This window comes from Planosporangium flavigriseum, from assembly GCF_011947225.1.
GTDB lineage: Bacteria > Actinomycetota > Actinomycetes > Mycobacteriales > Micromonosporaceae > Planosporangium > Planosporangium flavigriseum.
Genome location: NZ_JAATVW010000011.1, coordinates 57672 through 172566, shown reverse-complemented (window position 1 = coordinate 172566; position 114895 = coordinate 57672). Strand labels below are relative to the sequence as shown.

The following is a 114895-nucleotide window of genomic DNA, read 5'->3' as shown; positions in this document are numbered from 1 at the left end:
CCGCACCCGTGGTGCGCATCATGTCGGCGGTCTCCACCCAGACCATGCAGAGCGACTTCATGCGCTTCGCGAACTCCTGGGGAATCAAGTCCTGGCGGCGTGTCGCCTACGTGCTGCACCACGGCGCGCCGACGTTGATCACCGCGTTGGCGTCCACGGTGGTGTTCCTCCTGGGCGGCGCCGTCCTCGTCGAGACCGTCTTCTCCTGGGGCGGGCTGGGCCAGTACGGCGTCGCCGCGGTCACCCAGTCCGACTACGCGGCCGTGCAGGGCTTCGTGATCGTCGCCGGCACGTTCACCGCCGTGGTCTACGCCCTCGGCGACGTGCTGCACACCGTCTTCGACCCGAAGCTGCGCGACTGACCGCCCTTCGTCACCGAAAGGAACCGTGATCGACGTGAACAAGGTCGGTCGGCGCCTCGCCATGCTGGTGGGCGGCCTGTCGCTGCTCCTTGCCGTGGCGGGGCCGTGGATTACGCCCTACGACCCGGAACGGCCCACCGCCGACGTGCTGATGTCGCCGTCGGCGAGCCACCCCATGGGCACGGACGCCTCGGGTCTGGACGTGTTCTCGGTGACGGTGGCCGCGTACCGGACCGACCTGCTGATCGCGCTCGCCGCGGTCGTGCTGTCGCTGGTCGTGGGCATCGTGCTCGGCGTGCTGGCCGGGTACTCGTTCGGCGGCAGTCGGGCGTTCGGAATCCTCGGCAAGGCGGTGGACCGCCTGCTCGACCTCGTGCAGTCGATCCCTGTCGTGATTCTGGGGCTCGCCCTCGTCGCGACGTTCGGCCGCGGAATGCCGAGCGTGATCGCCGCGGTGGCGTTCGTGAACGTGCCCGTCTTCGCCCGGCTGCTTCGGTCCTCACTCAAGAGCGCCGAGCGGGGCGGCCTGGTGCAGGCCTGCCGGTCGGTCGGGTTGAGCGAGCGGGCCACGCTGCTGCGGCACGTGCTGCCCAACTCGCTGGACAGCACGCTGGCCAACGCGTCCGTCGCACTGGGCGGCGCCATCCTGCTGACCGCGGCGCTGAGCTTCCTCGGCGCCGGTGTCCGCCCGCCCACCCCGGAGTGGGGCGCGTTGATCTCCGGCGGCGCCAACTACGTGCCCACCGGCCAGTGGTGGATCAGCGTCTTCCCGGGCCTGGTCCTGTCCCTGACGGTGGTGTGCTTCGCGCTCGCCGGCGAGAGCGTCCGCGACCGGCTGAGCGGCGCCAGCGGCCGGAAGCGCTCCGCCGACGCCGGGCAGACCGATGCAGCACAGACCGACACCGACACCGTGATGAGGCTTGCATGAGTTCGATGCGACTGCAGGTACGCGACCTGGTCGTCGAGGCGGGGCGAGGGGGCGAGCGCACCCAGGCCGTCCGAGGCGCCTGTCTGAGCGTGGCCGAGGGCCAGGTCGTCGGACTGGTCGGTGAGTCCGGCAGTGGAAAGACGATGACCTCGCTGGCCTGCCTGGGGCTGCTGCCACCCGGCGTGGAGGTGGTCGGCGGCGAGATCACCGTGGACGGGCACGCCATGCTCACCCTGCCCGAACGCGACCGCCGGGCACTGCGCGGACCGTCGATCGCCATGGTCTTCCAGGACCCGCTCAGCAGCTTCCACCCGGGGCTGTCGGTCGGTACCCAGATCGTCCACTCGCTTCGTGACCACGGCGTCGGGCGCGCGGAGGCGAAGGCGCGCTGCATCGAGGTGCTCGGCGAGGTGGGCCTGCCGAAACCGGAGGCGCAGGCCCGCCGCTTCCCGCATCAGCTGTCCGGCGGCATGCGCCAGCGCGCCATGATCGCCCTGGCGCTGGCCAACCGGCCCCGGATCCTGATCGCGGACGAGCCCACCACGGCGCTGGACCCGACCGTGCAGGCGGGCATCCTGCGCCTGCTGCGGCGCCTGGCCGACGACGGGCTGGGCGTGCTGTTCATCAGCCACAACCTCGGGGTGGTCGCCGGGCTCTGCGACGAGGTCACGGTGATGCGCAACGGGGAGGTCGTCGAGTCCGGCCCGACCGCACGCATCATCGGCGACCCGCAGCATCCGTACACGCAGACGCTGCTGGCCGCGGCGCCGAGCCTGCCCGACCCGGTGGAGGTCGGGGACCCGATCGTGGTCCGGGAGGAGCCCGGCGCGGCCGCGCCGGACAGCCGGGTCGACCGGGACGCGGCCGTGTACACGCTCGCCGACGTCAGTCGGCACTTCGTGTCGGGCAGCCGTGGCCGCAAGACCACCGTGCACGCCCTCGACGGCGTCTCGCTGTCCATCACCAAGGGCAGCTCCACCGGCATCGTGGGGGAGTCCGGGTCGGGCAAGTCCACCCTCGCCCGGCTGCTCGGCGCGCTCGACGCCCCGTCGAGCGGTCAGGTCCTCTTCCACGGCCAGGACCTCACCGGGATGTCCAAACAGGACATGCGGGCGTTCCGGCGCAAGGTACAGTTCGTCTTCCAGGACCCGACCTCGAGCCTGGACCCGCGGTACACGGTGGAGGACACCCTGCGGGAGGCCCTCCACACCCACGGCGTCACCGACCCCGCGCAGGTGGCCCGGCGGTTCACCGAGCTGAGCGAGCAGGTCCGGCTGCCCAAGTCGCTGTTCGGCCGCTACCCCCGCGAGCTCTCGGGCGGGCAGCGCCAGCGGGTGGCGATCGCGCGGGCCCTCGCGCCGCGGCCCGAGGTACTCATCGCCGACGAGCCGGTCAGCTCCCTGGACGTGTCCATCCAGGCGCAGGTGATGGACGTGTTCCGGGACCTGTCGGAGAACGACGGGCTGACGCTGGTCATGGTGTCGCACGACCTGGCGCTGATCCGCGACGTCTGCGACAGCCTCGTGACGCTCTACAACGGCACGGTGATGGAGAGTTCGCAGGCGGCGGCCTACTACGAGCAGCCCATGCACCCGTACTCGTCCGCGCTGCTGCACTCCATGCCCAACCCGCGCCACATCGGGCGGCTGCCCGAGGTGCTGGCGCTGGGCGAGCCGGCCGACCCCACGTCGCCGCCGCCCGGGTGCCGGTTCCACCCGCGCTGCCCCCGCGCGCAGGACCTGTGCCGGGAGCAGCGCCCGGCCCTCACGGCGATGCCCGACCGGGTACTGGCCTGTCATTTCCCCCTGACGGTTCCCGCCGTCACCGCAGAGGTTGGTGAGCGCTGATGTGCACTCTCGTCGGTCGTCATACCGGTGCCCAGTGGGTACTGGCCAGCAACAGCGACAACCCGTACGACGTGACCAACCACGTCATCTCCTGCGTGGCCACGCCGTACTCGTACCTCGCGGTCGAGGTGCGCTGCCCCGGAGACGAGGTCGTGGCCTGGGACGGCATGGTGACCCGCGGGGTCAACTCCGCGGGGCTGGCGTTCACCTACGCCTACGTCCCCGAGCAGTCGGACGTTCCCATCGTGAAGGACGCCAGCCTGCCCCCGCAGACCTGGACGCGGGACATGCTGGCGACGGCGGCGACCGTCGACGAGGCGCTGCGCTTCATGGCGGAGCGCGCCGGGCAGCTCCTGACCGGCAACTACCTGATCGGCGACCGGGACGGTGAGCCGGTCATCGCCGAGGTCTCCGGCGGTCGGCTGACCCTCACCAAGTCCCGGGACGGGGCGATCGCCTGCACGAACGTCTGGCAGACCAGCCCGGACGCGGTACCGGAGAACTGGCCGGCCGAGTCGGCCTCGCTGGAGCGCTCGGAGCGCTCCTGGACGATGCTCGGCGCCGGCTCCGGGGCGGCGCTGGCCGAGGTGCTCGGCGATCACGACCGGGCCGAGGTCGACGACGCCGGTCGCGCGAAGTCCATCTGCAGCCACGGCACCCAGATGGGCACGATCTCCAGCGAACTGCTCGACACCCGCAGCCGTACGCTGTGGTGGTGCTACGGCTGGCCCTGCGGACAGGCTCGGGGCAACGAGAACGTCCAGCGGTCGTCGTGGGGCACCTACGTGCCGTTCCGCGTCGACCGGATCGAAGCCGATGCGGAACTGGTCACCGTCGACGGGCTCATCACCCCGGCCGGCACCCGTGTCGTCGCCACGGCGCCGCTGCCCGCCTGATCCGCTACCCGACGTTGAGCCCCAAACCCACCGGACGGCCGTGATGTCACAGCCCACGATCGACCTCAACAGCGACCTCGGCGAGTCCTACGGCCGGTGGCGCCTCGGCGACGACGCCGCCCTCCTGTCGGTGGTCACCAGCGCCAACATCGCCTGCGGCTTCCACGCCGGGGACCCCACGACGATTCGGTCCGCCTGCCGGGAGGCGGTCCGCAACGGCGTGGCGATCGGCGCCCAGGTCGGCTACCCCGACCTGCTGGGCTTCGGCCGCCGCTTCATCGACATGGAGCCCGGCGAGCTCACCGACGCCGTGCTCTACCAGATCGCCGCGCTGGACGGCCTGGCCCGCGTCGCCGGTTCCCGGGTCACGTACGTCAAGCCGCACGGCGCCCTCTACAACACCGTGGTGCACCACGAGGAGCAGGCGGCGGCCGTCGTCCAGGCGGTGCGCGAGTACGACGCCAGCCTGCCGCTGCTCGGCCTGCCCGGCTCGGTGCTGCTGAAGAGCGCCACCGAAGCGGGGCTGCCGACGGTCGGGGAGGCGTTCGCGGACCGGGCGTACACGCGGGAGGGCACGCTGGTGTCGCGGCGGGAGGCCGGCGCGGTGCTGCACGACCCGGACGAGGTGGCGCGGCGGGTGGTGCGGATGGTCACCGACGGCGAGGTGCTCGCGATCGACGGCACCCCCGTGCGCCTGGCCGCCGAATCGGTCTGCCTGCACGGCGACAGCGAGGGCGCCGTGGCGATGGCCCGGGCGGTACGCGACGCGCTGACCGCCGCCGGCGTCCGGCTGCGGGCCTTCGCCCCCGGAGCCGACCACTGATGAGCATGCGGTTCCTGCCGTGTGGCGACTCCGCCGTGCTGGTCGAACTCGACGACCTGGACGCGGTCCTCTCCCTGCACGCCGAGCTGGCCAGCGAGCCACCGCCCGGCGTGGTCGACCTGGTACCCGCCGCCCGTACCCTGCTGCTGCGCGTCGACTCCCGGCAGGTCGACGTCGACGCCGTGACCCGTGCGGTCGCCGCCCTGCGGCCACGGGGCGAACGGCAGCGCGACGTCCGCACCGTCGAGATCCCGGTGATCTACGACGGCGAGGACCTGTCCGAGGTCGGCCGGCTGACCGGGCTCGGCGAACGCGGCGTCGTGGCGGCCCACACCGGCCAGACGTGGACCGTCGCGTTCACGGGCTTCGCCCCGGGCTTCGGCTACCTCATCGGCGAGGACGACCGGCTGCACGTACCCCGCCGGGCCAACCCGCGCACCCGCGTACCCACCGGTGCGGTGGGCCTGGCCGGGGAGTTCAGCGGCGTCTACCCCCGGGAGTCGCCGGGCGGCTGGCAACTGCTCGGCCGCACCCACCGGCGGATGTGGGATCTCCAGCGAAACCCACCGGCGCTGCTGGCGCCCGGCGTACGGGTGCGATTCGTCGAGGTGCCGGCCCGGTGAGTCCGACGGCGGTTCTCGAGGTGCTGTCCGCCGGCCCGTTGACCACCATCCAGGACCTCGGCCGGCCGGGCCACGCCGCCTGGGGAGTCGGTGCGAGCGGTGCGGCCGACCGGCGTTCGTTACGCCTGGCCAACCGACTCGTCGGCAACGCCGAGCACGCGGCGGCGCTCGAAGTGGTCCTCGGTGGGCTCCACCTGTGTGCCCACCGCGCGGTCATCCTGGCGCTCACCGGCGCACGGTGCGACGCCACGGTGGACGGACGCCCGGTCGGGCACAACAGCGTGCTGTCCCTGCGGCGCGGTCAGGTACTGCGCCTGCGCACCCCCGCCACCGGCCTTCGGACCTACGTCGCCGTGCGCGGCGGCATCGACGTCGAACCCGTGCTCGGCTCCCGATCCACCGACGTGCTCTCGGGGCTCGGCCCCGCCGTCGTCGCCGCGGGCTCCCTGCTTCCGGTCGGCGCGCCGCCGCCGGCCTTCCCCAACGTCGACTTCGCGCCGGTACCGGATCCACCGCACGACGAGGTGACCCTCCAGGTCACCCTGGGACCGCGGGACGACTGGTTCACCCCCGAGGCCCGCGACGCGCTGCTGCGGACCTCCTGGACGGTGACCCCGGACAGCAACCGGGTCGGCATGCGGCTGAGCGGCACCGCGCTGGCCCGAGCCGTCTGCGGCGAGCTCCCCAGCGAGGGAATGGTGCGGGGCGCGCTCCAGGTACCGCCGACCGGGCTGCCCACCCTGTTCCTGTCCGATCACCCGGTCACCGGGGGCTACCCCGTGATCGCGGTCGTCGTCGACGCCGACGTCGACCGGGCGGCCCAACTGCGCCCCGGCCAGACACTGCGTTTCCGTACCATCCACCAACCGAGGACGAGGTGACTTTTCGTGCAGACCATCACCGGAACTCCCGCCGACCCGGCAGCTCTCACGCCCGCCGCAGCCCGCGCTGCGTTCCGGGCCGGGCTCAGCACGCCCACCAGCGGCTGGTGCGCCGGTGCGACCCAGGCCAACCTCATCGCGGTGCCCCGCGAGTACGCCTACGACGTGCTGCTCTTCACCCAGCGCAACGCACAGGCCTGCCCGGTGATCGACGTGACCGACCCCGGCGACCCGCGTACCAGCCTGGCCGAAGGCGCTGATCTGCGCACTGACATCCCGGCCTACCGCGTCTACGAGAACGGCGAACTCGTCACCGAGACGACCGACGCCAGCGAGTACTGGCGGGGCGACCTCGTGGCGTTCCTGCTGGGGTGCAGCTTCACCTTCGAGAAGGGACTGCTCGACGCGGGCGTCCCGGTGCGTCACCTCACCGCCGGCGCCAACGTGCCCATGTACCGCACCAACCGGCCCTGCCGCCCGGCCGGCCGGATCGAGGGCCCGCTCGTGGTGTCCATGCGGGCGATTCCCGCCGCCCAGGTCGCCGCCGCGGTGCAGGTCACCAGCCGCTTTCCGACCATGCACGGCGCGCCGGTGCACGTCGGTGACCCGGTCGGGCTCGGCATCGCCGACCTGATGCGGCCCGACTACGGCGACAAGCCGATCATCGAGGACGGCGACGTCCCGGTCTTCTGGGCCTGCGGGGTAACCCCGCAGGCCGCCGCGGTCGCCGCGAAGCTTCCCTTCGCGATCTCCCACGCGCCCGGCCAGATGTTCATCACCGACGTGGCGGACGCGAGCTGGTCGCTCTGACGACCCGCCCTATCGGGTAACGCGGTACTCCACGCTCGCGTCGATCAGCCAGTCGACCAGGTAGGCCGCGAAAGACGCCCGGACCAGTACCCGGAACGCCCCGTCCCGGCGTCCGACGAGGATGACCTGGGCGCGGGCCAGCAACGTCTGGGCGCTCGCGCCTTCGCCGAACACCCTGGGGTGCAGGTCGAGGGCGCAGCCGGACGCCAGCAGGTCGCGGGCCCGCGGGCCGGACAGTTCCAGGGTGGTCCGCTGGGCGGAGACGTCGACGACGGCGGCGTGCTCGTCGCCGATCGCCGACCGCAGCCGGGCCGCCAGGTCGCTCTCGGTGCCGGGCGGACCGATGACGAGCCACTCGTCGGGGCCGAGCCACACCACGGTCAGCTCGTCCGATCCGGCCGGGCCCGACGTGGCGGCGCCCGGCCCGGTCGGCAGCGGTACGCCAAGCTCCAGGGCGCCAGCCTCGGCCGCCGGACCCTTCGGGTCGAGCCGCAGGTTGAGCTGGGTCAGGAACGGGAGCTCTGCGATATAAACGGCGCCGCCGGTTGCGCGGGTGACCTCGGCGAGCCGATCCGCAGCGAACGCCAACGGGCTTTGTCGAAGAAGAGTCTGCTCAGCCATCTCGCCGGGTCCCCTCCGGGTCGTACAGCACGGGGCTTGTGATCGTCACCGGCACCAGGGCCTCGCCGAGCGGCGCGTAGACGCGCTCGCCCATCCGGTCCCGGCCGCCGCGGATGAGGGCGAGCGCGAACGGGCGCCCCAGCGCCGCGCTGTGGTAGCTGGACGTGACGTGGCCCAGCATCGGCACCGGCGGCTCGGGAAGAGTCTCCATCTCCACCAGGTGCGCGCCCTCCGGCAGCAGCGTCGCGCCGTCGTCGGGGAGCAGGCCGACCAGGTGCTTGCGGTCGGGGCGGGCGTTCTCCGCGCGGGCGAACGACCGCTTGCCGACGAAGTCGGGCTTCTTCTTCGACACCACCCAGTCCATGCCGAGGTCCTGCGGCGTGACCGTGCCGTCGGTGTCCTGCCCGATGATCGGGTACCCCTTCTCGGCGCGGAGCACGTGCATCGTCTCGGTGCCGTACGTGGTGATGCCGAAGGGCTCGCCCGCCGCGTACACGGCCTCCCACAGCGCGAGCGCGTCCCACCAGCTCACGTTGAGCTCGTAGGCCAGCTCACCGGAGAAGCTGATCCGGCACACCCGGGCCGGGAGGCCCGCCACCGACGTGTCCCGCCACGTCATGAACGGGAAGTCCGCGTTGTCCACGGGGAGGTGGGGAGCGAGGGCGCCCAGCACCTCCCGGGAACGCGGCCCGACCAGGGCCACGGTCGCCCACTGCTCGGTCACCGAGGTGCAGCGCACCCGCAGGTCCGGCCACTCCGTCTGGAGGAAGTCCTCCATCCAGTCGAGCACCGCGGCGGCGTTGCCGGTCGTGGTGGTGACCAGGAAGCGGTCGGACGCCAGCCGGATCACGGTGCCGTCGTCGAAGACCATGCCGTCCGCGCGGCACATCACGCCGTACCGGATTGCGCCGACCTTCAGCGTGCTGATCAGGTTCGTGTACAGGCGGTCGAGCAGGACGGCCGCGTCGGGCCCCTGTACGTCGATCTTGCCGAGGGTGGAGGCGTCCATCATGCCCACGCCCTCGCGGACCGCCCGGCACTCGCGCCGCACGGCGGCGTGCAGGTCCTCGCCGGCTTGCGGGTAGTACCAGGGCCGCTTCCACTGGCCGACGTTCTCGAACAGGGCGCCGTGCGCCTCGTGCCACGAGTGCAGGGCGGTCACGCGTACGGGGTCGTGCAGCGCGCCGCGGTCCCGGCCGGCGAGGGCGGCGAAGCTGACCGGCGCGTACGGCGGCCGGAACGTGGTCGTGCCGAGGTCGCCGACGTCCACGCCGAGCAGGTGCGCCACGACACCGCTGGTGAGTGTGCCGGACGTCTTGCCCTGGTCGTGCGCGGTCCCGGCGGTGGTGTACCGCTTGACGTGCTCCACCGATCGCATCCCGGCGCCGGTGGCGCGGCGGATGTCGGCGACGGTCACGTCGCGCTGCAGGTCCACGAACTGGGTCGCCTCGTCACCCGGCAGCGCCCACAGGTGTACGGGCGGCGTGGCGGGCCGCTCGTCGATGGTTGGCAGGGGGCGGACCTGTCCGGCGGTGAAGCCGGTGGCCTCGGCGGCTTTTTGGCCTGCCGCCGTGCCCTCGGCCAGACACCCGACGACGGGGTACGTGCCGTTGGCGGCGCCGGCCACCTCGACCGCCTGCCGGCAGCCGTCCGGCCGGAACGCGCCGAGGTCGGCGTCGAAGCGCAGGCGGCCGCCGACCTGGCTGTACAGGGCGCCGGCCGGGTTCCAACCGGCGGACACCAGCAGCAGGTCCGCCGCGAACTCGCGGCCATCGTCCAGGACCACGGCCGCGACCCGGTCCTCGCCCCGGGCGCGGGCGATCGTGTGCCCGGCGAGCACCTCGACCCCGCGCCACTGCGGATTGGCGTCCGGTCGGGCGTCGACGATCGCCGCGATCTCGACCCCGGCGTCGAGGAGGTCCGCTGCCGCCGCGTACGCGCTGTCGTTCGTGGTGAACACGACCGCGCGCCGGCCGGGCCGGACCCCGTACCGGTTGACGTAGGTCCGCGCTGCCCCGGCGAGCATCACGCCGGGCAGGTCGTTGCCGTCGAACGCCAGGGACCGCTCGTGCGCGCCGGTGGCCAGCACGACGTGGCGCGCCCGGATGCGCCAGATGCGTTCCCGCGACAGGTGCGCGGGCGCGGCGGCACCGAGGTGGTTGGTGCGCCGCTCCACCGCGATGACGTAGTTGTCGTCGTAGTACCCGAACGCGGTGGTCCGCGTCAGCAGGCGTACCTCGGGGTTGGCCCGCAGGTCGGCGGCGACCGACGCGGCCCAGTCCAGGGCCCCGGTCTCCCTGGTGCCGAGCAGGCTCCCGCCCGGCTCGGGCTGGTCGTCGACGAGCACGACCCGGGCGCCGGAGGCCGCGGCGACCGACGCGGCGGCGAGGCCGGCCGGGCCGGCGCCGACCACGAGGACGTCGCAGTGCGCGTGCATCGCGTCGTAACGGGCCGGGTCCGGCTCGTTCGCCAACCGGCCCTGGCCGGGCAGGCCGCGGGCGACCAGCCCGTCGTAGAGTTCGACGGTGGTCGCCGTCAGCATCGGCTCCGGGAACGGCTCCTCGACCTGGACGAGCGCGTTGGGCTCCTCGACGCCGGCCGCGAAGATGCCGCGCGGACGGCCCAGCTTGATGCTCGTCGACGTCTGGATCACGCCGTTGGCCAGCAGCGCGGAGGCGAGCGTGTCGCCCGCGTACCCCTCGTAGTCGCGCCCGCCGAAGCGGAACCGGACCGCCTGGTCGCGGTCGATCCGCCCACCGCTCGTGGTCCTGAATTCCTGACTCATGCGATCACCGGCTTCGGCTGACCGGCCGGGTACACGGCCAGGATCTCGTTGGTCACGGTGTCGCGGATGACGTTGAACCACCGCCGGCAGCTCGCGCTGTGGTTCCACCGCTCCGCGAACGGGCCCTTGGGGTTGTCCCGGAAGAACAGGTACCGCGCCCAGTCGGCGTCCGACAGCGCGGCGGGGTCGGCCGGGTAGGAGACGTGGGCCTGGCCGCCGTAGTGGAACTCGGCCTCCTCGCGGGGACCGCACCACGGGCAGGGGATGAGCATCATGGCGTGCTTGCTCCTAATCTGCTCGGTCTATCTGCTCAGTGCGCGACCGCGGCCGCGCCGTGCTCGTCGACGAGCGCGCCGGTGGTGAAGCGGTCCAGGCTGAACGGGGCGTTGAGCGGGTGCGGCTCGCCGTGGGCGATGGTGTGCGCGTAGCACCAGCCGACGCCGGGGGTCGCCTTGAAGCCGCCGGTACCCCAGCCGCAGTTGACGTACAGCTCGTCAACCGGGGTCAGCCCGACGATCGGGGAGGCGTCCGGGGTCACGTCGACGATGCCGCCCCAGGTACGCAGCACGTGGGCGCGGGCGAAGGCCGGGAACAGTTCGAGCGCCGCCGACATCTGCCGCTCGATGATGTGGAACGCGCCGCGCTGCCCGTACCCGTTGTAGCTGTCGATGCCGGCGCCCATCACCAGTTCGCCCTTGTGGGCCTGGCTGACGTAGACGTGCACGGCGTTCGACATGACAACCGTCGGGTGTACGGGTTCGAGGAGTTCGGAGACGAGCGCCTGCAGCGGGTGGCTCTGCACGGGCAGGTCGATGCCGGCCATCCGGGCCACGACGGACGAGTGGCCGGCGGCAGCCATCGCCACCTTGCCGGCGGCGATGCGCCCGCGCGTGGTCTGCACCCCGGTGATCCGGCCTCCTGCGATGTCGAGGCCGGTGACTTCACAGTGCTGGATGAGGTCGACGCCCAGCGCGTCCGCGGCGCGGGCGAAGCCCCAGGCGACGTAGTCGTGCTTGGCGATGCCGGCCCGGGGCTGGTACGTGCCGCCGAGCACCGGGTAGCGCACGTCGGGGGAGACGTTGACGATCGGGCAGACCTCTTTGACCTGCTGCGGGTCGAGCCACTCGGCGTCGACGCCGTTGAGCCGGTTGGCCTCGACGCGGCGCACGCTGTCGCGTACGTCCTGGAGGCTGTGCGCCAGGTTGACCACGCCGCGCTGGCTGAACAGGATCGGGTAGTCGAGGTCTTCCTCGAGTCCTTCCCACAGCTTGAGGGCGTGCTCGTAGATGCCGGCGCTCTCGTCCCACAGGTAGTTCGACCGGATGATCGTCGTGTTGCGCGCCATGTTGCCGCCGGCGAGCCAGCCGCGTTCGAGCACCGCGACGTTGGTGATGCCGTGGTTTTTCGCCAGGTAGTAGGCGGTGGCCAGGCCGTGCCCGCCGGCGCCGATGACGATGACGTCGTAGCTACGCTTCGGTTCGGGGTTGCGCCAGAGCCAGTCCGGGTGGTCGGGCAGATCGCTACCGGGTCCGGCCATCGGCGTCCTTCCGTCTCTGGGTTTGAGTGTCTCGGCATGCGCAACAGCACGCGCGATTCGCAACTAGCCTGCGCTGGCTGTTCGCGCCTGTCAAGGGGCGATCACCCGGCGGAACCCGTTGGTGTCTGGCGGGCTCGCCCGCCGACTCCTCTGCGATCTTGGAAGATTTGGCATCAATATTGGTGCCAAATCTTCCAAGATCCGGCGATTCGGGCCGTGGGGGCTGCCGACCGATCCGCGGCCCGGCCCTCGGGCGAGTGGTGTCCCGCTGACTAGGCGGTCCCAGCGCGGGTAGTCCGAGTCGCGTCCGGCGAGCAGTCCGCGGTGATCGGGAGGACCCGATGGCAGTCGTGCGCATGGAGGACCTGTTCGTCTACGAGCTGTCCGGTATGCACGACGAGGAGCGGGAGACCGCCGTGCTGACGGCGGACATGATCGACCAGCTTCGGGACGACAACCTGCAGCGGGTCATGCGCTTCGAACACGAGGAGTGCCAGCGGCGGATGAAGAACCTGGACCTGTGCTTCCACTCGATCGGCAGCCGGCCGAGATCGGTCGCGGCGCTGGTGGTCGACGGGATCCACGCGGACTACCAGCGCTTTCTCAGCCTGGAACCGTCGGACATGACGGCGACCATGTACACGTTCGGCACCGCGTTGAAGCTGGCCCACTTCGGCGTCGGCAGCTACCAGGCACTGGTCGACAAGGCGGTGCTGACGGGCAAGACCGCGTGCACCCAGGCGCTGCAGAACAACCTGGTGATGTACACGGAGAGCATCGGCCGGATGCACCACGTCTGCCACAACATCAGCCAGCGGATCATGGCCACCGCCTAGCCGCAGGCGCGTAGCTCGACCACGTTGCCGTCGGTACTGGCGTTCGCACGCAGGCCGCGCCCGGCGGAGCTCACCGAGATGCGGGTCCGGTCGGCCCGGAAGAGGTCGTGTGAGAACTCGAACCGCCGGCCGTTGGAGTCCCGGGTCACCCGGGTGACGGACAGCAGCGGGGCGTCGCGGGCGACGTCGAGCACCTGAGCTTCCCGCGGGGTGGCCGCCACCACCTCGATCAGCTCGTCGGACACGGCCGGGCGCACGTCGTAGACCTGGTCGAGCAGTTCGTACAGCGAACCGCCCAACGGCTGCTCGAGCAGGTCGGGGAAGAGATCGACCGGGAAGCGTGCGTGGTCCAGTGAGATCGGGCTGCCGTCGGCCAGCCGTACGCGGACGATGTCGTGGACGAGGGCGTCCTCGGGCAGCGCCAGGGCGGTGCGGGTCGCGTCGTCCGCCTGCACCAGGGCCGTCGCGAGTACTCGGGAGCCGGCCGAGAAGCCCTGGCGCTGTAGGTACGCCGGCAGCCCGTCCACGTGGGTGAGGTCGCGCTCCACCTTGGCGTGCGCCACGAAGGTGCCCCCGGACCGGCCCGCCACCCGGCGCAGGATGCCCGCCTGCACCAGGGACCCGAGCGCGTGGCGGAGGGTGGCGCGGCTCACCCCGAGTTGCCGCGCGAGTTCGCGTTCACTGGTGAGCCGCTGCCCGGGGGCAAGCGCACCGGAGCTGATCTCGGCCAGGATCTTGCGCCTGACCTCCTCGGCGACCGGGCTGCCCGCCAGCGACGACTCCGTCATGATCGCGACTTCTCCTCCTCGTACCCGGTCCGATTGTCTCCTGACCAAAGTCTGCCGTAGCGCGTCGTGGCCGATACAGCCACTCCTGGAACAGTGCGGCTTCCGTTACAGAGCCTCGAGCGTCTCCGGCAGCACCTGGCCCCCGTCGATGACGATCGTCTGGCCGGTGACGTAACCGGCTTCGTCGCTGGCGAAGTACAGCGCGGCGTACCCGATGTCCTCGACCTTGCCGAGCCGCTTGAGCGGGATCGACGCCGCCATCGAGCGCTGGTAGTCCTCGCCCATCCCGTCGAGGCCTTCGGTGGCGATGTTGCCGGGCAGCACCGCGTTCACCGTGATGCCCTTGCCGGCCAGCTCGATGGCGGCCGTACGGACGAAGCCCAGCTGGCCGGCCTTGCTCGCGGCGTAGTGGCTCCACCCCGGGTACCCGGTGATCGGGCCGGTGATGGAGGAGGTGACGACGATCCGCCCGCGCCCGGAGCGCTCCAGCGCCGGCAGGCACGCCTGGACGGTGTAGAAGGTGCCCTTGAGGTTGGTGCCGAGCACGTGTTCGAGGTCGTCGGGGGTCATGGTGTCGAGGGCGGCCGACGGGAACACCCCGGCGTTGGCGCAGAGCACGTCGATGCCGCCGTTGCGCTCGACGACGGCTTCGGCCATGGCGCGGCAGCCGGCCGGGTCGGCGATGTCGCCGCTGACCCAGGTGACCCCGGCGCCCAGCTCGTCGGCGGCCGTACGCAGCGCGTTCTCGTCGCGTCCGGTGATGACCACGCGGGCGCCGACGCGGGCGAAGACCCGGGCGATGCCCTTGCCGATGCCCTTGCTGCCGCCGGTCACGATGACCGAGCGCCCTTCGAGGGAGGTGAGCATGCGAACCTCAATCCTTACGGGTGGGGGGTGGTGGACAGGTACTGCTCCGCCAGGTCACAGGAGACGCGGGTGAACTCCGCGCCCATCTCCTGTGCGAGATCGGTCGTGCTGTGCGAGCCGATCCACGCCACCAGCAGGAGCCGGCGCAGCATGATGAACGTGCCGATCTCCTGCTCGTCGGCGCTGCTCAGGTCGCACACCCGGCGGTAGCCCCGCACCCAGGCGTCCGTCCACTCCGGAACGCGCGGGTCGTCCTCGATGAAGGACACGGCGGTGGCCAGGTCGTAGAGGTACCAGCTGAAACCGCAGTCGTCGAAGTCGATGACGTAGACCTGGTCACCGTCGAGCAGCAGGTTGGCCAGCCGCATGTCGGCGTGTACCAGGCCGAAGCGGTCCGGGCCCTTGCCGAACGCCGCCAGCCGCCGCAGGACCAGGTCGGCCGCTGCGGACAGGATCCGCTGCTCCGCCGCGCCGATGGCCATGCCGTCCTGCCAGCGGCCCCAGTGCGGGGTGGCCCCGAGCGTCGTCTCGTCGTCCCAGGAGAACCGGGTGAAGTCGGCCGGCCGCCGCCAGGAGCGGGTGTGCAGGTGCATGCGGGCCGTGATGCCGCCCAGCACCTCGAACTGGGTGACCAGGTCGTCGGTGGGCGGTTCGACGCCGGGCAGCCACTCGAACAGCACGCCGTGGCGGTACCGGTCGCCGACCCGCAGGTCGACGACGCGGCGGCCGTCGACCGCGCGCAGCGTCTCCGGCGTGCGTACCCCGGCCTCGCTGCGCAGCGCCTCGAGCCAGTTCAGCTCCGACTCGATGGCCTGCCGGGAGTGGTAGCCGTCGCGGTGCACGCGCAGGACCGCCCGCCGGTCGGCCTCCTGCACCAGGAAGGTGCCGTTCTCCGACAGGTTGAGCAGCCGTACCCGCGCGTCGGGGGAGAACCCGTACTCGGGCAGCGCCACCTGTGCGAACGCCTCGTACTGCGCCTGTGGGGACTCCACCGGTGTCACCTCCTCAATGCGTGCGGCCCTCAACGCCTTCCAGGACTCGGGTGATCTCGGCGCGCGCCCGGTTCACGGCGTCGAGGTCGCCCGCGAGGTAGATCCGCCCGGCGGCGCCGATCATCTGTACGTCGACCAGCGTCAGTTCCGGCGCGACCCGCTCGGCCTCGTTGGCGGCGACCGCCGCGAACAGGGCCGGCGTCATCTCGTACACCAGCAGCGTCTCGCCCGGCATGACCATCGAGGCCTGCCGGTTGCGGTTCACGATGACGGCGTGCTGGTCGGTGATGTTCTCGATGACATCGCTGTACAGGATGCGCGGGCGCAACTGGTCGATGGCGCTGCGACCGATGCCGGCGAGGATCGCCTCCCCGGCGGCCACGACGTCGTCGAGGTCGGGGCCGTGCACCTCCAGCACGCCGAACTGCCGCTCGACGAAGAGGATCCCCGGCTCCACGGTGGGTACCGACTTGAGGGCCAGGTCGATGACCCGCTCGATGGCGAGCGCGGGCGCCACCTCGACGATGAGAGCGTGGTTGCCGACGAACGGCGGGTAGCCCCGCGCCCGTGTCGGCGTGCCCAGGTACGCGGCGAACTGCGGCTGCAGATCCTTGATCAGCAGGTAGACCCGCAGTTCGGTACCGTCAGTCCCCTGAGACATTGAAGTGCCGGCCGAGCTCGCTGTGCGGGCGCGGGATCACGTGGACCGAGACCAGCTCGCCGACCTGCGACGCGGTCTCCGCGCCGGCCTCCGAGGCGGCCTTCACGGCGCCGACGTCACCGGTGATGACCACCGCGACGAGGCCATCGCCGACCTCCTGGCGGTCGACGATGGTGACGTTGGCGGCCTTGACCATCGCGTCGGCCGCCGCGAGCGCGGCCACGTAACCCTTGGTTTCGATCATGCCGATCGCCATCTGGGCCATTGGTCTTCCTCTTTCTGTCGTGGGACGGGAGTGGACAGGGGACTAGCCGGCGCTCGCCGGGTCGTCGATGGCGCCGATGATCAGCGCGTCGATGGGCGGCGGCTTGCCGGGGAACCAGGCGGCGGCGACCGATCCGGTGGCGATGAGCACCCGCTCACCGACCCCGCTGCCCAGGACGTCGAAGGCGATCAGCCGGGAGTCCGTACCCTCGATCTGCACTTCGAGGAAGGCGCCGTGGGGCAGTCCCTCGACGCGCTTGGTGGCCCAGACGTTGCCGGTCACGACGGCGTGCAGCATCTACCGCTCCTTCTCGACGTGGACCCCGAGGGCCCGGGCCTTTTCGCGGGCGAGCGGCGTGAGCACGGCGCCGCGCCCGAGCGCGAGGCGGGCGCCCGCGGCGGCGGCCGCCTTGATGTGCCGCTCGGTCACCGCGCCCTTCTCGATCCGCTGGACGGCCCCGGCCGGCGCCGCGGCCCCCGGGGCGACGGCCGTTCCGGCCAGCCGGAACCGCAACCGTCCACTGCGGACATCTTCGCGGGCCTTCGGGTTCTCGAAGAGCCCGAGCAGCCGGAGCGCGAAACCCTGAAGATCTTCATCGGTACGGAGGACGACGTCCTCCACGCGCGCACTCTGGACCGGTGCACCGGCGACCGGGGCGTAGCCGCCGCGCGCCGTGGGCATGATGGCGGACGGGGCCGCGTCGGCCGGCGGCGCTTCGTAGCCAGCCGGACTCGCCGCGGGCAGTGACTCCCGCACGATGTCGGTCAGCACCTCGCGGACCAGGGCCCGCAGCAGGTCGCCGGCGAGGGGGTCGGTGGTCATGACAGCTCCTGCAGTGCCGTCTCGGCCGCCTCCGCCGCCTGCCGTACGTCGGCCTCCTTGCCGGTGAGGTACACCCGCCCGGTGGCGCCGATCATCCGGTAGTCGACGACCTTGATGTTCGCCGCCTTCTCGGCCTCGTTGGTCGCGAGGATCGCGTACGAGGCGGGCTGCATCTCCATGACGAACAGCGTTTCTCCGGGCAGCGCCATCGAGCCCATCTTGTTGCGGTTGATCAGGAAGGCGTGCTGCTGGTCGATGCTGGAGATGATGGTGCTGGCCAGGATCTTCGGCCGCATCGCGTCGGTGGCGACGGCGCCCAGCGCGTCGAGGACGGCGGCGCTGGCCGCCTTGACCTCGTCGGTACGGCCGTGGATCTCCAGGTAGCCGAACTGGCGCTCCACCACGAGGATGCCGGCGCCGACCTCCGCGTGCTTGACCGCGACGTCGGTCAGCGGCTCGATGTCGAGGCCGGGCGCGATCTCGATGATCTGCGAGGCCATGCTCGAGCGTGGCAGCGTGCCGCGGATCCACGTGCCGAGATAGCACATGGTCTGCGGCTGCAGCCGGTCGATGAAGATGAACGAGCGGAGTTCGGCCACGGTGTCGGTCCTCTTAGTTCTTGACGAAGTGGGAGAGCTCTTCGACGATCAGCCGGCGCACGTGCTCGCGCAGTTCGTCGGCGGTGGCCGTCCCAGCGAGGTCGCTGGCGGCCGGCTGGAGCGTCGCAGGCGGGGCCTTAAGAACGCCGGCCGCGTTGCTGGCGACCGGGTACGGCGGGACCGGGCCGCGCGGCGCGGCCCACGGCACGATGCCGGTGAAGCTCGGCATCACCTCGCGCGGGTCGGCGTTGTAGGCGATCTGCGTCCAGTTCACGAGGTTCTTCGGCTCGAGGTTGGCGCCGAGCGAGCTGCGTCCGACGAACCCGGTACCGACCGTCATGGTCGGCGCGAGGTTGGTCTCCAGGCCGGAGCTTCCGGTGGAGTTGCCGACGTTGACCGACACCCGCAGGACGGGGACGCTCGCCGCGTACGCCATGATCGTGGCCGGGTCGCTGGAGTGGATCGCGGCCGAGTGGCCGGCGCCGGCGATGCGGACCACCGCCCGGGCGGCGTCGATGCCGCGGGCGGCGCTGGGTACCCGGACGACGCCGAGGACCGGCGAGAGCTTCTCGTGGGCGAGTGGCTCCTCGGGTACGACGAGATCGAACGGCGCCAGCAGCACGGTCGTCTTCGCGCCCGCCCGTACCCCGGCCCGGTCGGCGATCCAGGCCGCCGGCTTGCCGACGACCTCGGTGTTGAGGTGGCCGTTTCCGAACATGTACTCCCGCAGCCGCCGCGCGCCGTCGGAGTCGAGGAGCAGCGCCCCCTCACGCTTCATCGCGGCGAGCAGCCGGTCGGCGACCGACTCCTCGACGATGAGGACGCTCTCGTTGGTGCAGAGCACGGAGTTGTCGAACGCCTTCGACGCCACGATCCGCTTGGCCGCGGCGGCGAGGTCGGCGCTCGCGTCGACCAGGACCGGCACGTTGCCGGGGCCGACGCCGATGGCCGGGTTGCCGGAGGAGTACGCCGAGCGCACGACCGGGGTGCCGCCGGTCGCGACGATGACCGAGGTGCGCTCGTCGGTCATCAGCGCGTTGATGAGCGGGACGGACGGCTCGTCGACGACCTGGATGACGCCCTCCGGCGCGCCGGCGGCGACGGCGGCGGCGGCCATCATGCGGGCCGCGTCGGCGCAGCACTCCTTCGCCATCGGGTGCGGGCTGATGACGACGGCGTTGCGGGTCAGCAGCGCCAGCATCGTCTTGAAGTAGACCGTCGCCACCGGGTTGGTCGACGGCGTCAGCGCGAGGACCACCCCCGCCGGCCGCGGCACGGAGACCAACTTCCGCGAAGCGTCGACGCGCGGGGTGACCAGGTCGGTGTCGCGGTACGTCTGGAAGATGCCGCGCGAGCACGCCTCGTTCTTGACGACCTTGTGTTCGACGACGCCGAAGCCGGTCTCCCGGACGGCCCACTCGGCGTAGTGCCGGGCCTTGGCGGCTGCGGCGTCGGCGACCGCCTCGGCGATGCGCAGCACGCTCGCGCGGTCGTACCCGGCGAACGCGCGGGCGGCCCACTGCGCCTGCTGGAGCATCTGGCGGGCGCGGGGGACCCCGGCCGGCTCGGCGAGGTATTCCAACGGCTGCGGCATCTAGCGCACCCTCCGTCCGCGGCCGCGCACCTCGGCGCAGGCCTTGCCGATAGCGACCTCCGTGCGGTCCAGGATTTCCTCGGCCAGCGCCGGGGTGAGCAGGATGCCGGGCTTGAACTGCAGGACCGTCGGGTCGAGCGTGGAGAAGATGGCCCAGACCCCGGTCTCGTACAGGTGCTTCATGACGTACTTGGCGCCCTGCGGGTGGTTGAACTCCAGGCCCATGACGACGCCGTTGGCGCGCACGCCGGTGAACCAGTCGGGGTAGTCGCGCTGGATGTCGGCGAGCCCCGACTGCATCAGGTCCGAGATGTAGTGGACCATCGTGCGGACCTCGGGCCGGCCGCAGATCTCGAGCGTCTTGAGCGCGGCGATGCAGCCCAGTTCGGCGCCGCCGAACGTGGACATGTGGCCGAAGCCGTCCTCGCGCAGCCACCCCGCGGCGCGCTCGCTCATCAGGACGGCGCTGATCGGGTAGATGCCCCCGGAGATGCCCTTGCCGGTGACGAGGATGTCGGGGGAGATGCCGTGCTTGGTGATGCCCCACATCTCGCCGGTACGCATCAGACCGGTCTGCACCTCGTCGGCGATGTACAGGGCGTCGTACCGCTCGCAGAGCGCCTTGACGGCCTCCAGGTAGCCCGGCTCGGGAAGCGGGAAGCCGTACGTGGCCGGGATGGTCTCCATGATGACCGCGGCGACGTCCCGACCGCGGAGCGCCTGCTCCATCGCGTCGAGGTCGTTGAACGGCACCTGCGGGAACTCCTCCGGCCGGTCGGAGAGGAACAGTTCGGAGAAGCGCTGGTCGCCCGCGCCGACGGCGAGGCCGGTGTGGCCGTGGTACGCCTTGACGATCGAGACGATCTTCCGCTTCTGCGTGGTGTGCCGCGCGGTCTTGAGCGCGATGTCGATGGCCTCGCCGCCGCCTGACCCGTAGGCCACTTTGGTCAGTCCGGCGGGTGCGCTCTTGATGAGGGCTTCGGCGAGGGCGGTACGGGCGAGCGACGGGAAGTGGTGGTTGCCGATGTCGAAGTGGCCCATGGCCGCGGTCACGGCGGCAACAACTTCGGGGTTGCGGTGGCCGAGGTTGTACGTGCCGCCGTTGAGGTGGACGTCGATCAGCCGCCGGCCGTGCATGTCCCACAGGTAGTAGCCCTCGCGCCGGTCGATGACGAGGTCGACGCCGGAGTCCTGCCAGAACTGGGTCTTGTCCGGGTTCCAGAACTCCTTGGACTTGCCGATCATCTCGTCCTTGGACGCGTAGGAGAACGCACCGTAGTCGTGCACCCACCACCTCCGAGGGCTGGCGCCGTCCCGGGATCGGGCGTCGGCTGGACCAAGAATGAACCGGGCAGACCAAAACAGTCAATGGTCTGCCACGAACCATTTCTGGGCTGACCAGCCCCTTGTGTAACCAGACCATTGGTGTCACGATCCCTGCACCATGCTGTGGCCGCGGTCACAGCGCTGCGGATCCAACGCTCCGCTGGTCTGTCGTGACCGAGAGGGGAACAGGTGAGCACCAACGAGATGATTGGCAGCGTCGGGACCGGGGCCTCCGGTGCCGGCGAGGTCCAGCGATTAAAGAAGAACGCCGTCGGCATCATCGGCGTCATCTTCATGGCGGTGGCGACAGCCGCCCCGATCACCGCCATGGTCGGCAACGTGCCGATCGCGGTCGGCTTCGGCAACGGCTCGTACGCGCCCGCCGGCTACCTCGTGGCGACGATCGTGCTGAGCCTGTTCGCGCTCGGCTACTCCGCCATGGCCAAGCACATCACCGCCACCGGCGCGTTCTACGGCTACATCTCGCACGGCCTGGGCCGGGTCGTCGGCATGGGCGCCGGCGCGCTCATCACGATGGCCTACATCGTGTTCGAGGCGTCGCTCGTCGGCATCTTCAGCTTCTTCGCCCAGTCGACGGTGCAGCGGTACACCGACACCAAGGTGCCGTGGATCGTCTTCGCGCTGGTCATGCTGGCGCTCAACGCCGTGCTCGCCTACTACGACATCAACCTCACTGCCAAGGTGCTCGGCTTCTTCCTGCTCACCGAGATCCTGATGCTCGCGCTGATGGCGCTCGCGGTGCTGTTCCACGGCGGCGGCCCGGAGGGCCTGGCGGTGGAGTCCATCAACCCGCTCAACGCGTTCAAGTCGGCGACCGGAGTGGCCGGCGCGACCGCGGGCATCGGCCTGTTCTTCGCGTTCTGGTCGTGGGTCGGCTTCGAGTCGACCGCCATGTACGGCGAGGAGTCCCGCGACCCGAAGCGGGTCATCCCGCGGGCGACGATGCTCTCCGTCGTCGGCATCGGCCTGTTCTACGTGTTCGTCTCCTGGATGGCCATCGCCGGCACCGGCCCGGCCAACGCGATCAAGCTGGGGCAGGACACCGCGACCGCCGGCGACATCTTCTTCGGCCCGACCAAGGAACTCGTCGGATCGTGGGCCGTCGACCTGTTCAGCGTCCTGCTGATGACCGGCTCGTTCGCCTGCGGCATGGCGTTCCACAACTGCGCCGCCCGCTACATCTACGCCCTCGGCCGCGAGGACCTGCTGCCCGGGTTCCGGCGCACGATCGGCCGTACCCACGGCAAGCACGGCTCCCCGCACGTCGCCTCGTTCGTGCAGACCGGCCTGGCGACCGTGCTGGTGCTCGGCTTCCTGGCCTTCAACAAGGACCCGTACGGCGACCTGTACGCCCTGCTGGCCATCCTCGGCACCATGGCGATCCTGATCGTCCAGGCGCTGTGCGCGTTCGGGGTCATCGGGTACTTCCACGTCGGCAAGAACCACCCCGAGACGGCGAACTGGTTCCGCACCCTGGTGGCGCCGCTCATCGGTGGCCTCGGCATGCTCTACGTGGTCTACCTGCTGTGGGTGAACAAGGACTTCGCCGCCGGCGCCGCGGCGAAGACCCTGCTGTTCAAGCTCACGCCGTACCTCGTCGTGGCAGTCTTCGCCGCCGGTATCGCGCTGGCGCTGTACTTCCGGGCCCGCAACCCGCGCCGGTACGAGACCATCGGGCGCATCGTCCTGGAGGACACTCACGAGCGTGACTGAAACCGTGGGGTGGGTGGCCGGGGCCCCGGCCACCCACCACACCCCCTGACCGGAGGAAGCGACCAGTGGCTTCGTTTTTCGAGTACGCGCCCGACCCCGACGCCCCGGCGAGCCAGCTCGTCTACACGTTCGGCGGGGCGGAACCGGTGGCCCAGATCGCCCCGGGCACCTTCCTGTCGACCTGGACCCGCGACTGCTTCAACGGCGCGGTGCGTACGGTCGACGACCTGCCCACCCAGGTCACCGACCCCCGCTACCTCAACCCGCAGACCGGGCCGTTCTACGTCGAGGGCGCCGAGCCCGGGGACACGCTCGTCGTGCACTTCGTCTCCATCACCCCACGCGAGTCGTGGGGCGTGTCGACCACCGTCCCGTTCTTCGGCGCGCTCACCTCGACCCCGCGTACGGCCACGCTCCAGGCCGCGCTGGGCGAACGCACCTGGATCTACGGCATCGACCGGGCGGCCGGGGTCGTGCGGTACGAAGCCCGCGACAGCGACCTGGTCGTCGAACTGCCGCTCGACCCGATGCACGGCACCGTCGGGGTGGCGCCGCCGCTGGGCGAGGCGCGCTCGTCGCTCACCCCCGGCTCATGGGGCGGCAACATGGACACCCCGGAGATGCGCGCCGGCGCGACCTGCTACCTCGGCGTCAACGTCGAGGGCGCCCTGTTCAGCTTCGGCGACGGCCACGCCCGGCAGGGCGAGGGCGAGACCTGCGGCGTCGCCGTCGAGACCGCCATGGACACCGTCGTCCTGATCGACCTCATCAAGGGCGTGCCGACGCCGTGGCCACGGCTCGAGACCGACGAGTACGTCATGTCGACCGGCTCGGCCCGCCCGCTCGAGGACGCGTTCCGCATCAGCCAGGCCGACATGGTCGGCTGGGTAGCCGCCGAGCTGCAACTGTCCATTCTCGACGCGTACCAGCTCGTCTCGCAGACCTCGCTCGCGCCGATCGCCAACGTCGTCGACAACGACTACACCTGTGTGGCCAAGGTGGCCAAGGCGCACCTGCCCGGCGTCGAGCCGTACGGGGGGATCCACGCCCGGCTGCGGGCTGCGGCAGCAGTGTGGAAGCGGCGATGACCGGCTGGGGCCGGCTGCGGATGCTCGACGGGCGGGCGGTCAACCTCGACGGGCTGGCCGCACAAGACCCGTCCCTCGGCCTGGCGGCGCTCTGGTCGCCGGCGGACCCGCTTCCCAGCCTCGTCATCTCCGACGGGGTAGTCGTCGAACTCGACGGGCGGCGCCGCGAGGACTTCGACGTCGTCGACGCGTTCATCGCCGAACACGGCCTCGACCTGACCGTCGCCGAGGAGGCGATGGCGACCGACGACGTCACCGTCGCCCGCATGATCGTGGACCCGTCCGTGCCGAGAGCCGAGATCACCCGCCTCGTCGCGGGCATGACGCCGGCCAAGCTCGCCGCGGTGGTCCGGCAGATCCGGCCGTACGAGATCACCATCGCCCTGGCGAAGATGCGCGTGCGCCGCACTCCGTCCAACCAGGCCCACGTCACCAACCGGCTCGACGACCCGCTGCTGCTCGCCGCCGACGCGGCCACCGCCGTCGCGTACGGGTTCCGCGAACTCGAGACCACCGTGCCGGTCTTCGGCGACGCCCCGAGCAACGCGGTGGCGGTCCTCATCGGCTCCCAGGTCGCCGCGGCCGGCGCGCTGACCCAGTGCTCGGTCGAGGAGGCCCTCGAACTCCAACTCGGCGTACGCGGCCTGGTCTCCTACGCCGAGACCGTCTCCGTGTACGGCACCGAGCAGGTCTTCGTCGACGGCGACGACACCCCGTGGTCCAAGGCGTTCCTCGTCGCGGCGTACGCCTCCCGTGGCGTCAAGATGCGGCTGTCGTCCGGCGCCGGCTCCGAGGCGCTGATGGGCGGCGCCGAAGGGCGCTCGATGCTGTACCTCGAATCGCGCTGCGTGTCCCTCGCCCGGGCCTGCGGCGCGCAGGGCGTGCAGAACGGCGGCATCGACACCGCCGCGCTCACCGCGAGCGTCCCCGGCGGGGTCCTCGAGCTGCACTACGAGAACCTCATGGTGATGCTGCGCGGCCTGGAATCGTGCTCCGGCAACGACAGCCTGATGTCAGAGTCCGACATGCGCCGCACGGCCCGGACGCTGCCGACGTTCCTCGCCGGCTCCGACTTCATCGTCTCCGGCTTCGGCAGCATCCCGCGCTACGACAACATGTTCGGCCCGTCCAACCTCAACGCCGAGGACCTCGACGACTACCTGGTGCTCCAGCGCGACTGGGGCGTCGACGGCGCGCTGCGCCAACCGACCGAAGAGTACATTCTGGCCGTACGGAGACGCGCCGCCGAGGCCGTCCGCGCCGTGTACGCCCACCTCGGCCTGGCCGACTTCGACGACGAACACGTCGAGGCGGTGGTCCACGCGGCCGGCAGCCGGGACCTGCCCGAGCCCGACCCGCTACGGGTGCTCCAGGCGGCCCGCATGATCGGCGAGAGCGGGCTGACCGGCCTCGACATCGTCGCCGCCCTCGACGAGTGCGGCTTCTCCGTGGAAGCCGAACGGGTCCTCGGCATGCTGCGCGCCCGGGTCGCCGGCGACTACCTCCAACCCGCCGCCATCTTCGACGAGTCGATGAGGTGCCTGTCCGCCGTCACCGACCCCAACGACTACGCCGGGCCGGGCACGGGCTATGTCCCGGGTCCGGAACGGCTCGCGGAGATCGCGGCTGTCCGCCAGGAGCGGTCGGTCGCCGACCTGCGCGCCGAGCAGGCCGCCTATGCCCGGCCGGGGCTGTCTTGTTTGGGTGCCGCCGCTGTTTCGAACGACCCGCGGGAGGTCGTCATCGGCGTCTCCCCAGCGCTCGGCCGCAGCGTCTGGCGTACGCTCTCGGGCCTCGACGTGCTCGACGTCCTCGACGAACTGCTGGCCGGTCTTGAAGAGGAGGGCTGCCGTGGTCGGATCGTCCGCGTACAGTCCTCTATCGACTTAGGGCAGATCGGTCTGGCCGCCGCCCAGCTCTCCGGCTCCGGTGTGTCGATCGGCCTGCAAGGCAAGGGGACCGCGCTCATCCACCGCCGCGACCTCACGCCGCTGGCCAACCTGGAGCTGTACTCGGTCGCGCCGCACGTCACCCGCGAGATGTACCGTCTGATGGCCGTCAACGCCGCCCGGCACGCCAAGGGCGCCACGCCGGAGCCGGTGCTCAACCCGTACTCGGAGGACGCCATCACGGCGAGGTACCACACCCGTGTGGTTTCATTCGTGGCGCTGGAACGGGAATGCTGCGATATTGGCTCGGCACCGGAGGAGCTTTCGTTGGAGGTCATGGATGACTGAGCAGGTACGGGGGTACTCCGGACGGCCGCTCGACGAGGTCACCGTCGAGGCGCTGCGCGCGGGATCGCTCGGCCCCGATGACGTCCGCATCCACCCCTCGGCCCTGCGCGCGCAGGCTGCGGTCGCGGCGAATCACGGCAACCCGCAGCTGGCCTCCGCGCTGGGCCGCGCCGCCGAACTGGCCCGGCTGCCCGACGCCGACGTGCTCGCCGCGTACGAGGCGCTGCGACCCGGCCGCTCCACCGCCGACGAGCTGGAGGCCCTTGCGCGCCGACTCGACGAGCAGGGTGCGCCGCGCACCGCGGCGTTCGTACGCGAAGCCGCGAGCTGGTACGCCACGCGCGGATTACTAGGGTGATCGCGTTACTAGGGTGATCGCGGGCCTCGACATCGGCAATGCCACCACCGAGGTGGTGCTGGTCTCCAGTGACGGCGGCGTCGTAGCTGCCGACCGCGCCCCCACCCGGGGCGCCAAGGGGTCGCCTTCGTCGATCACGGCGGCGGCTGCGTTGGTGGCCCGTACCGCGTCCCGGGCTCGGGTCGACGTCGAGGCGGTGCACGTGGCCGCGCTCCGGCCGGTGCGTACGTCGACCGTGCGGGTACCCGCGCCGACCGTCCACACCGGACCGCTGCGGGTCCTGCGCCGGGGCGCCACGACGGCGAGCGGCGAGGGCTTCGGGTGTGGTACGCCCTGGCCGGTCTTGCGGGACGCGCAACTGGGTGACGGCCCGCAGGTGATCGTGGTGCCGGCGTCGGTGGGATTCCGGGAGGCGGCGGCCCGGATCAACCGGCTGGTGTCGGCGGGCCTTGCCGTCATCGGCGTCTGTGTCGAGTCGGACGAGGCGGTCCTGATCGGTTCTCGTCTGCGCCAGTCGCTGCCGGTCGTCGACGGGGTACCGGCTGCTTCGGCCGCTGCGGCTCGGTTGCTGGCCATGGAGGTGCGCCCGCCGGGCCGCGCGCTGCAGAAGGTGACGGACGCGTTCGCGATGGCGGCTTCGCTGGGGCTGGGGGCGGACTCATCGGGATATCTCGCGGCCGTGGCCGCCAGCCTCGACGGCGCCTCGAACGCCGTGGTGGCGTACGGGCTGCCGCCTGTTGCCGCTTCCCAGGATCACCGGCCGTGGGTCGACGCCGGGGACGGCCCGGTCGACCTGACCGACGCGCAGGCGACGAACGGCGGACCGTACACCCTCGACCTCGGCACCGGACCCGTCGCGGTCGGGGACCTGGCCGCCGTCGACGTCGCGGCCGTCCTGCGTGAGCTTCGCCGGGGCTCGCCGGACGCGGAACTCGTGCTGGCCACCCTGGCGGGCGAGCAGGACCTGGTCGACCCGGTGGCGTGTCTCGAAAAGCTGCTCGACCGTCCCGCCCGCCTCGTTACCTCCGAGACGTCGGCGGCGCGGGCCGGCGCGCTCACCACCCCGGGCGCGGACGGCGCGCTCGTCATCGACCTCGGTGGCGGTACGGTCGACGTCATCGGAGTCACCGGCGCCGCGACGGTCGCCGGCGCCGGGGACCTGCTCACCGCGGTGGTAGCGGCCGCGCTGAAGGTACCCAAGGCGCTCGCCGAGTACGCCAAGCGCGGACCCGCCATGCGCGTCGAGGGGCCCGACGTGGCGACCACCGAGGACGGCACCCGGATTTTTCTCGACCGGCCGGCCGGCGGCGACACCGTCGGGCGGCTGTGTGCGACCGGACCGCTCGGCCTCGTACCGTTGCCGACCGTCTGGTCACCGGCGGAGTGGCGCGGGGTACGCCGCCGGGCCAAGGCGGCGGTCCTCGGCGTCGCGGTCCACCGGGCGTTGAGCGCGCTGCCTTCGTCCGAACGGGAACGGCCGGTGCTGCTGGTCGGCGGTCCGGCCGCCGACGAAGAGATACTGGCGACCCTCGCCGAGGTGCTGCCGCCGGGCACGCCGATCGGGCGCGGGGCGGTCGCGGCCGGCCGAGTCGCGGCCGGAGCGGTGCTGGCCCGTGACGGCGGCGCGTCAGGCTCGCTCGGCCACCGGTTCGCCGTCGCGTATGGACTCGCTACCTCCTAACCCGCGGGTTCGGGGTTCGAGTCCCTGTCCTTGCTGATCCGTACCTGCTGCCAACGGCGCCCCAGGCGGTAGCGGGACGAACCTAACGCGTGGGCTCGGCTGGATCCGCTCTCGCCTCAGCGCCTATGCCGGCGCTGCCGCCGTCCCACGTCATGATCCTGAAGAGTTCAGGGCGTCAGAGCGCCCCGTTTCTTACCGGATCATGGGTGGGACGGCGGACGGCGACGGTCGGATCAGGTGCTTACTTGGGCAGCCAGGCCTTCACCTTGTCCTGGTTGGCCTCGACCCACTTCTTCGCCGCGGCCTCCGGGGACATCTTGTCCTGGGCGATGTACTTGGCGACCGTGTTCTGGTCCTCGTTCGTCCACTGGAAGTTCTTCACCAGCTGGTACGCCGGGCCGTTGGCGTCGGCGAACTTCTTGCTGACGATCTTGTCCAGGTCGTAGGCCGGGTAGTCGCAGGCGATCTTCTCCGCGTCGGCGTCGCAGCCGGGCGTGTACGCCGGGAGGTTCACCTTGACGAGCTTGACCTCGGACATGAACCACTGCGGGTCGTAGAAGTATCCGATGAGCGGGGTCTTCTTCTGCTCGGCCTGACGGAACGCCTGGATCAGGGCGGGCTCGCTGCCGGCGTACACCACCTTGTAGTTCAGGTTGAGGTTCTTGACCAGGGCCTCGTCGTTGGTGACGAACGACGGGTCGCCGTCGAGGATCTGGCCCTTGCCGCCGGACTCCGACGTCTTGAACAGGTCGGCGTACTTGTTCAGGTTCTTCCAGTCGGTGATGTCCGGGTACTGCTTGGCCATCCACGGCGGCACGAACCAGCCGATGACCCCGTCGACCTTGGTCGACCCGGCGGACACCGCGGTCTTCTGGTCATCGATGTACTTCTTCTTGAGGTCGTCGTGGCCCCAGTTTTCCACGACCGCGTCGACCTCGCCGGTGCCGAAGCCCTGCCAGGCGACCTCCTCCTTGAGGTCCTTCTTCGTCACCTTGCAGCCGAGCTCCTTCTCGGCGACGTACGCGAGGACCGCCGCGTTCGCCTCGTACCCGACCCACGGGTTGATGGCGATGTTGAAGGTGCCGCACTTGCCAGAGCCCGATCCGGAGTCGCCCGAGGCGCCGATCTTGGCGCCGCCGCAGCCGGTGAGCGCGAGGGCTACGGCGGTGACGACCGAGACGCCGGCCAGCCTCCCGCCCTTGCTGATGGGAAGTCTCATAGGTTGTTCCTCCGGAGGAGTCGGTTCACCTGTTGGTACGTGCCGATTCGCCTTACTTGTATCTGGGGATCGTTCCGCCGCCCGACCGCTGCGCCGCGGCGGACGTGATGCGGTCGAGCATGATGCCGAGCAGGACAATGGCGACGCCGGCGGCGAGGCCCTTGCCGTACAGCTGGTTCTGGGAGAACCCGGCGACCACGTCGTAGCCGAGCGCGCCGGCGCCGACGAGCGCGCCGACGACCACCATGGACAGCACGTAGATGAGGCCCTGGTTGGCGGCGAGGACCAGCGCCTGGCGCGCCATCGGTAGCTGGACCTTCGTGATGAGCTGCCAGGTGCTCGACCCTGCCGCCGTCGCGGCCTCCACGGTCGTCTCGGGCACGCCCCGGATCCCGTCCGCGATGATCTTGATCGCAACCGGTGCGGCGAACACGACCGCCGCGACGATCGCGGTGAACCGGGTGGCCGAGAACAGGGCCAGGAACGGGATCAGGTACACGAACGCCGGCATGGTCTGGCCGGCGTCCAGCACCGGCCGGATGATCCGGTCGGCGAGCCGGTTGCGGCCCATCCACACCCCGACGAGGACGCCCAGCGCCATCGTCAGCAGCGTCGCGACGATCGTCATGGCAAGCGTGCTCATGCTGTCCTGCCACAGCCCGGTGGCCACCAGCAGCCCCACGCACACCGCGGCCGTGACGGCCGCGCGGACACTGCCGAGCAGCGCGGCGAGCGCCACGACGACCGCGCCGACCAGCCACCACGGCGAATCCGACAGGAAGCCCTGGAACGGGTTCAGCAGGCCGACGGTGACCGCTTCCTTGATACCTCCGGTGACGGTCCCGACGTCACCCTGGGCCCAGTCGGTCACAGCGGAGGCGGCCCGCGAGACGTAGCTGCCGACCTCGAAGCCGGACGGGAACTCGGCCGCCCAGACGTAGGTGTACGACAGGTACGCGCAGACCAGCGCCGCGACGCCGCCGGCGGCCAGTAGCGGCCGGCGCAGGCGCTCAGCCCGGCCGCCCACGTGCCGGCGGCCCTCCTCGACCCGCGCGCTCGCCGCCGTCGTGACCCGGTCCAGGACGATGGCCATCACCACGATCGCGAGCCCCGCGTTGAACGCGGTGCCCACGTCGAGGGTCTGCAGCGCCTTGATGACCGTCTTGCCCAGGCCGGGCGCATCGATGAGGGCCGCGATCGTCACCATCGACAACGCCGCCATGATCGTCTGGTTGGCGCCGAGCACGATGGTGCGCTTGGACAGCGGCAGCAGCACCTTCGTCAGCGTCTGCCACCGAGTCGCACCGAGCGACTCGGTCGCTTCGCGCGGCGACTCGGGCACCGACCGGATGGCGTGCGCGGTGAGGCGGATAGCCGGCGGCGCGGCGTAGATCAGGGTCGCGATCGTCGCCGACGCCGGTCCGATCAGGAAGAACAGGGTGAGCGGCGCGAGGTAGACGAACGTCGGCATGGTCTGCATGAAGTCCAGCACCGGTGTGATCAGCCGGTTGAACCGGTCCGACAGCCCGGCCCAGATGCCGAGCGGGATGCCGAAGATCAGGGCGACGAGGACCGCCGACAGCGTGAGGGCGAGGGTGTCCATGCTCTCCCGCCACAGCCCCTGCAGGCCGAACAGCACGAACCCGGCCGCGGCGAGCAGCGCCACCCGCCAGTTGGCGAACGCCCAGGCGGCGTACGCGACGAGCGCGACCACGCCCAGCCAGCCCAGGACGGGCACCGGCCGCCCGAACGACGGCTGCGCGATCAGCCCCTGGACGAACGTGACCAGGGTATCGATGACCAGGCGGATCTCATTGAAGAAGTACAGGAAGATCGGGCTGGTGTTGCGGTTGGCGCCGACCGTGTCGTTGACGTCGTTGATCCAGCGGTGCAGCGGCGTCAGGTCCGCCTTGCCCAGCGCCAGCGTGTCCCGATGGCGCAGCAGGAGCCAACCGACGACCCAGATCGCCAGAATGCCGACCACGACGAGGGGCCGGCTGGCGCGCCGCCCCCGACGGGCCGTAGCCGGCGCGACGGCGGGGCGCGTGGTCGTGGTCGTGACGGCCATCAGGCACCGGCCTCGGTGCCGGCCACCACGGCGAGGATCTCCTCATCGCCGACGATCCCGAGCAGCTTCCCGTCCGCCACCACCTTCACCGGCTTCTCGGCGGCGAGCACCACCCGAATGGCGTCCCGCACGATGACGTCCGGGCCGAGTTCCGGGCCGTCCAGTACGTCGTCCGGCCGCGGCTCCCGCATGATCCACCGCAGCGTGAGGACGTGGGAGCGGGGCACGTCGCGGACGAAATCCCGGACGTAGTCGTCGGCGGGCGCGCCGACAAGCTCGTCACCCGTACCGCACTGCACCATCTTGCCGTCGCGCATGATGAGGATCCGGTCGCCCAGCTTGAGCGCCTCGGACAGGTCGTGGGTGATGAAGACCATCGTCTTGCCGACCTCGCGGTGCAGTCGGATGACCTCGTTCTGCATGTCCCGGCGGATGAGCGGGTCGAGCGCGGAGAACGGCTCGTCGAAGAAGAGTACGTCCGGGTCGCCGGCGAGCGCTCGGGCCAGCCCGACCCGCTGCTGCATGCCGCCCGACAGCTGGTCGGGGTACGAGTTCTCGTACCCGCTCAAGCCCACGAGTTCGATGATCTCCATGGCGCGCTTGGTGCGCTCGGACTTGCCGGTGCCGCGGATCTCCAGGCCGTACGCGACGTTGTCGACGACCCGCCGGTAGGGGAGCAGGCCGAAGTGCTGGAAGACCATGGAGAACTTCTGGCGGCGCAGTTCGCGCAGCCGCTTCTTGTCCGCGTGCAGGATGTCCTCGCCCTCGAACACCACCTCGCCCGCGGTCGGCTCGATGAGCCGGGTCAGGCACCGGACCAGGGTGGACTTGCCGGAGCCGGACAGCCCCATCACGACGAACACCTCGCCGGGCGCCACGTCGAACGTGACTTCACGAACCGCGGCCGTGCAGTTCATGCGGTCCATCAGCTCGCGCCGGGACAGCCCGGCCAGCTCGGGCGAGCCGGGCACCTGGTCCGCCTTCGGCCCGAACACCTTCCACAGGTCCCTGACCGAGATGACCGGGGACCGGGACTCGATGGCCTGCTGTTGCGGCGGCGCCGCCGTCTCGGTACTCATGACGCCTCTCCTGCGCGCTCTAGCCGCGGAACCAGTACTGCGGACGGGGGTCGATGTTCTGCCAGATGTGCTTGGTCTCGCGGTACTCGTCGAGCCCGGTCGGGCCCAGCTCGCGGCCGATCCCGGACTGCTTGAACCCGCCCCACTCCGCCTGGGGCACGTACGGGTGGTAGTCGTTGATCCAGACGGTGCCGTGCCGCAGCCGCTGCGCGACGCGCTGCGCCTTGCCGGCGTCCTGGGTCCACACCGCCCCGGCGAGGCCGTAGTCGGTGTCGTTGCCGATTCTGACGGCCTCGTCTTCGGTCGTGAAGGTCTCGACGGTGAGGACGGGTCCGAAGGACTCGTCGCGTACGACGCTCATGCCGGCGTGGCAGCGGTCCAGCACGGTCGGCCGGTAGTAGAAGCCCTCAGCCAAATGCGGCTCGGAGGGTCGGCGGCCGCCGCAGCGCAGGACCGCACCCTCCGCTACACCGGCCGCGACGTACGCCTCCACTTTGGACCGGTGCGCGGCGGAGATCAGCGGGCCGGTCTCCGCGTCGGGGTCGAACGGGCCGCCGAGGCGGATCTTCTCAGCGCGCGAAACCACGGCGTCGACGAAGGCGTCGTGGATCGACTCCTCCACCACGAGCCGGGCGCCAGCGGAGCAGACCTGCCCGGAGTGGAGGAAGACCGCGGTGAGCGCGAAGTCGACGGCGGTGTCGAAGTCGGCGTCGGCGAAGATGATGTTCGGGTTCTTGCCGCCCAGTTCGAGGGCGACCCGCTTCACCGTCGCGGCCGCGGCCGCCATGATTCCGCGCCCGGTGGACAGGCCCCCGGTGAACGACACCAGGTCGACGTCCGGGTGCTCGGCCAGGGGCGCCCCCGCTGAAGCGCCGGCACCGAGCACCAGGTTGGCGACGCCGGCCGGCAGCCCGGCCTCTTCGAGGATCCGCATGAGCAGGATCGCCGTGGAGGGCGTCAGCTCGCTGGGCTTGAGGACGAACGTGTTACCGGCGGCGAGGGCCGGGGCGACCTTCCACGACGTCTGCAGCAGCGGGTAGTTCCACGGGGTGATGAGGCCGCACACCCCGATCGGCTCGTGCACGACCCGGCTGATCGCGTCGGCGCGGCCGGTGTCGATGACGCGGCCGCTGTCGGTGCCGGCGATGCCGCCGTAGTACCGGAAGCACGAGGCGACGTCGGCCATGTCGTATTCGCTCTCCACCAGGCGCTTGCCGGTGTCGAGCGATTCGGCGCGGGCGAGGTCCTTCGCGTCCCGTTCGATCAGGTCCGCGAAGCGCAGGAGCAGCGCGCCGCGTTCGCGGGCCGGGGTCGACGGCCAGGGGCCGGAGTCAAAAGCAACGCGCGCGGCGGCGATGGCGGCGAGGGTGTCCTCGCGCGTGGCTTCGGCGACGGTCGCGACCAGGCTGCCGTCGGCAGGGCAGCGGATTTCGCGGCTACCACCGGCGACCGGGGTGCGCCATTCTCCGCCGACGTACAGCTCTGTCACGGTTGGCTCCAAGTTGCGCCATACGCATCAGCGCGCTGAATAAGAAACAACACCATCCCGCGAGCGGGGACGCGCGTCAAGGGTTTGATGGCCATGGCGGTCAGCCGCTGTGGCGCCGGTAGAACTGCACGCCGGAGGCGGCCAGCGGCGTGTTGCCCAGGATCAGGTCGGCTGCCTTCTCGGCCACCATCATCACCGGCGCGTAGATGTTGCCGTTGGTCACGTACGGCATCACCGACGCGTCGACGACGCGCAGACCCTTCACCCCGTGTACGCGCATGCTGGTCGGGTCGACGACGGACATCTCGTCGGTGCCCATCTTCGCCGTGCACGACGGGTGCAGCGCGGTCTCGCCCTCCCGGGCGACCCAGTCGAGGATCTCCTCGTCGGTCTCCACCGACGGGCCGGGGGAGATCTCGCCGCCGTTGAAGGGGTCCAGCGCCGGCTGGTTGAGGATCTTCCGCGTCACCCGGATCGCCTCGACCCACTCCCGCCGGTCCTGCTCGGTGGACAGGTAGTTGAAGCGCAGCGCCGGCTTCACCCGCGGGTCCGGGCTCTTTATCTTCACCGAGCCGCGGGCGTCGGAGTACATCGGACCGACGTGCACCTGGTAGCCGTGGCCGCCGGCGGGCGCGGACCCGTCATAGCGGACCGCGATCGGCAGGAAGTGGTACATCAGGTTCGGGTACGCGACATCGTCGTTGCTGCGTACGAAGCCGCCGGCCTCGAAGTGGTTGGTGGCGCCCGGCCCCTTACGCAGGAACAGCCACTGGGCGCCGATCCACGGGGCGCGCCACTTCGCCAGGTACGGCTGCATCGACACCGGCTGGAGGCAGCTGTGCTGGACGTACACCTCAAGGTGGTCCTGGAGGTTCTCGCCGACGCCGGGGAGGTGGTGCACGGGCCGGATGCCCAGCGCGCGTAGTTCGTCGGCGTTGCCGACGCCGGACAGCTGCAGGAGCTGCGGCGTGTTGATGGCGCCGCCGCACAGGATCACCTCGCCGGCGTACACCCGGCGCGGCGTGCCGGAACCGCCCTTCGTGTACTCCACCCCGGTCGCGCGGTCGCCGTCGAACAGGACCCGGGTGACGAGCGCGCGCGTGCGCACCTCGAGGTTGGGGCGCTTCATCGCGGGGTGCAGGTACGCGCGGGCCGCCGACAGCCGCCGGCCGTGACGGACGTTGCGGTCGAACCGCGCGAAGCCCTCCTGCTGCTCGCCGTTGACGTCGCTGGTGAGCGGGAACCCGGCCTGCCGGCCCGCCTCGATCATCGCGCCGAACAGCGGGTTGGTGGCCGGGCCGCGCTCCAGGATCAGCGGGCCGTCGTGACCGCGGTACGGGTCGTCCGGGTCGGCCGCGAGGCAGTTCTCCATCTTCTTGAAGTACGGCAGGCAGTGCGCGTAGTCCCAGGTCTCCATGCCCGGGTCGGCGCCCCAGCGCTCGTAGTCCATCGGGTTGCCCCGCTGGAAGATCATGCCGTTGATGCTGCTCGACCCGCCGAGCACCTTGCCGCGCGCGTGGTAGATGCGCCGGTTGTGCATGTACGGCTCGGGCTCGGACTCGTACTTCCAGTCGTAGAACCTGCTGCCGATCGGGAACGTGAGCGCCGCCGGCATGTGGATGAACACGTCCCACGGGAAGTCGGACCGGCCGGCCTCCAGGACCAGGACCTTGTTGGACGGGTCGGCGGACAGCCGGTTGGCCAGGGCGCTGCCGGCGGACCCGCCGCCGACGATGACGAAGTCGTACCGCTGTGACGTCATTTCACACTCCGGGCGGGAGGTTGGGGGCGGCGTCGGAGACCGCGACGTGGACGATGCCGTCGGTGACGGTGACCTGGTGTGTGCGTACCGGCTTCTTGGCCGGCGGCGCGTCCACCTTTCCGGTGCGCAGGTCGAACCGGGACGCGTGCAGCGGGCACTCGACCTCGCACCCCTCCAGCCAGCCGTCGGCCAGCGACGCGTCCTGGTGCGTGCAGGTGTCGTCGATCGCGAAGACCTCGCCGTCCTCCGTGTGGAAGATCGCGATCGGGGGCTCGACCTCCCACCGGTACGCCTCTCCCTTCGGGATGGCGCTGAGCGGGCAGACGGGTTGCGACATGCGTACTCCTGCGGTCATGCGGCGGACGCCGGGGCGGGGTCGGGGGCGCTCAACTGGCGCCGCCAGCGGGTGAACAGCTTCGGCTGGTTCATGCCGAGGACGGCGACCGGGCGGCCGGCGCGCTCGTACACGGCGAGGAAGCTGCGCTGGTCGGGGTCGCCCTCGACGATCCGTACGGAGTCGGTGCCGGTGCGGTGCCCGGCGAACTGGATGCGCACGCCGTACTGGTCGGACCAGAAGTATGGGGCGGCGGTGTGCTCGCGCCGCTCGCCGAGCAGCGTGGCGACGGCCGCGGCCGGCTGTTCGAGGGCGTGCGTCCAGTGCTCGCTACGGACAACCCCGCCCGCGTACGGGGAGTACGCCGCTGCACAGTCGCCGATCGCGACGACCGACGGCACCCTGGTCGCGCCGGCCGCGTCGGTGACGACGCCGTTCGCGAGGTCGAGGCCGGAACCGATCAGCCACTCCACGTTCGCACTCGCGCCGATCCCGACGACCACCACGTCGGCCGGCAGCCGGGTGCCGTCGGTGAGTTCGACCGCTTCCACTCTGGACCCGCCGGTGACGGCGGCGACGCCGACTCCGGTGCGCAGGTGCACCCCGTGGTCGGCGTGCAGGCCCGCGCAGACCGCGCCCAGCTCGGCGCCGAGCGGGCCGGCGAGCGGCGTGGGCAGCGCCTCGATGACGGTGACGTCCAGGCCGAGCGACCGGGCGCTGGAGGCGACCTCCGCGCCGATGAAGCCGGCGCCGACCACGACGAGCCGTTCGGCGGCGGCGAGGTCGGCGCGCAGGGCCACGGCGTCGTCGAGGGTGCGCAGGGTGTGTACGCCGTTGAGCCCCTCGGTCCCGGGCAGTTGCCGGGCGCGGGCGCCGGTGGCGAGGATGACCGCGTCGGCGTGGACCTCCGAACCGTCGGCCAGGGTGACGCTGCGGCTGCCGGGGTTCAGGCGCACCGCGGCGGTGCCGAGGCGCCAGTCCACCTCAAGGGACTCGTCCGGATCGCCGAGCGCCAGGTCGTCTTCGGTACACGTGCCGGCGAGGAACGCCTTCGACAGCGGCGGCCGGTCGTACGGTACGTGCGGCTCCGCTCCGATGGCGATGATCGTGCCGTCGTAGGCCTGGTTGCGCAGCGCGCGGGCAGCGGAGAGGCCGGCGAGCGAGGCGCCGACGACCGCGATGCTGCGAATCACGCCATTGCCTCCGATTCGGATCGAGCCGTTGTGAATAGCGGAACGGATCGTGAGATACGCAACAGCGTGCACGCAGGTCCGGGCCCCGTCAAGAGATGAAATTCGGTGTTTACACGACGGGGTGGATCTCGCCGCATCGCGGAATCTCGCTTATCGTTGCGCCATGAGCAACTCCGCCGAGTCCGCACCCGCGCTCGTCCAGTCCGTCGACCGTGCGCTCAGCATCCTGGAGATCCTGGCGCGCCGGCGCGAGGCGGGGGTGACCGACATCGGCAAGGAGCTGGGCGTACACAAGTCCACCGCCTTCCGGCTCCTCGCCGTCCTGGAGACCCGCGGCTTCGTCGAGCAGGCCGAGGAGCGCGGCACCTACCGGCTCGGCTTCGGCATCGTCCGGCTGGCCGGCGCGATCACCGCGCAGCTCGACCTGACCCGGCAGAGCCGCCCGGCGTGCGAGCGGCTGGCCGCCGAGCTGGGGGAGACCGTCAATGTCGCGATCCTCGACGGTCACCGTGCCGTCAACGTCACCCAGGTGCTCGGCGCCGCGTCGGTCGCCAGCCACAACTGGGTCGGGAAGCAGACCCCGCTGCACGCCACGTCCAGCGGCAAGGTTCTCCTCGCGTACGCCTCGCACGGTGTCCGTGAGTCGGTACTTGGCCATGCGCTGGAGCGGTTCACCGAGAGCACCGTCACCGACGCGGGGCGGCTCGAACGGGAGCTGGAGGAGATCAAGAAGCTAGGCTGGGGCAGCACCGCCGAGGAGTACGAACTGGGCCTGAATGCCGTCGCCGCTCCGATCCGGGCCGCCGATGGTTCCGTGGTCGCCGCGCTGAGCATCTCCGGCCCGGCGTACCGCCTCGCGTCGGACTCGTTCCCGGAGGTGGCGGAGCGGGTCATCGCCGCGGCCGATGAGGTCAGCGCCCGGATGGGATTCTTCGGGTAACCGTTGTGTAATTCGCAACGCGCGGCGTAGTGTGCAACCCACGCCGCCGCGAAGGAGTCTGCTCATGGTGCATGTCGATTCCCGTACGCTGCTGGACCTGCCACTCGCCGAGCTCGATCCGGAGGTCGCCCAGGCCGTCGGTCAGGAGCTGCGGCGACAGCAGTCCACCCTCGAAATGATCGCCTCGGAGAACTTCGCTCCGCGGGCGGTCATGGAGGCGCAGGGCTCGGTCCTGACCAACAAGTACGCCGAGGGGTACCCGGGCCGCCGCTACTACGGCGGCTGCGAGCACGTCGACGTGACCGAGCAGCTCGCGATCGACCGGGTGAAGGCGCTGTTCGGCGCCGCGTACGCCAACGTCCAGCCGCACTCGGGCGCGCAGGCCAACGCCGCCGCCATGATGGCGCTGCTGACGCCGGGCGACACGATCCTCGGCCTCGACCTCGCGCACGGCGGCCACCTCACGCACGGCATGCGCATCAACTTCTCCGGGAAGCTGTACAACGTCGTCGCCTACCACGTTCGCGAGGACGACAACCTGGTCGACATGGACGAGGTGGAGCGGCTCGCGCAGGAGCACCGGCCGAAGCTCATCATCGCCGGCTGGTCGGCGTACCCGCGCCAACTGGACTTCGCGCACTTCCGCCGGATCGCTGATTCCGTGGGCGCGTACCTGATGGTGGACATGGCGCACTTCGCCGGCCTCGTCGCCACCGGGCTGCACCCCAACCCGGTGCCGCACGCGCACGTCGTCACCACCACCACGCACAAGACGCTCGGCGGCCCGCGCGGCGGCGTCATCCTGTCCGGCTCGGACGAACTGGCCAAGAAGCTCGCCTCCGCCGTCTTCCCCGGCCAGCAGGGCGGCCCGCTCGAACACGTCATCGCGGCGAAGGCCGTGGCGTTCAAGGTGGCCGCGTCTGCCGAGTTCGCCGAGCGGCAGCAGCGCACCCTGGAGGGCGCCCGCATCCTCGCCGAGCGGCTCTCGGCGACCGACCCGGCCGCCGGGGTCAAGGTGCTCACCGGCGGCACCGACGTCCACCTGGTCCTCGTCGACCTGCGCGACTCCGCGCTCGACGGCCAGCAGGCCGAGGACCGGCTGCACAGCGTCGGGATCACGGTCAACCGCAACGCCGTACCGTTCGACCCGCGCCCGCCGATGGTCACCTCCGGCCTGCGGATCGGCACGCCCGCCCTCGCAACCCGTGGCTTCCAGGCCGACGACTTCCGCGAGGTGGCCGACATCATCGCCACCGCGCTCCAGCCGTCGTTCGATGACGCGGTCGGCAACGATCTACGGGCCCGGGTCACCAAGCTGGCCGAGCGCCACCCGCTCTACCCGGAACTGTGATCGCATGAGCCCTGTTTCTGACTACGTCCTCACGCTGACCTGTGAGGACCGTCCCGGCATCGTCCACTCGGTGACCGGGTTCCTCGTCGCGAACGGCTGCAACATCGTCGAGTACCAGCAGTTCGGCGACCAGGACTCCGGCCACTTCTTCATGCGCGCGCACTTCCAGCGGGCCGGCGTCGACCTCGACGTCGCCGCGCTGCGGGCCCGGTTCGCCGCGACCACGGCCCGCCCCGACATGGAGTGGGGCATGTACGCCGCCGACGACCGGCCCCGCCTGCTCATCATGGTGTCGAAGCTCGGGCACTGCCTCAACGACCTGCTGTTCCGGTGGAGCATCGGCTCGCTGAACGCCGAGATCGTCGGCATCGTCTCCAACCACCCGGACTTCGCCGACCTGGCAGCGTCGTACAAGCTGCCGTACTACCACGTGCCGGTCACCCCGGAGACGAAGCCGGAGGCGGAGGCGCGCCTGCTGCAGATCGTCGACGAGCACCAGGTCGACCTGGTCGTGCTCGCCCGGTACATGCAGGTCCTGTCCTCTTCGCTCTGTGAAACCCTCGCTGGGCGGGCGGTGAACATCCACCACTCGTTCCTGCCGAGCTTCGCCGGCGCCCGCCCCTACCACCAGGCGTACACGCGGGGCGTCAAGCTCATCGGCGCCACAGCGCACTTCGTGACCGCCGACCTCGACGAGGGCCCGATCATCGAGCAGGAAGTGGCGCGGGTCGACCACACCAACAACCCCGCCGAGCTCACCGCGATCGGCCGCGACGTCGAATGCCTGGCCCTCGCGCACGCCGTCGAGGCGATCGTCGAGCGGCGCGTCCTGCTCAACGGCAACCGCACGGTCGTTTTCCGCTAATCCATCTTCGGGAGTTCGTATGGCACACGAGGTACGCGGAGTCGTCGCCCTTTCAAAGGGTGCGCCGGTCACCGTTGAGACGATCATCGTGCCGGACCCGGGGCCGGGGGAGGCCCTGGTAAAGGTCCAGGCGTGCGGCGTCTGCCACACCGACCTGCACTACCGCGAGGGCGGCATCAACGACGACTTCCCGTTCCTGCTCGGCCACGAGGCGGCCGGGATCGTGGAAGCCGTCGGTGACGATGTCACGTCGGTTGCTCCCGGTGACTTCGTGATCCTGAACTGGCGCGCGGTCTGCGGGCAGTGCCGCGCCTGCCTGCGCGGCCGGCCCTGGTACTGCTTCAACACGCACAACGCGAAGCAGAAGATGACCCTGGCTGATGGCACGGTGTTGTCGCCGGCGCTGGGCATTGGTGCCTTCGTCGAGAAGACCCTCGTCGCCGCCGGCCAGTGCACCAAGGTGGACCCGGCCGCGTCGCCGGCCGCGGCCGGCCTACTCGGCTGCGGCGTCATGGCAGGCCTGGGTGCCGCCATCAACACCGGTGCCGTGGGACGCGGGGACTCCGTCGCGGTCATCGGCTGCGGTGGCGTTGGTAATGCTGCTATTGCCGGTGCGCGGCTGGCCGGGGCCGGGAAGATCATCGCGGTCGACCTCGACGGGCGGAAGCTCTCGTGGGCGCGCGACTTGGGCGCGACCGATGTCGTCAACGCTTCTGGTACCGATCCGGTGGAGGCGATCCGTTCGCTGACCGGCGGGAACGGTGCGGACGTGGTTATCGATGCGGTGGGGCGGCCCGAGACGTACAAGCAGGCGTTCTACGCCCGCGACCTCGCCGGGACTGTTGTGCTGGTTGGGGTGCCGACCCCGGAGATGAAGCTGGAGCTGCCGCTGCTGGACGTGTTCGGGCGGGGTGGGTCGCTGAAGTCGTCGTGGTACGGCGACTGCCTGCCGTCGCGGGACTTCCCGATGCTGGTGGACCTGTACCTGCAGGGGCGGCTGGACCTCGACGCGTTCGTCAGCGAGACGATCGCGTTGGACGGCGTGGAGAAGGCGTTCGAGAAGATGCACAAGGGCGAGGTGCTGCGCTCGGTGGTCGTCTTCTGATGGCGGCACGCGTCGAGCACCTGGTCACGTCCGGGACGTTCAGTCTGGACGGTGGCACGTGGGACGTCGACAACAACGTGTGGCTCGTGGGGGATGACGACGAGGTTGTCGTGATCGACGCCGCGCACGACGCCACGGCGATCGCTGCGGCGGTGGGTTCGCGGCGGGTCGTGGCGATTGTCTGCACGCATGCGCACAACGACCACATCGACGCCGCGCCTTCGTTGGCGAAGCTGACCGGGGCGCCGGTCCTGCTGCACCCGGCCGACCGGGTCCTGTGGGACATGACCCACCCGGACCGGGCGCCGGATGGGGAGCTGGCTGACGGGCAGCGCTTGGCCGTGGCTGGGACCGAACTGGAGGTACGGCACACACCGGGGCACGCTCCGGGGGCGGTGTGTTTGTACGCGCCTTCGCTGGGGGTCGTCTTCACTGGTGACACCCTGTTCCAGGGTGGGCCGGGAGCGACGGGGAGGTCGTACAGCGACTTCCCGACCATTGTGGAGTCCATTCGGGAGCAGCTGTTGGGGTTGCCGGCGGAGACGGTTGTGCACACCGGGCATGGGGAGAGTACGAGCATCGGCGCCGAGGCGAAGGACGTGGAGGCCTGGCTCGCTCGGGGCCACTGATGTGAGTGCACCTACGCGGCTGGGCTCATAACCCAGAGGTCAGAGGTTCAAATCCTCTCCCCGCTACCAGGGAAAACGACCCGCCAGAGATCATCTGGCGGGCCGTTTTTGCGTCCGGGTAACCAAATCTGTGACCATGGGCTTGCCTACCGCCAAGTCGATGGGGAAGCGATCACCCGATGACCGGACGAGGAACGAGACCCCCGACCTATCTCGACCGCCTGCTTGCCGAGCTTGATGAGATCCACGCGAGCTACCTCAAGGTGCTCGACGCTTCAACCATCAAGAACATTGACCCAAACCGTGGGGGCGGAGGCCTCGTCGTCTTCATTGGTGCCGCCAAGTGGGGATGGGGCGCGAACGATGATGCGCTTGAGGCTTCGCGGATGGCCTTGCTGCGGCGTCTTCGCGATTGGGAGCCACGGTTCCGGCTCCTGTTTCCGCACCCGACGCCAACAGTAAGCAAGCGACTTGACGACTCTCTAGGCCGCATGGAGCGGTGGCTTGTGCGGAAGCGCCGTGAGCACATCCCGTCGAACATCCCGGCTGCTGTGGAGAAGATCGAGGCCGACGTTGCTGAGCTTCGTTCGCTTGCCGAGCTGCTGCCAGCGGATGAGTACAGGATCCGGCTTACGGTGGACACGAACACGTTGATCGACAATCCCGACCTGGCCGCTCATGTCGAGGAGCTTGGTCGTAGGTACATGGTTCATGTTCTGCCTGTCGTGCTTCGCGAGATTGATGACCTCAAGCGTGCAGGTCGAACCCCGGAGCTTCGTGAGGCAGCCAAGCGGGCGGATCGGCGTCTCAAGAGCCTCCGGGTTAATGGAGACATCCAAGCGGGCGTTCGAGTAGCCGGCGACGTTTACGCTGTGTTCGAGCACATCGAGCCGAGGGATGATCGCCTTCCGTCCTGGCTTGATCTGACGGTGCCGGATGATCGTTTCGTGGCGTCAAGCCTGCTTCTCCAGTCCAGGCACCCAGGGTCGGCCCTTTACATTGCGACCAGCGACATGAACTTGCAGACGAAACTCGCCGCAGTGGGCTTGCCGTTCATCGAGCTTCCCGACAGTGACTGAGCGAATCCGGTGGGCGAGCGTCACGTCAGCTTGCGCTGAAGTCTGGCCCACGGCGCCGTGGGCCAGACTTCAGCGCGTCGTACCTTCTGGTTGCTAGGGCTTCCCTGAGGCCAGGATCAGCTTGGCGACGGTGGCAGCGGCGTCCTTGTCGAGCCCCGGCGAGCGCTGAACGTAGGTTCGCATCGTGAACCCGACGAAAGGTGGTCAACCGACCCGCACAACCCCAACCGTCCGCTACCACACGACGCCGAGACCTGGACGGACTACCTCGACCGCGCTACCAGAGACTTGGGCAACATCTTGGACCGACACCCCAGCGGCCGAGTACTCGTCGTAGGCCACACGGAGACGCTCGCCGCGATGTATGCGCTGCTCCTCGGTGTCCGGAACCTTGGCAGCCTCAAGGTCGACATGAAGCCATGCGGCCTGAGTGTGTGGCGTGCGGTGCAGGAGTGGTCCGGGGCGGTATACGCGAAACAGCGGTGGGCGCTCGTCGATCGCCGTTAACTAGTTCCGGCGCACCTCGCTTCTCGTATCTGGCGTATGGGGCTCCAGGTAGATGGCACTGGACGGTCAGCCCAGTGTCGGATTTCTGACGGTAGCAAAGAGTCGCGTAAGGCAATCGATAAGTTGCGGTTACTGCTTGCGGCGATCGAAAGGCGCGGAAATGGTCAATCCTCGCAGCTACAAGTCAGGTGATTTGGTAGGACTCATTTCCTTAAGTGGATCGATGTGCTACTACCCTGACTGTATCGAACGGATCGTGCGAATCGTTGAAGGGGAGCCCATCGTTCAGGCGGAGATAGCGCATATATGTGCTGCTAATCAAAATGGTCCTCGGTACGTGGCTGACATAAGTGACGAAGACCGAAGGGCGTTCCCGAACCTAATATTCCTCTGCGTCGCGCATCATAAGATTGTCGACAGGAATCAGGGTGCAGGCTATTCGATTGAAACTCTACGGCGATGGAAAGTCGCGCGAGAGACGCCCGCTTTGGCGGAACTTCGGGGACTACGCGATCTGACTGAAGACCGACTGCAGGAGATGATCGGCGACGCTCTAGAGTCAGCACACGACAGGGTTGGTGATGCGCTGGCGCGGCTTGAGGAGACGGATAGGGAGGCAGCCAGTCTCCTTGCGGCTGTCCTGGATGAAGTCAGCAGCTCGGGTCGGTTTGGTATCGTTCCCGACCCGGATGCTGCGATGATTTTGGCGCGATCAGCCGACGCATTAAGTGGTTTGCCCGATTACGCTCCCATGATGGCGACGGCGTCTGAGAATCTGCGCGGACTGCCGGAATATGTTTCGATGATTGTGAGTGCTGCGGAAAATCTGGGGAGCTTGGCGGAATACGCCGCGATGATAGTGGCGGCGTCTGAGAAGCTTAGTGGACTGCCTGACTATGCTCCGATGATCGTGGATGCGGCAGAGAGATTGGGGAGCCTTCCTGACTACGTTGCGCAGCTCAATTCGGCGATACGTCACCTTAATCAGCATCGTTAACGCTTGATGCGTAAAGTCTGATCATTGGGTCCCGTTCCGAACGACGGCTCTCTCCAGTTTCGGCTAGCAGGCCGGCGACTTACTAGCTATCGATCACTGGCCGCGACTTCGCAGATGGTCCTGTGGATTAGTTCGGGTAGCACAGCTATTGCCTCATGCAGAATATGTTCAATGGCTACTGCTGCTGGGCTTGAGTTAACTGAAATTAACTTCACCCACAAACTCGGCTCGTAGCGAGCAAGCTTCGAAAGGGCGTACAGTGCGGCCCACCAGAGCAGGAATGGGTGTGGCGGTCTGGGGTCGGTGCCGATGGCGGGGAAAGCGAGATGCCCGCTGCGGTAGCCGACAGTGTGACGTAACAGTTCTTTGTCGTTACTTAAGTCGGGGCGTTTCCTCCATTCGATCCTAACCTGAGTGACCTCGGTGCTGTAGCCGAGGACATCAATCGGTTGCCCCTCTGGTGTTGTAAACTCCCACCCATTGAGAGATGGGAACTGTTCGAGAAATTGTCTAACTGCCGCTCTCTTATGATTCCAGTTCACGGCTACGCCCGATGGGTCGTCGGTTGGCTCGACCATGTTCATCAATGCTGACGGGACAGGAACCCGTGCGGGCGTTTTGTGCTCATCGCTGACGCCGTACGCCGCAAGGCTGACATGAATCGGTTGTGCCATCCCCATTCCTGGGAGCGGGAACCGTGTGCTTTCTGGCAGCAGACACCACAGGTCGCCGAGGGGCAACGGAGTTGGTAGAGAGGCTGCGCCCAGAATGTCAGCCAACTGGGTAAATGAGCCGCTTCCCTGGTTCTGCAGGGTAAGGGATGCGAGGGTGTCCGGAGTTAATCCGTTGGCTTCCGAGTTAGTGATGCCATGGCCCTTTAACTGCCATTGGTTGCTGTATTCCTTGCCTATGACCGCTGCCGCCACAGCGCGGCCTGCCTGAGAAAGTCCGTAAAACAAGAGAAGGGGGCTCGCGGCAGGAGTAACCAGTTGTGCCGCGGTGAAGAGTTGCTCGGCCTGTTCGAGGGCTGCGTCAAAGGTCGCCTTACGGGCGCCTTTGCTTGCCCATCCAGGTGGGTTGTGGCGAAGACTCCTCAGCATCTGCCACGCGCGTGCAGGTGGGGTAGTCCCCAGGTCGCCCCAAGTCTGACCGTACATTTGCGCCCCCCTTCTACCCGCTTATATTGACAACTGTTGTGCGTCTATGAGGTCGCGCAGCTTTTCCACCGTTAGCCAAGGCTTTATGCGGTGGATCATTCGGTGGCAGTTCGAGCAGATCAGGGCGAGATCGCTGAGTCGGGTGTCCGTCTCTCCCGTGACGTGGAGGGGGGTGCGGTGGTGGCACTCGATGTAGTCGAGTCCGCGGGGGCCGTAGGTACGGGCGAAGTCGAAGCCGCACGCCTCACACGCGATCGGTACGCCGCGGCGCTTGGCGTCCGCAATCTTGTGGCGGCGAAGCTTTGGGTCGCGCTCGTACCGGAGGTGGGCACGGAGTGCTACACCGCCCTCCCTGGCGGCTACGTCGTCAAGGTCCGGGTCCGGCACGTCGGTGGCGACGACCGCGCCGCTGGCTAACAGCTCGCGAATGCGGGCTGCCATGGCGTGCATTTTCGTGGGGTCAGCGAGGAAGTCATTGAGAACTTCCTTGTTGAGCCGGTTGCCGTTGGTGGGTCGCCCGCGGTAGTCGGGGTGGGTGCTGGCGATGTTGCGAGTCTTGAGCGCGACGCCGGCAGGGTTTCGGAAGTCCGGGTTGCGTTGGTCGACCGGGTGGATTGCGGGACTCTGTAGAAGTTCCGACAGTGCCTTGGCTCGCGAGTCGCTCGCGTCCACTCGCTCCCAGCTGTTGGCCTTGACTAGCTCACAAGCGAGAATGATCTCGTCGCGCGTCCACTCTGGGTTGGGCAAGTACCGGACGGTGAAGCCAAGCGCTTCCAACCGCTGAGCAACCGTCTTATCGCCACCGCTGAAGTCCGTCGGGCCGAGCGCCGTTCCGGTGCTGACCCCATGGGCATAACCGGTGATGGCCTTCGAGTCGTAGAGCCGACCGTCATGCTGGAGGTAGTAGGCGCGCGAGCGGCCGAAGCCGGTCGAGCGCAGGAATGCCTCTCGACCGCCATGGTCGAACTCTTCGATAGCGGCGAGCACACCGGCGCGCGTCACATCGGCAAGGGTCACCCCGTGACGGTACGGCCTAGGCGCGGCGTTGTGGATCGTCCATCATGCCGTACTTATGTCGGAGCTAGTGGCGCGCATGGCCGTGACGGCTCAACCACGACTGTGTCGACTAGGTTGCTCTCGTGGTAGCGAGAAAGACGAATGACACGTACGTCACGTACGACCTGGGCTGGGTGCGTATGTGGCGCGACGATCTGGCTGAGGTTGTCCAGATATTGTCCGCCCTAGGGGGCACGACAACCCTGAGCGCAGGCGACTACACGCTTGACAGCGTCGATGACCTCGCAACGTTGTCGCAGCCAGTGGTCTCGGACTTCATGCTTATCGTCAATCAGACTCGCGCGGTGCTTACGCTAGACGGCCGGATTGCCCGCTTAGAGATGAAGAACCCAGACCTTACTGCGCGCGGAGCGGCGGCCGAGGTGGCACGAGTCGCACGCAGATGCCAGCGACGTGGGGCGTTCTTCATTCAGCGGCGTTGGCTGCTAGGGGCAGTTGCCATCCTGGTGCTTGGTGCTACGTATGCGGTGATCGAGGCTCTCGGCGCGGTATCGAAGAGTCTTCAGTGGAGTGCGGTAGCTGTTGTGGCGGTTCTGTTGATCTTCAATCAAGCTACGCACGGGAAGCCTGCCTGGTTGCGTCGGGCGGTGATCTATACCCGTACTCGTTCCGAGGCTCCGCCCTTCTGGGAGAGGAAGCGGGATGACATCTGGATCGCGGTGGTGTCCGGGTTCGTCTTCCTGGTGCTGGGTGTCGTGGTTGGCTACGTGTTGCCTAAGTCTTGAGTCGGCGGTCTCTGGCGCAACTACCTGACCCGCCAACCGTGCCAACAATCGCTGGTGGAGTACGTCGGTAGCGTGACCAGACGTGTGACCAAGACGGGTGGTCACCGGGCGGAATGACCGGGACGACCTGAGACGGATCTGAGAGTCTGCACAGCTCAAGTAGGCTGCGACGGGACGGGTGAGACGGGTTGTGTGCTACTCATAACCCAGAGGTCAGAGGTTCAAATCCTCTCCCCGCTAGCGGGGAACGAGTCCCGGTCTCCGCTGAGGATGACGATGCCTACTGGCGCCAGGCCATGGTCGCCGGTGCCGGGACGGATAGTGGCCGACCGCTTCTCATTCTGTTACTCAAGCAGGGTGAGCTTGTCGAGGTGGTAACGGTGCTGTGCCGGGCACTCGTTCGTCCGGCGGGGTCAAGGGCCCCACGCGGGCGTATGGAGAAGCGGCTGTGTCGGCGCAAACAAGGCAGCTGAGCGACGAAGGCGGGCAGCCCTTTAGCTCTGGTCGAACAAGCCGCCCTTCGCGCTGTGCAGGAAAGCCGTCCACTCATCCGGCGTGAAGACCAGGACAGGGCCGTTGGGGTCTTTGCTGTCGCGTACGGCCACGGCGTCGCCGAGGTCGGCCACCTCGACGCACTGGCCGTCGCCGCTCGATCGGCTGCTCTTCTTCCAGCGGGCGCGGGACAGGTCAGCTGTGCTCATCCCGCCCCTCCTCTCTACGTGATCGCATCTGCTTGGGCCTCGATCATCCGCACTGAACCGGACGGATCGAGCGCCAGCGCCTGCAGATGATCGAAGAGCATGGTAAAACGCCGCAGGTCCGGCGCGCGCTCGAGAAACAGGTCGCCGGCCATGCTGTCGATGTAGACCAGGTCCGGGTCGGCTGGGTCAGGGAAGTCCATGACCACGAATGAGCCGAGCATCCCCGTGTGAGCACCGCTGCTGAACGGGATCACCTGTAGCGTGATGTGTGGCTGGTTGGCGGCGGTCACCAGCGCCTGAAGTTGCTTGACCATGACCGTCGTGCCGCCGACGCGGCGGTGTAGCACGGCTTCGTCGAGGATCGCCCAGAGCCTGAGCGGGTGCTTCTTGCGCAGCACCTCCTGGCGCTGCAGGCGCGCCTCGACGCGGTGCTCCACCTCGTCGTCGCTAGCGAACGGCAGGACGCCCTTGATGATCGCGCGGGCGTACTCCTCGGTCTGGAGCAGGCCGGGCACGAACAGCGACTCGTAGTTGCGGATCGAACGGGCATCGCCCTCGAAGCTGATGTAGGTCGTGTACTGCTCAGGTAGCTCGCTCTCGAACTGTTGCAGCCAGCCGAGTTGGGTGGCTTGCCGGGACAGCGCGATCAGCTCGGAGCGCCGAGCCTCGTCGGTCACGCCGTACGTGTCCAGCAACGCCATCAGGGTGCGGCGCTGTGGGCGTACCTTGGCTGTTTCGATGCGGTAGAGCGTCGCGGGGTTGATGCCGGTCTGGTCGCTCACTTCCTCGCGGGTCAGGCCAGCGGTCGTGCGCAGACCGCGCAGCTCGCTGGCGAGCCGGCGCAGGCGCACGGTGGGTGGCTGGCGTCGAGCCGACAAGTCCATGTCCCTTCGCTCCCGTCGTAGTCAGAGTCTCCCTGCTATGCAGTTGCAATAAAAGGCAGCTGCGGCAAGTGATGATCGTGCGTCTGCATGCCTTGCATTCTCCGTATTGCACGTCCACTATGGAGCGCAGCATGCCACGTCCCGCGAACCGGGGCGAGACCATCTCGGCGGCTTCCCGGTAGTGGTTCGAAGCGCGTGACAGCGGCCGTCGAGACACCGAATAGCGACGCACCATGCCGGCACAGGAGGTGACGGACGTGGCGTACACGTTCGCGCTAGTCGGAACCGCAGTACTCGGCTTCCTGGCCGGGCTGTTCTCGTTCAAGGTCAAAACGCGCTGGTGTCCCAGATGCGGGTTGAGGTTGACGTGCCCTGGCTGTCAGGGCACGGGCGGAGCCCAGGCGCGGTGAACGAGGCAGTCGCGCCCTCACTACTCAGAGGGGACCCCATGGACCCGGAAACCGTGGCCCGGATACGGGCCGCTCACTCCGTCACCGTCACCTGGTGGGGCTGCGCCGTACAGCTCACCTGCCTGACCTGCCGGATCGCGTACCCATGCCTGGCCATCATCGCGCTGGAGGAGCGGTTCCGTCTGGAGCAGAAGCGCGGCAACGTCGGGCGGCCCTCTGTGTCAGCCTTCAGTGAGGCAGGACTTGAAGCAGAAACGTTGAGCTGAGGGCGAGCGAGGAGTCGACCTGTAGTGAGTTCGAGCAACCAGGTGCCGGATCCGGAGGTTCCGGCGAAGGCGCGGTCGCGGACGTATTCCGCGTCGTACAAGACGCGGATCCTGGCCCGGGCCGACGTGCTCGCCGCCGCCTACACCCGCACCCCGGAACGGTTCGTGCGCAAGCACCCCGAGCCACCCGCCCTATCCGGCACGGTATGGATCAACAAGCCGCCCAGCCAGGACACCGACCAGGCTCACCCGAAGAATTCCTGACCAACCCGCCTCAAAAACGTTGACACGTACCGTGCTTTGGGTCCTCGTTGGCGGCGTGCTCTCTATGACGCTCGGCCTGTGAACGCGACGCGTAACTTCACGGCGGCTCTGTACCCCAGTGCTCCGATAACGCTGATGTCAAAGGCCGAGCGCCAGAGAGAGCACACCTCCGACCAGTAGCCAGCCGACAGCGATCAACATAGGCACGAAACACCAATCCTGCGCATACAGCCTCAAGCTGCGCACGAAGTATGGAACAAGCGTTACCAGTCCGACGAAGGCCAGCACGGCAGCGACAATCGCCATGTAGGTCAGGCGCAACGACCCAATCACGTGTTGCTCGCTGTACAGGTTGTAGGCACTGTAAACGCGCATCGCTAGGTACGCGTCAAGTAACGCATTGGTAAGCAACGTAACGAACAGACAGACCACATAACCTGCTCTGCCCCACGCCGACACAGGCTGACGGCGCACGTCACCAGACGGTGAAGACATCTCCAAACCCCCTGCTTGGCGTGCCGCTCTCGCCTGTTGAGCAGCCACTACGCAGTCAATCAGCCGTGATAATCCCCAGCTGTCATCAGGTAGCAGGAAGTCGCCATCATCCGAACGGCTACGGATTCGCCGCCTAGCTTTGGAATTGCGTAAGATCGGGGTTCTGGCGCTGCACTTCGTTGACCTGGTCTACGACCCGCACGACGGGCCCCGGCCGGAGATGCTCATCAGCGACGCCGGGTCGTACTCCGACCTGATCTTCGGCATCGTGACCCTGCTCGGCTTCGGCTACCGGCCGGTGCTGGCCGACCTACCCGACACCAACCTGAACAGCTCGCAGTGACGGCGCCGACCGGCCAAGCCCTCGCCGCATCGGAGTAACGGCAGGATGGCGGAACTCGGATAGGGATCAACCGGAGCACACCAGCCCTGGCAGCGGGAGTCACCCGTAGGACTGAGACGCAGCTACCGCGCAGGTCTCCATCCCGGAAGGTGTCGGTGAATGGCCGTACCTTTGCGATGTGATCAATCCCGGCACGCTTCCGGTCGACGGCACCACGGAGGCAGTCGTCTCAGCAAACATGACGGTCTTCGTCGCCGCGGTGCTGGAGCATTGCGCGCGTTGGCCGGCGACCCGGTTCGTGACCCGCAGACCGACCGAGATGGCCGGTACGGCTACCTGCTGCCGGTGGCAGACGGCTCGACGGTGTCGGTGCTCATGCCTGGCGTTGAACTGCAGCGCGTCCGTGACGATCTGACCGCAACGGCACCCTGCCTGTACGTCAGTAACGAGGCCTGGTGGTGGCCGTCCGCCGTCATCCAGGCCGCCAGTGCGACAGCCCGACCGGTCGTAGCTGAACCGATCCCTCAGGCCGAGCGAGACATACACGGCTAGGGCGTAGTCGGACGAAGTGCCAACTCTCCTCTACGCGCTGCGGATGAGGAGAGCACAACCGTCGAGGCGCTGCGCTTGCTAGCACAGGGCAACGCCGAGGCGGCTGAGGCCGCACGCCTCGAACGGTGGCCCTGACTGCGGTGGCGTCAGCGGCTACTGCGCAGGTAGCCGGTTTCGGCCAGGGTTTTGCCGTGGTCTACGTACGCCTCTGGCTCGACCGGTGCCCACGTCGCCAGGCCGTCGACGTACCGATTGAACATGCAGAAGGCCGCGGCGATGAGCACCGTGTCGTGAACCGCTTTGTCGTCGGCGCCCGCAGCGCGGGCGCGCGCGACGTCGTCGGCCGTGACGTTGCGTCCGTCGTCGCGCACCTTGTCAGCGATCGCCAGGAGTGCCTTCAGCTTTGGGTCGACCGGCGCGCGGTCGCCGCCCGCGCGTACCTGGTCGACGATCTCGGCATCGTCACCGAGCAGATGGCGGGCAACTGCACTATGGGTCTCGGCGCAGAACCTGCACGCGTTGCGACTGGATACGTAGGCCGCGATGGTCTCGCGCTCGCCCGGGGTCAGCGACGACGGTCCGCGAAGCAGCGCCTCGGCCAACGCGTTGAGCGGACCGCCGGTCTCGGGATACTGCGCGATCGGGCCGGCGATGCCGGGCAGGTTGGGCGGTAACTCGATGTACGGCACGATAACCACTCTCCAACGATGAGCGTCACTGAACTCGGATGCGAAACATCGTGGTCGCGGCACGGATCGCTGTCCAGTCACCATCCGGCCACCTACGGTGGCGCGTACTCTTCTACCGCGACCAGCGCGGTCGTAGCCGATGTGAGTGTGTTCCGCCGGAGCAGACGGCGGCGACTTATCGACGAAGGCTGCAACCTCCGGTCGGAGATTACGCCGTGTTCCATGTGATCGGCGATTACCAGGCGCAGGCCAACGGCCCGCGATGCGAGCAGTGACGGCCAAGGCTGACAGGCGACCAAGGTCTCCCGCTGGTGGACTGTAAGGAACGAAGGAAGGGCGCACGCCGCCGTTAGCCTTAGTACTCGACCAGGCAGAACTCGTGGTCCTCCGGGTCGGCCATGACGACGACCACACCCTCGTCGTAGTCGTGCCGCTCACCGGTGAACCGGCCACCGAGATTGATGACTGCCGTCATGGCCGCGTCGATGTCGCCGACGGAGATGTCGAGGTGAATCCGCACCTTGCCTGTTTGGGGCTCAGGCACTGGCTGGAACACCAGCCGTGGCTGAGGGTCACCTCGCTCGCCGAGGTAGACCCAGCCCTCCTGCGACGGGCCGGACTCGCGACCGAGCAGAGCGCTCCAGAATCGGGCTACCCGCTCGGGGTCAAGGCAGTCGATCGTGACACCGGACCAGACGTTCGCCATGCGCCGATCCTGACAGAGCGACTCCATCGAGAATGCGAGAACAACGCCCACGCTGCCGGGGGTTCTTCCAGGGAGTTGGCGATGGCCTCTGCCGCCGCCCGGTCGCTACGGCGACCGGATCTGCCGAAAGTAGTGCGCTCGAACCAGTCGGTGAGCCCGGAAACCACGCGCATCGAGCTGTCGGTCCGCGTCATAGAGTCTGCCATGATCGTGAGGTGGCCATGGGGAGCCAGGCTCCGACGCTTCGCGTCTGGCGCGTGACGAAGTACAACCCGGCTGATCGAAGTGAGCGAGGCCATTACATCGGCCGCGAAGACACCGACAGCGACTACGGTCCGGTCGAGGCCGCCTATCTGGACACGGTGGCTGCCTTCGCCGAGGACACCGGCGTGGACGTCCTACAGATCCGGGAGCCCTCGGTTCCCATCGTCACGGGCATCGGATCGGACATCCACGAACGCCTCGGTGGGCTCGTCGAGCTGTTCGGCGTCGGCCTGGACGGCTACCACGACGGCGCTCCTCTCCAGCTAGATCATGCCGTGGAGCTGGTGCGGTTGATGCTGCGTGGCGACGGCGTATGGTGCCGGCTGGAAGCGGGGGACGACTTCTTCGTTCACGTCGGCTGGGACCAGTACGTCTATGTCGGCAGCAGCGCTGGATGCCCCAGGGCGATCGCCTTCGCCCACAAGCATGGTCTGTTCGCGGAGCCGATCTCCGGCTCGCCGTACGTCTTCGGGTTGGACGACGACGACCACATCGACGTCCGCTCCGCCGACGCGGCATTCTGGGCCGACCTGGCGGGGTTGGTTGACGAACTCGGCACCGCGCTGCTCGAGGAGGGCTACGTGCACAACGACTCGCGATGGCACCGGCTGACCCCGAGCACCGTTGACACGGTCGGTGACAGGTTGACACCTCGTGCGCGACTGCTGGTCTGGCCCGACCTGAGCGCCGATGTCCCGGGTGTGCTGGACTCGCTGCCCGACGAAGGACTTGTCGAGGTGGTCTGGCAAGACCATGCCGGCCGGATCACCAGCCGTCTTATCGAGGAGTCCGACCAGCCTGCAGTACGCGCGCGACTAGCGGATGCCGCTGCCGCAGCAGCTTTATCGGTGTACGCCGAGCAACGCCGCCCCCTAATGACGGCCGTACTTCCCGATTCCGATGGAGTCCTGCGCGCCCGCTGGACTCCATAGCCGGTAAGGAATGGATGCGCGCATTTGCCGCGATTCGCTCACACGGAGCGTGACGGCCCGGTCGGTAGCTTGGCGTACCGCCTCAGCCTCAGTCGCACGGCTACCATCCGTTCGTATTCGAAACGTTGGGACAACGGGGCTGACATGGCTGGTTACTCGGGCACGCCGCTGTACCGCAAGCTCGGCATCAAACCGGGTCACCGAGTCGCACTGCTCGACGCGCCGGCTAGCTTCAAGGCCACTCTCGATGGCCTCCCCGCCGAGGTCGTCATCCGGCACGGACTGGCCGCCGACGCGCCGACCGACGTGATCGTGCTGTTCGTGACCGAACGTTATGAGTTGCAGGCCCGCCTGGACGAGGTCAGACGCGGCATGGCCCAGGACGGCGGCTTCTGGGTCGCCTGGCCGAAACGAGCATCGAAGGTTCCCACGGACATCACCGATGACGTGGTCCGTGAAGTCGCGCTGCCGAGCGGGCTGGTCGACAACAAGGTGTGTGCGATCGACGAGATCTGGTCGGGCTTGCGGCTGGTCATTCGCCGCAAAAATCGCAGGCCGGCCGAGTAACACGTTTCGCCCGGTCCTCCGTACTCCAGTCGGACGCCACGACGCACCTCGGGACCGCCCAGCCGTGTGAGTGATGTGACGGTAGGCGTCCTCCGCGGGCGCGGATCTGCCGCGATCCGAGCGTTACGGATCGTGACGGTCGGCGTCCCGAGGGACGTCCGGTCGTGCCGAGTTGCGGACGTTCACACGGTGACGACCGGCCTCCTCGGTTGCCTGAGTACTGAGAACGCCTACCGTGGCAGATACATGATCGATACGACGGGAGCACGGTCCATGTCACATGTACGACGCTTCGACCACGTCGGCATCACGGTTGCAGATCTCGATGTCGTGACCGCCTTCTTCGTGGCGCTCGGCCTGGAGGTCGAGGGCAGGGCGTTCGTCGAGGGCGAGTTCTTGGAGACCGTCTGTGGCATTCCCGACTCCCGCACCGAGATCGTCATGCTGAAGTCGCCCGACGATGGCGCCCGCCTTGAGCTCGCAAGCTTCGTGCGGCCCGAGTCCGTGCCGGGCTCGCCGGCCGCGATGGCCAACGAGCTGGGATTGCGCAACGTGTCCTTCGAGGTCAACGACTTGCAGGCCGCTGTCGATTGGGCAGCGAGCGAGGGCTACGGACTGGTCGGTGGCATCGGCGAGTACGAGGGTGCTTGGCGGATGGCCTACGTCCGGGGGCCGGAAGGCATCATCGTCTCGCTGGCCCAGCGCATCGGCTGAGGCTCGCAACTGCCCGGATCTGCCGCCGACCGTGCATGCTAACCGATTGAGGCAATCACGCTCGGTAGCTGGCCTCTGAGTCGAGCGGCATCCTGAACTGCCGACGAGCGGATGGCAGGCGACGGTCGCGAGGATCTACGATTTCACCACCCGTTATGGATTGCGCGGGCGATCTCCTGTTGCAACAGCGCCGCCTCCTCATCGCGGTCGCACAACAGCAGCACCTTGAAGGGGACACCCTTGCCGTCCGGCTGACCGAGCCGGCTCACCCAGTCATAAACGGCCCGAGACAGGACCCGGAACAGCGTGTGCCGATCCTCGGCACTGCTCGACAGCAACCGGGGCGCGTTCTCGACAACGATCAGATACCCGTCTGCGGGCAACCAGTTCAGATCACGGAGACAGTCGGACAACGCGTCCCAGTTCCAGCCGAAGTAGCCGGGAAAGAGCAGCGCGTCGGAGAACTCGTAAAAGGCGTGGTCCGCATCCGTCATCCTCGTTCCGTCAAGCCGGGCAACGACGAACCTGCCCGTTGCCGGTAGCACCGCCGCCAGCTCCACCAGGGCGCTGCGCGAGTAGACCGCGAGCTCATCAGTGGCGCCGTTCCACCAGTTGTCTATCACTCAGGCCCACCGCCGTCGACGTAGCTCCACGACCTCAGCGGCTTCACGCACGCCGTGTCTCCTATGGTCTTCAGTGTGCCCGGCAGGCAGCACAGCACGACGAGCAGACCTGGACCGAATGACCGGATCTGCCGCGTAGTGCGGAGGCCTCCCACCGACGGCGGCTGCGCTACTGGTTGGCCGAGTGCCAGGCGCGCTCGAACTCCTCTCGGTCAATCCGGGCCCGTAGCGGAGCACAGGACCAGCGTCGTACGCCTCCACCTGCCGGACCGGCCACCCGTCGTCACCAACCTCGAAGTACCAGACGGAGTGCCCCCAGCTGTCGAACTCATCGCCTCGTGACTCGGGCCAGGGCCGGCGAAAGAAACGGTCTGACATGGTGCGCATCCTATGGTCGCCCACGCGCGCTGATCTGCCGCCGGCCGTGCGCGTCAGCCGCCATGCCGTGTGGGTCGTCGCCGTCCCGGAGGTTCTACGCACCCGGCGACGTCGACCCAGCCGAGACGACGAAGGCCTCACCGTGCGCCGCGCAGGCTCCAGCTGTTGGCCCGACGCAACCGAGAAACCCGACAATGCCCGCGGGTCGCCGGAGGTTGGTTAAGCTGCCGAGATGGTTCGGGAGGAGCTGCTCCGGCTGCGAGCGAGTGCGGAGGCCGAGGCGGCGACACTGGCCGAGAGTCTGGATGCGCTGTTCACGGCATCGCGGGATTCGAATGCCGACGACGAACATGACCCAGAGGGTGCCACCATCGGCTTCGAACGCGCCCAGCTAGCCGCGCTGTTGGCCACCGCGCGGGAGCGGATCGCTGAGGTTGACGACGCGCTGCGCCGGGTGGACACGGCCACCTACGGCATCTGCGAACGATGCGGGCAGCCGATCGCCGAGGAACGGCTTGCCGCGCGGCCGTTCGCCCGGTGCTGCATAGCATGCGCATAGAACACCGCGGAGTAAACACGGCCACGCTACGCGCATCGCGCGCAGGTGCGCCGGGGCTGTATCACATACCCTGAGGCGATTAGCTTCACGCGCGCCGTTAACGGATGCACTCAACTGCCGCTGATCGCGCATTGACCGCGCCCGGCGCGGTGCGCCGTCCTGCCGATGTGCGCGGGTGAGCCGCAGGCCTCAGGAGGTTGCAGTAGACGCCGGCTTCAGACGCTTTCGCTCGACAACGCTTGTTGCCGTCACCACACTCAGCGGCGGCACGTCCTTCGCGACAACGGCGCCCGCGCCGATGACCGAGCCCCGACCGATTGTCACTCCAGGGGTGACCGTGGCTGCAGCGCCGATCCACACATCATCCTCGATGACGATGGGCGCGTGCGTGATGAAGTCGTACCGCTCGTCGATCTCGACTGGGTGTCCGGCCGTGCTCAGAGTCACCCGGGGACCGATCAGGACGCGGTCACCGATGGTGATGCCCCCGTAGTCCAGGAAGAAGCATCCCTGATTGATGAACACGCGCTCTCCGAACGATGCTCCAAGCCCGTAGTCGCAATAGAACGGGGGCAGGATGGTCAAAGAGTCAGGGATTGGTTCACCGAAGATCTCGGTGAGCACCGTCCTGCGCGCGTCGAGGTCGTCAAACGGCAGCACGTTAAGGCGCGAAGTCAGGCTCATGACGAGCTGTACGCGCTCCGCGAAGGCTCGTGACTCGGGCGTCCTTGTTCGTAAACGTTGCTCGTTGCGCACGAGGCGATGCTGGCACGGCGAGTCAGACACCCGGTGACGACCCCCCGGCAGGGAACGCGTCACTCCGTGATCGTGGGATCTTCATCGAACGTCCGGATCTGCCGCCGACCGTGCATGCTAACCGATTGAGGCAATCACGCTCGGTAGCTGGCCTCTGAGTCGAGCGGCATCCTGAACTGCCGATGTGCGGATGCCAAGGGCCTTGATGACATGCGCGTCCGTACCATCTGAGCCGACAATACGGACCGAACTCGGTGCAGACGGCGACCAGGCGTATGCACCGCCCGCGTCAGTAGCGAGCCAGGACTTGCCTAACTGGATGATCGAGTGCGTTGGCGATCACCGCCAACTCGCCGCTGTCCAGCGGACTCGCATCGATAACGAACCTGTCGCCGGTCCCCGCGCGTTCAGGGCTCTCTGCGAACAGCACAAATTTCGCGAACCCGGCCGGCCAGCTGTAGACCAGATCGTTCAGGGTGGAGTCCCGGCCACAACAGGTCAGGTGCACCGTCAGAACCTGGAAATTCGTGGCGTACGCCTCGTCCATCTGGTCTTGCCACCAGTCGATCAGTAGGTCGCTGTGGCAACCAGGACACCGAACGTTCTCGAAGTTCTCTCCCTGGTCAACGAAGACCGGATCCTCATGCCAATCCAGCGCCACCTCACGGGCACCTGGATACACCCGAGCGAGGATCGCCCGCGCCACCTCGGCCGCCTCTGCTCCCGGGACCCAGAACGGGTCAGTCGGAATGATCGACAAGATGTTCGTACTCATGAGGTCGACCCTTCAGCGATCCAAACTCCCTACCGATCAGACCCGAAACTGTTCGCCCGACGGCGTACCGATCGGCAACCGGCTCCGCGACCACCAGGAGATCGTTCCACAGCCGCCCCGGAGCATGTTCACGCATCCGGATCTGCCGCTGGTCGCGCGGCCTGTCCGGGCCACACGGGTCGATAGGCTTGGCCGATGACCCTCGTCGACGAGATCGGCCGCAGCAGGTACATCAGCCTCACTACGTATCGCAAAGACGGCACTGGGGTCGCCACACCGGTCTGGCAGGTGGTGAACGGCGGTGAACTGTTCGTCGTGACCGACGCCGAGTCGTGGAAGGTCAAGCGGATCCGCAACAACACCCACGTCGTGGTCACGGTCTGCGGTGTGCGCGGCAACATCGCACCGGGTGCTCCGAGCGCTCAGGGTACGGCCCGGCTGCTCGATGAGTCGGATACGGAAACCGTACGTGGGCTCATCGCCCGGAAGTACCTCCTGTCCCGGGTGGGCAACTGGTTCGCCAAGATCTTGCATTTGCGGCGACGCCCGCTGGTCGGGATCGCCGTGACGTTCTAAGACCCTGCACGTCGATTTCGAATGAGTCAGGATGCGGGCCCCGCCGACGTCCATCGTTGTACGTGAGGCCCCGAGCGGCTATTGCCGCTCTGTTTGGGGCCTCGCTTCTATGTCAACAGCCTCGCGTACCACTCTCGGGCCCTGCTTCGCCGCTTCCTGCGCGGTTGCCGGCGCCACGGCCCGCGGTCACGCCCACGTGAGGACGCCGGCAACGAAGGCCCGGGTCACCCGAGGAGACTCGGCCGTTGCCAGTCCTCGCCGAGTACGTGGTGGGCGAGGAAGGCGAGGACCGTGGCGTACCAGAGCTTGGCGTGGCCGGGTTTGAGGACCCAGTGGTTCTCGTCCGGGAAGTACAGGAACTTGTGCGGGCTCGACCCGTCCTCCGCCTTCGACCGCGACAGCAGATCCCACCACAGGCGCAGGGCCTCGCCGATCGGTACCCGGTAGTCCTTGTCGCCGTGGATGACGAGCATCGGAGTGGCGATGGCCTCCGCGAAGCGGTGCGGTGAGTGCGTGTCCGTCATCTCCCGGGTCATCTCGCGGACCCAGTAGTACGAGCCGTCAGTGGTCGCGCTCATCTGGTCGAGTGCCCAGAGCGACGCGTGGGTGACGATCGCGGCGAACCGGTCGGTGTGCCCGGCGACCCAGTTGGCCATGTAGCCGCCGAAGGAGCCACCCATGGCCCCGGTACGGGCCGCGTCGACGTCGGGGCGTTCCTGCGCGGCATCGGTGAGCGCCATCAGGTCGGTGTACGGCGCGCCGCCCCACGCGCCCCAGCCGCGCCGGATGAAGTCGATGCCGTAGCCGGTGGACAGCGCCGGGTCGGGCAACAGGACCGCGTAACCGTGGGCGACCGCGATCCACGGGTTCCAGCGCCACGACCAGGCGTTCCACGAGTGCAGCGGACCACCGTGGATCCACAGCAGCAGCGGTACGGGCGAATCCGCGCCGGCGTTTTGAGGCAGGGCGATCCAGGCGCGCAGCGGGGTGCCGTCCTCGGCGGTCGTGGTGACCTCCTCCAGTCGCCCCGGCACCCGCACGCTCACGCCGAGCGCTTCGACCGGGCCGGGCAGGGGCGCATGCGCCGACGCGCCGTCCAGGGCGATCCGGACCGGGGCGGGCGGACTGTCGATGGCCGCACGCAGCGCGTAGACCCAACGCCCGTCCGGCGACACCCGGATGTCGGTGTAGGCGCCGTCGTCGTCGGTCAACCGGGTGGGCCGGCCGGTCGCGGCGTCCACGCGCCACAGCGGCGAACGGCCGTGGTCGTCGGCGGCCACGATCAGCGCCGTCCCGTCCGGCATCCACTGGGCGGAGTGCGGCCAGCGGTCCCAGGTGTGCGTCAGAGCCTGGACCGGGCCGCCGGTGAGCGGGACGATCCCCAGCCAATGGTCGCCGGGATCGTCTGCGGTGGACCGTCGTTCGACGACGACCGCGACGCGCGTGCCGTCGGGCGACACCCGCGGCGAGTTGTACTCGTGGTCGACCTCGTCAGCCAGCGTCCGGCGTTCGCCGGTCGCCACGTCGATCGCCACCAGCGTGTACCGCTGCGAACCACCGGGCTCGGCCACCGCCCATACGGTGACCACCGTGCGGCCGTCGGGGGTGATGTCCCAGCTGCACTCGTCGTCGAATGCCCGGCCGACGGGGCCGGTCACATCCCGCAGCTCCAGCCGGGCGTCCGCGGTGGTGACGTCCTCGGTAAGGTCGGCGACCAGCAGGCGGGTCCGGTCCGGGCCGAGGTCGTGATCCCAGCGCCGGACCGGGTACTCCTCGTGCAGGATCGCCGAGACCCCGGCCTCCTTCCGCTTCGCGCGGATCTCCTTGTCGCCGGCCGCGTCGGCGGCCGACGGCATCATCCCCGAGCCGAGCACGACCGTCCCGGCCGCGCTCACGACGACGCCGCGCACGCCTCCCGGCGGGGACGCCACCACCCGGGCATCGCCGCCGGTGGCCGGCTGCAGCCATAGCGAGCTTCGCGGCTCCTCGTCGGCGTCGCCGTCGGGCTCCGGCCGGGACGAGACGAACAGCAGATCGCCCGCCGGCGTGAAGGCGGCTGCCGCCTCGCCCTGGCTGCTGCGGGTCAGCCGCCGGGCCGGCCGCGCCCCGTCCGGGTCGACCTCCCAGAGCGCCGTGGTGTAGCGGGTCTTCTTGCGATCGAGCGTCGCCACGCCGACAACGAGCCGGCGGCCGTCCGGCGACAGCCACAACCCCCCGACCCGTGGCCGGCCGACGTAGGCGTCGAGGTCAGAGAATGGATCGGCGGGCTGTTTGTCCGAATCGGCATTGACGATCATCACGCATTTTTACCACCGCGCCCCAACGCCACAAAGTCCCCAGCGCATGACGACCGTCGGTGCCATGAAGTCCACAGCTGGCGCGCAGCGGTCGACGATCGCATCGAGACGGCGGTCCGGTCACGTTAGCTGGCCGGCTGCGCTGGACCTCATGGTCAGTGGCGGCCTACGATCACCGCGGCTACCCGCCGCAGCTCCGCCGGGTCGGGCTGGAAGGCCTCGGCGATGTCCGGATGCAAGGCTGCCCGAGTCTCGGCCAGCAGCCGGTCGGCGACCTCGTCGACCGACTCACCGTGGTAGTCGTCGGAGACGACGTCGGTGGCCCGTTGCAGGGCCGAGCTGAGTTGCTCCTCCAGCGGCTCGCGCAGCTTTTCCGGTGCTGGGTCGAGCTCAGGTTGTTCGAGGGTGACATGCGGCTCTGCCATGGCTGTCCGATACCCGTGCGAGTGGATCCGGCAAACGTCTCCGCTGGTAGCGGCCCACATTGGCGGGCGGTGCGCCCGTGTGAGAAGAGCCTGCAGCACGTTGGTGGTCTAGGCGGTCTCTTCCCGACGTTCCTTCAACCGCCGCTCCTCGCGCCGCACCTCGGCGTAAGACTCGCGCTCGCGCTCGAGCCACTCCGGCGGGTCGGCGATGAGGGCCGCGATCTGCTCGGTCGTGAGCGGCTCGGTCATCCCCGCGCGGGCTAGCCCGCTGTTCGACACGCGCAGCCGCGCGGCGACGACATCCCGCGGGTGGGGACCGTTCCGGCGCAGGTCGACGAGCCACTGCGGGGGGTTGCGCTGGAGCTCGTCGAACTCCTCGCGGGACACCGAGCCCTCCTGGAACTCCCGTGGCGTGGCCGGCAGGTACACGCCAAGCTTCTGCGCCGCCGTGGCGGGCTTCATCAGCTGGGGCTTCTTCGGTTTGCTCACTTGATCAGGATATCGACCTGGCAACCAGCCGGGCACATCGCCCGGACCGGGGTGCCCGCCATCACCTCACGGGTACGGGCTCTCGGTACCCTGACCGGGTGCCCTTCCCCGAGGATCCCCGTCCCACGACGTTCAGCCTGCTGATCGTCCCCGGCATCACCGTGGCCAAGTGGAGCCGCATGTGGTCCGAGCGGTTGCCGGAGGTGGACCTGGAAGTGGTACCCGCCGAGGCCGCCCAGGCCGCCACGCTCTTGGCCGATCAGGTCGACGCCGGCCTTGCCCGGCTGCCGGTCGACCAGGACACCTTCCACGCCATCCCGCTGTACACCGAGGCGACGGTCGTCGTGGTTCCGAAAGATCACATGCTCGCCGCAGCCGACGAGGTGACCGTCGCGGAGCTCGCCGACGAGACGCTGCTGCGGCCCCTCGACGACGTGCTCGACTGGACGGGCGGGTCGGATGCGCCCGTGACCGTGGCCGCGGACCGCCCCGCCACGACGGCCGCGGCCGTCGAATGGGTCGCCGCGGGCGTCGGTGTGCTCGTGGTTCCGCAGTCCCTTGCCCGCCTGTACCACCGCCGCGACCTCACGTACCGGGTGGTCACCGACGCCCCGACATCATCCGTCGGGCTGGTATGGGCGCGCGACCGGTACACCGACCTGGTCGAGGAGATGATCGGGATCGTCCGTGGCCGGACCGCTAACACGACACGTGGGCGGGCTCAGCCGCCAGCGGCGCCCACCGAACGGTCCCGGCGGACAGATGCGCGTCGCGGCGGCTCGAGCCCGCGTAAGTCTGCGCCACGGCGGGGGCGCTGACGCCCTCGGACCGGTACCGTGCCGGCTCGCCTTACTTGGCGGGGAAGGTCACGTCGCTGCAGAAGTAGTACGACTGGTCCATGTGGCTCGCCTGCCAGATCGTGTACACGATGTGCTGTCCGGTGCGCTTGCCGGCGTTGGCGTCGACCGAGATGGAAACGCCGCCGTCAGCAGCCTGCTTCCACTTGGTGGCGGGGGTGTTGCCGGTCTGGCTCACCAGTTCCAGGTCGTTCCAGCCGAGGGGCTGCTTGGTGGCGTCGAAGCCCTGCTTGGTGATGTAGACGCGGATGTAGTCCGCGCCGTGCTTGGCCTGGTCGTACAGGTTCACGGAGAAGTTCCGGTTCGTCGGGGCGGCCTTCCACGGGCCCACCGCGTCGAGCGCGGCGTAGCGGCCGCTCTGGGTGCGCCCGGCGCTGCAGAGCTGCCCATCCGGGATGGCGGCCTGGTGGTTGCCCTTGACGCCCTCGCGGTACAGCCCGTTCCAGTTCCACATCGCGCTCGGGTCGGCTGTCCAGGCCTGGGCGCACATGGGGTCCTGGGCGGCCATGTCCGGGGCCTGGTGGTTGTTCTCCCACCGTTTCAGGCAGCTGTACGCGCGCGACGCCGGATCGGTCACCGAGCCGTGAGCGAAGGCGGATCCCGGCAGGGCGGTGGCGAGCAGCGCAGCAGCTGCTGCCGCGACGGTCAGCGCGCGAAGCGCCAGACGGCGACCAGGTGACACGGGGGCAGACACGGGGCCTCCAGGAACTGGGCGTGACAAAATGCGCACGCACTGTGATGGGAGCGTTCCCAGGACGATACCCGGCGCTCTGGCCGACGGCTAACCGCCGCAGGTGGCGGACCCCGGACGGAGTCGCACGTACGCCCGGCATACTCGGGGTCGTGACGACGAGACGGCCGCGGTTGGAGATCGAGTACTGCACGCAGTGCCGCTGGCTTCTCCGCGCCGCTTGGACGGCGCAGGAGCTGCTCACCACGTTCGGACTCCGACTCGGAGAGGTTGCCCTCGTGCCGGGGACGGGTGGCGTGTTCGAGATCAGGCTCGACGACGAGACGATCTGGTCGCGCAAGGCGAGCGGCTTTCCCGATCTCGCGGAACTCAAGCGGCTGGTGCGCGACCGGATCGCACCGGAGCTCTCGCTCGGTCACTCGGACAACCGCTGACGCGATCCATCCGGAAGCGGGAAAGATCGCCGATGCTCCGCATCCGACTTGACGAATCCACCTGAAGCGGGCAGCGTGGGTTTCGGACGGCCGTTGACCCGATCATCTGCGGAAGAGGACCGATCTAGCCGTATCCGGCGCCACTCCGATGCCCGCCTGCCAGGTGTGCGCGACTGCCGAGTGGCCCTTCCTGTGCACAGACACCGCCGACAGCGCGGTGTCCCGGTACCGCCATCAGCGCGGGCCGCAGGTGACAAGACCAGGAACGCGAGGTATTTCCATGCTTACCCTGACCAACAACGCCGTGATGGTGATCCGCGACATCGCGAGCCAACAGCCGGCACCCGAGGGCGGCCTACGCATCGCCGCCGATCCGGCGGCCGGTGCGCTCGCGCTGAGTGTGGCACCGGAGCCCGTCGAAGGCGACCAGGTCGTCGCCACTGAGGGGGCACGCCTCTTCCTGGACCCCGACGCCGCCGAACTCCTCGACGACAAGACGTTGGACGCGACGGTGGACGGGCAGGGCACGGTGCAGTTCGCCGTGGCCGAGCAGCCTCGGTAACCGGACGGCCAGTCGCCGCCCCGCGCCGACGCACGACCGTGTCAGCGCAGGGCGGCGGCAGCGGCTGCCCGTACGGACGCCGTGATGGTGTTCATGATGGCCGAGTGTCGTTGGTTCTCGGCTGACCTGTCGGCGGCGCATCGCCGGTTGCCGACCGGCGATGCGCCGCCTGAAGAGGACAGCTCAGACGGGACAGGTGTTAAGGAACTTGGAGTACGCGCTGCCGCTCCAGTCGCAGGCGAACGGACTGAACCGGGTGTCGTCGTCGAGGAACCGTTTGAACCACGACACCAGCGCCTTCGAGACGTCGGGGTTGGCGCTGTTCGGGAAGTTGTGCCCGGCCCCGGCCAGCTCGAGGTACACCTTCTCCGTGGAGCCGACGCCGTTGTAGAACGGGATCGCGTGCTGCGAGGGCGGCGCGACGGTGTCGTTCTGGCCGCCCATGATGAAGACCGGGTTCTTGACGTTCGGCCAGGACTTGGTGGTGTGCCACGGGGCCAGCGGTACGCCGGCGCGGATGGACGGGCGCTGGTTCATGGCCGACAGCGTGCCGCCGCCGCCCATCGAGTGCCCGGACACGCCCTGCCGCGTCGAGTCGGCCCGGTCCCGGACGGCCTGCGGGGCGGAGTTGCTCGCCCAGTCCAGAGCGTTAATCAGTTGGGTGCCGCGGCTGTCCGGCTGGTCGAGGGTCGAGTTGGTCTCGATGCCGACGACCACGAAGCCCCACGACGCCAGGCGGGTGCCGATCCAGGCGAACGGCGACCACCGCTCGGTGTAACCGGGGGAGATCGCGACGACGGGGAACTTCTCGCTCGCGGTCGGGTAGTACACCACACCGCCGCCGAATCCACTCTGGCCGGTGATGGTCGCCGACGTGACGCTGTAGCTGCCGTTGCCGGTGATGTTCGAGGCCGTCGGCGCCAGGCCCCGCTCGGTGGCCCACGCGTTCGGCGCGAGTACGCCGACGCTGGTCAGGGCGAGCGCGACGACCGCCGTGGCGGCGGTGAGGAGCCGGCTCATGCGCCGTGGTCGGGATGAGGACGGTCGGCTGGGTCTCGGGGGGTTGTCATCCTGTCGCTGCATCGCTGCGCTCCCTGGTGAGGAGTTAGTAACGATCAGGATGCGTTCCGTAACTACTGAGCGGTAGCCTTTATTCAAAAGGGTTAATTATTTACTCCTCGGCCGTCCCTCGGATGGGGGACGGCTCGCATCGCGTCCGGTCAGTGCGGGGTTACAGCAACCCGGTGACGGGAACGCCGACGTGTACGGAGTGAAGGTGCCGTGCACCAGGACGACGGGGTGCGGAGGTCCTTCACCGTCGGCAAACTACGGTGGCTGCGGGACCTCTGCCCGACGGTCAGGCGCCGACGGTCTCCCGGCGTCGTACGCGGGGGAGGACCTCCTGGGCGTACAGGTCGCACAGCTCGCGATAGTGCGGGCCGATGTTCGACACGTACACCTCATCGAAGCCGGCCCGGTCGTACTGTTCGATCATCGCCACGTGCCGGCCGGGTTCGGCGCCGAGTACGAACAGGTCTTTGATCATCTCCGGCGTGACCAGCTCGCTCGCCTGCTCGAAGTGACGGGGTGACGGCAGCACGATGGGGAGCTCACCGGGGAGCGCCATGGTGCGCCACTTCTCGTACGCGATCCGCGTCGCCTCGTCCTCGGTACGCGCGTAGCACGCCTTGAACCCGCCCTGCGCCGGCTTGTCGCCGCCGCCGAGGTCGCGGAACCGTTGCACCAGCTCGCGGTCTGGCGTGATGCCGATGTACCCGTCAGCGATCCGCGCGGCCACCTTGACAGCCTTGGGCCCGAGAGCGGACATGTACACCTTCGGCGGCTTGTCGGGAAGCGTGTAGATCCGCGCGTTCTCGACGTCGTAGTGCTCGCCGTGGTGGGTGATGAACCCGCCCTCCCACAGTCTGCGGATGATGTCGACGGCCTCTTCGAGCATGGCGAGGCGGACGCCCGCCGTCGGCCAGGGATCACCGAGGATGTGCTCGTTGAGCGCTTCGCCGGTACCCACGCCGAGGGTGAACTTTCCTCCGGTGACCACCGCGCTGGTGGCCGCTGCCTGGGCGATGATCGCGGGGTGGATCCGGACCGTCGGGCAGGTCACCGCGGTGGTGATCGGCAGCGAGCAGACCTGGCTGACCGCGCCGATCATCGACCAGACGAACGGGCTCTGGCCCTGCTCGTCCAGCCAGGGATGGTAGTGGTCAGAGATCGACAGCGCCTCGAAGCCGGCCTGCTCGGCCGCTTTGGCCTGCTCGATCAGCTCGGCGGGTGAGTACTCTTCGCACGACAGGAAGTACCCGAGTTTCATGCCTTGCGGCTACCCGGCACACAGCCAGCTACGCCGCGCCCGGCGCCGGGCTTGCGCGATGAGTACGGGGTGGCAGGGCTGAGTCGAAAGAACGCCAGCCGCCCGCGGTCCGGCGGACCGCGGGCGGCTGGCACTCGGGGCTGCGGCTACCCCGGTCTCCGGTCAGCGAACGCAGGCCACCGGCTTGCGCTGGTTTCCGACCAGGCCGAGCGCCGCGCGCGGCGCACTGTTGTCACAGCGCGCGACGTTCGCCAGTGCCGGGTACATGGCAATCCCGAAGCCGGACACGGCACCTTCGACGACGTTGCCGGTGAACACGTTGCCGGTGCCGTAGCCGGCGTACACGGCGTGGGTCTGGAACGCGTCCAGGAAGGCGTTCGCCCTAGCCACGCCGTCCTTGACCCAGGGGCGGATGTTGTCGGTCACGACGTTGCCCTGGATCAGCCAGTTGTTGCCCTTGGCATCCACGGCGGAGTCGGCCGAGTTCGCCCCCGAGAACCCGGTGTGCTCGAAACGGTTGTTGCGCAGCACGCCCGAGTCGGTGCCCTCCTTGAGGTCGGCGCCCTCCGCGGTGATGTCGCGGAACAGGTTGTTCTCGATGGTCACCCGCTCAGAGTTGTCGCCGACCGTCTGGCCACTGACCGGGTCGGTGCACTTGTACGAAGACCAGTTGCTGTTCGCCGAGCCGACGTACACGCCCTCGCCGTACTGGGGGCTCTCCACCCCGGTGTCGTGGATGAACGAGTTGCGCAGCACGCCGTCGGTGGAGCACGTGCGGAAGTGGACGGCCTCGGCGCCGATGTCGTAGACCTCGACGCCGTCGATGACCGTGCCGACCGAACGGTCCAGGACGATGCCCTTGCTGGCGTGGGCGACGGTGAGGCCCTCGACCCGCCAGTAGCTACCGGTGATCCACAGGCCGTAGTCGCCGGAAGTGTTCTTCGTGCGCAGGACCGCCTTGCGGGAGCCCCGCAGGGTGATCGGCGCGTTCTTCGTGCCGCTGGCGGACGCGACGAGGCGCGGCTTGAAGGTGTACTCGCCGTCGGCGACGTTCACCACGTCACCGGGCTTGGCGTTGGCCAGTGCCTGGCGGATCCCGTCGACCGTGCTGACGCTCCACACCCGGGCGGACCCGGCGGGTGGCGTGGTGGCGGTGGCCGAGGGAACCGGGGCGGCGGTCGCGGTCGGCGCCGGACCCGCCGGGTCGGTCGTGGCCGGGGTGTCCGCCTGCGGCGGAACCGGCTTGGCCGTGCGGTTCGGGGACGGGGAGGCGGGGGAGCCCGGAGCCGGCTGGACCGTCCCGGTCTTCACGGTGAACGTCGCCTCCAGGCGCACCTGGGCTCCTGTCGAGCCCTCGGCGCGTACCTTCAGCGTGTGCGAGCCGCTCGTCGTGGTGATCGGCCAGGAGAATGGCGCCGACTCGTCCGTTCCCAGGTAGACGCCGTCGAGAATGAACTTGGCCTGTGTGAGGTTGCTCGACGCGCCGGTGACGTCGGCGGTGAACGTGGTGCCGACGGTCGCTCCCTGCAGCGAGCGACCATTTGCGGTGATGGCGGGGGCGGGTGTGGCCAGTGCGACACCAGCGCCAATTCCGCCGACGACAACCGTGGCCGCAACCGCAGCGACGGTCAGTCGCAGGGTACGGGAGTGCCGAGCACCCAATCCGAGCGCAGTCTGCCGGTACCGTGCGCTGCGACTCATTTCGCTGACATCGTTCACTGTCATCTTCATCCTCACGAGGGCAGGGAACTCCTGCGCTCGCCATCGACAGACTCGCGAACGATCTTTAATGCTTCGCTGGCTTAATTTCGTTTTCTTGAATGAATAGCCACACATCAGGGTGCATAAGGTGCAATTCTCCCCTGAAGGTGGACGGATATCGGCCCGGCCGCAGGGCCTCGCTCAATGCGCGAGCACGAGCGAGACCCTGCAGCGGACGGGCGACGGCGAATCAGGCCTCGACCCTCGGGCGGCCCATTCCGCGGTACTGCCAGCCGGCGCTGGTCCACAGCGCCGGGTCCAGGCAGTTGCGGCCGTCGATCACGCGGCGGGCGCCGACGATCTCGCCCAGCGCGACCGGGTCGGCGTTGCGGAAATCGGCCCACTCCGTCAGGACGCACACCAGGTCGGCGCCGCGCACCGCGTCGTCCATGCTGGTCTCGTAGGTCAGGTCCGAAAGCGCCCGGCGGGCGTTCTCCATGCCCTGCGGGTCGTAGACGTGGACGTCGGCCCCCGCCCTGGCCAGCATGCCGGCGACCGCCAGGGACGGTGCGTCGCGGATGTCGTCGGAGTTGGGCTTGAAGGTGGCGCCGAGAACGGCGATCCGGGCCTTCGACAGGTCCGGGCCGGCGGGACCCTGCTTGCGGCCCAGCAGCTCGGCGGCGAGCTGGACGACGCGCTGGCGCCGCCGCTGGTTGATCAGATCCACCTCGTGCAGGAACCGCAGCGCCTCGCCGGCGCCCAGCTCCTGTGCGCGGGCCTGGAACGCGCGGATGTCCTTGGGCAGGCAGCCACCGCCGAAGCCGAGGCCGGCCTGCAGGAACCGGTTACCGATGCGGGGGTCGTACCCGATCGCCCGGGACAGCTGGGTGACGTCGGCGCCTGCGGCCTCGCAGACCTCGGCCATCGCGTTGATGAACGAGATCTTGGTGGCCAGGAAGGCATTCGCCGCAACCTTGACCAGCTCGGCCGTCGCGAAGTCGGTGACTACCACCGGCACCTCACGGTCTTCGGTGACCGCCAGGTCGAAAATCCCGTCGTGCGCGGCGTAGAGCATGCCGGTCGCCCATTCACTCTTGGCGCCGAAGACGATCCGGTTCGGGCGCAGTACGTCCTCAACGGCGAAGCCCTCCTGCAGGAACTCCGGCGCCCAGGCGACCTCGACGCCCAGCCCCGCCGGCGCGTGCTTCTCGACCAGCTCCTCGACCCACTCGGCGGTACCCACCGGAACGGTCGACTTTCCGACGATGAGCGCCTTGCGCGTCAGATGCGGGGCGAGCTCGGACACGGCGGCCTCGACATAGCACAGGTCGGCGCCCATCCCGTTTGCCCGCTGCGGCGTGCCGACGCAGACGAAGTGCACGTCGCCGAACTCGGCGACCTCCTCATAGGAGGTGGAGAACCGCAGCCGGCGTGAGGCGAGATTCTTGCGCAGCAGCTCGTTCAGGCCGGGCTCGTGGAACGGGACCTCGCCGCCGGCGAGCTTGGCTATCTTCGCCTCGTCGACATCGAATCCGATCACCTCGTAGCCGAGTTCGGCGAAGCAGATCGCGTAGGTAGCACCGAGGTATCCGGTGCCCAGGAACGTCAGCCGGGGCCGCGGCGCGCCTGACGGCGGAGTGACCCGCGCGAACGCGGACAGCGATTGGATGTGGGGGTATGGAAGCGTCATGGTGGATCTCCAAGGATCGTCTCGATAGCCGGCATGGCTAGGGAGCCGCCGGCCGGATTCATGCGTGCGGAAGGGCTCAGGCGCAGGTGATGTTGGCGAAGCCCTTGGCCGCGCCGGTCACCTTGTTGTCACAACTGACCCGATTTCCGTTGGCCGGGGCGAAGTGGAATCCCCATCCGGCGCCGTTCACTTCGGCTGTATTGGCTTTGAAGACGTTGTCGGTTCCCCAGCCGGAGAGAATCTGGTGGGTTTGAAATCCATCTTCACGGCTGTTCCGCCCGACGTTGCCCTCGATCAGCCAGCCGTTTCCCTTGACGTCGACCCAGGAGTCAGCGGCTGAGTCGCTCAGCGAGCTCCCGTCGAAGGTGTTTCCCACGACGGTGCCTCCGCTGGTGCCTTCCTTGATGTCGACGGCCTCGGCGGTCGTCTCACTGATCGTGTTTCTGCGGATGATGTTGCGGTCGCTCTGATCGGGGTTGCAGCCACTGTGCTCGCACCAGTTGGACTGCGCGCTGCCGATGTAGATGCCCTCGCCGAACTTCTCGCGGCGCAGTCCGGTCTTGCGGACGGTGTTGTTCTCGACGATGTTGTCGGTGCTGAACGTCCGCAGGTGGATTCCCTCGTCCCCGATCTGCTCGACCGTCAGCCCCTGGATCACCGTTCGCTGCACCCGGTCGGCCATCAATCCCTTCTGCCCGTTGCGAAGGGTGAACCCAACAAGCCTCCAGTAGCTGGCCCCGTTGAGGTGGAAGGCGTAGCCGCCGTTGATGTCACCGGCGTCGATGACCGCCCCAGCGCTCCCGCATAGGAAGATCGGCTTCTCCGCGGTACCGGACACGCTGGCCTCGAATCGCCCGGCGTAGACGCCGTCCTCCATCAAGATGCTGGTACCCGGTGCCGCGCCGCTGAGGGCCGTTTCGAGCGACTTGGCGTCGCTGACCCGGACGGTGGCGGGCGGGCAGGTCACGCTCTCCGAGCCGCGGTTCTCGGTGGGCGTGGAACCGCTCGGCTGAGGTACCGGGCCGGTCGGCACAGGCTTTGCGCTCCCGGATGCCGGGGCGGCGCCGAGGGGCGCCGTGACCTCCGGGCTCGCCTTGCGGGCCTGGCTCGCCTGTCCGCGCGCATCGCTGGCCCGCTCTGCTCCACCGCTCGAGGCGAGGGCGACGACCAGCGCGATCACCGCGATGGCCACCGCGGCGACCGAGAGCCAGGTGGCGAGGGTGGGCCGCGTACCGCGGAGCCGGTGCCAGAGCTGGACCAGTCCGTCCGGTCCTGTGCCGCCGGGGGCGTTTTCCGTCATGCGTTCAATCACCGGACCTGGACCCAGTTGCCCCACCCACCGGCGCGGGCAAGCTCCCGCGGCGGCGGGGAGGGCAGCGGCGCCTTGTCAGCGTACGGGTGGCGCGCCGACCGTCTCCCCGAAACCCTGGGGCCGCCCTTCATCGCGGCGAAGAGGATCACCAACAGAATCCCCGTCCACAGCAGTGTCATCGGGCTCGCGTAGTGCCGGAACTTGACCCAGAAGGAGCTGGTGTCGTGCCACGCGAAGGTCTGATTCCGGGAAATTACCATGTCGGAGTTGGCTCGGCCCGTGTCGAGCGCGCTCGGACCGACCCCGGCGACCACGTTGTAAGAGATGACCGAACCGCGGGTCTGGCCGATGAAGGTGATGCCGTGGCTGGTCGCTTGCTGGATCGTATTTCCACGAACTTCGGCAGCCGAATCCCGGACGTAGATGGCGGTCTTCACGCCTTCCACCACGTTACCGGTGACGGTGGCTGCGGTGACGCCGTCGCGGACGGCGATTCCCTGTCGGTGCTGCCCGCGCAGCCGGTTGCCGGTGATCGCGACTTTCTCAGCTCCGTGGCGGGCGACGATGCCCATGTCACTGCCGACGACGGTGTTGTTCTGTACGCCAACATCCATCCCGCCGAGGATCTCGATGCCGTAGTGCTTGTTGTCCCTGGCAGTGCTGTTGGAGACCGAGTTCGAGCCGTAGCTGGCGGTCGATTCGCCGGAGGCTGACGGGCCTGTGGCCAGCGGCTGTCCGCTCAGGGTGAACCCGTTGCCGCCGTTGCCCTCGGCGGTCGAGCCGCTGATACGTACCTCCCGCGTCGCTCGCGACACGACGAAACCGGCGCCGCCGTTGCGTCGCGAGGTCGTCCGCTCGATGACAGCGCCGGTGACGTACCGGTGCATCAGAACGCCACCTTCGAGGCTGTCCTCCACCGTAGTGTCACTGATGTTGATGCCATTGGCACTCGACACGAACAGCCCGAACGTGTTGCCGCTGATGGTGGAGTGGCTGATCTTTCCGGAGATGTACGACTGGCCCGGCACCGTGAATCGGCTGTCGGGGGTGACCAGGGGGCCGCTGGGCTGGGCAACCACATCACCAGCGCTGGGCGGCGCTTCCGCCTTGGCCGGGTCCTGGCCGGCGGCCTCCGCCCGGCGGCGCTGGCCCTTGCTCATCGGCCCGGGGCCATCGACGTTGCCGATGCTGGGCCGGTCCGTTCCGGTCAGGCTGAGGCCGCCGGTACGGCCGCTCCAGAACCCCAGGTTGGAGACCTTCGCGTAGGTCATAGAGAACTGCCCACCGATGGCCCGGATGTAGGCCCGACCGTCGTTGACATCGGTATCCGGTTTGTTGGCGCGCGTATCCCAGCTCGTGATGGTCGTTGGCGCCTGCGGGGTGCCCTCCACCGAGAGGCGCCCGCCGAACGACACGATGGAGACGAATCCATTGCTGGTGCTGGCCAGGCGCAGGGTGAGACCGCCGGGGTTGGATAGCTGAAGCTTGGCCCCGGCGTTCAGGTAGAGGTTCTCGGTGAGCAGGTAGGACCCGTCGCCCTGCCGGACGAAGGTCTGCGGTGCGAGCCTGAGCAGGTCGGCGATCGTGTAATCGGCGCTCTGCTGGGTGAGCACCAGGGTGTAGCCGCTACCGGTGTCCAGCCGATACGGCTTGGTCCAGTTCACACCGCCCTTGATTGGCGCCACCGCCGTCACCGCACGTACCTGGAACAGCCGGCGGTCCTCGTCGTTGACCAGCGCGGCCTGACGTTCGGCGCCGGTCGTCGGCGCCTCCGTCACGGGATGGATCGGGGCGGCGGTTACCGCTGCCGGCGGCCATGCCGACCCGGCCGCCACGAGCAGGCCGATCGCGACGCTGCGTCGGATCCAGTGAATCTTCACGGCCATCGTCAGCGCACCCCCGCCGGAACCCGCGCTCTGCCGCTGGACAGGGAGGCCGCGTTCTGTCCTTCGCCGCCGATCTGGTTGCTGGTGCGGGTCAGCCAGCCCTGCTTGTTCATGGTCACGAATGCGTACAGTTTGACGGGGAGCGAGATCATGATGACCACCACGGCGAGCGCAGGTAGCAGCACAATCTCTTTGGGATAGCGCCGTAGATGCGAGTATCCGCGGATCCCGCGGCCGACCAGTAACCAGATCAGCGCCAGGACGATGCCGCGTGGCGTCAGCTCGAGGCGGCTGAACAGCAAGTACCCCAGTGCCATGCCCATGGTCACCGGGGTCAGCAGAATCTGGAGGACGGTGATCTTGGTGACCAGCGGGGTCCGCCACAGCCAGCCCTTCCACAGCGCGGTCAGATAGCACCGGTAGGAGTTGCGGCTCCAGCGCACCCGCTGCTTGACGAAGGCACGAAACGACGACGGGAACATCGACAGCGCGTGCGCCGACGACTGGTGCACCGTCCGGTAGCCCGAAGAGAGCACCAACCAGGTGAGCCTGCCGTCGTCGCCGGCGACGCATCTGCGGCCGAGGAAGAACTCGTTCTCGAGGTTCTGCAGCACCGGCATGACCGCCGCCCGCCGGTACGCCGCCGTCCGGCCGGACAGGCAGGCGACCCCACCGGCCTTGCCCATCGCGGGCACGTAGTCGTAGTAGCGCAGATTCACCAGCCAGTCGGCGAGGCGACGCCAGACGCTGGTGGTGCGCTGATAGACGTTCTGTTGGGTGCCCACCCCACCCACCGACGGGTCGATGAACGGCATCTGTACGGCGTCCAGCAGGCCTGGAGTCCACCGGGTATCCGAGTCGACCAAGACAATCAGCTCGCTCGTGGCCGCCCGGATTCCCACGCCCAACGCCGACCGCTTGCCCCGGTGTTCGAAGACCAGGACCCGTACCCGTGGATCCCGGACCGCCGCCAGCCGCTGCTGGACCTCGACGTCCGCCACGTCGGGCACGATAATGATCTCGGTAGGGTTCTGTGCCAGCCAGGTGTCCAGGCACTCGAGCAGAATGTCGGGGTCCTCGCGGTACGCCGGGACGACCACCGAAACAGTGGTGCGAAAGTCATTGACCACCGGCTTCGCGAAACGCGACATCACGGCCCGGTACAGCCACAGCGCCCAGACGAAGATGCCCGCTAGCCCCAGCGGCATCAGGTCACGCCACGACGTCTCACCCACGGCCTGCACGATCCAGGACCAGACGTTGTAGAAAATTTGGAACACGGAACCCTTCTCCTGAAGAGGTGACCCAAAGCGCGGGGTCGCGAGCCCATCGACGTCAGGCATGACGCCCATGCCGGAGGGCTCGGAAAAATGGCGACTATATCGATAAGCGTCTATATATTTACGCAGCGTAACGTTGCGGTCACACTGCGACAGCTACGAGCAAAGGAATTCGGCTTGCCAAGGCAAGGGGGGATCCCGTTGATTCCTGTCCGGGCGGGATGGCCTAAGCCCGACGAACGTGTGACTGAGAAATGGCGCGAGACGTGGCGGATTGATGCCGAAGGCAGGCGACCAGAATCGGGCGCCACGCTCCTGAACTCTCAACACCTCCGCAAAGGCTCCGCCCTTCGTGTTACTCGGCCGCCGTCCGACCCGGGTCGGACGGGTGAGATGGACCGGGTGTGATGCGGGATCCTCCGTCGGGCTGCAACTCATTCCCGACGGAAGTGGCGCCGTATGTCGCCTTCCTTCACCCGGTTCAACGTGGTCCACGCCTAGGTGGGCATGGACCACTGCGGTGCTACGAGCGTTGGGCAGGGTTCACCGACAAGCTCGATAAAACGATATGTGGGGGCTGCGTCGGAGCGAAGAGATCTTCGGGTCTCTGTGGGTGACGTTCCGATCTTCGTCGGTGACGTTCCGATCTTGGCACGTGACGTTCCGACAATTCGTGACCCGGTGACCAGCCATGCTGTCTAACCGAAAAGACTGCGTACTACGACTATCGGGCGCATAGGGCATCCAACATGAGTCCGATTACTCATCGGTAGAGCGGAAAAATCCGCTGATTCTGCCCGGCTCAAAAGCGGGGGCACTTTGAGTAATCGAATAGTAACGCACCGAAGTATCAAAGGTAGGGAACTTTTAAGGTTCCGTGCGCGGCTCATTTGCTGACCGCTGTACGGATAATCATGACCAAAAATGCGCGACCGCGCTATGGGTAAAAATGACCAAAAATGCGTGATGTGGGTCGCGGTCCGTTCTGCACAAACGGCTGACCGTTGCCGTGCGTGCGGATCGGCTCCCATTGAGGGGGTGTGCGGCGGCATCTGCCGATTGGTCACCGCGCCGTCGGGTCCGGGTGGGCCGTCATGGCCGGCAGGTAGGCGTACGGGCGTCCGCGGTGAGGGGCCGGGTGCGACGAGAGTTGAGTCTCGGGACACGCCCGCGCGGGTTGAGTGACGGTGCGGTTGCTGTGCGTGCCTAGGATCTGGTTCGTGCGGCAGCGGGCGGAGGGCAAGCAGGGTACGCCCCACTCCTGGCCCACGGTTCTCACGGTGCAGGGATCCGACCGGGGATTAGCCACCGCGGTCGGATCAGCTCTGGCCATGGGGCTGCCGCTGCTCGCGCTGGTGCTGGCAGGGCATCCGAAGATTGCTGTCTTCGCCGCGTTCGGCGCTTTCACCGGGTTGTACGCCACCGACCGCCCCTATCGGTCTCGGGCGCGGATTCTGGCCGGCGTCGGGGCGTCGTTCGTGGCCGCGGTCGGGCTGGGCAGCGCCAGCGCCCTGTACCTGACGGGCTGGTGGTGGGTCGCCGCGGTCGCCGTGGTAGCGGCGGTGGCCAAGTGGGGATGCGACAAGGCGGGCCTGGGTCCTCCTGGTGCGTGGATGTTCCTGTTCGCCTTCGCCGCACCTTCCCAGCTGCCCACCGGGGCGGCGGACGTCGTCACCCGGGTACTGCTGGCCGCCGGTGGTGCAGCGATTTCCTGGTGCGTAGCCATGCTGGGTGGGCTGGCGGATCCGCACCGGCCGGAGCGCCGCGCCACCGCCGCTGCGCTGGCGACCACCGCGGAGGTGATCGCCCTGGGTGAAGCGGTCACGCCCCGGCACTGGCACCGCGCGCACACGGCCATCAACCGCGCCAGCGCGTTCATCCAGGCGGCTCCTCCCGTACCCCGAAGGCAACTGCACAGCTTGCTGCACTGGGCCGAGGCGCTGCTCACCGACGCGGTGCTCGCTCCCGGGCACGCGGGCATCGCAGCGCGGGTGCCCGCGCTACGCCAGGAAGCCTCAGCGCTGCGCCGCACGACCTTGCGGTTGCGGGACTCCCGCGGTACTGACCGTTTCGACGATGAGCGGTCCTCCTCGACGGCGCTGCCGCCCGAGGTCGTCGCCCTGCAGCGGCGGAACGCCCGGCACGCCGCGGTCTTACGGCTGCTCACCGCCGGCCGAGTGCTGCTGGGGGCCGGTGTGGCCGGCGCGGTGGCGCTGATGCTCCACATTGGCCACCCGTACTGGGCGCCGGTGTCCGCGGTGGCCGTGCTGCAGGCCACCCACGTACAGATGACCTGGCACCGCAGCATCCAGCGCGGTCTGGGCACCGCCGGTGGGCTACTGCTCGTGGCGCTCCTGCTGATGGCTCACCCCGCCCCGCTGATGATCGCCGCCCTGGTCGTTCTCATGCAGTTGGGCATCGAGGTGTTCCTCAGTCGTAACTACGCCCTCGGGGTCCTGTTCATCACGCCGGTCACCATGCTGCTCAGCGACCTGCTCCGCCCGAGCTCCACGTACGAATTGGTCACGGACCGGTCCGCCGGGGTCGCGCTGGGGATCCTCATCGGCTTGAGCGCTGCGCTCGTGGTGGCCCATCCACACGCCACCGTCACCTTGCGCGACGCCATGGAGCGCTGCCGGGCGGCCATGGTGTGGGCCGGTTCGGACCACGCCGGCAAGGGTCTCGCCGCGACGGAAGAGCTGCGCGACGCGCTCGTCGCGCTGCGAACCGCCGAGGACACGGCGCGGGGAGAGACCTGGCCGACCGGCGTCTCCCGGGCCGCTGTGGCGGAGATCGAGAACCGCGCCTACCGGGTCCTCGCCACGCATCGACAGGCGCTCCGCGCCGACCAGCCGCTGCCGTGAGCCAGCGCTTTCGGATTGGCTCTCGCGGACAAGCTCGCCACCGACCGCGCCCAGCCCACGCCGGCCTGACCAGCTCGGTGCCGACCGCCAAGCGCGATGCCGACCTGGCCGCGGCGAAGCTCATCGGGTAGTGCCGTGCGAGCGCCGATACGGACCGCTTGCGCGCAACCGCGGAGGTGTCGGTGGGGCGGTCTACCGTGGGCGGTCACAGGAACCCTGCACAAGTTAGGGGAGGCCATGACCACACCGCGCCCTACCGGGAGTGCTGGCCGACCGGAGGCGCCGGTCGAGATCGTGCGCCGCTGGCAGGAGTCCGGTGCCGTCTGGCGGGTGGTGTCCCGGACGCCGTCGGGAGTTTCGATCGCTCTGCTGACGTGCGACGGCGGCGAGGAGGTCCACCGGCTGGTGTCGAGCGATCCGGACCTGATCGCCTTCATCGGCGCCCGGTCCAGCAGCGAGCTGTAGCTGGGTCCTGCCTAGATCTCCTGGTGGGCAAGGCTGCCCACCCGAGCGTCGGTAAGGGTTGCGACGGTTCTGGTTGGCCTGGCGGGCCGCCTGCGGAGCGCCCATTCGACCACGGCGAGGTTGATCACCCAGCCGGCGAGCATCAGCAACGCCCGGGTGAGCCCGGTCGGTTGGCCGACCAGCAGGATCCATGGCAGGTGTGTCAGGGCCTGGCTGCCCGCGCCGAGGCCGATCGCGTAGCCCCGGGCCATCCAGGCGCGGTGGCGGGTGATGTCCCGGCGCCGGATGGCGGCGAAGCCGAGGGCGATGCAGGCGACCATGGCCGAGCCGAAGACGAGCCGCATCGGGGTCAGCAGCACGTGGTCGGCGGGAGGGCGCGGGTAGAACAGCGTCATCCACAGACCCGACAGCGCCGCGGCGAGCCCGCACGGGACCAGCAGTCGCCCCGCGATGCGGTGCCAGCCGGGTCTGCGGCGACGGAAGCCGGGGGAGAACTGGAACGCCCCCAGGAGGCTGTACAGGGTGACGCTGACGATGTGCACCACCACGGGTGCCGGCGAGGCGAAGAACCGGGCGTTGTCCGGGGTGACGGGCCCGCCGCCGGTGAGCTGGGCGACCCGGGCGGCGCCGGCGATCACCGGAACGGCGCTGAGCAGGATCAGCCCGACGGGCACCAGCCATGAGCGCTTGGTGGAGGAGGTCACGGCTCGGTCCCTTCGGTCAGCGATGCAGGTGTACGGCGTACACCTGCATCGCCACGGTAAGGTGTACGCCGTACACCGTCAAGGGCGGGTGCCGGTACTAACGGGAAGGCGGTTGAAATGGCCCAGAAGGTGGACGGCGCGCGCCGGGCCCCGCTCAACCGGGACCGCGTGCTGCGCGCCGCCGTCGCGCTCGCCGACGACGCCGCGATTGAATCGGTGAGCATGCGCAACCTCGCCCAGGAGTTGGGCGTTGTGCCGATGGCGCTCTACCGGCACGTGGCCAACAAGGAGCAGCTCCTCGACGGCATGGTCGACGTCATCGTCGGCCAGATCGACCCGCCGGCCGGCGGTGCCGACTGGAAGGCCGCGATCCGCCAGCGCATCCTCTCGGCCCGACGGGTACTGCTGCGCCACCCCTGGGCGTCGAGCGTCATCGAGTCCCGCCCCCGACCCACCCTGGTCGTACTGGACTACCTGAACTCCGTCGTCGGCATGTTCCGGGCCGGCGGCTTCTCCGTCGACCTCACCCACCACGTGATGCACGCGCTGGGCAGCCGGGTGTGGGGGTTTACCCAGGAACTGTTCCCCGGCTCACCGCTACCCGCTGACCCGGAGCAGGCGGCAGCCGCGTTCCGCGAGCTGTCAGGCCGGTATCCCCACATCGCGGAGATCGCCACCGGCCCCGCCCACGACGAAGGGTCGGTCGTGGGCCAGGGCTGTGACGACCAGTTCGAATTCGAGTTCGCGCTCGACCTGCTGCTCGACGGGTTCGAACGGCTGCACCAGCAGGGGTGGAGGTCGGCCAACCAGTCCTGACGGCCGCGCGCTCATTCCGCTAGTCGGATAGGCGCTTTGCCTTGGGCCGGGCGCGCAGCCACCCAACAACTGTCACGGCGGTGTCGTGCGCGGACGTACGGTGGCGGGGACGAGGCCCAGGGGGCCGGCGAGGCCGGTGACTTCCAGTACGCGTCGCACCTGGGGCTGAGCGTTGATCATCGTGAAGGTGACGCCGGCGGCGATGGCCGCCCGGCAACCCGCGGTGAGAGCGCCCAGGCCGACGGAATCGGCGAATGGCACCGCGTTGAGGTCGACCCGCAGGAGGCGGCAGCCTGCCGCACGGGCAGCGCCGATGAGGGCCAGCCGGACCCGGGCCGCGGCGTCGATGTCGAGCTCACCGTCCAGCGAAACCACGACCTCGCCGTCGGCGGTAGGGCGCGGTATTGAGATCACCAAGCTGGAGGGTTCGGGCGGTCCGGTCACGAGCCGGGGATCCTCGTCCGGTATCCGCACCGACTCCGGCAGGCCGGCTTCTGGGTTGGCGCTCATGCCGCACCTCCGGGTGATCGTGCTGCCCCAGCATCAGGGGACCTGGGAAAGGAGTACCCAGAATCGCCTTGCCGATACCGGAGTGCGACATCCAAGGCGTCGATCTCACCAGCGCGACGTTCCTCGAAGCGCGCTGACGGCTGGTCGGATACCGACGGCCAGGTGGACCGTTACCAGGTCGCCCAGCTCAAGCCCGTCGCGTTCGAAGGCGTCCGGCATGGTGGCCACCGGAGTGATCGACAGTATAGCTGACGATATTCATCTATCTGATTGTCGGCTATTCGCCCGGGGTGGGCCGCACGGGCAGCTGACTGCGCCGAGTGCAATTTTTATTACGCTTGTGCACGGCGCTGCGGGAAGCGCCTTCGTGTCTGTCCGTTGCCGCCAGCAACGGCGGAGATCCTGCTGCTGACGGCAGCGGGTTGGTGAGTTCAGTGGCGTGAGTGCCGCTCATTGCAAGACTGCTAACAGTCATGAAGCTCCAAGAAGGATTCCGCACCGCCATCCGAAACCAGGGCGTGTTGCGGGAGGACGGCCACCGTGTGGCTCAAGAGGCGGTTTGCGCTCGTGGCGAGCATTGGGTTGCTCGTTGCCATCGGTGTGGTCGGCTGGCAGATGAACAGTGCCGCGCAGCGGACGGCGGAGGACATCCACCGGCAGGACACCGCCAACCTGTCGCGTACCGTCGCCAACCTGGGGAGCCAGTACCTGCTCCTGTCCGCCAGCGAGCTGGCCCACTACAGCAACGTGCACTCATTCAGCCTGCGCGCAGGGGACCCCGGTGACCAGAGACTGCTCAAGGATTTCCGGAGCAAAGCGGCGTTCTTTCCGCACGGAGCGGCGCTTGCCGACCTGCAGGGCAACATCCTCAACGTCGACGCCGACGAACCCGGCCTGCCGGCGGCGGACGACCCCGGCTACGCGAGTCTGCGCGAGGGTCTGACCGCCGGGCAGCCGGGCTTTTCGTCGGTGATGACCGTACGCGGCGTCCCGTTGACCGCGGCCGGCGTGCCGGTCATTGTGGGCGGTCAGCCGCGCGGCGTCCTCGTCGGCTACACCAAAGCCGTCGGAAGCCACCTGCAGGCGTACACGGATCGGTTCGCGGGCGCCGGAGAAACCGGGGCGATCGTGGACAGTCGCGGCGTCTTCGCCGCGGTGAGTGACATCAAGCGGATCGCCGCACCGGTCGAACCGGCCGTCCGGGCGGCCATCGCCAACGCGACCCCCATGGAGCCGGTTGCGGTGGAGTACGACCGGGACGGCCGGAAGATGGTGGCGTTTGTGGTGACCGGCCTGCCCGGTGGTTGGGCCATCTACAGCAGTCGTACCCTGTCGGATTTCTATGGCCCGATCCGCAGCGGCAACTTCAAATCGGACATCACCCTTCTCGGCATGATTCTCATCGCCGGTGTCGCGCTCAGCGCCATGAACCATCGGGCGGAGATGACGCGTCGACGCGGCGAGGAGCGGTTCGCCGCGCTCGTGAAGAACGGTTCGGACGTCGTCACCCTGCTCGACGCCAACGGCAGGATCACCTACGACAGCCCCAGTGTCAGGAGGGTTCTCGGCTTCCCGCCCGACGCCCGGCTCGGCCTCGAGGCGGCGTCGGTGCTGCACCCTGACGACCAGAGCGAGGCGCGTGCGCTGTTCCGCCGGGCGTTGCAGGCCCCGGATACCGTGCACCGCATGCAGGGCCGGGTCCGCCGGGCCGGTGGCGCGTACGAATGGGTCGACCTGAGCGTGACCAACCACCTCGGCAACCCGGCGATCGGGGCGATCGTCGTGAACGCCCGGGAAATCACGGAGAGCCGTCGTCTCCAGGAGCGGATGAGGTACCTGGCGCTGCACGACGCCCTGACGGGGCTGCCCAACCGGCGGCTGTTCAAGGACCGCCTGACCGAGTCCCTGCGCCCCGACCCGGCGCGGCCACACCTGCGGTCGCTGCTCTTCGTCGACCTGGACGAGTTCAAACCGGTCAACGACCGGTATGGCCACGATGCCGGTGATGAACTGCTGTGCCAGGTGAGCAGCCGGCTCATCAGGCGGCTGCGGCCGTCCGACACCCTCGCGCGGATCGGTGGGGACGAGTTCGTCATTCTGCTCGACCCCATCGTCGACCGCGACGAAGCCACCACGGTCGCGGACCGGCTACTGGCCGCGCTTGCCGAACCGTACCGAGTCGCCGGTCACGACGTGCGCATCGGCGGCAGCATCGGGGTGTCGATCGCCCGGCCCGGGCAGGATCCGGACGAGATGTTGCGCAGTGCCGACAGCGCGATGTACCGCGCCAAGCAGGACGGCGGCCTGCGCTACGAATTGTGCGAGCTGACGAGCTGACAGCAAGAGGACCGCTGGGGGTCATCACCGCGGGGCGTTCGGATCGACCCGCCCCGCGGTGCGGCAGCCGTGCTACCCGGCGGTGCAGGCGGTTCCGTTCAGGTTGAACGCCGTCGGCGACGCATCGGCGCCAGTGTGGGTGCCTTCGAGCACGAACGAGACGCTGCCGTTCGCCGCGATCGACCCGTTGTACGGGGCATTGGCGACGGTGACCGTGCGACCGTTCTGCGACACGGTCGACGTCCACGACTTGGTGACCTTCTGGTCTCCGGCGAACGGGAACGTCAGCTTCCAGCCGTGGATCGCGGTCTTGGACGAGTTGGCGATGGTGACGGTGGCGGTGAACCCGTCGTTCCAGGACTTGGGCGCGTACGTCACGCGGCAGCTCTGCGGCGCGGGTGGCTTCGCGCCACCGCCGACGCCGTTGACGCTGGCGTGAAACGAGTTCAGGGCGAGGCCGGTGCCGCCCTGCCACGGCTCGAAGCCGGCCTGGATGCTGGTCAGGTACCACGAGTCGGTGACCTTGCTGTGCTTCTTGATGTCCTTGATGAAGTCCAGGACGCTGAAGTTCCAGCTCTTGATCGGTGCCGACGCGACGTACGAGACGACGTCGTTCATGCCGTTGTTGCCGGACCAGACCTCCCAGGTACGGCCGCCGATGGTCGCGGTGCCGGTCTTGGTGCCGACCGGCTGGACCCCACCCTGGTGGTTGAACCAGATCATGAGTTCCTGCTGGTTCACGCCGTCTTCCTTCGGCGTCGGGTCCAGCCAGATGTCGTAGGCGGCGTCGTAGGCGCCGCTGGTGGGGTACGAGTAGCTGACGCTGCTCGTCGCGTTGTGGATCTTGCCGACCTGGATCGGCAGGTTGGTGCCGTGGGAGCAGTTCGTGTAGTGGCAGCCGAAGTAGACCGCCGGGTATGAGGCCGGTGCGCCGTCGGTGCGCTTGCTGTGGTCAGCGGTGACCTTGAAGCCCTGGTCCGTCACGTTGATGCACTGACCGCTGTCGGCGCCCCAGACGTTGTTCATGACGACGTACTGATCGCGGATGGTCGCCGTCTCGGTCTTGTCGCAGATCTTCGTATCGGTATGCGGGGTGCCGCCGGCGGCGGTCTCGGTGTCGCTGACCGCGAGGGAGGCGGTGTCGCTGACGGCGAGGGCCGAGCGGCTCCCGCCGGCGACGGTCGAGGTACTGCCGACGCCGACGGCGACGGCTATGGCCGAGGCCGAGGCGGCGATCACTAGTCCGGCAGCCATCAGGCTGCGGGGTAGACGTGCCACGGTGCTCCTTGGTGCGAGGGGTTGATCGACTTTGGGAGCGCTCCCAAAATTTGGGGCACGTTAGCACACCTGAACGAAAACTTCGCTTGCGCTGAAACCTCATCCGCCGTGCCGGGCGCCGGTACGGCGGATCGGCGACGCTGGTCCGTTCGCTGGCCGGTGGGTACAGGGCGTAACCGATTATCGATGCGGCATGATGGGTGGCCGAGGCGGCTCGGCGAAGCCTCAAGTCGAGGCTGCTGGTAGAGCCGGGCGGACCGTGGCGTGCTGTTTCCGGGTGCGTCCCGATGGACGTAACCGCCGACGTTCCCGCCCTATTTCGTGCCTACGCGTCGGGATCGGTGTCGTCCGGAACCCGACAGGTCGACCGACGAGGTCCGGGTTGGCGAATACGCTCGTACCTCCGGCTCGGGCATCCTCACCGAACCAGCACCGCTGACTTCTTGCGTAGGGACCGGGAAGCATGGATCTGGACGACATCTTCGCTCACGCCGATGCCGTGGCCGCTCGTACCCAAACCGACCGCGCTGCGCAGGCCCGCCTGGATGCTCAGATCGCCAGCGCCGACGCTCGGTTCGTCCTGCTCCTGACGGAGTGGACACCGGCCGCTTCCCGCCGCCTGTCGCAGGCGGGGGTTCCCACCGTGCGGGCGACGAATGCAGAACCGCGCCATCCGGCCAGAGGGCAGGATGACACGACGGCCCGCGCCCGCACCGGGCGAGGGCTCTTCCGGCGGCGCCCAGTCATCCCGCCGGACGACTGGGCGCCGCAGCAACCCCAGACGCCGTCCGTAGTGGACGGTTGGATCGTCTGCGCGTGCCTACCGAGCCTCCCGGCGGGCTTCCCGGATGCCCACCGCGACCCGCACGGCCGGCCGGCCCGGGCAGAGTGGACCACGCCGTGGGCAACGGGCTACCGGTACGGCGACTCTGTCGGCGGATTCCAGACGGCGGCACGGCTCATGCTCACAACGGACGGTGGCTCCCGGGTCGTCGCCGTGACGGTAGCCTTGAGCAACGACTCGCAGCAGAAGAGGCTTCCCGGCACCGAGACGTACACGCTGGCCGTGCCGAACGGCTGCGACGTAGACGCGTACCGGGTGCTTGACCTCGTCGGACGAGACGCTCGGAGCCTCTCCCGCAGGGATCTCCTCCGGCTCGCCGCGCTGGACGTGAACTCGGTGGCCCCTGTCGTGCGAGGCGATTTGTCACCGTTTTCGGTGCCGCCGCCGGAGTCGCACGAGGAGATACTGTCCGGCCAACTGGTGGTCTGGGAACTCGGCGTACGCCGCCTGCTCGCGCACCACGCGAACGGTCTCCCGCTCCTATGACCGGCCAGTCCGCCGGGTGTTACGCGGGGAGGTACGCCAGGTCGAACAGCGAGGTGTCGGACACGATCATGTCGGCGTCCCCGCGTTCGTGGGGCCGGGTCACCGCAGCGGCAGGCGCATCTCAAGCTCGGTCTGGGCCGGGTCCAGCGCGTACGGCTCCCGCGCCCCGGTGAAGTCGTACCCGCGCCGCCGGTAGAACGCGATGGCTCGCGCGTTGTCCTCGTGAACGTGCAGGAACAGGGCTGGATGCCCTTCCTCGTGGGCCCATCGCTCGACCCGGTCGAACAGGTCGTCAGCCACACGCCGCCCGCGGAAGGCGGGCGCCACGTAGACGCTGAAGATGAACGCCCGCTGGTCCAGGTCCGGAACGCTCGAACAGCGGGCGTGGGCGATCCAGCGGCCGGAGTCGGCGAGCATGGCGGCCAGCCCCAGCTGATGCGGCTCGTCGGCCCAGGCTGCCCGTTCCCGCCAGTCGTCGTCGCTGTGCCGGCGAGCGCTGGCGAGCGTCTCGATGAAGGCCAGCGGCGTGTCGGCCAGCATCTCCAGTCGGATGTCGCGGAACCGCGGCCAATCGGAGGCCCCGTAAGGAGCGATCTCGTACGCCGACCGTTCCGATGCCTTCACAACTGGGGATCGTACCGAGGACACCCTCACGCGAGCTCGATGCTGGCCCGCCAGCGCTAGCCGCTGCGTGCGGTCGCCACCCCGATCGAGCGACACGTACCCCTATTGACTGGCCGTACCCGTTGCCGCATGCTGTTGCGTATTCCACTCGTCGTTGCGCTTTAAGAAACACCAACGCCGTGGAACGCAGGGTCGGGTGACAACCAGACGCTTGGAAAGGACCCCCATGACCAAGCCCCCTCGTGTGGTGATCATCGGTGCGGGAGTCGTCGGTTCGGCGCTCGCCGACGAGCTGACCGAGCGCGGCTGGACCGACGTGACCGTGGTCGACCAGGGGCCGCTCTTCGCCACCGGCGGGTCGAGCTCACACGCCCCCGGACTGGTCTTCCAGACGAACTCGTCGAAGACGATGACGGAGTTCGCCTCGTACACGGTCCGCAAGCTCAGCTCGCTCACCCTCGACGGGGAGTGGTGCTTTCAGCAGCTCGGCGGCCTGGAGGTCGCCACCACCGAGGAGCGCTGGGCCGACCTGAAGCGCAAGCACGGGTGGGCGACCGCGTGGGGGGTCGAGGGCAGTCTGCTCAGCCCCGAGGAGTGCGCCGCGCTGCACCCCCTGCTCGACCCGCGCAAGATCCTCGGCGGTCTCCACGTGCCGACCGACGGCCTCGCCAAGGCGACCCGCGCGGTCGAGGCGCAGGCCCGGCGGGCGATGGAGCGCGGCGCGACTTTCCGAGGCGAGACGACGGTCGTCGGCATCGGCCAGGAGAACGGGCGGGTCACCGGCGTCGAGACCGACCAGGGCTTTATCGCCGCCGACATCGTGGTCTGCGCCGCCGGCTTCTGGGGCCCCAAGATCGGCCGGATGGTGGGGCTGACGATCCCGCTGCTGCCGCTGGCGCACCAGTACGCGAAGACGGGCCCGGTGGCCTCCCTGGTCGGCGTCAACGATCCGGTGCTCGAAGCCAGCAAGCCGATCCTGCGCCACCAGGACCAGGACCTGTACTACCGCGAGCACGGCGACCGCATCGGCATCGGCTACTACGGCCACCGGCCGATACCGGTCGACGTCGACGACATCCTGTCGCCGGCCGATGCGCCCGTCATGCCGAGCGTCCTGGAGTTCACGCCGGAGGACTTCGAGAAGGCGTGGACCGAAAGCGTCGAGCTGCTGCCGGAACTGGCCGAGTCCAAGGTGGAGGAGGGCTTCAACGGCATCTTCTCCTTCACCCCGGACGGCGGCCCGATCATGGGGGAGCACCGGGAGCTGTCCGGCTTCTGGGTCGCCGAGGCGGTCTGGGTGACGCACTCCGCGGGCGTCGCGCGCGCCATGGCGGAGTGGCTGGTCGAGGGCCAGCCGCGGACCGACGTGCACGAGTGCGACCTGCACCGCTTCGAGGAGGTCCAGCTCGCGCCGGACTACATCGAAGAGCGCGGCAAGCAGAACTTCATCGAGGTGTACGACATCATCCACCCGCTCCAGCCGATGGAGCGGCCCCGGCCGCTGCGGACCAGCCCGTTCTACGTCCGCCAGCAGGAGCTTGGCGCCTTCTTCCTGGAGGGCGCCGGCTGGGAGCGGCCGTACTGGTACGAGGCGAACGCCGGCCTGCTCGACGGCCTCGACGGTCCCGACCGGGACAGCTGGTCCGAGCGCTACTGGTCGCCCATCGCCGCCGCGGAAGCCAGGGTGACCCGCGACCGGGTCGCCATGTACGACATGACCCCGCTCAAGCGCCTGGAGGTCAGCGGCCCCGGCGCCCTGGCCTTCCTGCAGCGGCTGACCACGAACAACCTCGCCAAGTCGGTCGGCTCGGTCACGTACACCCTGATGCTCGGCCACGACGGCGGCGTGCGCAGCGACCTGACCGTGGCCCGCCTCGCCGAGGATGTCTTCCAGGTCGGCGCGAACGGCCCGCTCGACGAGGACTGGATGCGCCAGCACCTGCCGGCCGGCGGCTCGGTACAGGTACGCGACATCACCGGCGGCACCTGCTGCATCGGCCTGTGGGGCCCGCGCGCCCGCGACCTCGTGCAGCCGCTCACCCGCGAGGACTTCTCCAACGCCGGCTTCAAGTACTTCCGCGCGAAGAAGGCGTACCTCGGCGAGGTTCCCGTCACCGCGATGCGGCTGTCCTATGTAGGCGAACTCGGCTGGGAGATCTACACCAGCGCCGACGCCGGTCTGAAGCTGTGGGACACACTGTGGGCCGCCGGCCAGGAGCACGGTGTCATCGCCGCCGGCCGCAGCGCCTTCAACAGCCTCCGGCTGGAGAAGGGGTACCGGTCCTGGGGCACCGACATCACCACCGAGCACGACCCGTACTCCGCGGGCCTCGGCTTCGCCGTCCGCATGGACAAAGGTGACTTCATCGGGCGCGCCGCGATCGACGGCCGGTCCGAGGAGACCGCGTCGAAGCGGCTCACCTGCCTGACCCTCGACGACCCGGCCGCGGTGGTCATGGGCAAGGAGCCGGTGTACGTGAACGGGGTGCCCGCCGGCTACGTCACCAGCGCCTCGTACGGGTACAGCATCGGGCGGACCGTCGCCTACGCCTGGCTCCCCGCCGTCGCGTCCGTGCCCGGAACGGGCGTCACGATCGGGTATTTCGGCGCCCAACTGCCGGCGACCGTCGCGGCGGAACCCCTGTTCGACGCGCAGATGGAGCGCATCCGCAGCTAACCGTACTTCCGACCATCTCGAGGTGTCACCGTGACCGCAACCAGCCTGCCTTCCAGCCTCATCCCGACGCTGCCCGGCCATTACTACACCGATCCGGCCATCTTCGGTCTGGAGCAGTCGCGCATCTTCGAGAACATGTGGTTCTGCGCGGTGCGCTCAAGCGACCTGCCCAACCCCGGCAGCTTCAAGTCGGTGCAGGTGGGCCGGGAGAGCGTCCTCGTCGTCCGCGGCCGCGACGGAGAACTGCGCGCCTTCCTCAACATCTGCCGCCACCGCGGGGCGAAGCTGTGTACCGAGGACAGCGGCGAGGTCAAGCGCGCGTTCCAGTGCCCGTACCACGCCTGGACCTACGGGCTCGACGGCAAGCTCGTCGCCGCCCCCAACCTCACGAAGATGCCCGACATCGACCGCGTCGAGTACGGGCTGGTCAACGTCCACCTGCGCGAGTGGCTCGGGTACGCCTGGGTGTGCCTGGCCGACGAGCCGCCGTCCTTCGACGACGACGTGCTGGGCGCGGTGACCGAGCGGCTGGGCAACCTCGAGGCGATCGACGCGTACGAGGTCGCGGACCTCGACGTCGGCAAGCGCATCACGTACGACGTGAAGGCCAACTGGAAGCTCATCGTCGAGAACTTCATGGAGTGCTACCACTGCGCGACGATCCACCCGGAGCTCACCGAGGTGCTGCCCGAGTTCGCCGACGGCTACGCCGCGCAGTACTACGTCGGCCACGGCGCCGAGTTCGGCGAGCAGATCAAGGGCTTCACCGTCGACGGCAGCGAGGGCTTCGACAAGTTGCCCGGCGTGACCGACGACCAGGACCGGCGCTACTACGCCATCACCATCAAGCCGCAGGTCTTCATCAACCTGGTGCCCGACCACATCATCTTCCACCGGATGTACCCGCTGGCCGAAGATCGCACGATCGTCGAGTGCGACTGGTTGTACTCCAAGGAGGTGGTGGCGTCCGGCAAGGACGTGAGCCGCTCGGTCGAACTGTTCCACCGGGTGAACGTCCAGGACTTCGACGCCTGTGAGCGGTGCCAGCCGGCGATGAACTCCCGGGCGTACGCGAACGGTGGCGTCCTGGTCCCGTCCGAGCACCACATCGGTGCCTTCCACGACTGGGTCAACGCTAAGCTCGCCATCTCATGAGGCTCAGCGTCTTCGATCTGTTCTCGATCGGGATCGGCCCGTCCAGTTCGCACACGGTCGGGCCGATGCGGGCCGCCGCGACCTTCGCCCAGTCGCTCGACTCCGACGGCCTGCTGCCGTACACGGTGAGCGTCGAGGCGGAACTGTTCGGCTCGCTCGGCGCCACCGGCCATGGCCACGGCACGCCGAAGGCGGTGCTCCTTGGACTCGAGGGCCACCAGCCCGAGTCGGTCGACCCGGACGGCGCCGAGCAGCGGCTCGCCGAGATCCGTGCGGCGGGGGAGTTGCGGCTGCTCGGCCGGCACCCGATCGCGTTCACCGAGGACGCGCACCTGACCCTGCACCGGCGCCGGTCGTTGCCGTACCACTCGAACGGCATGCGCTTCCGTGCCCTGGACGGCGCCGGGTCGGTGTTGTCGGAGCGGACCTACTACTCCGTCGGCGGCGGCTTCGTGGTGGACGAGTCGGCGGCCGGGCTAGGGCGGATCAAGCCGGACGAGACGCCGTTGCGCTACCCGTTCACCACCGGGGAGCAACTACTGGCGCACACCGCCGCCACCGGGTTGTCCATCAGCGACATCATGCTCTCCAACGAGAAGGCCTGGCGCAGCGAGGCGGAGATCCGGGCCGGCCTGCTCGGCATCTGGAAGGTCATGCGGGAGTGCGTCGAGGCCGGCTGCAACAGGGAAGGCGTACTGCCCGGGGGCCTGAAGGTACGGCGGCGGGCGGCGGCGCTGCGCCGATCGCTGGAGCAGTCCGCTGGCAGCGACGACAGTCTGTCGGCGATGGAATGGATCGTCCTGTACGCCCTCGCCGTCAACGAGGAGAACGCCGCCGGCGGCCGGGTGGTCACCGCGCCGACCAACGGCGCGGCCGGCATCATCCCGGCCGTCCTGCACTACTACCTGCGGTTCGTTCCCGGCGCCGATGACGACGGGGTCGTCCGGTTCCTGCTCACCGCCGGCGCCATCGGCGTGTTGTTCAAGGAGAACGCGTCGATCTCCGGCGCCGAGGTGGGCTGCCAGGGGGAGGTCGGCTCTGCCTGCTCCATGGCCGCTGCCGGGCTGGCCGAGGTGCTCGGTGGTACGCCCCAGCAGGTGGAGAACGCCGCCGAGATCGGCATGGAGCACAATCTCGGCCTGACCTGCGATCCGGTTGGCGGGCTGGTCCAGATCCCGTGCATCGAGCGGAACGCCGTCGCGGCCATCAAGGCGATCACCGGCGCGCGGATCGCGCTGCGCGGAGACGGCGAGCACCACGTCTCGCTCGACAAGGTCATCAAAACCATGCGCGAGACCGGTGCGGACATGAAGATCAAGTACAAGGAGACAGCGCGCGGCGGGCTCGCCGTCAACGTCATCGAGTGCTGAACCGTCCATGATCACCGAGAGTTTGCGGTGCTAGGACCCAAGGCCGCGAAGTCATGGGTCAGGTCCGGGTGGGGCCGGCGAGGAACTCGTGCAGGTTGAGGAGCATCAGGATGCGCAGGACCGTGCCCTGCGCGTTGTTCGCGGAGAATCCGACGCCCCGGTCAGCCGCCGTCTGCTTGGCACCCAGCAGCACCTGCACGCCGGTGGAGTCGATGAAGTCCAGCGACTCGAGGTCGACGACCAGATCGGTCACCCCCGACTCGGCGAGGATTCCGGTGATGGCCGCCCGCAGTTGCTCCAGGTTCCGCGACCAGCGGTTCGCCACCGCGGTCCTGGCAGAGTTCGACCTGGGCACGGGCGTCGTGCGCGATGTCAACGCCGGGCACCCGCCGCCGGTGCTGCTGCGGGGCGGCAAGACGGAATCACCGAGGCCCGCGACGAGCGCGGCGAGGAGTTCGGTCTGCACCGGTTGGTCGAGTTCGCCGAACGGCACGCGGCCGCCGGGCTGCCCGTACCCGAGACGCTCCGGCGGCTGTCCCACGACGTGCTCGACCACCAGTACGGGCCGCTGCCGGACGACGCGACGCTGGTGCTGGTCAGCTGGTCAGCTGGTCGGAGGCGGACAGCAGCAGGACACTGCTCTGACCGGGGTCAGTCCGGTTCAGGAGGCCTGGTCGAGCGGGAGGCGCGACAGCAGTTCCGGCTCGAACACGACCGTACGGCTGCGGCCCTGGACCTTGGCCGTGTACATCGCCACGTCGGCGTTGCGCAGCAGCTCACCGAGGCCGATGCGGCCGGCCTGCCCGTACGCGACGCCGATGCTGGCGCCCACCCGTACCGGGTGACCGTCGAGGTCGATTCCGCTCTGGAGTGCGGCCTGGATCCGCGACGCCACAGCCTGGGCGTCCGCGCTGTGCTGCAGTTCGGGAAGCAGGACGGCGAACTCGTCGCCGCCCAGCCGTGCCACCACGTCATCCGAGCGGGCGGCGCCGGTCAGCCGGTCGGCGACGACCACCAGGACCCGGTCGCCCGCGGCGTGGCCGAGCGCGTCGTTGATCGGCTTGAACCCGTCGAGGTCGATGTAGAGCACGGCGAGCTGCGCGCCGGTCTCCGGGGCGAGCGCGCGCTCCACCGCTTCCATCAACATGTGGCGGTTGGCCAGGCCGGTGAGCGGGTCGTGGTACGCCCGGTACCGGAGGTCGTCCACCGCACCTTCCAACTGCCGGGTCAGCGTCCGGTTGTCGTTGAGGGTCACGATCTGCCGGACCACGATGAGGAACACGACCACCATGCTGAGCGCGTACTGCGCCGGCTCGACCTGGCCCCGCCGCGTCACGAACAGCGTGACGGCGGTGCCGAACGCGAGGAGGAACGGCACGTACGGCAGGAACAGTCGGCGTGGCTGGTCGTCGGTGAGCACGGCAGTGCCGGCCAGTTCGTGCCGGCGTGGAGCGCCGACGGCGACCACCACGAACCCGAGGAACCAGCCCAGGTCGGCGAGGTGTCCAGGTTGGTAGGTGCCCTGCACCGACAGGTAGGCGTAGCCGCCGTCGCCGATGAACATCAGAATCAGGCCGGTCGCGGCGAGTTCGGCGCTGGTGCGGATGGCGGGAACGGCGTCGCGGACCAGGATGAGGACCATCGTCGCGATGACCACGTCCGCGAGCGGGTAGCTCAGTGAGGTGAGCGCGCCGAGGCCACCGCCCTGCGCGCGGTACATCGGGCCGAGCGCGGCTGCCCAGGCGATGTAGAGCAGGGCGGTGCCGATGAGCAGCGCGTCGAGCACCGTACGGACGCGGGCGACCCGCCGGCTGCCGAACAGGAGCGCGACGGAGAGCGGGCCGAGCAGCATCGTGACCGTGAAGCCGACGTTCGCCAGCGGCGGGATGGTCGGATCGTCGCCTCCGTTGACCAGGTAGTCGCCGACCCAGACCGCGTCGCCGGCAGCCCAGCCGAACATGGCGACCCCGAGCAGCCGCAGCCCCAGCTTGGCGCGGCCGGAGGCCCAGCGCCCGGCGCGCAGCCACAGGGCGCCGGAGACGAGGGCAGCCGTGGTCGAGGCGCAGCCGCTGACAGTGGCCATGAGCGCGGGTGAGCCGGGGTCGGCGCCGACGACGCCGACGACCGCCGCGGCGCCAACGGCGGCCACGGTTGCGCGCCCGCCCCGTCCCCGCCCTTCCGCCATCGTGCTCGCCCCCTCTGACAATCGGCCTCAGTAACGTTGCACCATATGCACATACGTTGGCAGGTCCGCAAGCAACATGAATGAATGCCGACGGGAACCCTGGGGTCGGGCGGGAGACGGTCAGGATACGTGGCCGAGCGGGCGCTTCGACAGCAGGTGCGGTTCGAAGGCGACCGTGCGGCGACGGCCCTGGACCTTGGCCGCGTACATGGCCACGTCGGCGTTGCGGAGCAGTTCGCCGAGGCCGATGCGGCCGGCGCGGCCGTACGCGACGCCGATGCTGGCGCCCACGCGCACGGGTTCGCCGTCGATGTCGATGTCCTGGTCGAGCGAGGACTGGATGCGCTGCGCCACGCTGTGCGCGTCGGGGGCGTAGTGGAGATCCGGCAGCAGGACGGCGAACTCGTCGCCGCCCAGCCGCGCCACGATGTCGCTCTCGCGCGCGGCGCGATTCAGCCGCTCCGCGACCACGGTCAGGGTGTGGTCGCCGGTGGCGTGGCCGAAGGTGTCGTTGATCGGCTTGAACCCGTCGAGGTCGATGTAGAGCACCGCGATCTGGGCGCCGGCGGCGGGCGCGAGAGCGTGCTCGACGGTCTCCATGAACTTTTCGCGATTGGCCAGCCCGGTCAGCGGGTCGTGGTACGCCCGGTACTTGAGGTCCTCGACAGCCTTCTCCAGCTGGTCGGTGAGCGCCCGGTTGTCGCGCAGCACGATCAGCTGACGGACCACGACCAGGATCACGAGCACGGTGCTGATGACGTACAGGGTCGGCTCGATCTGCCCGCCCTTGACCACGAACAGCACCCCGGCGGTGCCGAGCGCGAGGATGAACGGCAGGTACGGCAGCAGGAAAGAGCTCGACTCGTCCTCGTCCACCGCGGCCGAACCGGCGAGTTCGTGCCGGCGCGGAGCGGCGACGGCCACGACCGCGAACCCGAGGAACCAGCCGAGGTCGCCGAAGCCTCCTGGCCGGTAGGCGCCCTCGGCCGACAGCACCGCGTAGGTACTGTCGCTGACGCACATCAGGATCACGCCGGCTCCCACGAGCCGCGCCGGTACGCGCATCGTGGGAGCGGCGTCGCGGATCAGGATGAGGACCAGGCTCGCGATGACCACGTCAGCGAGCGGGTAGGCCAGCGCGCTGAGCGTGAGACTGCCGCGCCGCGCGTGGTATAGCGGGCCCAGGACGACGGCCCAGGCCACGTACAGCAGCGCGCTGGCGATCAGCAGTGCGTCGAGCACCGTACGGATGCTGAACATCCGCTTGTTGCCGAACAGGATCACCATGGCCAGCGGGGCCAGCAGCATCGAGACCGCGAAGATGATCTCCGCCAGCGGCGGGATCTTCGTGGCGCTGTCGATGCCGCTGGTCAGGTAGCCGTTGATCCAGGTCGCGCTGCCGGCGGCCCATCCGAGCATGGCGATGCCGAGCAGGCGCAGCGCCAGCTTGGCCCGTCCGGTCGCCCACCGGGCCGCGCGAAGCCACACGGCGGCGGCGAGCACGGCGGCCCCGGTGGTCAGGACGCCGGTCAGGGTGGCCGTCATGGTCGGTGAGCCGGGCCGGACGACAAGGATGGCCACGAAACCCGCGACGGCGAGGGCGGCCGTTGGTATCCGCTGTACCCGACCCGCCGCCATGCACCCGACCCTCCAGTTGTGCCGCCTCCGGCCGAGGGCGACATTGCACTAACTGAAGAAATATCGGCGGCGTGGCTCCGAGGCTGACCGGAAGGGAGAGCCGTCACAGCGGGCGAGTGCACCTGCCGATGCGCCAGCCGGTCGTGATAGGGCGGCGCAGGGCGGTCAGGATACGTGGCCGAGCGGGCGCTTCGACAGCAGGTGCGGTTCGAAGGCGACCGTGCGGCGACGGCCCTGGACCTTGGCCGCGTACATGGCCACGTCGGCGTTGCGGAGCAGTTCGCCGAGGCCGATGCGGCCGGCGCGGCCGTACGCGACGCCGATGCTGGCGCCCACGCGCACGGGTTCGCCGTCGATGTCGATGTCCTGGTCGAGCGAGGACTGGATGCGCTGCGCCACGCTGTGCGCGTCGGGGGCGTAGTGGAGATCCGGCAGCAGGACGGCGAACTCGTCGCCGCCCAGCCGCGCCACGATGTCGCTCTCGCGCGCGGCGCGATTCAGCCGCTCCGCGACCACGGTCAGGGTGTGGTCGCCGGTGGCGTGGCCGAAGGTGTCGTTGATCGGCTTGAACCCGTCGAGGTCGATGTAGAGCACCGCGATCTGGGCGCCGGCGGCGGGCGCGAGAGCGTGCTCGACGGTCTCCATGAACTTTTCGCGATTGGCCAGCCCGGTCAGCGGGTCGTGGTACGCCCGGTACTTGAGGTCCTCGACGGTCTGCTTCAGCCGTTGGGCGAGGGTTCGGTTGTCGTGCAGCACGACGAGCTGCCGGAGCACGACGAGTACGACGAGCACCATGCTGAGCGCGTACTGCATCGCATCAATCTGCCCGTTCTCGAGCACGAACAGCGCGGCGGTGGTGCTGAGCGCGAGGACGAACGGCACGTACGGCAGGAACAGCCAGGTGGACTTGCCGTCGGCCCCTTCCGCCAGTTCGGCGAGCTCGTGGCGGCTTGGCGTCGCGAGGGCGATCAGGACGAACGCGAGGAGCCAGCCGAGGTCGGTGAACATGCCCTGCGGATGGGTGGCCCGCACCGAGAAGTAGGACGAGGCGAAGTCGCTGGCGCATTTCAGCATCAGCCCGGCCCCGGCGAGCGCCGCGGGCGTGCGCAGGACGGGCGCGGCGTCGCGGACCAGGATGAGAATCAGGGCGATGAAGGCTACGTCCACCAGCGGGTAGAGCAACGACACCAGCGCGTCGGGGCCGCCGCCCCGGGCGTGGTAGGCCGGGCCGAGCGCGACGGCCCAGGCCACAGACAGCGTGCCGGCGGCGATGAGCAGCGCGTCGAGCAGGGTGCGGACGCTCCTGGATCGCCGGGTGCCGAATAGGAGCGGCATCGCTATCGGGACCAGCAGCGTGCTGCCGAGGAAGAGGAGGTGCGCGGGCAGCGGCGCGCCGGCGCGCGGTCCGTAGAGCAGGTAGTCGCCGATCCGGACGACCTCGCCGGCCGCCCACCCGAGCATCGCGCCGCCGGCGAGCCACAGCGCCAGTTTGGCGCGGCCGGATGCCCATCGGGTCGCCCGCAGCCACAGGAGGCCGCTGACCAGGGCGGGCGCGATGGCGAGCCCGCGGCTGAGGGCGGTGGTCAGCGCCGGTGTGCCGGGGTGGATCAGGTGGATCGCCAGGTATGCCGCGACGGCGACGGCGGCTACCGGTGTCGCGGAGACTGTCCGTCTCCAACCGTGCGTCATCGGGCCGACCCTTCACTTCTGGCGCCCTCGCGGAGGACAACTTGCGCAGACTAAAACAAGATCGGCTAGACGATCATGCGGTTGAACGAAATTGAGCTGAGCCACAGCTCCTGGGTGTGGCCGTAGTCACGACAGTTGATCGTGATAATGCGGCTCGGGGCCGGTCGGCGCGTCCGCGCCGACCGGCCCCGAGGGGCTAGCTCACTCTGTCGAGGTGGTCACCACTGGGTGGCGACGTACGTGGTCTCGAGGTACTCCTCGATGCCCTCGTACCCGCCCTCCCGGCCGAGCCCGGACTCCTTGACCCCGCCGAACGGGGCGGCCGGGTCGGAGATCAGACCGCGGTTGAGGCCGACCATGCCGACCTCGAGCCGCTCGCTGATCCGCAGGCCCCGGGCCAGGTCACCGGTGTAGACGTAACCGGCCAGCCCCATGTCGGTGGAGTTGGCCAGCCGTACCGCCTCGTCCTCGTCGGCGACTCCGATGATCGGCGCGACCGGGCCGAAGATCTCGTCCTTGCCCGCTGGCGCGTCCGGCGGGACGTCGGTGAGCACGGTGGCGGGGTAGAAGAAGCCCGGCCCGTCGTGCCGGGCTCCGCCGAGGCGGACCTTCGCACCGGCCGCGACGGACTCTTCGACCCGCTGGGCGATGCCGTTGACCTGCTTGGCGTTGACGACCGGGCCGAGCTGGGTCTGCTCGTCGGTGCCCGGCCCCATGCGCAGCGCGGCCATCGCGTCGGCCAGCTTGTCGGCGAACGCGTCGGCGACGCCCCGCTGGACGAAGAACCGGTTCGCCGCGGTGCAGGCCTGCCCGCCGTTGCGCATCTTGGCCTGCATCGCGCCCTCGACCGCCGCGTCCAGGTCGGCGTCGTCGAGCACGATGAACGGCGCGTTGCCGCCCAGCTCCATCGACGCGTTGACGATCCGGTCGGCCGCCTGCTTGAGCAGCACCCGACCCACCCCGGTCGAGCCGGTGAACGACATCTTCCGTACCCGGGAGTCTGTTAGGGCCCACTCCACCAGCTCGCCGGGCCGGTCGGTGGTCAGCACGTTGACCACGCCGGCCGGTACGCCGGCCTCGGCCAGCAGCTGCGCGATCGCGAGCGCGGTCAGCGGGGTGTCCTCGGCCGGCTTGAGCAGCACCGTACAGCCGGCGGCCAGCGCCGGGGCGATCTTGCGGGTCGCCATGGCGGCCGGGAAGTTCCACGGCGTCAGCAGCAGCGCCACCCCGACCGGCTTCTTGAACGTGAGGATCCGGTTGCCGCCCGACGGCGCCGTCCGCAGCTCACCGCCGATGCGTACGGCCTCCTCGGAGAACCAGCGGAAGAACTCCGCCGCGTACGTGACCTCACCCCGGGCGTCGGTCAGCGACTTGCCCATCTCCAGCGACATCAGGTACGCGAGGTCCTCGCGCCGGGCGATCATCAGCTCGAACACGCGGCGCAGCACCTCAGCCCGTTCGCGCGGCGCGGTGGCGGACCACCCGGGCAGCGCCGCCGAGGCGGCCTCGACGGCGCGGGCCACGTCGCCCTGACCCGCGCGCGGCACGCGGGCGATCTCCTCGCCGGTCGACGGGTTCAGCACGGCGAAGTCGCCCTGCTCGCCCTGGGTCCAGGCGCCGCCGATGAACTGATCGGTGGGGGTACCGGCAGGCAGTCCCGCGCTCATGCGAGCCGCCCCACGATGCCCTCGATGATGTCGAGGCCCTCGTTGAGGAGGGCCTCGCCGATCACCAGCGGTGGCAGGAAGCGCAGCACGTTGCCGAAGGTGCCGGCCGTGAGCGTGACCAGGCCATCGGCGTGGCACGCGGCCGAGATCGCAGCTGCCAGCGCGGGGTTGGGCGTCTTCGAGCCGTTGCCCTGCACCAGCTCGATGGCGATCATCGCGCCGCGGCCCCGGACGTCGCCGATGACGTCGTGCTTGGCGGCCAGTGCCTGGAGCCGGGGGACCATGATGGACTCGATCCGCTTGGCCGCGCCGGCCAGGTCTTCGGCGCGCATCGTCTCGATCGCGGCGAGCGCGGCGGCGCAGGCGACCGGGTTGCCGCCGTACGTGCCGCCCAGGCCACCGCCGTGCACAGCGTCCATCAGCTCGGCGCGGCCGGTGACCGCCGACAGCGGCAGGCCGCCGGCGATGCCCTTGGCCGTGGTGATCAGATCGGGGACGACGCCCTCGTGGCTGATGGCGAACCAGTCGCCGGTCCGGCAGAAACCGGACTGGATCTCGTCGGCGATGAACACGATGCCGTGCTCGCGGCACCAGTCGGCCACCATGCGCAGGAAGCCCGGCGCGGGCGCGATGAAGCCGCCCTCGCCCTGGATCGGCTCGACGATGACGGCCGCCACGTTGGACTCGCCGACCTGGGCGTGCGCCTGCTCGACGAAGGCCGCGAACGCCTCCTCGGCGCAGTTCTCCGGGCCGGTCGGCCAGCGGTACGGGTACGCCATCGGCATCCGGTAGACCTCGCCGGCGAACGGGCCGAAGCCGTGCTTGTACGGCATCGACTTGGCGGTCAGCGCCATGGTGAGGTTGGTGCGGCCGTGGTACGCGTGGTCGAAGGCGATGACGGCGCTCCGGCCGGTCGCGTGGCGCGCGATCTTGATGGCGTTCTCCACCGCCTCGGCGCCGGAGTTGAACAGCGCCGTGCGCTTCTCGTGGTCGCCAGGGGTCAGCTCGTTGAGGGTCTCGCAGACCGCGAGGTACTCCTCGTACGGCGTGACCATGAAGCAGGTGTGGGTGAAGTCGCCGACCTGCTGGCGCACGGCGTCGACCACGCGCGGCGCGGAGGCGCCGACCGAGGTCACCGCGATGCCCGAGCCGAAGTCGATGAGCTGGTTGCCGTCGACGTCGACGAGGATGCCGCCGCCGGCCCGCTCGATGTAGACCGGCAGGGTCGTGCCGACACCGGACGCCACCGCGGCGCTCTTGCGGGCTTGTAGTTCGAGGGAACGCGGGCCAGGGATCTCCGTACGCAGCAGGCGCTGCTGAGGAACACTGCTCACTTCATTTTCTCCATGTTCGCTTCGGTCGCTCCATTGAACCGGTTGCGCCGCGGTCGACGTTGATCAGCTACCGCGTGTCGTAAGTCGTCAGAAGTCGATGTTGTGCATGACGTGCTTGATCCTGGTGTAGTCCTCCAGTCCGTACATCGACAGGTCCTTGCCGTAGCCGGAGTGCTTGAAGCCGCCGTGCGGCATCTCGGCCACCAGCGCCATGTGGGTGTTGACCCATACGCAGCCGAAGTTCAGCCGGCGCGTCACCCGCATGGCCCGCCCGTGGTCGCGGGTCCAGACGCTGGAGGCGAGGCCGTACTCGACGTCGTTGGCCCATGCGACCGCCTCGTCCTCGTCACTGAACTGCTGCACGGTGATGACCGGGCCGAAGACCTCGGTCTGGCTCAGCTCGTCGGACTGGGTCAGGCCGGCCACGACGGTGGGCGCCCAGAAGTAGCCCCGGTCGCCGACCCGCGACCCACCCGCGAGCACCCGGGCGTGGTCGGGTACCCGGGAAACCAGGCCGCTGACGTGCGCGAGCTGGTTGGCGTTGTTCACCGGGCCGTAGAGCGCCGCGGTGTCCGACGGCGGGCCGGTGCGGATGCTGCGGGCCTGCGCGGCGAGGGCCTCGGCGAACTCGTCGGCGACCTTCGCGCTGACCAGCACCCGGGTCGCCGCGGTGCAGTCCTGGCCGGCGTTGAAGTAGCCCGCGCTGGCGATGCCCGCGGCCGCCGCCTCGATGTCGACGTCGTCGAACACGATGACCGGTGCCTTGCCGCCCAGCTCCAGGTGGACCCGCTTGAGGTCGGCCGCCGCGGCCGCCGCGACCTCGTACCCGGCCCGGGTCGAACCGGTGATCGACACCATCGCCGGCGTCTTGTGCGACACGACCGCCCGGCCGGTGTCGCGGTCACCGCACACGACATTGAGGACACCCGGCGGGAAGAACTCCGCCGCGATCTCGGCCATCAGGGCGCTGGTGACCGGCGTCGTGTCACTCGGCTTGAGCACCACGGTGTTGCCCGCGGCCACGGCGGGAGCGAACTTCCACACGGCCATCATCAGCGGGTAGTTCCACGGCGCCACCTGGCCGACCACCCCGACAGGCTCCCGGCGTACGTAGGACGTGTGGCCGCCCAGGTACTCGCCGGCGCTCTTGCCCTCCAGCAGGCGGGCGGCGCCGGCGAAGAAGCGGATCTGGTCGATCGCCGGTGCCAGCTCCTCGTCCGCGGTGAGCTGTAGCGGCTTGCCGGTGTTCTCGCTCTCGGCGGCGACGAGGTCGGCGCCGCGCGCCTCCAGGGCGTCGGCGAAGCGCAGCAGCGCCCGCTGCCGCTCGGCCGGCGTGGTGTCGCGCCACGTCTCGAACGCCCGGGCGGCGGAGGCGTAGGCCCGCTCGACGTCCGCAGGCCCCGACTTCGGCGCGGTGCCGAACACCTCGCCGGTCGACGGGTCGATCAGGTCCATGGTGTGGCCGTCGACGGCGTCCACCAGTTGGGCGTCGATGACGTTGCGTACCCGGCGGGTCATGGTGCTCCTTGCAGGTTCTATGCGGTGAGGTCGAGGATCGTGCGCAGCCCGACGACGCCCGCGAGATCGCTGAACGCGTCGTCGAGTTCGTCGAGCGGCCGCACGACGCCCACGAGGGCGTCCAGCGGGAGCCGCCCGGACCGGTACAGCTGCGCGATGCGGGGGAAGTCGACGTCGGCGACGCTGCTGCCGTAGTTGCAGCCCAGTACCCGTTTGCCGGCGTCGGCGAGGTCGAACGGGTCGATGCTGGCGCGTACGCCGTCGGCCGGCATACCGACGAGGACCGCCTGACCGCCCCGGCCGACCAGGGACGGCAGCAGGGTGATGGTCTCGGCCCGGCCGATCGCCTCGAAGGCGTGGTCGGCGCCGCCGCCGGTGATGGCCGCGACGTGGTCGACCAGGTCGGGGTCGTCGCCGCGCAGCAGGTGCGTCGCGCCGAGCGTCCGGGCGTGGGCGAGCCGGTCGTCGGACAGGTCGATCGCGATGATCGGGCCGGCCCCGACCAGCGCCAGGCCGAGCAGGATGGACTGGCCGACCCCGCCGCAGCCGACGACGACGGCGCTGTCACCGGCCCGTACGGCAGCGGTGTTGAGCACGGCGCCCACGCCGGTCGTCACGGCACACCCGATGAGCGCGGCGATCCGGGCCGGCACGTCGGCGGGGATCGCCACGGCCGCGGCCGCCGGTACGACCGTCGCCTCGGCGAACGTGCCGAGCCCGAGGAACGCGTGGACGGGCGCGCCCTGGGCGTCCCGCAGCGAGGTCCGGCCGTCGGGCAGCAGGTGGCTGGTCGACTGCGTGCCGGTGCACAGCCAGGCCCGCCCCTGGCGGCACTGGCGGCAGCGACCGCACTGCGCGTACCAGGACAGGGCGACGTGGTCGCCGGGGCGCAGCGTGCGGACGTCCGGCCCGACCGCCTCGACGACCCCGGCGCCCTCGTGGCCCAGCACCATCGGCAGGGGAGCGGCCCACTCGCCGGCGGCGACGCGCAGGTCGGAGTGGCAGACGCCGCTGGCGGTCAGGCGGACCCGCACGAGGTCCCCGCTGGGCTCGACGAGCTCCAGCGGGGCCTCGACGGTGGGGGTGCCGGCTTCGGTCAGCACCCGCGCCCGCGCCGTCACAGGTGGTGTCCGGGATGCGCGGCGCTCAGCTCGCGGTCACTCTCGGCCTCGGCGCGCTGCTCGGAGGCCAGGTCCAGCGAGCGGCTGAGCAGGACGTAGGCGACACCCGTCACGGCCAGGCCGACCAGCCAGGCGATGTCGACCTCGCCCATCGCCTCGGCCAGTGGGCCGACGAACTTCCAGCCCCCGAGGTCGAGTAGCACCATGAACGGGATCTCGGCCGCGATACCGATGGCGTAGGCGGTCAGGCCCCGCCAGTTCCAGGTGCCGTACAGGCCGCGCACCTTGAACAGCTCGGTGATCGCGTAATGCCCGCGGCGCACGATGAAGAAGTCCACCAGGTTGGCTGCGGTCCACGGCACCAGCAGGTAGAGCATCAGCGCCAGCGCGGTGGTGACGGTGCTGACCGCGTCGGCCGTGATGAGCTTGCCGATAGCGAACCAGACGACCGCGAAGATCAGGATGGTGACCACCCGGGCGGCGCGCGTCGGCTTGATCGGCTTGATCGAGTCGACCGCGGTGAGCACGGTGAGCATGCCGCCGTAGGCGTTCATGCCCATCGTGGCCGCGAGGGCCAGCGCGGACAGCAGCGCCACGATTTGACCCAGGTGCGGGATCACGTTGTTGCCCGCGGTCTGCAGACCGGTCAAGGGGTCGTCCGCGCCCAGCCGGATCGCCAGCCACCCGCCGAGGATGATTAGCCAGATCGCCGAGCCGGAGGCGCCGAAGAACACGGACGCGATGACCGACTTCGGCTTCGTCGACGAGGGCAGGTACCGGGAGTAGTCCGACACGTAGGGCGCGTACGTGATGTTGTACGCCGCCGCTGCGGCAAGCTGGGCCATGAACGCCACCCAGCTGAACCCGTACTGGGTCGCGCTGGGCGCGCCGCCGCCGTGGCCGGTCATGATCCCGATGGTCACGATGGTCATCAGTGGCAGCGACACGTAGAGCAGGGCGCGGAACGCCTTGTGCACCCAGTCGTGGCCGAAGATCGCCAGCAGCACGGCGCCGACGGTGACGACGACGGAGACGAGAGTGGCGTTCCAGCCGAACGCGCTGTTCAAGCCGACGCCGAGCAGCACCTGGTCGGTCACGTTGAACGCCAGGTAGGTGAAGAACGTGGCGAACAGCGGGATGAGCACGCCGCGGTAGCCGAACTGGGCCCGCGACTGGATCATCTGCGGCAGGCCGAGCGTCGGCCCCTGGGAGGCGTGGAACGCCATGAAGAGGGAGCCGATGACGATGCCGAGCGCGCCGGCGAGCGCGGTCCAGCCCAGGGACAGGCCCATGGCGGGACCGATGAAGCCGATCGGGATCGAGAAGTACTGGAAGTTGCCCAGGAACCACAGGGGTGCCTGGTGCCACAGGCGGCCATGGCGTTCCTCATCGGGCACCCAGTCGATCGAGCGGACCTCGATGAGTGGCGCGGCGACTGGCGCCGATGACGTTGAATCCGATGTCATCGGACAACTCCCTACAAAAAGCGGGGGTGCGAGACCCAGACTAGGTTGCCCAATGCTGAACTGATTTTGTCTCCTAGTCAACAGTGCTTGCCTACTCGTCAACCGAGTGGACGAGTAGTTCTGGCTTGACGCTCGACGTTGCTAGGCCGACATGTCCCAGCGTTACGGCTAGGCCGACATGTCCCACGGCGCGGGGGAGATGACCCACAGCACCTCGGCGCCGCGACTGGGATCCGGGTTGATCCAGCTGTGCGGCTCCCGGCCGGAGAAGGTCATCGTGTCGCCGGCGTTGAGCCGCTCGGTGCTGCTGCTGAACACGACCTCGATGGTTCCTTTGAGAACGTGCAGCACCTCGACCTCGCAGTTGAGGGTGTACAGCTCGGCCCCGCCCGTGCCGCCGGGCTCGATCACCGATCGGACCAGCTGCAGCCGGGCCTGCCCGCGCGGGGTCAGCAGGCGCTCCTCGGCGCCCGCGCCGGCGAGCTGGATGTGGGGGGCGTCCGCCTTGCGTACGACGGCGGTCTCCGGCGACTCGAACAGCGTGCCGATCGGTAGGGACAGCACCTCGCAGAGGGTCACCAGCGTCGCGACGCTCGGAGAGGTCTCGTCGCGCTCGATCCGGCTGATGAAGCCCTTGGTGACCTCCGCGCTGGCAGCCACCTGGTCGATGGTCAGCCCCTGCCGCTGGCGGGCGGCGCGAAGTCGGGCTCCGATCCGGAGCTTGCCGTTGCTGGGAGAGACCGGGACCGGTTTCACCGCATCGCCCTTCCGTGCCGCTGGCGGGCCTCGATCGGGACCCGGAGAAGATTGTCGACCAAAAAGGCCACCGGTTATGGCTTGTTTACCGTCTTGCAACCGATGTTGTATCCATGGCAACATCACCACCACTGATAGCGCAAGTGGCTGGTCGGAGGTAATCGTGGACGTGCGCGACGAGGTGCTGGCGGCAGCGCGGGAGCTGGTGGCCGCGTTCGGCTCGCACGATGCGGTCCGCTACTTCGCCTGCTTCGCCGACGACGCGAGCTTCGTGTTCCACAACACCAACGAGACGATCACCTCCCGTTCACGGTACGAGGAGATCTGGCGGGACTGGGAGCGGGACGGCTTCCTGGTCCTCGGTTGCCACTCGTTGGACCAGCGAGTACAGCTGATCGACCCCGACACGGCCGTGTTCACCCACCGCGTGCGTACCCGGCTCGCGGGAGAGTCCGACGAGCAGCGGGAGCGGGAGACCATCGTGTTCCGGCGGGACCCGGCCGGGGCGTGGCTCGCCGTGCACGAGCACCTGTCCGTCGACCCGGCGGAGTGACCGGCGTGACGGCGGTGCGGGTGGCCTGCTGCCAGGTCCGTATAGCGATCGGGGACGTCAACGGCAACGCCGACCGGGTGTGGCGCGCCGTGGAGGCCGCCGCAAGCGCGGGGGCCCGCATCGTCGTGGTGCCGGAGCTGGCCAACAGCGGCTACGTGTTCACCGACGCCGCCGAGGCGCGATCCCTCGCCGAACCGGTCGACGGGCCCACGGTCACCGGCTGGGTCGACCTGGCGCGCCGGCTCGACGTCGTCCTCGTCGGCGGGTTCTGCGAGCTGGACCCGGATGGCCAGGTGCGCAACTCGGCCGTCGTGGTCGACGCCGGCGGAGTGCGGGCGCTGTACCGCAAGGCCCACCTGTGGGACCGCGAGAAGCTCGTGTTCACCCCGGGCGACGCGCCGCCACCGGTCCTCGACACCGCGTACGGCCGGATCGCCGTGATGATCTGCTACGACCTGGAGTTCGCCGAGTGGACCCGGCTGCCCGCCGTGCGCGGAGCGCAACTGCTGTGCGCGCCGGTGAACTGGCCGAGCCTGCCGCGCCCGGACGGTGAGCGCCCGAGCGAGATCATCCGGGCCCAGGCCGCGGCGGCGACGAACCGCATGTACATCGCGGTCGCCGACCGGGTCGGCGACGAGCGCCGCGTGGAGTGGGTCGGCGGGACGGTGATCCTCGACCCGGACGGCTGGCCGGTTGGCGGCCTGGCGCTCGGCCGCGAGATGACCGTGCTGGCCGACCTCGACCTGGATGCCGCGCTGGACAAGCGCATCAACGAACACAACGACGTACACGCCGACCGGCGCCCGGAGCTTTACGCGCCCATCTATCGCCCTCAAGGAATTTCATGACTGACAATCAACCCGGCGTCGCCTCCGGCAACAGCCAGCCCCGCGTCGTCTCGGGTCCGAACATCGGCCCGGTCGACGCCAGCGTCCTGCCCCGCTTCGCCGGCCCGGCCACGTTCGCCCGCCTGCCGCGCATCGACGAGGTGTCGGATGTGGACGTCGCGATCGTCGGCGTCCCCTTCGACGCCGGCGTCAGCTACCGGCCCGGCGCCCGGTTCGGCCCCGCCCACGTGCGGGAGTCCTCGCGGCTGCTGCGCCCGTACAACCCTGCGCTCGACACCGAGCCGTTCGGCCGCCAGCAGGTCGTCGACGCCGGCGACATCGCGGTGAACCCGTTCTCCATCACCGACGCCGTCAACGAGATCGACCGCGGTGCCCGCCACCTGCTCGAGCGGTCCCGCCGGCTGCTGACCATCGGCGGCGACCACACCATCGCCCTGCCGCTGCTGCGCGCGATGGCGGCGAAGCACGGGCCGGTCGCGGTGGTGCACTTCGACGCGCACCTCGACACCTGGGACACCTACTTCGGCGAGCCGTACACCCACGGCACCCCGTTCCGCCGGGCGTCCGAAGAGGGCCTGCTCGACCAGTCCGGCTGCCTGCACGTCGGCATCCGCGGCCCGCTGTACTCCTCGAAGGACCTGACCAACGACGTCGAGGTCGGGTTCCAGATCGTGCATGCGCGCGAGATGGAGGACATCGGTACGCGCGGCGTGGTGGAGCGCATCCGCGAGCGCGTTGGTGAGCGGCCGGTGTACGTGTCGGTCGACATCGACGTCCTCGACCCGGCCTTCGCCCCCGGCACCGGCACCCCCGAGTCCGGCGGCCTGCTCAGCCGGGAACTGCTCGGCATCCTGCGCTCGTTCGCCACGCTGAACCTGGTCGGCGCGGACATCGTGGAGGTCGCGCCCGCGTACGACCACGCCGAGATCACCGGCATCGCCGCGTCGCACGCCGCGTACGAACTGCTGTCGGCCATGGCCGTACATGACTACGGTCGGTAGTCGGCGCGTCGCACCCCGTGTGGTGGCGTACCGGATGGCTCATCTGTCCCCTGGTCGCGCATGATTGTGGGGCGAGCTCGTGCAGTTGTGGATCTCAACCGTACGAGCAGAAGATCAGTTCGGGCATTGACCGAAGGTCTACTTCCTACCTGCGGTTGCAGGATGCCCGACGCGCCGTGACCAGGTGCTTGACTTATTGACGCAGCCACGCTGCCGGTGGATTACCGCGGATATCGTTCGCTGACTAATCGGAGCCCCGCCGATGTCTGTCAGTGGCTTTCCATGGCGATGTGCCTGGCGGCATAGCCGGTCGCGTCGCCGCGGCGGCGGGCCTTGCCCGCGTACATCGTCGCGTCGGCCATCCCGATCAGCGTGTCCCGGTCGAGGGCGCTGCCGGAGCTCGCGACCGCACAGCCGATCGTGACGCCGACGCTCACGACGGAGTCCGGCAGCTGCACCGGCATGCTCACCGCGGCGGGGATCCGCTCCTCGAGGTGGGACACCGCCTGCTCCGGAACGCCCCGGCAGAGGATCAGGAACTCGTCGCCGCCGAGCCGGCCGACCACGTCGTCGGCGCGTACGCACTCGGCGAGACGGGACGCCACAGCCTGCAGGACGAGGTCGCCGGCCTGGTGACCCATCCGGTCGTTGATCGGCTTGAAGCCGTCGAGGTCGCACAGGATGATCGCGATTCCGTCCAGCCGACCGCGCCGGACCTCGTCCAGCGCGCGGTCGATCTCGCCGACGATGTGCCGCCGGTTGTACAGGCCGGTCAGTTCGTCGTGGCTCGCGTGGTGGGCGAGCGTCTGCTCTGCCTTGTCCCGCTGCAGGGACAGCTGCCGGAAGCGCAGCAGCACCAGTGGGACCACCATCAGCGTGCCGATCGGGAGCAGCAGGCTGGCGCCGTTGCCGTCACGGACCGTCTGCACACCCGCGATGAGCGGGTTGACGCACAGCGCCGCACCGAGCCAGCCGAGGTGCGGATGGCCGGGGTTCCGGGCGGCCGCGGCCTGCGGGATGGTGCAGTACGGGGCGTTCGGGTGCAGCGGGGCCGCGGCGATGGCGAGGTACGCGATCATCATCGTTATGGCCGTCCACACCGGGCTGCTGTGCACCGTCAGGACCGCGATCACCATCGAAACCTGGGTCATGGCCGTGGAGATGATCAGGTAGGCGAGCGGGCCACGGGCCTTCTTCGCCGTCACTCCGATGCGCAGGAGGCAGCCGATGTTGCCGCCCAGGACCAGCAGGTCCATCAGGAGCATGACCTGGCCCAGGGGTGTCGCCTCGGGTATGAGGTGGGGGCGGACCAGCCACTCCCACAGCGGGCCGCCGGCGCACACTCCGAACATGGCCGCGTCCAGGATCCCGCCGGTGTCGTTGGCCGCGTACCGGCGCAGCGCCGCCCCGGCGCCCAACATGAACACCAGGTGGGCGTTGGCGATGGCGAGGTCGGCCATTGACCCTTCGGCCCGGCCGAGGTGGTGGGTGATCCACGTCGGCCAGATCAGGGTGTTCACCGTGAGCAGGACGAGCCCGATGGTGGCGAAGATCCAGGGCCAGCGGTCGGGCAGATGGCGTGCCCGGAGCGCGAGCAGGAAGGTGACGACGGGTACGGCCGTCACCAGCGCGTACACCACGTTGCGTCCGGACTCGTCGGCCAGGCCGTACGCGACGCCGGCCACGGTCGCCGTGACCAGAAATCCAACATGGATCGGGTAGGCCGGCGAGGCACTGTGGGGCCAGCGCATCGCGCTCTCCTCTCCATCGGCCTCGGTCGTGATCATCGGCCATACTGAGGAACGGTTGAGCATATGTGAGCGAGAATCTGGGGTGCCCAGACTGCGCACGCCGACGGCCTGCGGAGGGTCAGCGAGCACGCGAACAGCGTAGCGGATTGTATCGACGAAAGGCTCTGTTGATATTCGGGTCAACTGAGCCGGTAGCGACCACGACCGCCGTGGACCACCCGGCCGCTGGCCAACCCCTCTAGGAGCCCGTACCGCAGCATTTTGTCGATCTTTTCGGTCCGGCGCTGGTACCCGAGCAGTTCGAGGGTCGTCCGGAACAGGTCCTCTTCGGTCAGCTCCAGCGCGGACGCCAGCGCGTGGCGGATCGCGTTGGCGATCTCTTCCGGCGCGATCTCCTCGAAGGCGCGGTCGTCCCGCGACTGGGTGGTCCGGAAGCCGCTCCACCGCCTGGGGTCGAGGCTGCTCGGCCAGGCGAAGCTGCCCATGCCCTCATGATGGCGGAGCGCTCCCGGTTCGAGCAGGGCCAGCACGGCCTTGCGCCGATCGCTCCGCGGCTTGGCGAACCCGAACCGGGCCAGGACCAGTTTCGCGAGCCGCTGCTCCTCGACCGGCCCCTCGGCTCTGATGATCTCGCGCAGGCTGTCCCGGACGAGCTTGCGTACCCGCTGGTCGGTGGCGAGGGCGGCGATGTCGGCCTGGGTGCCGATCACCGACGGCTCGTACGGGACGAAGGCGACCGGGCCGCCGGTCGGCCTCGGGTTGGGAACCGGGGTGGCGGAGGTCCGCTCCGCCGTCGCGGCTTTCTCGGCGGCCTGCGCTGTGGCTTTCTCGACGGCCTGCGCTGTGGCTTTCTCGGCGGCCTGCGCCGCGGCTCTCCGGGCGGCAATCTTGGCTTTGGACTGTGCGATTCTCTCGGCCGCGACCGCGCGGGAGACCGCCGCGTCGAGCTTTGCCAGCACGCCCGCGCGGTCGTTGATCCACGACGGTAGCCAGAACCGGACCACCCGCGGCCAGCCCATGACGGTACGCAGCAGCGCCGGCGCGCCGTCCCGGTCGGCCACGGTCGGCCGGGCGCTCCACTGTGGGCTGTCGAGCATGACGGCGACCTGCCACCGGTCCGACCCTGCAGCGCGGACGGCCAGGTCGACGGCGAAGTCCGACAGCCCGTACCCGGTGCGGACCTCGTACCCGCGGGCCCGGATCGCCTCGGCGACCTCGTCGCGGATCAGGTCGCGGCCCGTGCCCCGGCCCGACGGGCGGTCACTCTGCCGGTCCACCCCGGCGGCCGCCATCTCGCAGTACGCCTTCAGATGCTGGGTGCCGGTCGCCGTGGTCCGGGACAGGTCGATGTCGGCAGGGTCGAACGAGGCGAACAGCAGCACCTGGCGCCGGGCGCGGGTGATGGCCACGTTCAGCCGGCGCTCTCCGCCGGTGTGGCTGAGCGGCCCGAAGTTCAACGGCAGTTGCCCGGTCTCCGGGTTGGTGGAGAACGCCAACGAGAACAGGATCAGGTCGCGCTCGTCTCCCTGTACGTTCTCCAGGTTCTTGACGAAGATAGGCTCCGCCTCGGCCGGCGACATCTTCTTCTGGATCAGCCGGTCCGAGCTCTCCTCCAGCAGGTTGAGGATGAGATCCCGCTGCTGGATGTTGAACGTCACGACCCCGATCGAGTCACCCGCGGTGGCCGGGTCGCGCAGTCGGGCGGCGATCTCCTCGACGACGGCGCGGGCCTCCACCTCGTTGGTACGCGACGCGCCCCGGTCGAAGTGGCCGTCGACCCGGCGCCAGCCGATGCCCGCCGTACCACTCGCGCCCGGCGAGGGCAGACTCGACAGCCTGCCGTCGTAGTAGTACCGGTTGGAGAAGGCGATCAGCGACTCGTCCCGGCTGCGGTAGTGCCAGGTCAGCCAGCGCTGGGGGAGTCCCGACTCGACGGCCTCGTTGAGAATGCTCTCCAGATCCTCGACGGGGCAGGAGTCCCCAGCGGTCTCCTCGCCGGCGGACGCTTGCATGACCGCGCTCGGTGGCATCTGGCGGGAGTCGCCGACCACCACGACGGCCTTCCCGCGCCCCATCGCACCGATCGCCTCCGCGACCCGGATCTGCGACGCCTCGTCGAAGACCACCAGGTCGAACCGGGCTGCGTCCGGCGCGAGGAAGTTGGCCGCCGACGCCGGACTGACCAGTACGCAGGGGGTCAGCGCCAGCACCACGTCGGAGTAGTCCGCGAACAGTTCCCGGAACGACCTGCCGCCGCGCTTGCGCCGTAGCTCGGCGATGAACTCGGCGAGCCGGCCGTGCTGGTCGTCCAGGGCGGCCCGCCGGTCGCGTACCAGCTTCGAGGGGAGGTGGTCGAGCAGCGTGGCGCGTAGCTCACGCGCCGCCGCCTCGTACTGTTCGACGTCGTTGTCGTGCTGTTCGGGCTCGAAGGAGTCCAGCACGCCGGCGCGCATCCGCTCCGACAGCGCGGCGGCGGTCAGGCCGCGCTGGTACACCTCTTCGGCGGCGTCCGCGTCCACCTCGGCGCGCAGCAACTGGTCGGCGTAGTCCGACAGGCCGGCCGCGATCAGGACGTCGGCCTGGGTGAGCACGTCGCCCCAGCGCTGCAGCGGGGCGAGTTTCTCGGCGCGCAGGTCGGCGAGCCAGGTCGCCCCGTCGCGCTGCCATACGTCGAACCAGTGCAGCTCGCCCGTCCACAGCAGCAGTTGTGGGCGGGTGCTGGCCAGCAGTCCGCTCCAGGCCCGCCAGCCGGCGGCGAGGTCTTCGAGGACCCCGATCTCAGCGTCGGTGACACCGGCCTCGAACAGGTCCCACACCGCCGGGTGCCGGTCCAGGAGCTGCCGGCCCAGCGCGGCGGTGTGCTGCGCCTGCGCCAACTCCGTGGCTGCTGCCGGCTTGGTCGGCAGCCACCCGGCGGGCAGCGGCAGCACGCTGAGGTCCTGGACCTGCTGCTGGATCGTTGCCGCCTGCGTGCGGGCGGCGAGCAGCCGGGCGAGGGTCGCCTCCACGTCTTCGGCGGCGACCGCCCCGCCGCTCGCCAGGTACGGAGCCAGGCGGTCGGCCACCGCCTGCAGGTGCCGGTTGCGAATGAACAGCCGCGCGACGGCTTCCTGCGCCTCGGCGCGCCACGCGGGCAGCGCGGAGACGGCGAACACCTCCGGCCGGAACGTCGCCAGCTCGGCGGCGTACTCCTGCCGGAACCGGTCCAGCTCAGCCGCGAGCCGCCGCACGCCCGCGTCCCAGCGGGCATTGACGCGCAGCATCGCCGCCCTGTCCGGCAGGACGCCGGAGGCGGCGAGCCGGGCGACGGGCAGGAGACCCCCGACCGCGGTCGGGCTCGGTAGCAGCCGCAGCAGCGCGACCAGGTTGGGCTGCTGGACGACCGCCTGGCGGACCGCTTCCAGCTCCGCGGCGATCTGGGTCATCGCGCCGGCGTGCAGTCCGTCCGGCGTGCGGCGGCCGCTCAGCGACCAGGGGTGGGCCCGGCGCAGGCGCGTTGCCCGGGCGGCGGCGGGGAACGCGCGGAGCGCCGCCTCGACAGCCCGGCGCCGCTCGGCGGACGCGGCAAGATGGCTCGCCGGCACGAGGGCGGTCGGCCCGTCGCCGTGCGCGAGGATCCCTTCGTACGCCGACCAGGTCGACAGCCCGGCGGGGTTGCGGGAGTGGACGAGGTCGGGGTAGCCGGCGAGCGGGGCGAGTCGCGACCGGTAGCCGGTCTCCACGGCCTTCCAGGTCGCCTCGCTGCCGTGTTCGCGCTGGTCGAACGCGTCTCGCAACTGCTCGCGGATCGCGGTGATCGACTGCTTGCGCCCGTGCAGGTCCAGGGCGAAGGGCGCGAGCCCGACCTGGTCCAGCCGGCGCTTGACAACGTCGAGCGCGGCCTGCTTCTCGGCGACGAACAGCACGGAACGACCGGTGGCGACGGCCCGGGCGATGAGGTTCGTGATGGTCTGCGACTTCCCGGTACCGGGCGGCCCCTCCAGGACGAACGACCTGCCGCGCTCGGCCATGGCGATCGCCTGCAGCTGGGAGCCGTCGGCCTGGATGGGCAGGTGCAGTTCTGCCTCGTCGACGGGTACCTCATCGGATCCGGCGGGGTCGTCGAACGCCGCGGTCTTCCGCTCCACCAGGTGGCGTACGACCGGGTTCTCCAGGAAGGACCCCCAGTGGTCGGCGAGGTCGCGCCACATCTGGAAGGTCGAGAAGTGCAGCAGTCGCAGGCTCGCGCTCTCGTCGATGCGGTAGTCGAGGTGGCTCTCGACGAGGCGCGCGTTGATCGCGGCGAGCGTCTTCGCGATGTCGATGCCGTAGTCGTCGACGATCGGGTGCGACAGCTCGGGGATCTCCACGCCGTGCTTGACGCGCAGCCACTCGACGAGGCAGTGGTTGGGCTCGGCGAGCTCGGTTCCGTCCGCCATGAAGAAGTACGGCTTGCGGCCCGTGCCGCCCTCGATGCGTACGGGGACCAGGAACAGCGGGGCGCGGGCCTCGGTGCCGTTGCTGCGGGTGTGCACCAGGGTGCCGAGCGTCAGGTACAGGTAGTTGCTGCCGGTCTCCTGCGCCATCGTGCGGGCCTCGCGCTGAAGGTCGCGCATGGCCGACACGTACTTCTGCTCGGTCACTGTGCCGTAGATCCGGTGGTCCGTGCGCAGTGCCTGGGTGAGCACGTCCGGCTCGAGGTCCGGCGTGCTCTCCGGGTCCTGCGGGATGACCTGGATCTGCCCGCCTTCGTGGACCATGGTGTCGAGCACCGCCAACGAGCCCGGCGGCACGTGCAGGTCGAGCCCGCGGCCGCGCTTGGGGAGGTTGAGCAGCGGGTTGCGCAGGCTGAGGTCGAGTAACGAGCGCTTCCACTGCTGTACCCGCTGGGGCAAGTCGTCGGCGCTGGGCTCGTCGCTGACCTGGGCTTGCTCGCGCCTCCGTGCCTCGGCCACCCCGGCGGCGTGCTCGCGCCGGTTCGCCTCGGTGGGCTCGGCGGGGGCGTCGGAGGAGGCGTCGGTGGGGGCGTCGGAGGGTGCCTCCTTGGTCAGGCTAGCCGCATGCGGCGCTGTGAACTGCTCGAACACCGCGCTGCGCATGACCCTCCTGTCCCTCGACTAGCCAGCCAATCATGCCCCATTTTCGCGATAAATCGGACTAATTACCGTCCCCGCGCGTGTTGCGGTTCCCCATGACACAGAGAGTCGCCGGCGTTGTAGCGCCGCAATCTCTCGGTGATCATGAAATGGTCGCCAGGAGATACGCCGCCAACGCGGACCCGGCTACCGCGCCGCCGTAACAGAGCGCGTCGACCAGCCGCTCCAGCCGCTTGAGTTGCAGCCCGTCCCGCACCGTGTAGCGAAGCCGGTGCGCGGCGTGGAACAGCGCCAACACGGTCAGGGCGAGGAGTACGAGCCGGGTGACCGGGCTGCGGACCAGCGCGTGCAGGTGCGCATGGTCGGGCGCCGGCAGCAGGCCCAGGGGAAACGCGAGCCCGAACAGCAGCAGGAGTACCGGTACCAGCAGTGCGGACAGCATTCCGCCCGCGCTGAACGCGAGCCACAGCACCGGTTCGACCGGGCGCCTGGTGGTCATATCACGATCCACGCGACAACGGCCGACACCAGCGCCCACAGCCCGTAGTGCAGCCCGGCGACCACCCGAGCCGGTACGCGCCGGCCGCGTACCCGCAGCACCAGCGCCTGCGGCGCGACGTTGAACCAGGTGACGGCGTGATACACCACGAGCGCCAGCGCCACCGCGTTGACGGTGAGCACCCACGGCGCGGCGCTCCAGGCCAGGAAGCTCTGGTACTGCCGGGGGCCCGAAGCGACCGCGTGCGCCAGCAGCAGCAGGAACACCACCGCCCAGGCGACGAAGACGCTGCTCAGCTCGCGGACGACGAAGGCCAGGTAGGACCGGCGGCGCAGCCACCAGAGGATTGGCACGCGCGTCCGGTACAGGCGCTGGTAAAGCCCGGTGTACTCGGTCATCGCCGGCCCCAGGGGAGCAGCAGCGACCGCAGCGTCTCCTTGGCCGCCGTCACCTTGTACCGCTGGATGGCGCCGGCCGGGTCGACGCCTTTCGGGCAGGCCCGGCTGCACTCGCCCACGAACGTGCAGTCCCACACGCCTTCGGGCGCCGACACGACCTCGAGCCGCTCGTCGGCGCCGTGGTCGCGGGAGTCGAGGTTGTACCGCTGGGCGAGGGCGATCAGCGCCGGTCCGAGGAAGTCCCGCTCGAGGCCGTACACCGGGCAGGCCGCGTAGCAGAGCATGCAGTTGATGCACATGCTGTACTGCTTGTACTCGTCCA

106 protein-coding genes and 2 pseudogenes (2 of these 108 only partly in view) are annotated in these 114895 nt (G+C 69.2%); 46 read left to right on the top strand and 62 right to left on the bottom strand.

What is annotated here, in order from left to right; translation table 11 throughout:
- The 8 genes in view from HC028_RS16915 to HC028_RS16880 are tightly spaced (at most 58 nt apart) and all read left to right on the top strand, a layout consistent with a single transcriptional unit that may run on beyond the window.
- On the top strand, window positions 1–362 hold the 3' portion of the coding sequence (locus HC028_RS16915) for an ABC transporter permease (RefSeq protein WP_168078293.1). The gene continues 640 nt to the left of window position 1, outside the view; the window shows 362 of its 1002 coding nt (coding positions 641–1002); its start codon lies off the left edge, out of view; its stop codon occupies window positions 360–362.
- Between the two features lie 34 nt (window positions 363–396).
- On the top strand, window positions 397–1290 hold the full coding sequence (locus HC028_RS16910; RefSeq protein WP_168078292.1) for an ABC transporter permease: 894 nt from the start codon (window positions 397–399) through the stop codon (window positions 1288–1290).
- Entirely contained in the window at window positions 1287–3137 is a 1851-nt protein-coding gene (locus HC028_RS16905; RefSeq protein WP_168078291.1) for a dipeptide ABC transporter ATP-binding protein, read from the top strand. The genes HC028_RS16910 and HC028_RS16905 overlap by 4 nt, the downstream gene beginning before the upstream one ends.
- Window positions 3137–4033: a C45 family autoproteolytic acyltransferase/hydrolase gene (locus HC028_RS16900; RefSeq protein WP_168078290.1), complete on the top strand. Its 897-nt coding sequence runs from the start codon at window positions 3137–3139 to the stop codon at window positions 4031–4033. Before HC028_RS16905 ends, HC028_RS16900 begins: the two co-directional genes overlap by 1 nt.
- Before the next feature lie 58 nt (window positions 4034–4091).
- Window positions 4092–4856: a LamB/YcsF family protein gene (locus HC028_RS16895; RefSeq protein WP_203981445.1), complete on the top strand. Its 765-nt coding sequence runs from the start codon at window positions 4092–4094 to the stop codon at window positions 4854–4856.
- A complete protein-coding gene (gene pxpB, locus HC028_RS16890; RefSeq protein ID WP_239075588.1) occupies window positions 4856–5479 on the top strand; it encodes a 5-oxoprolinase subunit PxpB in 624 nt (207 codons plus the stop codon). Before HC028_RS16895 ends, pxpB begins: the two co-directional genes overlap by 1 nt.
- Window positions 5401–6360, top strand: a complete 960-nt coding sequence (locus HC028_RS16885; protein WP_373313974.1) for a 5-oxoprolinase subunit C family protein — start codon at window positions 5401–5403, stop codon at window positions 6358–6360. Before pxpB ends, HC028_RS16885 begins: the two co-directional genes overlap by 79 nt.
- Window positions 6361–6366: 6 nt before the next feature.
- Window positions 6367–7170: a putative hydro-lyase gene (locus tag HC028_RS16880; protein WP_239075589.1), complete on the top strand. Its 804-nt coding sequence runs from the start codon at window positions 6367–6369 to the stop codon at window positions 7168–7170.
- A gap of 9 nt (window positions 7171–7179) precedes the next feature.
- On the opposite strand, the gene HC028_RS16875 is transcribed toward HC028_RS16880, so the two are convergent.
- The 4 genes from HC028_RS16875 to HC028_RS16860 are packed head-to-tail and all read right to left on the bottom strand — an operon-like array spanning window position 7180 to window position 12113.
- Window positions 7180–7791: a sarcosine oxidase subunit gamma gene (locus HC028_RS16875; protein WP_168078287.1), complete on the bottom strand. Its 612-nt coding sequence runs from the start codon at window positions 7789–7791 to the stop codon at window positions 7180–7182.
- Window positions 7784–10576 (bottom strand): 2Fe-2S iron-sulfur cluster-binding protein, encoded by a 2793-nt coding sequence (locus HC028_RS27670; RefSeq protein WP_239075590.1) that lies wholly within the window; start codon window positions 10574–10576, stop codon window positions 7784–7786. Before HC028_RS27670 ends, HC028_RS16875 begins: the two co-directional genes overlap by 8 nt.
- Window positions 10573–10851: a sarcosine oxidase subunit delta gene (locus tag HC028_RS16865; protein ID WP_168078286.1), complete on the bottom strand. Its 279-nt coding sequence runs from the start codon at window positions 10849–10851 to the stop codon at window positions 10573–10575. Before HC028_RS16865 ends, HC028_RS27670 begins: the two co-directional genes overlap by 4 nt.
- 35 nt (window positions 10852–10886) lie before the next feature.
- Window positions 10887–12113, bottom strand: coding sequence for a sarcosine oxidase subunit beta family protein (locus HC028_RS16860; RefSeq protein WP_168078285.1), 1227 nt, complete (start codon window positions 12111–12113; stop codon window positions 10887–10889).
- A gap of 341 nt (window positions 12114–12454) precedes the next feature.
- Between HC028_RS16860 and HC028_RS16855 the strand changes: the two genes are divergently transcribed.
- Window positions 12455–12949, top strand: a complete 495-nt coding sequence (locus HC028_RS16855) for a DUF892 family protein (RefSeq protein WP_168078284.1) — start codon at window positions 12455–12457, stop codon at window positions 12947–12949.
- On the opposite strand, the gene HC028_RS16850 is transcribed toward HC028_RS16855, so the two are convergent.
- From HC028_RS16850 to HC028_RS16805, 10 genes are all read right to left on the bottom strand, one after another.
- Window positions 12946–13737: a GntR family transcriptional regulator gene (locus HC028_RS16850; RefSeq protein ID WP_168078283.1), complete on the bottom strand. Its 792-nt coding sequence runs from the start codon at window positions 13735–13737 to the stop codon at window positions 12946–12948. The two genes, HC028_RS16855 and HC028_RS16850, sit on opposite strands and share 4 nt — an antisense overlap.
- A 105-nt stretch (window positions 13738–13842) precedes the next feature.
- Window positions 13843–14604 carry a 3-oxoacyl-ACP reductase FabG gene (fabG, locus tag HC028_RS16845; RefSeq protein ID WP_168078282.1) on the bottom strand — a complete coding sequence of 254 codons (762 nt, stop codon included), beginning with the start codon at window positions 14602–14604 and terminating at the stop codon, window positions 13843–13845.
- A gap of 14 nt (window positions 14605–14618) precedes the next feature.
- The gene (locus tag HC028_RS16840; protein ID WP_168078281.1) at window positions 14619–15596 is read right to left on the bottom strand and encodes a phosphotransferase enzyme family protein; all 978 of its coding nucleotides are present in this window, start codon (window positions 15594–15596) and stop codon (window positions 14619–14621) included.
- A gap of 13 nt (window positions 15597–15609) precedes the next feature.
- Window positions 15610–16257: a microcompartment protein gene (locus HC028_RS16835; RefSeq protein WP_168078280.1), complete on the bottom strand. Its 648-nt coding sequence runs from the start codon at window positions 16255–16257 to the stop codon at window positions 15610–15612.
- Window positions 16241–16522, bottom strand: coding sequence for a BMC domain-containing protein (locus HC028_RS16830; RefSeq protein ID WP_168078279.1), 282 nt, complete (start codon window positions 16520–16522; stop codon window positions 16241–16243). Before HC028_RS16830 ends, HC028_RS16835 begins: the two co-directional genes overlap by 17 nt.
- Window positions 16523–16564: 42 nt before the next feature.
- The gene (locus tag HC028_RS16825; protein WP_168078278.1) at window positions 16565–16819 is read right to left on the bottom strand and encodes a EutN/CcmL family microcompartment protein; all 255 of its coding nucleotides are present in this window, start codon (window positions 16817–16819) and stop codon (window positions 16565–16567) included.
- Window positions 16820–17344: a hypothetical protein gene (locus HC028_RS16820; protein WP_168078277.1), complete on the bottom strand. Its 525-nt coding sequence runs from the start codon at window positions 17342–17344 to the stop codon at window positions 16820–16822.
- Window positions 17341–17943 carry a BMC domain-containing protein gene (locus HC028_RS16815; protein WP_168078276.1) on the bottom strand — a complete coding sequence of 201 codons (603 nt, stop codon included), beginning with the start codon at window positions 17941–17943 and terminating at the stop codon, window positions 17341–17343. Before HC028_RS16815 ends, HC028_RS16820 begins: the two co-directional genes overlap by 4 nt.
- 13 nt (window positions 17944–17956) lie before the next feature.
- Complete coding sequence (locus HC028_RS16810; protein ID WP_168078275.1) at window positions 17957–19537, bottom strand: aldehyde dehydrogenase family protein; 1581 nt, start codon at window positions 19535–19537, stop codon at window positions 17957–17959.
- Window positions 19538–20824 carry a class-III pyridoxal-phosphate-dependent aminotransferase gene (locus HC028_RS16805; RefSeq protein ID WP_168078274.1) on the bottom strand — a complete coding sequence of 429 codons (1287 nt, stop codon included), beginning with the start codon at window positions 20822–20824 and terminating at the stop codon, window positions 19538–19540.
- Between the two features lie 228 nt (window positions 20825–21052).
- On the opposite strand from HC028_RS16805, the gene HC028_RS16800 reads away from it, so the two are divergent.
- From HC028_RS16800 to HC028_RS16780, 5 genes are all read left to right on the top strand, one after another.
- On the top strand, window positions 21053–22597 hold the full coding sequence (locus tag HC028_RS16800; protein WP_203981438.1) for an APC family permease: 1545 nt from the start codon (window positions 21053–21055) through the stop codon (window positions 22595–22597).
- A gap of 65 nt (window positions 22598–22662) precedes the next feature.
- Window positions 22663–23685, top strand: coding sequence for an acetamidase/formamidase family protein (locus tag HC028_RS16795; RefSeq protein ID WP_168078273.1), 1023 nt, complete (start codon window positions 22663–22665; stop codon window positions 23683–23685).
- Window positions 23682–25922, top strand: a complete 2241-nt coding sequence (locus HC028_RS16790) for a propanediol/glycerol family dehydratase large subunit (protein WP_168078272.1) — start codon at window positions 23682–23684, stop codon at window positions 25920–25922. Before HC028_RS16795 ends, HC028_RS16790 begins: the two co-directional genes overlap by 4 nt.
- Window positions 25915–26280, top strand: coding sequence for a diol dehydratase small subunit (locus tag HC028_RS16785; protein ID WP_168078271.1), 366 nt, complete (start codon window positions 25915–25917; stop codon window positions 26278–26280). Before HC028_RS16790 ends, HC028_RS16785 begins: the two co-directional genes overlap by 8 nt.
- 13 nt (window positions 26281–26293) lie before the next feature.
- Complete coding sequence (locus HC028_RS16780) at window positions 26294–27961, top strand: diol dehydratase reactivase ATPase-like domain-containing protein (RefSeq protein ID WP_168078270.1); 1668 nt, start codon at window positions 26294–26296, stop codon at window positions 27959–27961.
- 241 nt (window positions 27962–28202) lie between these two features.
- Here the strand turns inward: HC028_RS16780 and HC028_RS16775 are convergent, their stop codons facing one another.
- The 7 genes from HC028_RS16775 to HC028_RS16745 form a co-directional block, all read right to left on the bottom strand.
- Window positions 28203–29180 (bottom strand): ABC transporter substrate-binding protein, encoded by a 978-nt coding sequence (locus tag HC028_RS16775; RefSeq protein WP_168078269.1) that lies wholly within the window; start codon window positions 29178–29180, stop codon window positions 28203–28205.
- 52 nt (window positions 29181–29232) lie between these two features.
- A complete protein-coding gene (locus HC028_RS16770; protein WP_168078268.1) occupies window positions 29233–31248 on the bottom strand; it encodes an ABC transporter permease in 2016 nt (671 codons plus the stop codon).
- The gene (locus HC028_RS16765; protein WP_168078267.1) at window positions 31248–32327 is read right to left on the bottom strand and encodes a quaternary amine ABC transporter ATP-binding protein; all 1080 of its coding nucleotides are present in this window, start codon (window positions 32325–32327) and stop codon (window positions 31248–31250) included. The genes HC028_RS16770 and HC028_RS16765 overlap by 1 nt, the downstream gene beginning before the upstream one ends.
- Window positions 32328–32346: 19 nt before the next feature.
- Window positions 32347–33816, bottom strand: a complete 1470-nt coding sequence (locus tag HC028_RS16760) for an aldehyde dehydrogenase family protein (RefSeq protein WP_168078266.1) — start codon at window positions 33814–33816, stop codon at window positions 32347–32349.
- A gap of 100 nt (window positions 33817–33916) precedes the next feature.
- The gene (betA, locus tag HC028_RS16755; protein ID WP_168078265.1) at window positions 33917–35578 is read right to left on the bottom strand and encodes a choline dehydrogenase; all 1662 of its coding nucleotides are present in this window, start codon (window positions 35576–35578) and stop codon (window positions 33917–33919) included.
- A 1-nt stretch (window position 35579) separates the two neighbouring features.
- Window positions 35580–35915: a bifunctional 3-phenylpropionate/cinnamic acid dioxygenase ferredoxin subunit gene (locus tag HC028_RS16750; RefSeq protein WP_168078264.1), complete on the bottom strand. Its 336-nt coding sequence runs from the start codon at window positions 35913–35915 to the stop codon at window positions 35580–35582.
- A gap of 14 nt (window positions 35916–35929) precedes the next feature.
- Complete coding sequence (locus HC028_RS16745; protein ID WP_239075591.1) at window positions 35930–37105, bottom strand: NAD(P)/FAD-dependent oxidoreductase; 1176 nt, start codon at window positions 37103–37105, stop codon at window positions 35930–35932.
- A 163-nt stretch (window positions 37106–37268) separates the two neighbouring features.
- On the opposite strand from HC028_RS16745, the gene HC028_RS16740 reads away from it, so the two are divergent.
- From HC028_RS16740 to HC028_RS16705, 8 genes are all read left to right on the top strand, one after another.
- Entirely contained in the window at window positions 37269–38045 is a 777-nt protein-coding gene (locus tag HC028_RS16740; protein WP_168078263.1) for an IclR family transcriptional regulator, read from the top strand.
- A 64-nt stretch (window positions 38046–38109) separates the two neighbouring features.
- Entirely contained in the window at window positions 38110–39396 is a 1287-nt protein-coding gene (gene glyA, locus HC028_RS16735; RefSeq protein ID WP_168078262.1) for a serine hydroxymethyltransferase, read from the top strand.
- Between the two features lie 4 nt (window positions 39397–39400).
- Window positions 39401–40261 (top strand): formyltetrahydrofolate deformylase, encoded by an 861-nt coding sequence (gene purU / locus HC028_RS16730; protein WP_168078261.1) that lies wholly within the window; start codon window positions 39401–39403, stop codon window positions 40259–40261.
- Between the two features lie 19 nt (window positions 40262–40280).
- A complete protein-coding gene (locus tag HC028_RS16725) occupies window positions 40281–41366 on the top strand; it encodes an S-(hydroxymethyl)mycothiol dehydrogenase (RefSeq protein ID WP_168078260.1) in 1086 nt (361 codons plus the stop codon).
- On the top strand, window positions 41366–41995 hold the full coding sequence (locus HC028_RS16720; protein ID WP_203981439.1) for an MBL fold metallo-hydrolase: 630 nt from the start codon (window positions 41366–41368) through the stop codon (window positions 41993–41995). Before HC028_RS16725 ends, HC028_RS16720 begins: the two co-directional genes overlap by 1 nt.
- A 179-nt stretch (window positions 41996–42174) precedes the next feature.
- Window positions 42175–43074, top strand: a complete 900-nt coding sequence (locus HC028_RS16715; protein ID WP_168078259.1) for a PIN domain-containing protein — start codon at window positions 42175–42177, stop codon at window positions 43072–43074.
- A gap of 165 nt (window positions 43075–43239) precedes the next feature.
- Window positions 43240–43581: a histidine phosphatase family protein gene (locus tag HC028_RS28735; protein WP_168078324.1), complete on the top strand. Its 342-nt coding sequence runs from the start codon at window positions 43240–43242 to the stop codon at window positions 43579–43581.
- A gap of 160 nt (window positions 43582–43741) precedes the next feature.
- Complete coding sequence (locus HC028_RS16705; RefSeq protein WP_168078258.1) at window positions 43742–44578, top strand: hypothetical protein; 837 nt, start codon at window positions 43742–43744, stop codon at window positions 44576–44578.
- 86 nt (window positions 44579–44664) lie between these two features.
- Here HC028_RS16705 and HC028_RS16700 read toward each other — a convergent pair whose 3' ends face one another.
- Window positions 44665–45678 (bottom strand): YaaC family protein, encoded by a 1014-nt coding sequence (locus HC028_RS16700; RefSeq protein WP_420850188.1) that lies wholly within the window; start codon window positions 45676–45678, stop codon window positions 44665–44667.
- Window positions 45679–45756: 78 nt separating this feature from the next.
- Complete coding sequence (locus tag HC028_RS28510) at window positions 45757–46752, bottom strand: HNH endonuclease (protein WP_203981440.1); 996 nt, start codon at window positions 46750–46752, stop codon at window positions 45757–45759.
- A gap of 122 nt (window positions 46753–46874) precedes the next feature.
- On the opposite strand from HC028_RS28510, the gene HC028_RS16690 reads away from it, so the two are divergent.
- A complete protein-coding gene (locus HC028_RS16690; RefSeq protein WP_168078256.1) occupies window positions 46875–47537 on the top strand; it encodes a hypothetical protein in 663 nt (220 codons plus the stop codon).
- A 494-nt stretch (window positions 47538–48031) separates the two neighbouring features.
- Here the strand turns inward: HC028_RS16690 and HC028_RS16685 are convergent, their stop codons facing one another.
- The gene (locus tag HC028_RS16685) at window positions 48032–48238 is read right to left on the bottom strand and encodes a DUF397 domain-containing protein (protein WP_168078255.1); all 207 of its coding nucleotides are present in this window, start codon (window positions 48236–48238) and stop codon (window positions 48032–48034) included.
- A 14-nt stretch (window positions 48239–48252) separates the two neighbouring features.
- Complete coding sequence (locus HC028_RS16680) at window positions 48253–49122, bottom strand: helix-turn-helix domain-containing protein (RefSeq protein ID WP_168078254.1); 870 nt, start codon at window positions 49120–49122, stop codon at window positions 48253–48255.
- 448 nt (window positions 49123–49570) lie between these two features.
- Here HC028_RS16680 and HC028_RS16675 point away from each other — a divergent pair, with 448 nt between their 5' ends.
- Both HC028_RS16675 and HC028_RS16670 read left to right on the top strand, forming a co-directional pair.
- The gene (locus HC028_RS16675; RefSeq protein ID WP_168078253.1) at window positions 49571–49798 is read left to right on the top strand and encodes a hypothetical protein; all 228 of its coding nucleotides are present in this window, start codon (window positions 49571–49573) and stop codon (window positions 49796–49798) included.
- Between the two features lie 24 nt (window positions 49799–49822).
- Complete coding sequence (locus tag HC028_RS16670; RefSeq protein ID WP_168078169.1) at window positions 49823–50062, top strand: hypothetical protein; 240 nt, start codon at window positions 49823–49825, stop codon at window positions 50060–50062.
- Between the two features lie 138 nt (window positions 50063–50200).
- Here HC028_RS16670 and HC028_RS16665 read toward each other — a convergent pair whose 3' ends face one another.
- Window positions 50201–50557 carry a hypothetical protein gene (locus HC028_RS16665; protein WP_168078252.1) on the bottom strand — a complete coding sequence of 119 codons (357 nt, stop codon included), beginning with the start codon at window positions 50555–50557 and terminating at the stop codon, window positions 50201–50203.
- A gap of 139 nt (window positions 50558–50696) precedes the next feature.
- Here HC028_RS16665 and HC028_RS16660 point away from each other — a divergent pair.
- A pseudogene (locus tag HC028_RS16660) lies at window positions 50697–50885 on the top strand (Tn3 family transposase); the annotation flags it as partial.
- 713 nt (window positions 50886–51598) lie between these two features.
- On the opposite strand, the gene HC028_RS16655 reads toward HC028_RS16660, so the two are convergent.
- Both HC028_RS16655 and HC028_RS16650 read right to left on the bottom strand, forming a co-directional pair.
- Window positions 51599–52150, bottom strand: coding sequence for a carboxymuconolactone decarboxylase family protein (locus tag HC028_RS16655; protein WP_373313976.1), 552 nt, complete (start codon window positions 52148–52150; stop codon window positions 51599–51601).
- Between the two features lie 346 nt (window positions 52151–52496).
- Window positions 52497–52847, bottom strand: a complete 351-nt coding sequence (locus HC028_RS16650; protein ID WP_168078251.1) for a VOC family protein — start codon at window positions 52845–52847, stop codon at window positions 52497–52499.
- Between the two features lie 257 nt (window positions 52848–53104).
- On the opposite strand from HC028_RS16650, the gene HC028_RS16645 reads away from it, so the two are divergent.
- From HC028_RS16645 to HC028_RS16635, 3 genes are all read left to right on the top strand, one after another.
- Window positions 53105–54043 carry a hypothetical protein gene (locus HC028_RS16645; protein WP_203981441.1) on the top strand — a complete coding sequence of 313 codons (939 nt, stop codon included), beginning with the start codon at window positions 53105–53107 and terminating at the stop codon, window positions 54041–54043.
- A gap of 69 nt (window positions 54044–54112) precedes the next feature.
- Window positions 54113–54610 (top strand): DUF3052 domain-containing protein, encoded by a 498-nt coding sequence (locus tag HC028_RS16640; RefSeq protein WP_239075593.1) that lies wholly within the window; start codon window positions 54113–54115, stop codon window positions 54608–54610.
- Between the two features lie 273 nt (window positions 54611–54883).
- Window positions 54884–55324 carry a VOC family protein gene (locus tag HC028_RS16635; RefSeq protein ID WP_168078249.1) on the top strand — a complete coding sequence of 147 codons (441 nt, stop codon included), beginning with the start codon at window positions 54884–54886 and terminating at the stop codon, window positions 55322–55324.
- Window positions 55325–55467: 143 nt separating this feature from the next.
- On the opposite strand, the gene HC028_RS16630 is transcribed toward HC028_RS16635, so the two are convergent.
- The gene (locus HC028_RS16630) at window positions 55468–55869 is read right to left on the bottom strand and encodes a barstar family protein (protein ID WP_275408296.1); all 402 of its coding nucleotides are present in this window, start codon (window positions 55867–55869) and stop codon (window positions 55468–55470) included.
- A gap of 688 nt (window positions 55870–56557) precedes the next feature.
- Between HC028_RS16630 and HC028_RS16625 the strand changes: the two genes are divergently transcribed.
- Window positions 56558–56884, top strand: coding sequence for a TraR/DksA family transcriptional regulator (locus HC028_RS16625; RefSeq protein ID WP_168078247.1), 327 nt, complete (start codon window positions 56558–56560; stop codon window positions 56882–56884).
- A 189-nt stretch (window positions 56885–57073) separates the two neighbouring features.
- Here HC028_RS16625 and HC028_RS16620 read toward each other — a convergent pair whose 3' ends face one another.
- Window positions 57074–57640, bottom strand: a complete 567-nt coding sequence (locus HC028_RS16620; protein ID WP_168078246.1) for a sugar O-acetyltransferase — start codon at window positions 57638–57640, stop codon at window positions 57074–57076.
- A 289-nt stretch (window positions 57641–57929) separates the two neighbouring features.
- Window positions 57930–58415 (bottom strand): RING finger protein, encoded by a 486-nt coding sequence (locus tag HC028_RS16615; protein ID WP_168078245.1) that lies wholly within the window; start codon window positions 58413–58415, stop codon window positions 57930–57932.
- Window positions 58416–58610: 195 nt separating this feature from the next.
- Here HC028_RS16615 and HC028_RS16610 point away from each other — a divergent pair, with 195 nt between their 5' ends.
- Entirely contained in the window at window positions 58611–58991 is a 381-nt protein-coding gene (locus HC028_RS16610) for a PPOX class F420-dependent oxidoreductase (RefSeq protein ID WP_168078244.1), read from the top strand.
- A 224-nt stretch (window positions 58992–59215) separates the two neighbouring features.
- Here HC028_RS16610 and HC028_RS16605 read toward each other — a convergent pair whose 3' ends face one another.
- From HC028_RS16605 to HC028_RS16595, 3 genes are all read right to left on the bottom strand, one after another.
- Window positions 59216–61288, bottom strand: a complete 2073-nt coding sequence (locus HC028_RS16605; RefSeq protein ID WP_168078243.1) for a S9 family peptidase — start codon at window positions 61286–61288, stop codon at window positions 59216–59218.
- A gap of 155 nt (window positions 61289–61443) precedes the next feature.
- Window positions 61444–61713, bottom strand: coding sequence for a hypothetical protein (locus HC028_RS16600; RefSeq protein ID WP_168078242.1), 270 nt, complete (start codon window positions 61711–61713; stop codon window positions 61444–61446).
- 108 nt (window positions 61714–61821) lie between these two features.
- Entirely contained in the window at window positions 61822–62202 is a 381-nt protein-coding gene (locus tag HC028_RS16595; RefSeq protein WP_239075704.1) for a DUF5997 family protein, read from the bottom strand.
- A 98-nt stretch (window positions 62203–62300) separates the two neighbouring features.
- Here HC028_RS16595 and HC028_RS16590 point away from each other — a divergent pair, with 98 nt between their 5' ends.
- Window positions 62301–63020: a LysR family transcriptional regulator substrate-binding protein gene (locus HC028_RS16590; RefSeq protein ID WP_239075703.1), complete on the top strand. Its 720-nt coding sequence runs from the start codon at window positions 62301–62303 to the stop codon at window positions 63018–63020.
- 31 nt (window positions 63021–63051) lie between these two features.
- On the opposite strand, the gene HC028_RS16585 is transcribed toward HC028_RS16590, so the two are convergent.
- Window positions 63052–63753, bottom strand: coding sequence for a lytic polysaccharide monooxygenase auxiliary activity family 9 protein (locus tag HC028_RS16585; RefSeq protein ID WP_476742327.1), 702 nt, complete (start codon window positions 63751–63753; stop codon window positions 63052–63054).
- Window positions 63754–63902: 149 nt separating this feature from the next.
- Here HC028_RS16585 and HC028_RS16580 point away from each other — a divergent pair, with 149 nt between their 5' ends.
- Window positions 63903–64184, top strand: a complete 282-nt coding sequence (locus HC028_RS16580) for an Rdx family protein (RefSeq protein ID WP_203981562.1) — start codon at window positions 63903–63905, stop codon at window positions 64182–64184.
- 280 nt (window positions 64185–64464) lie between these two features.
- Window positions 64465–64746, top strand: coding sequence for an adhesin (locus HC028_RS16575; protein ID WP_168078240.1), 282 nt, complete (start codon window positions 64465–64467; stop codon window positions 64744–64746).
- Between the two features lie 183 nt (window positions 64747–64929).
- On the opposite strand, the gene HC028_RS16570 is transcribed toward HC028_RS16575, so the two are convergent.
- The 7 genes from HC028_RS16570 to HC028_RS16540 all read right to left on the bottom strand — a co-directional run bounded on the left by HC028_RS16570 (window position 64930) and on the right by HC028_RS16540 (window position 74944).
- On the bottom strand, window positions 64930–65766 hold the full coding sequence (locus HC028_RS16570) for an alpha/beta hydrolase family protein (RefSeq protein WP_168078239.1): 837 nt from the start codon (window positions 65764–65766) through the stop codon (window positions 64930–64932).
- 337 nt (window positions 65767–66103) lie between these two features.
- Entirely contained in the window at window positions 66104–67075 is a 972-nt protein-coding gene (locus tag HC028_RS16565) for a TIGR03557 family F420-dependent LLM class oxidoreductase (RefSeq protein ID WP_168078238.1), read from the bottom strand.
- Window positions 67076–67237: 162 nt separating this feature from the next.
- On the bottom strand, window positions 67238–68776 hold the full coding sequence (locus tag HC028_RS16560; protein WP_168078237.1) for a right-handed parallel beta-helix repeat-containing protein: 1539 nt from the start codon (window positions 68774–68776) through the stop codon (window positions 67238–67240).
- Between the two features lie 250 nt (window positions 68777–69026).
- A complete protein-coding gene (locus HC028_RS16555) occupies window positions 69027–70466 on the bottom strand; it encodes a UDP-glucose dehydrogenase family protein (protein WP_168078236.1) in 1440 nt (479 codons plus the stop codon).
- A gap of 76 nt (window positions 70467–70542) precedes the next feature.
- Window positions 70543–71766 carry a right-handed parallel beta-helix repeat-containing protein gene (locus tag HC028_RS16550; protein WP_168078235.1) on the bottom strand — a complete coding sequence of 408 codons (1224 nt, stop codon included), beginning with the start codon at window positions 71764–71766 and terminating at the stop codon, window positions 70543–70545.
- Between the two features lie 8 nt (window positions 71767–71774).
- Window positions 71775–73664, bottom strand: a complete 1890-nt coding sequence (locus HC028_RS16545) for a right-handed parallel beta-helix repeat-containing protein (protein ID WP_168078234.1) — start codon at window positions 73662–73664, stop codon at window positions 71775–71777.
- Between the two features lie 2 nt (window positions 73665–73666).
- The gene (locus HC028_RS16540) at window positions 73667–74944 is read right to left on the bottom strand and encodes a glycosyltransferase family 2 protein (RefSeq protein ID WP_239075702.1); all 1278 of its coding nucleotides are present in this window, start codon (window positions 74942–74944) and stop codon (window positions 73667–73669) included.
- Between the two features lie 1220 nt (window positions 74945–76164).
- On the opposite strand from HC028_RS16540, the gene HC028_RS28175 reads away from it, so the two are divergent.
- Both HC028_RS28175 and HC028_RS16530 read left to right on the top strand, forming a co-directional pair.
- The gene (locus HC028_RS28175; RefSeq protein WP_168078232.1) at window positions 76165–77808 is read left to right on the top strand and encodes an FUSC family protein; all 1644 of its coding nucleotides are present in this window, start codon (window positions 76165–76167) and stop codon (window positions 77806–77808) included.
- 237 nt (window positions 77809–78045) lie between these two features.
- Entirely contained in the window at window positions 78046–78273 is a 228-nt protein-coding gene (locus HC028_RS16530; protein ID WP_168078231.1) for a hypothetical protein, read from the top strand.
- An 11-nt stretch (window positions 78274–78284) separates the two neighbouring features.
- Here the strand turns inward: HC028_RS16530 and HC028_RS16525 are convergent, their stop codons facing one another.
- Window positions 78285–78947 (bottom strand): DUF2306 domain-containing protein, encoded by a 663-nt coding sequence (locus HC028_RS16525; protein ID WP_168078317.1) that lies wholly within the window; start codon window positions 78945–78947, stop codon window positions 78285–78287.
- A gap of 147 nt (window positions 78948–79094) precedes the next feature.
- Here HC028_RS16525 and HC028_RS16520 point away from each other — a divergent pair, with 147 nt between their 5' ends.
- Window positions 79095–79793 (top strand): TetR/AcrR family transcriptional regulator, encoded by a 699-nt coding sequence (locus tag HC028_RS16520; protein WP_168078230.1) that lies wholly within the window; start codon window positions 79095–79097, stop codon window positions 79791–79793.
- Window positions 79794–79865: 72 nt separating this feature from the next.
- Here HC028_RS16520 and HC028_RS16515 read toward each other — a convergent pair whose 3' ends face one another.
- On the bottom strand, window positions 79866–80303 hold the full coding sequence (locus HC028_RS16515; protein WP_168078229.1) for an STAS domain-containing protein: 438 nt from the start codon (window positions 80301–80303) through the stop codon (window positions 79866–79868).
- 105 nt (window positions 80304–80408) lie between these two features.
- Complete coding sequence (locus HC028_RS28170) at window positions 80409–80531, bottom strand: hypothetical protein (protein ID WP_275408281.1); 123 nt, start codon at window positions 80529–80531, stop codon at window positions 80409–80411.
- 339 nt (window positions 80532–80870) lie between these two features.
- On the opposite strand from HC028_RS28170, the gene HC028_RS28505 reads away from it, so the two are divergent.
- A complete protein-coding gene (locus tag HC028_RS28505) occupies window positions 80871–82640 on the top strand; it encodes a diguanylate cyclase domain-containing protein (protein ID WP_168078228.1) in 1770 nt (589 codons plus the stop codon).
- 72 nt (window positions 82641–82712) lie between these two features.
- On the opposite strand, the gene HC028_RS16505 is transcribed toward HC028_RS28505, so the two are convergent.
- Window positions 82713–83894, bottom strand: coding sequence for a GH12 family glycosyl hydrolase domain-containing protein (locus HC028_RS16505; protein WP_168078227.1), 1182 nt, complete (start codon window positions 83892–83894; stop codon window positions 82713–82715).
- Window positions 83895–84381: 487 nt separating this feature from the next.
- Between HC028_RS16505 and HC028_RS16500 the strand changes: the two genes are divergently transcribed.
- Window positions 84382–85248, top strand: a complete 867-nt coding sequence (locus HC028_RS16500; RefSeq protein WP_168078226.1) for a hypothetical protein — start codon at window positions 84382–84384, stop codon at window positions 85246–85248.
- A gap of 99 nt (window positions 85249–85347) precedes the next feature.
- Here the strand turns inward: HC028_RS16500 and HC028_RS16495 are convergent, their stop codons facing one another.
- Complete coding sequence (locus tag HC028_RS16495; protein ID WP_203981561.1) at window positions 85348–85872, bottom strand: GNAT family N-acetyltransferase; 525 nt, start codon at window positions 85870–85872, stop codon at window positions 85348–85350.
- A 226-nt stretch (window positions 85873–86098) separates the two neighbouring features.
- Between HC028_RS16495 and HC028_RS16490 the strand changes: the two genes are divergently transcribed.
- From HC028_RS16490 to HC028_RS16480, 3 genes are read left to right on the top strand one after another with little or no spacing between them, the layout of a single operon-like run.
- A complete protein-coding gene (locus HC028_RS16490; RefSeq protein ID WP_168078225.1) occupies window positions 86099–88549 on the top strand; it encodes a GcvT family protein in 2451 nt (816 codons plus the stop codon).
- 30 nt (window positions 88550–88579) lie between these two features.
- Window positions 88580–89704, top strand: a complete 1125-nt coding sequence (locus tag HC028_RS16485; protein WP_168078224.1) for an aromatic ring-hydroxylating oxygenase subunit alpha — start codon at window positions 88580–88582, stop codon at window positions 89702–89704.
- Window positions 89701–91074: an L-serine ammonia-lyase gene (locus HC028_RS16480; protein WP_168078223.1), complete on the top strand. Its 1374-nt coding sequence runs from the start codon at window positions 89701–89703 to the stop codon at window positions 91072–91074. The genes HC028_RS16485 and HC028_RS16480 overlap by 4 nt, the downstream gene beginning before the upstream one ends.
- A gap of 58 nt (window positions 91075–91132) precedes the next feature.
- Here HC028_RS16480 and HC028_RS28730 read toward each other — a convergent pair whose 3' ends face one another.
- Window positions 91133–91399, bottom strand: a complete 267-nt coding sequence (locus tag HC028_RS28730) for an STAS domain-containing protein (protein ID WP_373314016.1) — start codon at window positions 91397–91399, stop codon at window positions 91133–91135.
- On the opposite strand from HC028_RS28730, the pseudogene HC028_RS28725 reads away from it, so the two are divergent.
- Window positions 91287–91618 (top strand): annotated as a pseudogene (locus HC028_RS28725) (SpoIIE family protein phosphatase); the annotation flags it as partial. The gene HC028_RS28730 and the pseudogene HC028_RS28725 overlap by 113 nt on opposite strands.
- 117 nt (window positions 91619–91735) lie before the next feature.
- Here HC028_RS28725 and HC028_RS28500 read toward each other — a convergent pair.
- The 9 genes from HC028_RS28500 to HC028_RS16430 form a co-directional block, all read right to left on the bottom strand.
- Window positions 91736–93223 carry a GGDEF domain-containing protein gene (locus tag HC028_RS28500; RefSeq protein WP_168078221.1) on the bottom strand — a complete coding sequence of 496 codons (1488 nt, stop codon included), beginning with the start codon at window positions 93221–93223 and terminating at the stop codon, window positions 91736–91738.
- 156 nt (window positions 93224–93379) lie between these two features.
- The gene (locus HC028_RS16465; protein WP_168078220.1) at window positions 93380–94897 is read right to left on the bottom strand and encodes a GGDEF domain-containing protein; all 1518 of its coding nucleotides are present in this window, start codon (window positions 94895–94897) and stop codon (window positions 93380–93382) included.
- Window positions 94898–95062: 165 nt separating this feature from the next.
- Window positions 95063–96586, bottom strand: a complete 1524-nt coding sequence (locus HC028_RS16460; protein WP_168078219.1) for a GGDEF domain-containing protein — start codon at window positions 96584–96586, stop codon at window positions 95063–95065.
- Window positions 96587–96804: 218 nt separating this feature from the next.
- Entirely contained in the window at window positions 96805–98253 is a 1449-nt protein-coding gene (locus HC028_RS16455) for an NAD-dependent succinate-semialdehyde dehydrogenase (RefSeq protein ID WP_168078218.1), read from the bottom strand.
- Complete coding sequence (gabT, locus tag HC028_RS16450; RefSeq protein WP_168078217.1) at window positions 98250–99587, bottom strand: 4-aminobutyrate--2-oxoglutarate transaminase; 1338 nt, start codon at window positions 99585–99587, stop codon at window positions 98250–98252. Before gabT ends, HC028_RS16455 begins: the two co-directional genes overlap by 4 nt.
- 87 nt (window positions 99588–99674) lie before the next feature.
- Window positions 99675–101105, bottom strand: coding sequence for a gamma-aminobutyraldehyde dehydrogenase (locus HC028_RS16445; protein WP_168078216.1), 1431 nt, complete (start codon window positions 101103–101105; stop codon window positions 99675–99677).
- A 17-nt stretch (window positions 101106–101122) separates the two neighbouring features.
- Window positions 101123–102226: an alcohol dehydrogenase catalytic domain-containing protein gene (locus HC028_RS16440; protein WP_168078215.1), complete on the bottom strand. Its 1104-nt coding sequence runs from the start codon at window positions 102224–102226 to the stop codon at window positions 101123–101125.
- The gene (locus tag HC028_RS16435; RefSeq protein WP_168078214.1) at window positions 102223–103692 is read right to left on the bottom strand and encodes a purine-cytosine permease family protein; all 1470 of its coding nucleotides are present in this window, start codon (window positions 103690–103692) and stop codon (window positions 102223–102225) included. Before HC028_RS16435 ends, HC028_RS16440 begins: the two co-directional genes overlap by 4 nt.
- A 168-nt stretch (window positions 103693–103860) precedes the next feature.
- Entirely contained in the window at window positions 103861–104448 is a 588-nt protein-coding gene (locus HC028_RS16430) for a helix-turn-helix domain-containing protein (RefSeq protein WP_168078213.1), read from the bottom strand.
- 163 nt (window positions 104449–104611) lie between these two features.
- Between HC028_RS16430 and HC028_RS16425 the strand changes: the two genes are divergently transcribed.
- From HC028_RS16425 to speB, 3 genes are read left to right on the top strand one after another with little or no spacing between them, the layout of a single operon-like run.
- Complete coding sequence (locus HC028_RS16425; RefSeq protein ID WP_203981432.1) at window positions 104612–105001, top strand: YybH family protein; 390 nt, start codon at window positions 104612–104614, stop codon at window positions 104999–105001.
- 5 nt (window positions 105002–105006) lie between these two features.
- Window positions 105007–105849 (top strand): nitrilase-related carbon-nitrogen hydrolase, encoded by an 843-nt coding sequence (locus HC028_RS16420; protein WP_168078211.1) that lies wholly within the window; start codon window positions 105007–105009, stop codon window positions 105847–105849.
- On the top strand, window positions 105846–106850 hold the full coding sequence (speB, locus tag HC028_RS16415; protein WP_168078210.1) for an agmatinase: 1005 nt from the start codon (window positions 105846–105848) through the stop codon (window positions 106848–106850). The genes HC028_RS16420 and speB overlap by 4 nt, the downstream gene beginning before the upstream one ends.
- Window positions 106851–107119: 269 nt before the next feature.
- Here speB and HC028_RS28165 read toward each other — a convergent pair whose 3' ends face one another.
- The 5 genes from HC028_RS28165 to HC028_RS16390 all read right to left on the bottom strand — a co-directional run.
- Complete coding sequence (locus HC028_RS28165; protein WP_168078209.1) at window positions 107120–108637, bottom strand: GGDEF domain-containing protein; 1518 nt, start codon at window positions 108635–108637, stop codon at window positions 107120–107122.
- 143 nt (window positions 108638–108780) lie between these two features.
- A complete protein-coding gene (locus tag HC028_RS16405) occupies window positions 108781–113679 on the bottom strand; it encodes a DUF4011 domain-containing protein (RefSeq protein ID WP_168078208.1) in 4899 nt (1632 codons plus the stop codon).
- A gap of 139 nt (window positions 113680–113818) precedes the next feature.
- Window positions 113819–114175: a fumarate reductase subunit FrdD gene (gene frdD, locus HC028_RS16400; protein WP_168078207.1), complete on the bottom strand. Its 357-nt coding sequence runs from the start codon at window positions 114173–114175 to the stop codon at window positions 113819–113821.
- Window positions 114172–114573: a fumarate reductase subunit C gene (locus HC028_RS16395; protein WP_168078206.1), complete on the bottom strand. Its 402-nt coding sequence runs from the start codon at window positions 114571–114573 to the stop codon at window positions 114172–114174. The genes frdD and HC028_RS16395 overlap by 4 nt, the downstream gene beginning before the upstream one ends.
- Window positions 114570–114895 carry the end of a succinate dehydrogenase/fumarate reductase iron-sulfur subunit gene (locus HC028_RS16390; protein ID WP_168078205.1) on the bottom strand. It continues 418 nt past the right edge of the window, so the window shows 326 of its 744 coding nt (coding positions 419–744); the start codon falls outside the window, past its right edge; its stop codon occupies window positions 114570–114572. The genes HC028_RS16395 and HC028_RS16390 overlap by 4 nt, the downstream gene beginning before the upstream one ends.

Coding starts and splice junctions, on each gene's coding strand:
- HC028_RS16605 (WP_168078243.1), bottom strand. CDS start 61,288: ATGATCGTCAATGCCGATTCGGACAAACAGCCCGCCGATCCATTCTCT.
- HC028_RS16765 (WP_168078267.1), bottom strand. CDS start 32,327: ATGAGTACCGAGACGGCGGCGCCGCCGCAACAGCAGGCCATCGAGTCC.
- HC028_RS16530 (WP_168078231.1), top strand. CDS start 78,046: ATGACCACACCGCGCCCTACCGGGAGTGCTGGCCGACCGGAGGCGCCG.
- HC028_RS16740 (WP_168078263.1), top strand. CDS start 37,269: ATGAGCAACTCCGCCGAGTCCGCACCCGCGCTCGTCCAGTCCGTCGAC.
- HC028_RS16790 (WP_168078272.1), top strand. CDS start 23,682: ATGACCGGCTGGGGCCGGCTGCGGATGCTCGACGGGCGGGCGGTCAAC.
- HC028_RS16860 (WP_168078285.1), bottom strand. CDS start 12,113: ATGGCCGGACCCGGTAGCGATCTGCCCGACCACCCGGACTGGCTCTGG.
- HC028_RS16615 (WP_168078245.1), bottom strand. CDS start 58,415: ATGAGTACGAACATCTTGTCGATCATTCCGACTGACCCGTTCTGGGTC.
- HC028_RS16575 (WP_168078240.1), top strand. CDS start 64,465: ATGCTTACCCTGACCAACAACGCCGTGATGGTGATCCGCGACATCGCG.
- HC028_RS16570 (WP_168078239.1), bottom strand. CDS start 65,766: ATGAGCCGGCTCCTCACCGCCGCCACGGCGGTCGTCGCGCTCGCCCTG.
- HC028_RS16855 (WP_168078284.1), top strand. CDS start 12,455: ATGGCAGTCGTGCGCATGGAGGACCTGTTCGTCTACGAGCTGTCCGGT.
- HC028_RS16720 (WP_203981439.1), top strand. CDS start 41,366: ATGGCGGCACGCGTCGAGCACCTGGTCACGTCCGGGACGTTCAGTCTG.
- HC028_RS16675 (WP_168078253.1), top strand. CDS start 49,571: ATGGACCCGGAAACCGTGGCCCGGATACGGGCCGCTCACTCCGTCACC.
- HC028_RS16505 (WP_168078227.1), bottom strand. CDS start 83,894: ATGGCTGCCGGACTAGTGATCGCCGCCTCGGCCTCGGCCATAGCCGTC.
- HC028_RS16665 (WP_168078252.1), bottom strand. CDS start 50,557: ATGTCTTCACCGTCTGGTGACGTGCGCCGTCAGCCTGTGTCGGCGTGG.
- HC028_RS16680 (WP_168078254.1), bottom strand. CDS start 49,122: ATGGACTTGTCGGCTCGACGCCAGCCACCCACCGTGCGCCTGCGCCGG.
- betA (WP_168078265.1), bottom strand. CDS start 35,578: ATGACGTCACAGCGGTACGACTTCGTCATCGTCGGCGGCGGGTCCGCC.
- pxpB (WP_239075588.1), top strand. CDS start 4,856: ATGAGCATGCGGTTCCTGCCGTGTGGCGACTCCGCCGTGCTGGTCGAA.
- speB (WP_168078210.1), top strand. CDS start 105,846: ATGACTGACAATCAACCCGGCGTCGCCTCCGGCAACAGCCAGCCCCGC.
- HC028_RS16515 (WP_168078229.1), bottom strand. CDS start 80,303: ATGAGCGCCAACCCAGAAGCCGGCCTGCCGGAGTCGGTGCGGATACCG.
- HC028_RS16610 (WP_168078244.1), top strand. CDS start 58,611: ATGACCCTCGTCGACGAGATCGGCCGCAGCAGGTACATCAGCCTCACT.
- glyA (WP_168078262.1), top strand. CDS start 38,110: ATGGTGCATGTCGATTCCCGTACGCTGCTGGACCTGCCACTCGCCGAG.
- HC028_RS16445 (WP_168078216.1), bottom strand. CDS start 101,105: ATGACCCGCCGGGTACGCAACGTCATCGACGCCCAACTGGTGGACGCC.
- HC028_RS16545 (WP_168078234.1), bottom strand. CDS start 73,664: ATGGCCGTGAAGATTCACTGGATCCGACGCAGCGTCGCGATCGGCCTG.
- HC028_RS16900 (WP_168078290.1), top strand. CDS start 3,137: ATGTGCACTCTCGTCGGTCGTCATACCGGTGCCCAGTGGGTACTGGCC.
- HC028_RS16555 (WP_168078236.1), bottom strand. CDS start 70,466: ATGACGCTTCCATACCCCCACATCCAATCGCTGTCCGCGTTCGCGCGG.
- HC028_RS16560 (WP_168078237.1), bottom strand. CDS start 68,776: ATGAGTCGCAGCGCACGGTACCGGCAGACTGCGCTCGGATTGGGTGCT.
- HC028_RS16520 (WP_168078230.1), top strand. CDS start 79,095: ATGGCCCAGAAGGTGGACGGCGCGCGCCGGGCCCCGCTCAACCGGGAC.
- purU (WP_168078261.1), top strand. CDS start 39,401: ATGAGCCCTGTTTCTGACTACGTCCTCACGCTGACCTGTGAGGACCGT.
- HC028_RS16625 (WP_168078247.1), top strand. CDS start 56,558: ATGGTTCGGGAGGAGCTGCTCCGGCTGCGAGCGAGTGCGGAGGCCGAG.
- HC028_RS16460 (WP_168078219.1), bottom strand. CDS start 96,586: ATGACGCACGGTTGGAGACGGACAGTCTCCGCGACACCGGTAGCCGCC.
- HC028_RS16775 (WP_168078269.1), bottom strand. CDS start 29,180: ATGAGACTTCCCATCAGCAAGGGCGGGAGGCTGGCCGGCGTCTCGGTC.
- HC028_RS28165 (WP_168078209.1), bottom strand. CDS start 108,637: ATGATCACGACCGAGGCCGATGGAGAGGAGAGCGCGATGCGCTGGCCC.
- HC028_RS16490 (WP_168078225.1), top strand. CDS start 86,099: ATGACCAAGCCCCCTCGTGTGGTGATCATCGGTGCGGGAGTCGTCGGT.
- frdD (WP_168078207.1), bottom strand. CDS start 114,175: ATGACCACCAGGCGCCCGGTCGAACCGGTGCTGTGGCTCGCGTTCAGC.
- HC028_RS16835 (WP_168078280.1), bottom strand. CDS start 16,257: ATGTCTCAGGGGACTGACGGTACCGAACTGCGGGTCTACCTGCTGATC.
- HC028_RS16725 (WP_168078260.1), top strand. CDS start 40,281: ATGGCACACGAGGTACGCGGAGTCGTCGCCCTTTCAAAGGGTGCGCCG.
- HC028_RS16825 (WP_168078278.1), bottom strand. CDS start 16,819: ATGCTGCACGCCGTCGTGACCGGCAACGTCTGGGCCACCAAGCGCGTC.
- HC028_RS16565 (WP_168078238.1), bottom strand. CDS start 67,075: ATGAAACTCGGGTACTTCCTGTCGTGCGAAGAGTACTCACCCGCCGAG.
- HC028_RS16600 (WP_168078242.1), bottom strand. CDS start 61,713: ATGGCAGAGCCGCATGTCACCCTCGAACAACCTGAGCTCGACCCAGCA.
- HC028_RS16465 (WP_168078220.1), bottom strand. CDS start 94,897: ATGGCGGCGGGTCGGGTACAGCGGATACCAACGGCCGCCCTCGCCGTC.
- HC028_RS16635 (WP_168078249.1), top strand. CDS start 54,884: ATGTCACATGTACGACGCTTCGACCACGTCGGCATCACGGTTGCAGAT.
- HC028_RS16850 (WP_168078283.1), bottom strand. CDS start 13,737: ATGACGGAGTCGTCGCTGGCGGGCAGCCCGGTCGCCGAGGAGGTCAGG.
- fabG (WP_168078282.1), bottom strand. CDS start 14,604: ATGCTCACCTCCCTCGAAGGGCGCTCGGTCATCGTGACCGGCGGCAGC.
- HC028_RS16395 (WP_168078206.1), bottom strand. CDS start 114,573: ATGACCGAGTACACCGGGCTTTACCAGCGCCTGTACCGGACGCGCGTG.
- HC028_RS16905 (WP_168078291.1), top strand. CDS start 1,287: ATGAGTTCGATGCGACTGCAGGTACGCGACCTGGTCGTCGAGGCGGGG.
- HC028_RS16715 (WP_168078259.1), top strand. CDS start 42,175: ATGACCGGACGAGGAACGAGACCCCCGACCTATCTCGACCGCCTGCTT.
- HC028_RS27670 (WP_239075590.1), bottom strand. CDS start 10,576: ATGAGTCAGGAATTCAGGACCACGAGCGGTGGGCGGATCGACCGCGAC.
- HC028_RS16830 (WP_168078279.1), bottom strand. CDS start 16,522: ATGGCCCAGATGGCGATCGGCATGATCGAAACCAAGGGTTACGTGGCC.
- HC028_RS16500 (WP_168078226.1), top strand. CDS start 84,382: ATGGATCTGGACGACATCTTCGCTCACGCCGATGCCGTGGCCGCTCGT.
- HC028_RS16820 (WP_168078277.1), bottom strand. CDS start 17,344: ATGACCACCGACCCCCTCGCCGGCGACCTGCTGCGGGCCCTGGTCCGC.
- HC028_RS16480 (WP_168078223.1), top strand. CDS start 89,701: ATGAGGCTCAGCGTCTTCGATCTGTTCTCGATCGGGATCGGCCCGTCC.
- HC028_RS16435 (WP_168078214.1), bottom strand. CDS start 103,692: ATGACATCGGATTCAACGTCATCGGCGCCAGTCGCCGCGCCACTCATC.
- HC028_RS16770 (WP_168078268.1), bottom strand. CDS start 31,248: ATGGCCGTCACGACCACGACCACGCGCCCCGCCGTCGCGCCGGCTACG.
- HC028_RS16685 (WP_168078255.1), bottom strand. CDS start 48,238: ATGAGCACAGCTGACCTGTCCCGCGCCCGCTGGAAGAAGAGCAGCCGA.
- HC028_RS16700 (WP_420850188.1), bottom strand. CDS start 45,678: ATGCTGAGGAGTCTTCGCCACAACCCACCTGGATGGGCAAGCAAAGGC.
- HC028_RS16550 (WP_168078235.1), bottom strand. CDS start 71,766: ATGACGGAAAACGCCCCCGGCGGCACAGGACCGGACGGACTGGTCCAG.
- HC028_RS16650 (WP_168078251.1), bottom strand. CDS start 52,847: ATGGCGAACGTCTGGTCCGGTGTCACGATCGACTGCCTTGACCCCGAG.
- HC028_RS16705 (WP_168078258.1), top strand. CDS start 43,742: ATGGTCAATCCTCGCAGCTACAAGTCAGGTGATTTGGTAGGACTCATT.
- HC028_RS16875 (WP_168078287.1), bottom strand. CDS start 7,791: ATGGCTGAGCAGACTCTTCTTCGACAAAGCCCGTTGGCGTTCGCTGCG.
- HC028_RS16405 (WP_168078208.1), bottom strand. CDS start 113,679: ATGCGCAGCGCGGTGTTCGAGCAGTTCACAGCGCCGCATGCGGCTAGC.
- HC028_RS16750 (WP_168078264.1), bottom strand. CDS start 35,915: ATGTCGCAACCCGTCTGCCCGCTCAGCGCCATCCCGAAGGGAGAGGCG.
- HC028_RS16810 (WP_168078275.1), bottom strand. CDS start 19,537: ATGCCGCAGCCGTTGGAATACCTCGCCGAGCCGGCCGGGGTCCCCCGC.
- HC028_RS16865 (WP_168078286.1), bottom strand. CDS start 10,851: ATGATGCTCATCCCCTGCCCGTGGTGCGGTCCCCGCGAGGAGGCCGAG.
- HC028_RS16785 (WP_168078271.1), top strand. CDS start 25,915: ATGACTGAGCAGGTACGGGGGTACTCCGGACGGCCGCTCGACGAGGTC.
- HC028_RS16455 (WP_168078218.1), bottom strand. CDS start 98,253: ATGAGCGCGGGACTGCCTGCCGGTACCCCCACCGATCAGTTCATCGGC.